The sequence below is a fragment of the Ideonella livida genome (genome assembly GCF_010499455.1).
GTDB lineage: Bacteria > Pseudomonadota > Gammaproteobacteria > Burkholderiales > Burkholderiaceae_C > Ideonella > Ideonella livida.
On record NZ_JAAGOH010000019.1, the window covers coordinates 1 to 90,000 of the forward strand.

A 90,000-nucleotide genomic window follows, 5' to 3' on the forward strand; every position below is an offset into this window, starting at 1 on the left:
GGCCGCTGGGGCTTCTGGAAGTGTTTCGACCGTCTGCGCCTGGATGGGCGGCCTTGGAATCACAAGCGGGTCTGGCGCGTGTATTGCGAGTTGGGCCTGAACATCCCGCGCCGCACGAAACGACGCATTCCCAAGCGAGATCCGGTGCCGCTGGCAGCGGCGCCCTTGGTGAATCAGGGTTAGGCCCTGGACTTGATGCACGCCGTGCTCTACGACGGCAGGCGGTTCCGCACGCTCAACGTGATCGACAAGGCCAACCGGGAGGCTCTGGCCATCCAGGTGGCCCAGTCGCTGCCGGCGTCGATGCTGATTCGGACGATGGACCGCTTGGTCGATTGGTACGGCGTACCGCAGTCGATCCGGATGGACAACGGGCCGGAGATGACCAGCCACGACTTCGTCGAATGGGCCTGGCGCCGGGGCATCACGCTCAACTACATCGAGCCCGGCGAGCCCAACCAGAACGCCCACATCGAGCGCTTCAACCGGACGTTCCGCACCGAGGTGCTGGACGCCTGGCTGTTCAACTCCATCGAACAGGTCCAGGCCATCGCCGACGACTGGCTGACCCAATACAACGACTACCGACCGCATGACGCGCTGGGCGGCGTACCGCCTCGACAGTTCATGCCACGACTGACCACCACCGCCGCGGACTCTGGAAATCGACTGTCTACTTGACGGGGGAGCTTACGGCAACGGCTGCCTCTTGCGTGGGGCCTCAGCCGCGCGGTGCGCGCGGCTCCGGGTTGAACCACTTGTCCCACTCGTCCCAGGTGGACTCCATGACGTCCAGGCCTTCCAGCCCCGGCACGCCACTGTGGGGGGCCGTGGACGTGCGGCCGGCCGGTTCGTGGCCAGACGGGGCGTGGGGCGCGTGGTGCGGGTGGTGGGGGGGCAGGGGGGCGCGCATGGCGGTCTCCTGGGAAAAGTGAACAGCTGAAGGGGCCGCGTTGGGCGGGCTGAAGCCTGCGTGGGCGACGAGGCGGCAGTCTGTCCGAGGCCCTGCGCTGCAGCATCCCCCATCCAGGGGGTCCCCCCTGCCTCGAAATGGGGGGGGTTGAGCGGTCGTTTACCGCCGATTGGCGGTGGCCTGGGGCCCCTGGGGTGTGCGGCTGGCGGTGGGGCGGGTCAAGTCTTGGGGCCGGCGGCCGATACAGAGGCGTCTTGGCCCATCGCCTGAGGACCCGTCCATGTCCGTCACCCTCCGTCAGCCGGCCACGCGTCGGCGCTGCCTGGGCCGCTTGGCCGCCGCCGGCGTGGCCGCCACCTGGCCCGGCCTTGCTGCGCGTGCGCAGGGGCCGGCACCGGTGCGGGTGGGCTTGACCGCCGAGTTCAAGATGAGCCTGAGCACCAGCGACGACGCGCTCCGGCTGGGGCTGCAGCTGGCGGTGGAGGACATCAACGCCAGCGGCGGGGTGCTGGGGGGGCGGCCCCTGCAGCTGGAGCTGCGCGATGACCGCAGCGTGCCGGCCCGGGGGGTGGAGAACCTGCGCGAGCTGGCGGCGCTGCCGGATCTGGTGGCGGTGTTCGGCAGCCGCTTCAGCCCGGTCGTCAGCGAGATGGCGCAGGTGGCGCCCGAGGTGCGCTGCCCGGTCATCACGCCCTGGTCGGCCGGCAACACGGTGCTGGACCCCAAGCGCCGGCCGGAGTGGGCCTTCCGCGTCTCGCTCAATGACACTTGGGCCCTGCGCACCCTGATGCGTGCGGCCCAGGCGGAGGGCCACAGCCGGCTGGGCCTGCTGGTGCCCAACTCAGGCTGGGGGCGCAGCTGCCATGCCGCGGCCGAGGCATATGCCGCCGCCCACCGTGGCGTGCAGCTGCTGCCGGCGCGCTGGTACAACTGGGGGGGTGAATCCACGCTGGTCGAGCATGTGATCCAGCTGCGCCAGGCCGGCATGCAGGGGCTGGTGCTGGTGGCCAATGAGCCAGAAGGCAAGGTGCTTTGCCATGAGCTGCTGGCGCTGCCGGCGGCCAGCCGGCCGCCGATCTACAGCCACTGGGGCATTGCCGCCGGAGACTTTCCGCAGCTGGTGGGCGCCCGTCTGGCCGAGCTGGACCTGCGCGTGGTGCAGACCCGCGCGCTGCTGATGCACCGGGATCCCCGGGGCCAGCGGCTGCTGCAGCGCGCCGCGCAGCAGATGGGGCTGGCCGATCCCCTGCGCCTGCCGTCGCTGGTGGGCTTGGGTCATGCCTACGATGCCTTGCAGTTGCTGCGCTTGGCGGTGCAGCAGGCTGGCAGCACCCGGCGCGAGGCGGTGCGCGAAGCGTTGGAGCACTTGCCGGCCCATGAGGGGGTGGTGCGCCGCTATGCGCCTGCCTTCACGCCGGAGCGGCATGAGGCGCTGGCCGAATCCGATGTGCTGTTGGCCCGCTGGGACGCCCAGGGCCGCCTGCAGGCGGTGTAAGCATGGCGCTCACCCCTACACCGCCTGGCGAGCCCCGACGCGGCCCGCAGGGGCCTGAAGGCCCGGCCAGCCTGGCCGCGCGCTTGAGCCAGGGGGGGCGGCGCATGGTGCGCCTGGGCATGGCCTTGGTGGGCAGCCTGTCGCTGGTGGTCATCGTCTGGCTGCTGCTGCAGCGCGCCGACGCCGAACTGGTGCAGGCGGGTCAGGACATGGGCCAGGCCCTGCAGCGCCAGCTGGGGCAGAGCCGCGCCGGGTTGGCGGAGCTGGCACGTCGTTCATTGGTGCGCAATGCGCTGGTGGACCCGGCGGGCCGGGCGGCCTACCTCAGCCCCACGCTGCGTGAGCACCGGGCGGGTCACCCGGCCCTGGCGGCCCTGTGGCTGACCGACCACCGCGGCGAAGTGCTGGCCCGTGCCGAGGGCGGCCCCGGGCCGATGGCGCCGCCGGCCGACCTGCACCGCGCGGTGTTGGCGCTGGCCACCGAGGTGCTGCGCACAGAGCGCGCGGGCGAGCGTCTGGTGCAGGCCGAAGGCCGCTGGTGGTGGGTGCTGGGCGAGCCGGTGGTGTTTGCCACCACGGGCACGACCGAGGGCAGCCTGGTGGGCTGGCTGGACTTGGGTCAGCTGGTGCTGCCCGAGCTGGCAGGCCTGGCGCCGCGCTGGCACCTGGCGCTGCGTCACCAGGGCGTGCCGGTGCTGGTGGCTGGACCGGGGCAGGCGGTGCGCACGGCCGAGGCGGCGCCAGGCGCCGCCCAGCCCGGCGCCTGGCGGATGTTCACCCGCCGCTGGGACTTGGGCCTGGCGCGCCGGGCGGGCATGCCGGCCGCGCCGGGCTTTGAGTTGTCACTGGCCATGCCTTGGCACGTGGCGCTGGGGCCGGCCGTCTGGGTGGCGCTGGGCTACCTGCTGACCGGCTGGGGCCTGCTGGCCCTGGTGGTGCGGCGCACTGGTCGGCTGGCCGAGCAGGCGGTGGCGCCGCTGCGTGAGCTGCAGCAGGCCGCTCAGCTGGTGGCTGGGCAGGGGCTGGACGCCAGCCGGCCGCTGCGGGTGGTGGCCGCGGGGCAGGGCGGCTCGGAGGTGCTGAGCCTGACGGCCAGCTTTGAGGCCATGCTCCATCGCCTGGCCGAGGCGCAGGCCAGTCTGGAGGAACAGGTGGCCCGGCGCACCGCCGAACTGACCCAGGCCAAGCGCCGTCTGGACGACACCCTGGCCAGCCTGAGCGACGGGGTCTACGCCCTCGACCCCGAGGGCCGCGAGCTGGTGTTCGCCAGCCCGCCCACCTGGGCCCTGCTGGGGCTGGCCCAGGACGCCACACCCATGGTGCGCGACTGTCTGGCCCGACTCCTGAGGCCGCAGGACTGGCAGGCGCAGGAGGCCGCGCGCCAGCAGGCCCTGGCCACCGGCCGGGCCTGCGTGCGGTTGCCCTTGCACCGGCCTGGCCAGCCCCCGCGCTGGCTGGAGAACCGCATGACCGTGCAGCGTGACGCCCAGGGCGAGCCTTTGCGCATTGACGGCCTGCTCACCGACATCACGGCCACGGTGCAGGCCACGCACGACCGGGAGCAGGCGCAGGCCGGCCTGCGCCTGCGGGACCGGGCCCTGGCCTCCACCGGCAACGGTGTGCTCATCCTGGCCATGCAGGTGGACGGCCCGGCGCGGGCGGTCTATGCCAACCCCGCCATGGCCCAGATCTCCGGCACCAGCCTGGAGGACCTGCTGAGCCTGGACGGTGAGGTGCTGGCCGGCCATGTGGTGGGCGACGAGGTGCGCGAGGCCCTGCGGGCCTGCGTGCTGGAGCACCGCGACGTGCGCACCACCACCCGCCTGCGCCGGCGCGACGGCAGCCAGATCTGGTGCGACATCACCATCAGTCCCATGGCCCGCGAGGATGACCTGCCCACGCCGCAGGCCCTGGGCGGCAGGCCCTGGACCGAGCATGTGGTGGTGGTGCTGGATGACGTGACCGCCCAGCACCACGCCCAGGAAACATTGGAGCTGCGCAACCGCGCCATCGACGCCAGCCACAACGGCATCGTGCTGACCGATGTGCGCCAGCCCGGCGGCCCCATGGTGTTTGTCAACGAAGGCTTCACCCGGCTGACCGGCTACACGCGGCAGCAGGCCCTGGGGCGCAGCTGCAGCTTTCTGCAGGGCCCTGAGCGCGACCAACCCGGCCTGCAGGCGTTGCGCCACGCCATCGAGGCGGGCCAGCCCTGCCGCGTGGTGCTGTCCAACTACCGGCGGGACGGCCGGCGCTTTGACAACGACCTGTCCATCGCCCCGCTGCGCGACGAGGCCACCGGCGAGGTCACGCACTACATCGGCGTGCTCACCGACATCACCAGCCAGCTGCACAGCCAGCGCCTGCTGGCCGACCAGTTCGCGCGGCTGGACGCCATCCTGGCGCTCAGTCCCGACGGATTCGTCTCATTTGACGCCCAGGGCCATGCGGTGTCGGTCAACCCCGCCTTCGAGCGGCTGACGGGGCTGCCGGTGGCCGAGCTCATCGGCCTGTCCGGTCCCGACTTCGAGGCCCGGATGGCCGACCAGATCCAGGAGGTCAACCCGCCGGGCGTGGCCCATTGGCTGGCTGAACTGGGGCAGGATGCCACCGGCGACCCGGAGGACGCCGAGACCCGCGCCGTGCAGTCCGACGTGCTGGTCCTGCGTGGACCGCCCCAGCGGGTGGTGGTGCGCAGCGTGCGCGAATGCAGCGCCGCCAGTGTCACCCGTGTCATGCAGCTGCGCGACATCACCCGAGAAACCGAGGTGGACCGCATGAAGAGCGAATTCCTCTCCACCGCCGCCCACGAGCTGCGCACCCCCATGGCCAGCATCCGCGGCTTCTCCGACCTGCTGCTCATGCGCAAGTTCGACGAGGCCCGCACCCGGGACATCCTGCAGACCATCAACCGCCAGTCCATCTGGCTGACCGACATGGTCAACGAGCTGCTGGACCTGGCGCGCATCGAGGCCCGCAAGGGCAAGGACTTCACCCTGGAATGCTGCCCGCTGCAGGACCTGGTGCAGGCGGGCGTGCAGGGCCTGCTGGTGCCCGGTGACACCCGCAAAGTCCAGGTCGATCTGCCCGAGGCCCCGGTATGGGTGAGCGTGGACCGCGCCAAGTTCCAGCACGCCTTGGGCAATGTGCTGTCCAACGCCTACAAGTATTCGCCCGGCGGTGGCGAGATCCACCTGGCGGTGCTGTCCCCGGCGGCGCCGGGGGCGCGGGTGGGCGTGCAGGTGCGCGACCAGGGCATCGGCATGAGCCCCGAGCACGCCCGCCGCGCCTTCGAGCGCTTCTTCCGGGCCGACGCCTCAGGCAACATCCCCGGCACCGGCCTGGGCCTGGCCCTGGTCAAGGAGATCGTCGAGCTGCACGGCGGCGAGGTGGCGTTGCACAGCGCGCTGGGGGAGGGCACCACCGTCACCCTGTGGTGGCCGGCCTGTGAGCCGCCGCCGTCCTCTGCCCTGGCCGCAGACGCGCCGGCCCCTGAGGTCGCCACGGCGGTGACGGAGTCCGCCCCATGAACGCCCGCACTCCCCATGAGCGCCCGCTGCGGGTGCTGGTCATCGACGACTCCAGCGTGGTGCGCCAGCTGGCGGTGGCCATGCTGGCCCGCGCCGGCTACGTGGTGGAGCAGGGCAGCCAGGGCGAGGAAGGCCTGGCCCTGGCCCGGCGCACGCCGCCCGACCTCATCGTCTGCGACATCCACATGCCCGTGCTCGACGGCTGGGGCTTTGTCGCCCAGGCCCGCGCCTGCCCGGAGCTGCAGACCGTGCCCATCCTCATGCTCACCGGCATCCAGGACCGGGAGAGCGCCCGTCGCGCCATGTCCACCGGCGCCGACGACTACCTGACCAAACCCTGGAAATCCGAGGAACTGCTGCAGGCGGTGCAGGCCCTGGCCCACAAGCGCGCCCGCCACCGGGCCGAGACCGAGCGCTCCCTCAACCACCTGCGCGGCGCCATCCTCTCCACCGTGCCCCACGAGCTGCGCACCCCGCTCACCAGCATCCTGGGCCTGACCCGGCTGATGATCGACCGCCTGGACCGCTACCCGCCTGAGCGCCTGCGCGAGATGCTCGCCAACGTGCACGAGTCCGCCACCCGCCTGGGCCGCACCATCACCCGGATGATGGAATGGTCCGAGCTCACCGCCCATGCCCCGGTGCCGGTCCTGGCCCCGCCGGTGGCCGCCCTCGATCACCTGCAGGCCCTGCTGCATGACCCCGCCATGCTGCGCGAGATTGCCGCCGGCGTGGGGGGCGACTGCCGCATCGCCCCCCCGCTGGTGCTCAACGGCCACAGCCTGCAGCTGCGGCTGGAGCCCGGCGCGCTGTGCTGCGCGCCGGAGGACCTTCGGCGCATGCTGGTGGAGCTGTTGGCCAATGCGGTGCGCTTCTCCCAGGCCGGCATGCCTGTGGGCCTGACCGGGCGGACGCTGGAGGGCGGCTACCGCCTGGAGGTTGCCAACGTCGGCGTGGGCATCGCCGCAGACTTCCTGGCCCGCATGGGCGCCTTGGCCCAGGCCGACCGCGAGCGCCACGAACAGCAGGGCATGGGCCTGGGCCTGGCCATGACCCAGCTGTGGGCCCAGCGCAACGGCGCGCAGCTCAGCTGGCCGCGCCACGACGGCCACCCCACCATCTTCCGGCTGGACTTTCCCGCACCGGCCGACAAGGCACCGTCCCTGCCCGCCCCCTCGCCCCCCTGAGCCACCGGCCCCCGGGTGCAGGCGCCACCCTTGGCCGCCCGGCCGGCGCCCTCTGTCCATCCTGGGCAACCCCTCCCCAGCTTGGGCACTTCCCGGCGGCCGGATCACTGGAGAAACTCCGCCGACCGCGGCGGCCTGCGGTGGGCCCTCCGGCCCCAGCCGCCGCCCTGATCCAAGGGGAGTGCCTGCATGCGTGGTGGACAGCAGATCAAGAACCGGGGCCGTGGACCGCGCCCCCTGGGTGCCGCGCGCACCGTGGTGGGCCTGGGCCTGGCGGCTGCGGCCGCGGCCGCGGCCTGGGCGCCGGCCAGCCTGGCCGCAGGCGAGGACGTCCAGCGGGTCATCGTGGTGTTCAAGCCGCAGGTGGGCGCGGCCGCCCGCACGGCCTTGCCGCTGCAGGGCGGACAGGTCCGCCTGAGCCTGCCGGAGGACAACGCCGTCGCCGTCGAGCTGCCGGCCGGTGCGGTGGAGGCCCTGCGCCGCCATCCCTCGGTGGCCCAGGTGCATGAGGATGTGCGCCGCTACCCCATGGGGCTGGCCGACCCGTCCAAGCCGCCCTACCGCCGCGGTCAGCTGGTGCCCTACGGCATCCCCATGGTGCAGGCCGACCAACTGCCCGTCGGCGATGCCCAAACCGGCAACCGCAAGCTCTGCATCATCGACTCGGGCTACGACCGCAGCCACGAGGACCTGGCCACCAACAAGGTGGACGGCGAGTACGACAGCGGTACCGGCTGGTGGCACACCGACGAGACCCACCACGGCACCCATGTGGCCGGCACCATCGCCGCCATCAACCAGGCCGGCGTGGGGGTGGTGGGCGTCAACCCCGGGCGCCGCCTGCAGCTGCACATCGTCAAGGTCTTCGGCGAGGGGGGGGACTGGACCTACTCCTCCAGCCTGACCAAGGCCGCGCGCAAATGCCAGGCCGCGGGCGCCAACATCATCTCCATGTCCTTGGGCGGCGCCACGCCGACGCCCTTCGAGCGCGACGCCTTCGCCAGGCTGGCGGCCGACGGCATCTTGTCCATCGCCGCGGCCGGCAACGCCGGCACTTCCGCCACCTCGTACCCGGCGGGCTATCCCAGCGTCATGTCCGTGGCGGCGGTGGACATCCAGCGCAAGCGCGCATCGTTCTCGCAGTTCAACCCTGACGTGGAGATCGCTGCCCCGGGCGTGGCGGTGCTGTCCACCGTGCCCATGGGCCAAGGGCGTGAAGCCACGCTCAGCGTGGCCGCCACCGCCTACGCCCCCCAGCCGTTTGACGGCACGCCGGTGGCCAGCGCCAGCGGCCCCCTGGCCGACTTTGGCGAAGGCACGGCGGTGGACCCGGCCATGGCCGGCAAGGTCTGCCTGATCCGGCGGGGCACCATCTCCTTTGCCCAGAAGGTGGTCAACTGCCAGCAGAGCGGCGGCGTGGCGGCGGTGGTCTACAACAACGAGGCCGGCGGCTTGGCGGGCACCTTGGGCGGCGTGACCACCACCATCGCCTCGGTGGGCGTCTCCGACACCGAGGGCCAGGCCCTGCGGGCCCAGCTGGGGCAGGGTGCCACGGTGCAAGTCAGTGCCACCGACTACGCCTACTTTGACGGCACGTCCATGGCCACGCCGCATGTCTCCGGTGTGGCGGCCCTGGTGTGGAGCTATTTCCCCCAGTGCAGCGCGGCGCAGATCCGCACCACGCTGCAGAAGTCGGCCCTGGACTTGGGGCCCGCCGGTCGCGACAAGTGGTACGGCTTCGGTCTGGTCCAGGCCAAGGCGGCCCATGACCGCCTGGCCAGCCTGGGCTGCGCCAACTGAGTGGGCTCCCGCCGCCGCCGGCCCTCAGGCGGTGGCCTCCATCACCATCAGGCCGGCGGCCGTGTTGGAGATGGGGATGTGGTAGTTGCGGTGCACCTCGCGGGCGCCCTCGCCCAGCGCGGCGCGGCTGGCCAGCCACATCAGCAGCTCAATGCCCTGGGTGCCGGCCTTCTCCACCAGCTCGGCCGAGTTCCACTGCGTGGCCCACTGCGGGTTGGTGGTCAGGCTGTCCATGAAGGCCAGGTCGAAGGGCTTGTTGATATGCCCGGCGCGCTCGCCTTCCAGCTGGTGGCTCAGGCCGCCGGTGCCCAGGATCAGCACGCGGGAGTCGCTGTCCCAGCCGCGGATGGCCTGGCCGATCTGCTCGCCCAGCTTCCAGCAGCGCTTGGCCGAAGGCACCGGGAACTGCACGGTGTTGATGCACACCGGCACCACCTTCACCGGCCAGTTCTGGTCAGGCCACAGCAGCGCCATCGGCAGGGTGAAGGCATGGTCCACCAGCATTTCCTGGCAGGTGGTCAGGTCAAATTCCGCCTCGGTCAGGCGCTCGATCAGGTGCCAGGACAGGTCTTGGTCGCCGGTGAACGCCGGGATGGTGGGGATGCCCCAGCCTTCGTCAGCATTGGTGTAGCGGGGGGCAGCGCCGATGGCGAAGGTCGGCATCTTGTCCAGGAAGAAGTTCAGGCCGTGGTCGTTGTAGAGCACGACGACGGTGTCGGGCCGCGCGTCTTTCAGCCAGGTGCGGGCGTTGAGGTAGCCGTCAAAGAAGGGCTTCCAGTACGGCTCGTTCTGGAGGTTCTTGAAGATGGCCTTGCCGATGGCAGGCACGTGCGAGGTGGTGATCGCGCCGACGATGTGAGCCATGGTGTGTGTTCTCCGGTGTGCGTTGCTGCGGGTGGGGCAGGGGCTTTCAGTCTTGGGCGTAGGCATTGAGCTTGGCCTGGAACTCGGCCTTGGTCATGCCCGTCTGCTGCGCCCCGATGTCCTGCATGTCCAGCCCGAAGATGCCGGCGAACTTGGCCAGGTAGTAGGCGTTGCCGCCCGCCTCCAGCAGCTGCAGCACGTTCTTGGCACGGATGGCGGCGGCCTGCTGCTCGTTCAGGCCGTACTTGGCCATGTAGCCCTCTTCGTCGGCCACAAAGGCCTGGCGGTTGGCGGCCTCGTTGAAAGAGAAGCACATCTTGTTGAGCGCGTAGCCCTTGCGGGCCATGGCGGCGTCAAACAGCTGGGTGCCGGGGATGTTGCACATGGGTTGTCTCCGTCGTTGCCGTGGGTGGGTAAGGCGATGAGCGCCAGTATCGGAATCACCACTCCATCAATAAACAGATGGATACTCATTAAACGCATGAGCAATTTCGATCATTTGGACCTGGACGGCCACGCCTTGCGCCTGCTGCTGGCGGTGCAGGAGGAGGGCTCCATCACCCGCGCGGCGCACCGGCTGGGCGTGACCCAGTCCGCCGTGAGCCATGGGCTGGACAAGCTGCGCGCCATCGTGGGCGACCCGCTCTTCGTCAAGTCGGGGCGCGGCATCGTGGCCACCGCCCAGGCCGAGCTGCTGGCGCGCCGCGCCCGCACCCTGCTGGAGGACCTGCGCGCCTTCAGCCTGGCGGCAGGCTTCGAGCCGGCCCGGTTGACCGCGCAGTTCACCGTGGCCGCCAATGACCTGCAGCGGGACCTGCTGTTGCCGGCGCTGCTGCGGCGGCTGCGCGCCCAGGCGCCGCAGGTCAGCCTGCGCATCATCCCGTCCGGCGCGCCGCGGCCCGAGCTGCTGCGCGAGGGGGGATGCGACCTGGTCATCACCCCGCGCCCGCCCGAGGCCGGCGACCTGGTGCAGAAGCGCCTGTTCACCGACCGCTACGCCGTGTTCTACGACCCGGCCTGCCGCACCGCACCCGAGAGCGCCGAGGCCTACCTGGCGGCCGAGCATGTCACGGTGGTCTACGAGCCCCGCCGTGCGCTGGACGTGGACCAGTGGCTGGCCGCGCAGGGGGTGTCGCGGCGCTTTGTGGCCACCGTGCCCGGCCTGGGGGGGTTGGGGGCCCTGCTGCGCGGGGGGGACTGGCTGGCCACCGCCCCTTCGCTGATGGCGCGTGGCGCCTTGCGCGACCTGGCCCACGCCCCGGTGCCCGTGCCCACGCCGCCCATGCCCATGTATGCGGTGTGGCACCAGCGCCACCACAGCGACCCGGTGCACCAGTGGCTGCGCGCCCAGCTGGAGGCGGTGGTGGGGCCGGCGCTGGTGGCGGATTGAGGCACCGCGCCGCGCCGGTTGGGGGCCGGCGCGCGGCGGTCGCGGGTCGGCGGCGGGCCTGGTGTGTCCAGGGTTTTGCAGCACCCTCCTGCGGACAGGGGCGATAATGAAAAGTTGTTATCAATAAAGAGCGGCGCCCGGGGCGCGTTAGCCCGACAGGCCGCCGCCCACGCCCCATGTCCTCCCGCTTCCTGTGCCCTGTGCCGCCTGCCCGCCCTGCCGTCTCTTTCCGTCCGCGTCCGAGTGCGGTGGCCCTGGCGGCCCTGGCGAGCCTGACCCTGGGCTTGGCCGCGCCCTACGCCTGGGCCGATGGCGAGTCCGCCATGTCGATGAGCCGCGTCACCGTCACCGCCGCCGCCACCGGCCCGCTGAGCAGCCGCAGCGTGCTCACCTCCGTCGACGTGCTGGGCGGTGAGGAGGTGGCCGAGCACCAGGTGATGAACAGCTGGGCGCTGCTGGGCCGGCTGCCGGGCGTGCAGCTCACCGAGACGGGCATGGGCGCGGAGTCGGGCAAGGCGACCTTTCGCGCCTTCAACGGCGAGGGCTACCTCAACGGCATCAAGGTGCTCATCGACGGCATTCCCAGCAACGTCAACAGCGGCAACCAGCGTTTCATCGACATGGTGCTGCCCCTGGACGTGGAGCGTATCGAGGTGGTGCGCGGCACCAACGACCCCCGCTGGGGCCTGCATGCCATCGGTGGCCATGTCGACCTGCAGACCCGCCAAGGGGGGCAATACACCGAGGGGCGCCTGTCCGCCGGCACTGCCGGGCTGCGCGAGGGGCAGCTGGCTGTGGGCCGCGAGTCCGATGGACTGGCGCAGAACTACATCCTGGGCCTGCAGCAGGCGCAGGGCTACCGCCGCCATGCCGCCAGCGACAAGCTGACGCTGGGCGGGAAGTGGTTCTACAGCCTGCCCGGCCAGGGCCTGCGCCTGGGGCTGGTGGCCCGGGCGCAGCACCACGAGGCCGAGGAACCGGGCTTCCTGACCGCCACCCAGATGGCCGAGGACCGGCGCCAGAGCCCTGCCCACAACGCCCACGATGGCGACGAGCGCGAGATGCGTCAGCTCAGCGGGCACCTGGATTGGGCGCTGCGGCCGACGCTGCACCTGAGCACCCGGCTCTACCTCAACCGCTACGAAGACGACCGCCGGGTGACCTTCACCGGCAACGCCGGTCTGGGCAACAGCCCGCGCCAGCGCCGCCAGTGGGACGAGACCCAGCAGGGCGTGTTGGCCTCGCTGACCTGGCGCGCCAGTCCCGCGCTGGTGGTGGAGGGCGGCCTGCAGCATGAGCGCCAGGACAACACCTACCGCCGCGACCGCTATGCCTACGCCCTGCCGACCGATTTCGACACCCCGGCCAGCACCTCCAACGACGACCGCTACACCTTGAACCACACCGGCCTCTGGTCCCAGGTGGTGCTGCGTCCGGCCGAGCGCTGGCGGGTGGTGCCCGGCCTGCGGCTGGACCACCTGGATGGCGACACCCTGCTGCGCACCAGCGGCGTGCAGGGGGAGCTGCAGAAGAGCGGCTGGATCCGCCAGCCCAAGCTGAGCGTGCTCTACACCCTGGCGCCGCAGGCGAGTGTGTACGCCAACTGGGGCCGCACCTTCCAGGTCCTCACCGGCTCGCGGGCCCCGGCCTATCTCACCGCCACCGGCCAGGCCACCTTCGCGCCGTCGATCAACACCGGGCGCGAGCTGGGCGTGAAGTTCGAGCCGCTGTCCACGCTGACGGTGCGCGGCGCCCTCTGGCGCCAGGACGCCACCGACGAGGTGGCCAACATGCCCAGCACCGGCACCACCGTCGGCCTGGGCCGCACCCGACGCCAGGGCGTGGACCTGCAGGCCCGCTGGACGCCTTCGGAGGTCTGGCTGCTGTGGACCGCCCTGGCCTGGCAGGAGGCCCGCGTGGTGCAGGCCTACACCGCCGCCGGCACCTCGCTGGCGGGTCGCGAGGTGTTTGCCACCCCGCGCCATGTCAGCCAGGCCGGGTTGGAGTACCGGCCTGATGCGCAGTGGCGCCTGGGGCTGCAGGCCCGCGCTCAGGGCGACTACTACATCGACGACCTCAATGCCCAGGGCAAGTGGGGGGCCCAGCGCCAGGTTGACCTGAGCGTGCGGCGCCAGCTTGGCCCGCAGCTCAGCGTGGACCTGGAGGTCAAGAACCTCACCGACCGCGAGCAGGCCTACGTCTGGTACGACAGCTTCTTCTGGCCCACCGGGCAGGCGCAGCCCATGTTCTCGCCGGCGGCGCCGCGCACCGTGGTGCTCTCCCTGCACCTGCGGCAGTGAGCGTCGTGCCGTTGACCGGGTGGCAGGCCCGCTGCGGCCCGTCCCGCCGCGGCCTGCTGGCCGGCGCCGGGACCTTGCTGCTGCCCGCAGGCGCAGCCGGCCGGGCCGCGACTGCCGAGGGGCCCCTGCGCATCGTCGGCCCCTGGGAGATCAGCGGCCTGGAGCCGGCCAGCAGTGGCCATTTCTTCACCGGTCTGCAGGTGGCCCAGACCCTGGTGGACGCTGACGACACCGGCCGTCTGCGGCCTGGCCTGGCCGCCGCCTGGCAGGTGGCCGAGGAGGGCCTGAGCTGGCGGCTGACCCTGCGCGCGGGCGTGCAGTTCCATGATGGCAGCCCCCTCACCGCGACCAGCGTGGCCCGGGCCCTGCAGCGCGCCCATGGTCGGCCGGGCTTGCTGCGTCTGGCGCCGCTGACGGCGGTGGATCCTGAAGGTCCGCTCCAGCTGCGGTTGCGGCTCAGCCGCCCCTTTGCCCTGCTGCCGGCGCTGCTGGCCCATCCCAGCACGCTGGTGCTGGCCCCGGCCAGCCTGGGCGCGGGGGGAGGGGTGGAGCGCATCATCGGCACCGGCCCCTACCGGGTGGCGGCCTTGGCCGCCCCCCAGCGCGTGCAGGTGCAGGCCGCCGACCCCGCCTCCCCTTGGCCGGTGCGCCGGGCGCACTACCTGCAGGCCTCGCGGGCCGAGACCCGGGCGCTGATGGCCGAGGCCGGCCAGGCCGACCTGGCCATTGGCCTGGACCCCGCCAGCCTGGCCCGCCTGCGTGGGCATCCGGCGGTGCGGGTGCTGCAGGTCATGCTGCCGCGCACCCTGATCCTCAAGCCCCACTGCGGCCACCGCTGGCTGGCCGACCTGCGCGCCCGCCAGGCCCTGTCGCTGGCACTGGACCGTGCGGGCATCGCCGCGGGCCTGCTGCGCGACCCCACCCTGGCCGCCGGCCAGCTCCTGCCGCCGCTGCTGAAGGACTGGCACCAGCCCGCGCTGCCCGCGCTGCGGCACGATCCCGGACAGGCCCGCGCCCTGTGGGCCCAACTGGGCTGGCGGCCCGGGCCCGACGGGATCTTGCAGCGGGGCCAAGAGCGCTTGCGCCTGACCCTGCGCACCTTTCCGGACCGGCCCGAGCTACCCCTGGTGGCCGCCGCGGTGCAGGAGCAGCTGCGGCTGACCGGCGTGGACTGCCGGGTGCTGGTGGGCAACGCCAGCGAGCTGCCCCTGCGCCACCGCGACGGCAGCCTGGAGCTGTCCTTGGCCGCCCGGCACTACGCCCTGGTGCCCGATCCCCTGGGCACGCTGCTGCAGGACTTCGGCCCCGAGGGCGGTGACTGGGGGGCCCTGGGCTGGCACAGCCCGGCGCTGCAACAGGCCCTGGACGCCCTCAGCCGGGGCAAGGGCGACGCCGCGCGCTGGCGGCGGCAGGCCGTGACCGCCTTGCATGAAGGCCTGCCGGTCATCCCTCTGGCCTGGTACCGGCACAGCGTGGCGGTGCCCCCCGCGCTGGCCGGCCTGTCCCTGGACCCCCTGGAGCGCAGCTGGCGCCTGACGGAGATGGCATGGCCCCGGCCCGTGGTGTCCTGACTCGTTTGGCGCCGTCCGTCGGTGGCGCGCGCTTGCGCTTGATCCTGGCGCTGCTGCGTCAGGTCCTCAAGGCCACGGCCACGGCGGTCTGGGTGGGCTTGGTGGTGGGCGTGCTCAGCTTTCTGGCGCTGCGCGCCCTGCCAGGTGATGACGCCTACCGTGTGGCCGCCGCCCGCTACGGCCACGACCTGGTGGATGGCCATGCCGCCGCTGCCGTGCGGGCCGAACTGGCCGGCGACGCCGCCCCCGGCGCCGCCCTGTGGCGCTGGCTCTGCGGCCTGGCGCAGGGGGAACTGGGCGTCTCGCGGGTCAATGCCGAGCCGGTGGCCGCGCTGCTGGCGCATGAGGCGGCCGCCAGCCTGAGCCTGGCCGGCGCGGCGCTGGCGCTGGCCCTGCTGGGGGCCGTGCCCTTGGGCCTGGCCAGTGGACTGCGCCCGGGCGGTGCGGTCGACCGCCTTAGCCTGGCGCTGGCGGCAGTGCTGCGTGCCGTGCCGCCCTTTGTGCTGGGCCTGTTGCTGATGCTGTTGATGTCGGTGCAGGCGGGGGTGCTGCCCGTGGCGGACCCCAGCCAGGGCGGCGGCCCCTGGCTGCCCGCGCTCACCCTGGCCTTGCCCCTGGCCGCCGGTGCGGCGCGGGTGCTGCGCGAGACGGTGCTGACCGTGGCCGCCTCACCCGCCTGGGCCTTTGCCTGCAGCAAGGGCCTGCCGGCACCCGTGCGGTGGTGGCGCCATGGCCTGCGGGTGGCAGTGGCGCCGCTGCTGAGCTGGCTGGGCGTGCAGGCCGTGCTGCTGGTGGAAGGGGTGGTGGTGGTGGAGTCCCTGTTCGCGCGCCCGGGTTTGGGCCACGCCTTGGTACACGCCATTTTTGGGCGCGACGTGCCCGTGCTGCAGGGCGCCGCCTTGGCGCTGGGCGGCGGGCTCGTGCTGTTCAACCTGCTGCTGGAGTCGGCCCTGCTGCTGCTCGACCCCCGGCGGCGCGATGGGGAGGTGGGCTGATGGCCGGGACATGGCGATGGCGAGGCCCCGGGTGGGCGGTGGGCTGGGGCGTGGGCCTGCTGCTGGCCTTGGCCGTGCTGGCGCTGCTGGGGCCGGTGCTGGGGGCGGATCCGCGAGTGCAGGACCTCTCTCGCGTGCGGGAGGCGCCGTCCGCCCGCCACTGGCTGGGCACCGACCTGCTGGGCCGTGACCAATTCAGCCGGCTGACCCACGCCCTGCGCCTGTCCCTGAGCCTGGCGCTGGGGGCGGTGGCACTGGCTGCCGCCGCCGGCACGGCCCTGGGCTTGTGGGCCGCCTGGCGCGGGGGCTGGGCCGATGGGTTGTGCCGCCGCCTGGCCGACGCGGTGCAGGCCCTGCCTGCCCTGCTGCTGGTCCTGCTGGTGGCGGCGGTGGCCCCCGGGGCCTTCTGGCCGCTCTACGCCGGCTTGGTGCTGTGCCTGTGGGTGGAGTTCTTCCGCGTGGTGCGGGTCCAGGCGCGGCAGGTGCTGGCGGGCCCGCCGGTGGAGGCCTCACGCCTGCTGGGCTTCGGGTCGGGCTGGATCCTGCGGCATCACGTGGTGCCGGCGCTGGCGCCGGTGCTGCTCACCCAGGCGGCCCTGGGCGCTGCGACCACGGTGCTGGCCCTGTCAACCCTGGGATTTGTGGGCGTGGGCCTGCAGCCGCCCGCGGCCGAGCTGGGGGTGATGCTGGTGGAGCTGCTGCCCAGTTGGCGCGAGGCGCCCTGGCTGCTGCTGCCGCCACTGCTGGCCCTGGCCGTGCTGAGCGTCGCGTTGCTGCTGCTGGCGGATGCTCTGGGCGCCACGCGCCCGATGGAGTCGGCTGCATGACCCCCTTGCTGGCGCTGCGTGGCCTGGGTGTGTGGGCTGGCGGGCAGGCGCTGCTGCAGGACGTGTCGCTGCGGCTGGCCCCCGGCGGCGCGCTGTGCGTGCTGGGCCAGAGCGGCAGTGGCAAATCCTTGCTGGTGCAAGCCGTGCTGGCCCAACTGCCCGCCGGGCTGCGCGCCACGGGTGAGGTGGTGGTGCAAGGCCGGGTGTTGGATGAGACGGCCCGCCGCGCCGCCTGGGGCCGCCAGCTGGCGGTGCTGCCGCAGGAGCCGGTGGTGGCGCTCAACCCCTGCCTGCGGGCCGACAGTCAGGTGGCCGAGGTGCACCGCTGGGTGCTGCGCCGGCCTGCGGCGCAGGCCTGGGCCGCGGCCCGCCAGGCGCTGCAGGCCTTGGGCCTGCCGCCGGCCGTGCAGTCGCGCTGGCCGCACCAGCTCTCCGGTGGCATGGCCCAGCGGGTGGCGCTGGCCGCGGCGTTGGCGGGTGGTGCGCCCCTGGTGCTGGCCGACGAGCCCACCAAGGGCCTGGACCCGCAGCGCCGTGACGAGGTGGTGGCCCAGCTGCAGGCGGTACGTGCGGCCGGCGGGGCGGTGCTGGTGGTCACCCACGACCTGACCGTGGCCCGGGCCTTGGGCGACCAGGTGCTGGTGGTCAACGGCCAGGGCGTGGTGGAGCAGGGCCCGGCCGACGAGGTGCTGCAGCGGCCGCGGCAGGCCTACACCCGCGCGCTGCTGGCGGCCGATCCGTCCGCCTGGGCGGCGCGCCCGGCGGCCCGTCCGCCAGCCGCTGCGGCCACGCCGCTGCTGCAGGCCCAGGGCCTGCGCTGGGCGGGCCGTGGACCGGCGCTGCACGGTGCCGCCGGGCTGGACTTGACGGTGCAGGCCGGTGAACGCTGGGCGCTGCTGGGGCCCAGCGGTGTGGGCAAGACCTCCTTGGGGCAGCTGTTGCTGGGCCTGGCCCGGCCCGATGCCGGCCAGGTGCAGCGGGCCTCGGGGCTGGGACCTCAGGCCTTTCAAAAGCTCTACCAAGACCCGATTTCGGCCTTTGCGCCCCAGCGGTCCTTGCGGCGGTCCTTGCAGGCGCTGCTGCGCCTGCACCGCCTGCCCGAACGGGCGCTCTGGCAGGGCTGTGAGGCCCTGGGCCTGAGCCCAGACCTGCTGGCGCGCTGGCCGCAGGCGGTCTCGGGCGGAGAGCTGCAGCGGGTGGCGCTGCTGCGCGTGCTGCTGCTGCGCCCCGCGCTGATCTTTGCCGACGAGCCCACCTCGCGCCTGGACCCCCTCACCCAGCAGCGGGTGCTGGGCGTGCTGGACCGGGAACTGCAGGCCCGCGGCACGGCGCTGCTGCTGGTCACCCATGAACCGGGCCTGGCCCGGCACCTGACCGACCGGGCCCTGACCCTGGGCTGAGGGGGCCCGTCAGCGCCGGGCCACCCCAGGGGACAGGCCCGTTCAGGCCGCCTGGGCCCGTGCCGGCAGGCCGGACAGCGTCTGCGCCAGCAGGTCCAGCCCGGTGCTGATCTCGCCTTCGCTGCTGTTGAGGCGAGGCATGAAGCGCAGGCAGTGCGGCCGGGCGGCGTTGATCAGCAGGCCGCGCTGGCGCGCCGCGGCCACCAGGGCCGGGCCACGGGTGTCACCCAGCTCCAGCGCCCACAGCAGGCCGGCGCCGCGCACCCCGCCCAGGCCATGCTGCGCGGACAGGGCCCGCAGCCCCTCGGCCAGTTGGGTGCCGCGGGCCTGCACCTGGGCCAGAAAGGCAGGCCGGGCCAGCTCCTCCAGCACCGCCAGCGCGCCGGCGCACATCAACGGGTGGCCGCCAAAGGTGCCGCCCTGGTCGCCGGGCTCGAACACACTGGCCTCGCGGCTGGCCAACAGGGCCGAGATGGGAATGCCGCCGCCCAGGCCCTTGCCCAGGGTCAGGATGTCGGGCCGCACGCCGTAGTGCTCAAAGCCGAACAGCGTGCCCAGCCGGGCGCAGCCGGTCTGCACCTCGTCCAGGATCAGCAGCAGGCCGTGGGCATCACACAGGTCGCGCAAGCCGTGAAGGAAGTCCGGTGTTGCCGGGCGCACGCCGGCCTCACCCTGCACCGGCTCCAGCATCACCGCCACGGTCTGCGGGCCGATCAGGGCGCGCACCGAGTCCAGGTCGTTCCAGCGCGCCTTGGCAAAGCCGGCCGGCTGCGGGGTGAACATCGTCTCCCAGCCCGGCTTGCCGCTGGCCGCCATGGTGGCCAGTGTGCGGCCGTGGAAGGCGTTGTCAAAGGTGATGATCTCCCAGGCCCCGGACCTTCGGGCTCGCCCCCACTTGCGCGCCAGCTTGATCGCCCCCTCGTTCGCCTCCGCCCCGGTGCTCCCGAACCAGGCCTGGTGCATCCCCGTCAAGCCGCACAGCCGCTCGGCCAGGGCCAGCGAGGGCTGGTTGTGCAGGGCCGGGCTGGGCGTGAGCAGGGCGCCCGCCTGCGCCTGCAGCGCCTGGGCCAACACCGGCGGGCAATGGCCCAGCGCGTTCACCGCCCAGCCTTGCAGCCAGTCCAGGTAGCAGCGGCCCTGGGCGTCCCACAGCCAGGCGCCTTCACCGCGCACAAAGACCTCGGCCGGGCGCTCGGTGATGGGCATCAGGTGGCGGGCGGCGTCCAGGCGCTGGCCGGCGGGGTGGGGCTGTTGCAGCGGCGTCTGGCGCGGGACTTGGGGCGGCATGACGGGGAACATGGCGGTGGCCTTTCAGGGGGGAGGGGAGGGAGTGGCCCGGGAGCGGGCCGGAAAAACAAAAAGGCCACGGGGTGAGCCGTGGCCTTTTCGGGGGAGCGCGGTGGGGGGGGTCTTCAGGTCCTCATCGCGGGGTTCCTCCGGCGGCGCACGGCGGCATCGCACGGGCTCGAATAGCTCGTGCGGCGGCAGCGGCGGCGGAGGAAGCGCGGACAGCGCGGGACAAAACGCAAGACATGGGGGCGGAGTGTGGCGGCTTGAACTGTTCGCCGTCAAGCGGCTTTTGTCGGCATCTGCGGGCTTCGTGCGCGAGCGTCCGCGTCCACGCCTGAGCGTTGCGCCTGCTCGCGCCACGCGCGAGGGGCGTGGCCGGTGTGGCGCTTGAAAAAGCGGCAAAAGTAGGCCGGGTCCTCAAAGCCCAGCTCAAAGGCCAGGCGCGAGACGGGTGCCGCCACATGCACCAGGCGGCGGCAGGCTTCGCGCGCCAGTCGGGCATGCAACAGGGCCTGCGCGGTCAGGCCGGTTTCGGCCTTGACCATGCGGTTGAGCCGCTCCTCAGACAAGCCCAGCCGCTCAGCGTAGCGGCTCACTGGCCAGTGGCTCAGGTAGTGCGCCTCCAGCAGCACCACCCAGCGGGTGTAGAGGGCGCGCTGGCCGGGGCGCTCGGGCAGGCGGGCGGCGGCGTCTTGGCGGCGGGCGCAGCGGGCCAGGCGCCACACCACGCTGCGCGCCAGCCAGCCGGGCACGGGGCTGCCGTCACCGGGGCCGGCTTCGCGTTCGGCCTGCCGGTGCTCGGCCAGCAGGTTAGCCAGCAGCGCGGAGAGGGCGGCGGCCTCCTCGGCCTCGGGCTGCAGGGTGCGCGGCTGGGCGAACAGGGTCTGCAGCGCCTGGCCCACGCCGGCGGCGTCGCCCTCGGCCAGGGCGGCTGCGCTCAGCGTGAGCACCTGCCCCACTGCCCCCGGCGTGAAGCGGAAGGCGTGCACCACGCCCGGCGGGATCACCACCGCCACCGGTCCGGCCACGCAGGTGCCGGATTCGTCCAAGATCACCTCGGCCTCACCCAGCTGCAACCACAGCACTTGGTGCAAACCCTGATGGATGTGGGCCTGGATCTCCCAGGCGTACTGGCTGCTGCGGGCCTCGATTTCTTCCACGTGCAGCAAGGACATGCCGGGGGCGGCGGCCTCGCCATACAGGGCAAAGCTGGGCAAGGTGGTGGCGGTGGCGGGGCGGCGGCGAGGCATGAGGTGAGCATGCCGAGAGCACGGCAAAAGTGCAAGTTTGTGGGGGGATTCGTCCAGTGTGCAAAGGCCGGCCGGTTCGCAGAATTCGCTCCCATGGCGCCAAGACCCTGACGGCAGTCAGGTTTCAGAACCCCCAGGAGACAGCCTTGTTCAGCTTCGATCCTTACTCGCCGGCGGTGGACGCCGATCCGTTCCCGTACTACCAACGGCTGCGTGACGAGTTCCCCTGCTTCTGGAGCCCCGAGGCCCAGATGTGGATCCTCTCGCGCTACAGCGACATCGTCTCGGCCGGCCAAGACTGGCAGACCTACTCCAGCGCCAGCGGCAACCTGATGACCGAGCTGCCCGGCCGTGCCGGCGCCACCCTGGGCTCGTCAGATCCCCCCCGCCATGACCGCCTGCGTGGCTTGATCCAGCACGCCTTCATGAAGCGCAACCTGCTGGCGCTGGAAGAGCCCATCCGCGCCGTGGCGCAGCAGGTGTTTGGCCAACTGCAGGGGGTGGACGCGTTCGATTTCAAGGACGTGTCCTCGCAGTTCACCGTCAAAGTGTTGATGGCCGCCCTGGGTCTGCCCATGGGTGAAGACGCGCTGGTGCCCGAGCACGAGGTGCGCGAAAACGCCGTGCTGATGGTGCAGAGCGATGCCCGCACCCGGGCCAAGGGCCCGGAGCACATCGCTGCCTACAACTGGATGCAGGACTACGCCAGCCAGGTCATCGCCATGCGCCGGGCCGAGCCGCGCAATGACCTGATCAGCCACTTTGCTGCGGCTGAGATCGACGGCGACAAGCTTGACGAGCGCGAGGTGCTGCTGACCACCACCACCCTGATCATGGCCGGCGTGGAAAGCCTGGGCGGCTTCATGATGATGTTCGCCTACAACCTGGCCACTTTTGGCGAGGCCCGCCAAGCGGTGGTGGCCCAGCCCGAGTTGCTGCCCGACGCCATTGAGGAGAGCCTGCGCTTCAACACCTCGGCCCAGCGTTTCCGCCGCCGGCTGATGAAGGACGTGACCCTGCACGGCCAGACCCTGAAGGCCGGTGACTTCGTCTGCCTGGCCTACGGCTCGGGCAACCGCGACGAGCGCCAGTACCCCAACCCGGACCTCTATGACATCCACCGCAAGCCGCGCGGCCACCTGGGTTTTGGCGGTGGCGTGCATGCCTGCCTGGGCACGGCCATCGCTCGCCTGGCGGTGAAGATCGCCTTTGAAGAGTTCCACAAGGTGGTGCCGCAGTACCGCCGCGTGGCCGACCAGCTCCCGTGGATGCCTTCCTCCACCTTCCGCAGCCCGCTGGTGCTGATGCTCACCACGAAGTGAACCTTGACCCCCGGAGACGTCCCCATGCCCACCATCACCTTTGTTGAAGCCAACGGCACCCCAACCCCCGTGGACGTGCCCGAGGGCTGGAGCCTGATGCAGGCCGCCACCGCCCACGGCGTGGACGGCATCGTGGGCGAATGCGGGGGCTCCTGCGCCTGCGCCACCTGCCACTGCTATGTGGACGATCTGCTGGCCGCCCTGCTGCCGCCGGCCAGTGACAACGAGCTGGGCATGCTGGAGAACGTGGTGGCCGAGCGCCGCCCCCACAGCCGCCTGGCCTGCCAGATCAAGGCCACCGCCGCCATGGCCGGCGCGGTGGTCACGCTGCCGGAGTGCCAGGAGTGAGCACGCCCACGCCCACTGCGACGGCCGCCCCACTGGCGGCCGGTGAGGCGGCGCGCTTTGTGGCGGTGGGCGCCGGCCAGGCCGCGCTGGCCTGCGCCGAGGCGCTGCGCGCCCAAGGCTTCACCGGCGCCATCACCCTGCTGGGCGACGAGCCCTGGGGCCCCTATCACCGTCCGCCGCTCTCCAAGGCCTGGCTGGCCGGCGAGCTGGGTGCCGAGCAGCTGGCCATGCGGGCGCCCGCGCTGCTGGCCAAGAAGGGCATCACCCTGCGCACCGGCACCACCGTGCAAGCCATTGACCGTGCCGCCCGCGAGGTGCTGCTGGCGGGGGGTGAGCGCCTGCCCTACGACGGCCTGCTGCTGGCCACCGGCGCCACCCCGCGCCGCCTGCCGCTGCCCGGCGGCGACGCGCCCAACGTGCTGCCCCTGCGCACCCGTGCCGAGGCCGATGCCCTGGCCGCGGGCCTGGCCCGCTGCGCCGAGCTGAACCTGCCTCTGGTGGTCATCGGCGGCGGCTTCATCGGCCTGGAAGTGGCCGCCACCGCCCGCAAGAAGGGCTTGGCCGTGACCGTGCTGGAGGCCGCACCGCGCCTGCTGGGCCGGGTGCTGGCCCCAGTGCTGTCCGACTGGTTTGCCCAGTTGCACCGCCAGCACGGTGTGGCCCTGCACCTGGGTGCGCAGATCGAGGCCCTCGAAACCGATGCCGACGGCCTGGCCAGGGCCGTGCACCTGAAGGACGGCACCCGCCTGCCCTGCGCCCTGGTGGTGCTGGGCGTGGGCGTGGGCGCCAACGACGCCCTGGCCAGCGCCTGCGGCCTGCCCACAGAGCGCGGCATCGTGGTGGACGCCTGCGGCCGCACCGCCGACCCGGCCATCGTGGCCGCCGGGGATTGCGCCGCCCGCCGCCTGCCCGACGGCAGCCTGCTGCGCCTGGAATCGGTGCAGAACGCCACCGAACAAGGCAAATCCGCCGCCGCCGCCCTGCTGGGCCAAGACCGCCCGTTTACCGCCACGCCCTGGTTCTGGAGCGACCAGTACGACAAGAAGCTGCAGATGGCCGGCCTGAGCACCGGCGCCGACGCCTGGGCGGTGCGCGGCGAGTTGACTGGCGAGGCCGGCTTCTCGGTCTGGCACTTCCGCGCCGGCCGGCTGATCGCGGTGGATGCCGTGAATCACGCCAAAGACCACCTGCTCAGCCGCAAGCTGCTGGAGGCGGGGGTGAGCCCGACGCCCGAGCAGGTGGTGGATCTGGGGTGTGACTTGGCGGCTAGGCTTCAGGCCTGAACCCTGGCCGGGCCGGGCCGAAGGGTTCCCAGGTGCTCAGTCCGGCCGCACATTCCCCGCCCGCACCACCTCGCGCCAGCGCGGGATCTCCTGGGCGATAAGCTGGCCGAAGGCCTGGGGGCTCATGGGCTCGGGGTCCGCGCCTTCGTGGCTGAGCTGGCGCTCCACCTCGGCGCTGCTCAGGCCCTTGTTGACGCGATCGTTGAAGGCGCTGACCAGGGCTGCCGGCGTGCCGGCGGGCGCGACGAGGCCGTACCACTGGTCGGCCTCAAAGCCCTTGAAGCCGCGCTCGGCCACGGTGGGCACGTCGGGCAACACGGCCAGGCGGCGGCTGCTGGAGACGGCCAGCGCCCGCAGCTTGCCCGCCTTCAAATGGGGCAGCAGGGCGGGGATGCCGGTGAAGGTGGCCTGCACCTGGCCGGCCAGCAGGTCGGTCACCGCCGGGGCCGTGCCCCGGTAGGGAATGTGTTCGGCTGGAAAGCCCGCGCGCAGCTTGAGCGACTCAAACGTGATGTGCGCCGCGCTGCCATTGCCGCCCGAGGCGTAGCTGAATTCACCGGGCTTGGCTTTGGCCCGGGCGATGAGGTCTTCCAGCGTGCGGATGTCGCTGTGGGCGTTGACCACCAGCACATTGGGAATGCGGGCCACATGGGCCACCGGGGCGAAATGCCGCAGCGGGTCATACGGCAGCTTGGGGTAGAGCGAGGGGTTGACCGCCATTGTGCCCACATGGCCCATCAGCAGCGTTTGCCCGTCGGGCTCGGCCTTGGCCACCAGATCCGCGGCGATGCTGCCGCCGGCGCCGGGTTTGTTGTCGATCACCACCGTCTGGCCGGGGGCGCCCAGAAAGGGCGCGACCGCCCGCGCCAGGATGTCGGCCGTGCCACCGGGCGTGAAGGGCACGATCAGGCGGATGGGCTTGGTCTGGGCCCGGGCCGGGCCCGAGAGCAGGGCGGCGAGGCTGCCCAGACTGCCCAGCAACAGGGGGCGGCGGGCAAGGGGGCGATGCGGCATGGGGGCGTCCTTGGACAGAGGTTCAGTTCAGGTCAGCAGGGCCAGCCAGTCTTGCAGTGCCCGGGTGACGGCCTCGGGCGACTCCATGGGCGCCATGTGGCCGGCGCCCGGCACCACGGTGAGGGCGGTGGTGCCCCCGCCTTCTTGGATCAGGGCTTGCATCTCAGCGTGCCGGCTGGCGGGGCTCCAGGCGTCGTGCTCGCCGCACAGCAACAGGCTGGGCACGGTGACGCTGCGCAGGGTCGGGGCGGCGTCGGGCCGCTTGAGCAGGGCCTGGATCTGGGCGGCGTGGTGGGCGGGGGTGCGGCGGGCGATCATGGCCACCACCTGCGCGAACAGCGGGCCGTCCAGGAAGGCCGGGGCCACCATGCCACGCGCCCAGTCGCGCGCCATGGCGGCCATGCCTTGCTCGCGGCCCATCTGCAGCAGGCGCTCGCGGCCCGCCCGCTCGGCCACCCCGGCCTCACCCGGCGGCAGCGGGTGGGCGGCGGTGTCCAGCAGGGCCAGGCCGGCCACGCGCTGCGGGGCCAGGCGCCACAAGGCCATGGCCACCCGGCCGCCCATGGAATGGCCGACCACGGCCAGCCGGCCTAAGCCGGCGGCGTCGGCTTGGGCCAGGGCCTGCGCGGCCATCGTGTCGATGGCGTCGGCCAGGCCGTGTTCCACCACTGTGCAGCGCCAGCCGGCGGCGGCCAGCGGGCCGGTCTGGCCGGCCCAGACCTCCGCATCACACAGCAGGCCGGGGAGGAACAGCAGGTCGGGGCGGGTGGTGGCGGTCATTCCGGTTCGATCTTGGCGGCGCGCACCACCTTGCCCCAGTGCTCGATTTCACTGGCCAGCAGGGCGGCCTGCTCGGCCGGGGTGCCGGCTTGGGCGCGCACGCCCAGGCTGCGCAGGCGCTCCACCACGGCGGGCTGGGTCAGCGCCTGGGCGGCGGCGGCACGCACCCGCTCGATGGCAGCGGCCGGCGTGCCGGCTGGCGCGGCCAAGGCGTTCCAGCTGTCCACGGTGTAGTCGGCAATGCCCTGCTCGATGGCGGTGGGCACGTCCGGCAGACCGGGGAAGCGCTTGGGCCCGGTCACGGCCAGCGCGCGGATGACCTTGGCCTGCAACTGCGGCAGCAGCGGGCTGAGGATTTCAAAGGCCACATCGATTTCACCCGCGCGCAGGGCGTTGATGACCGCCGGCGAGCCCTTGTAGGGCACCACCACGGCGTCAATGCCGGCCTTGGCCTTGAACAGCTCGGCGCTCAGGTGCTGGGTGCTGCCCACGGCGATGGTGCCGATGGTGAGCTTGCCGGGCTTGGCCTTGGCATGCGCCACCAGGTCCTTGAGCGTCTGGAAGGGCGAGTTGGCGGGCACGGCCAGACCCAGTTCAAAGAAGCCCAGGGTGGTGATGGGCAGCAGCTGCTTCTGCACGTCAAACGGCAGTTTCTTGACCAGGTGCACGCTCACGGCGGTGGCGTTGCTCATCAGGAGCAGGGTGTGGCCGTCGGGCTGGGCGCCCAGCACCGCCTGGGTGGCGACGATGCCGCCGGCGCCCGGTTTGTTGTCGATGACGATGCTCTGGCCCAGCAGCGGGGCCATGGCCTGGCCTACGGTGCGGGCGGTGATGTCGGCCACGCCACCGGGGGCGAAGGGCACCACCAGGGTGATGGGCCGGCTGGGGAAGTCCGACGCCCAGGCGGTGGGCAGGCAGGGGGCCAGGGCGGCGGCGGCCAGCAGGTGGCGTCGTGCAATCGTCATCGTTGTCTCCAGGGGGGTCGGCAAGGCCCGGCACACGGGCCGGGCGGGGGAGGGAGAGGGCGGCCGGCGGGCCGGCGGCCTCTGGGGGTCAGCCGGCGAACTCTTCGGTGTCGATCTCGGCTTGGGTGGCGCTGTTGTAGCGGGTGCCCTGCACGGCGCCGGGGGCGAAGGCGGCCTCCAGCCGGGCCATCTGCTCAGGGCTCAGCGTGACGGCGGCGGCCCCCAGGTTGTCGTCCAGGTGGGCCAGCGAGGTGGTGCCGGGGATGGGCAGGATGTCCGGACCACGGTGCAGCAGCCAGGCCAGGGCCACCTGGGCCACGCTGGCGCCCGCTTCGGCGCCCACGGCCTTGACCGTCTCCAGCAGCGCCAGGTTGGCCGCGTAGTTGCCGGGCAGGAAACGCGGCATGGCGCGGCGGATGTCTTTGGCGTCGAAGTGGGCCACGTCCAGCACGCGGTCGGTCAGGTAGCCGCGGGCCACCGGGCTGAAGGCCACAAAGGCCACGCCCAGCGCACGGCAGGCGTCGAGCACGGCGATCTCGGGGTTGCGCGTCCACAGCGAGTATTCGGTCTGCAGCGCGGTGATGGGGTGCACGGCATGGGCGCGGCGCAGCGTGGCGGCCGAGACTTCGCTCAGGCCCAGGGTGCGGACCTTGCCCTCTTGCACCAGGCGGGCCATTTCACCCACCGAGTCCTCAATGGGTACTTGCTTGTCCCAACGGTGCAGGTAGTAGAGGTCAATGACGTCGGTGCCCAGGCGCTGCAGGCTGGCCTCCACATCGCGGCGCAGGCTTTCCGGGCGGCCGTCGATCACGCGCTGCAGGGCCCCGTTGGCGCCGGTGGGCTGACCGGTCATGCCGCCCTTGCTGCACAGCGTGATGCGCTGGCGGTGCGGGCCGAGCACCTGGCCGACGAGCTTCTCATTGGCACCAAAACCGTAGAGCGCGGCGGTGTCGAACAGGGTCACGCCCTGGTCCAGGGCGCGCTCCAGCAGGGCCTTGGCGGCCTCAAAGCTCGGGGGCTGGCCGTACGCATGGCTGAGGTTCATGCAGCCCAGGCCGATGGCGGAGACCTGGAAGGGGCCGAGTTGTCGTTGTGGCATGGGGTCAGGCGGGTTCGGTGCGATGGCGCCGCGAGGCAATGTCGGCGAAGAAAAAAGGCCCCGGCAGCCATGGGGCTGCAGGGGCCGTCAATTCTTCCCGGAAGAAGGAAGAAGAAGGAGATCGGTTCAAGCCGGGTGCAGGCACGGTCGGCGTTGAAGGGGCCTGGGCGTCGACGCTCAGCCGTTGAGCTGTTGCTCCAGCTGGTGCAGCACCTGGTAGCAGGGCAGCACGCTGGCCACGCTGCTGTTGGGCTGGCGGCCTTCGCGGATGGCGGCGAAGAACTCGCGGTCCTGCAGCTCGATGCCGTTCATCGACACGTCCACCTGGGACACGTCGATCTTTTCTTCCTTGCCGTTGACCAGATCGTCGTAGCGGGCGATGTAGGTGCCGGTGTCACCGATGTAGCGGAAGAAGGTGCCCAGCGGGCCGTCGTTGTTGAAGGACAGGCTCAGCGTGCAGATCGCGCCGTTGGCGGCCTGGAGCTGGATGCTCATGTCCATGGCGATGCCCAGGGTCGGGTGGATCGGGCCCTGGAGGGCGTTGGCCTTCACGATGGGGCTGCCGCACTGGTAAGCGAACAGGTCCACGGTGTGGGCGGCGTGGTGCCACAGCAGGTGGTCGGTCCAGCTGCGCGGCTGGCCCAGCGCGTTCATGTTGGTGCGGCGGAAGAAGTAGGTCTGCACATCCATCTGCTGGATGTTGAATTCGCCGGCCGTGATCTTCTTGTGCACGTACTGGTGGCTGGGGTTGAAGCGGCGGGTGTGGCCGCACATGGCCACTAGGCCGCTCTCGGCGGCCACGCGCACCACTTCTTCACCTTCGGCCAGGATGTCGCACAGGGGGATTTCCACCTGCACATGCTTGCCGGCCTTCAGGCAGGCCAGGGTTTGGCTGGCGTGCATCTGGGTGGGGGTGCACAGGATGACGGCGTCCAGCTCGGGCAGGGCCAGGCTGTCGGCCAGCTCGGTGGTGACGTGGCCGATGCCGTACTTGGCGGCCACTTCGCGGGTCTTCTCCAGGTCGCGGCTGATCAGCGAGATGACTTCGACGCCGTCGATGTTCTTGATGCCGTCCAGGTGCTTGATGCCGAAGGCGCCGGCACCGGCCAGGGCGACCTTGATGGTCTTGCTCATGGGTGTTGTCCTTGTGAGTCGTGTCGGAGACGGGGGAGGGGCAACGCCGGATCAGGCGTTGTTCTCGAGGATGAGGTGGCCCACCGCGGTGTTGCTGGCAGGCACGTGATAGAAGCGGTGCTTGACCGTGGGGGCCGGGCCGCCGTTGACGTCGGCCATCGCGCCACGGGCGATCAGCCACATCACCAGCTCAATGCCCTCGGAGCCGGCTTCACGCACGTAGTCGATGTGCGGGGTGTCGGCGCAGGCCTTGGGGTCGGCAATCATCTTGTCGAGCCAGGCGTTGTCCCACTCGCGGTTGATCAGGCCGGCGCGGGCGCCCTGCAACTGGTGGCTCATGCCGCCGGTGCCCCAGATCTGCACGTTCAGGTCTTCGTCGAACGATTCCACGGCCTTGCGGATGGCTTGGCCGATCTGGAAGCAGCGGCGGCCCGAGGGCACCGGGTACTGCACCACGTTGACCGCGAAAGGGATGACCTTGAACGGCCACTCCTGCGGCTGGCCGCACATCAGCGACAGCGGCACGGTCAGGCCGTGGTCCACGTCCATTTTGTTGACGATGGTGAGGTCAAAGTCGTCCTGGATGACCGACTGCGTGATGTGCGCGGCCAGCTCCGGATGACCGATGACCTTGGGCACCGGGCGCGGGCCCCAGCCTTCGTCGGCGGGGTTGAACTCGGCGGCGCAACCGATGGCGAAGGTGGGGATCAGCTCCAGGCTGAAGGCGGTGGCATGGTCGTTGTAGACCAGGAACACGACGTCTGGCTTGTTGTCCTTGAGCCATTGCTTGCTGGGCTCGTAGCCGGCAAACAGCGGCTGCCAATACGGCTCATGGGTCTTGCCCAGGTCCATGGCCGCGCCGATGGCGGGCACATGCGAGGTGAAGACGGAGGCGGTGATGCGGGCCATGGGTTTTAGGCTTCCTTCTGGTCTGCCGCGGCGGCGCGGGCCGCACGGCCGGCGGCGCCCTGGGGCTGGTTCTGGGGCTGGGCGTCGCCGTCCTCACCGGGGCGGCGGTTGCCTTCGGCCGAGCGGCCGCCGGCCAGCATCATGGCCATGTACTCTTCCTGGGTCATGCCGGTCATGGTGGCGGCCATGTACTGGAAGCTCTTGCCGTCGGTGGCGCCGATCTTGGCCAGGAAGTAGATGTTGCCGCCGGTGCGCATGCACCAGTTCAGGTCGCGCGCCAGCACGGCCTGCTTCTGCTCCTCGGTCATGGGCCACTCGTCGAGGTAGGCCCGCTCGTCGGCCTTGAAGCGCTCGCGGTTCTCGGCCTTCATCAGGCTCATGCAGAACTGGTTGAGCCAGTAGCCTTTGCGGCTCTGCTCGGCATCAAAGATGAGGGTGCCGGGGATGTCTTTGTAGGGCTTGTCCAGTGCCATGGCTCAGGCTCCCTTCACTTCTTCAGGCCAATACAGGCGCATCGGGTTGTCCACCAGCAGCTTTTGTTGCAGCTCAGGCGTGGGCGCGATGGCGGGGATGAAGTCCACCAGCAGGCCGTCGTCGGGCATGTGGTCCTTCAGGTTGGGGTGGGGCCAGTCGGTGCCCCAGAGCACGCGGTCCGGGAATTCCTCGACCACACGGCGGGCAAAGGGCACCACATCGCGGTAAGCGGCCTGTTCGCCGTTCAGGGCCTTGGGGCCGGTGACAGACAGGCGTTCGGGGCAGCTGACCTTGCTCCAGACGTTGGAGTGCTCGCGCATGAACTTCAGGAACAGCTCGAACTCCGGGCCGTCGATGGGCTTGCTCACGTCCGGGCGGCCCATGTGGTCCACCACCACGGTGGTGGGCAGGGCGGTGAAGAAGTCCCACAGCTCGGGCAGGTCCACCGCTTCAAAGTAGATCACCACGTGCCAGCCCAGCTTGGCGATGCGGCCGGCAATTTCCAGCAACTCGTCCTTGGGCGTGAAGTCCACCAGGCGCTTGACGAAATTGAAGCGCACGCCGCGCACGCCAGCGTCGTGCAGTTCTTGCAGTTGCTCGTCGGTGATGCTGCGGCGCACCGTGGCCACGCCACGCGCCTTGCCGCCGCTGCTCAGGCAGGCGTCCACCATGGCGCGGTTGTCGGCGCCGTGGCAGGTGGCCTGCACCACCACGTTGCGGGCAAAGCCCAGGTGGTCGCGCAGGGCGTACAGCTCGGCCTTGCTGGCGTCGCAGGGGGTGTACTTGCGCTCGGGCGCGTAGGGGAACTCGGCCCCCGGGCCGAAGACATGGCAGTGGGCGTCCACCGCGCCGGCGGGCAGCTGGAAGCGGGGCTTGGCCGGGCCGGTGTACCAGTCCAGCCAGCCGGCGGTCTTGGTGAAGTCGCCCGTGGTCGGTTTGCTCATGATGGGTGAGTCCTTGGAGGGTGTCGTGCGTGGTCTTCTGGCGTGGTCAGGCTCGTGGCGGCCTGTTCACGGGGAGGGGCTCCGGCGGCGCCGGAGCGGTTGGGTTCTGGGCGGGCCGTGCGGCGGCGGCGGCCCGCAGGCGGTCGGCTTCGGGGCGCCAGTCGGGGCTGCGGGCAAAGCCGGGGGTGCCGCGTTCGCCAAACACCCCGGCGTCGGCCAGGTCGGCCACCCAGGCCTGGCGCGCGGCGGTGCCGCTGGCGCTCCAGGGGGTCAGGCCGGCTTCGGCCACGGTGGCGGCCACTTCGCGCACCTCTTCGCTTCGGCGGCGGCCATGCTCGATCACGCGCTGGAAGAAGTAGGCCGCTTGCTTCTCCCAGTCGATGCCGGGAAAGGTTTCTTGCAGGCTGTCGATCAGGGCGTCTTCCACGCCAAAGTGGCGGGCGGCGGTGAAGCTCTCGATGACCATGGCCTCCAAGCCCTTGATCATCACGCTGCGGCACATCTTGGTGGCGCTGGCCACGCCCAGCGTGGGGCTGCCCACGCGGCTGGCAAAACCCAGGGCGTTGACCAGCGGGCTGAGCGTGGCGGCCCAGGGCCCACCGAGCAGCAGCGGCACGCGGCTGCGGTAGGGCGGCACGCTGGTCATCACCGCACCCTCCACATAGCGGCCACCGGCGGCGTCAATGAGCGCGGCGGCCTGCCCCTTGGTGCCGGGTGAGGCGGAATTGAAATCCAGGAAAAAGGCCCCGGCACTCAGCGCCGGGGCACAGGCTCGGGCCACGGCCAGTGTCTGGCTGGCGGTGACGGCGCTGATGATGAAGTCCGACGTGCCGGCCAGCGCGGCGTGGTGGGGGGCCAGCACCACCCCATGCGCGGCGGCGTGGGCCTGCAGCGGGGCGGCGCTGGCGGCCTCGACCAGCTTGAGGTCAAAGGCCGTGACGGCCACGCCCCGGGCACGCAGGTCCTCGGCCAGGATGCGGCCCACCTCGCCGTAGCCCACCAGGCCGATGCGCCAGGCGCGCGGGTCGGTCGGGAGCGGTGCGGCGGGCAGGGGGGGCATCATGGCGGGGCCTTTCAGTCCAGCGCGGCCTTGGCGCGTTCGATCACCTTGCCCCACTTGTTGGACTCTGCGGCAATGAAGGCGTTGAACAGCTGCGGCGTGGTCGGGAAGGGCTCGTAGCCGAAGGTGGCGAACCGGTCCTTGAAGTCCGGCTCGGCCAGCGCGGCCTCCACGTCCTTCTGGATCTTCTCGGCCACGGCCTTGGGCAGGCCCTTGGGCGCGGCGATGGCGGTCCAGCCGGTCACCTCATAGCCGGCGGGGCCACCGCTCTCGGCCACGGTGGGCACGTCGGGGAAGGCCGGGTGGCGCTTGGGCGCGGTCACGGCGATGAACTTGATCTTGCCGGTGCGCTGCAGCGGGCCGGCGGTGGCCAGCGAACCCAGGGACCAGTCCAGCTCCCCATTGGCCACGCCGGTGTACAGCATCGACGTTTCCTTGTAGATGACGTGCTGCATCTCGGTGCCGCTCTGGGCCTCCAGCAGGGCCGAGCCCAGGTGCACCGGGTTGCCCACGCTCCAGGAGCCGTAGTTCAGCTTGCCCGGCCGGGCCTTGGCGTCGGCCAGGATGTCGCCCACCGTCTTGTAGCGGCTGCCGGCCGACACGCCCACGAAGAAGTAGGTGCGGAACAGCGGCGCCAGCGTGTCGAAGTCCTTGCCTGCGTCGTAGGGCAGCTTCTTGAACAGGTGCGGGTAGGCCACCAGGTGCACGTTGTCCAGCTGGATCAGGTCGTGACCGTCGTTGGCACCGCGCTTGAAGGCGTCGATGGCGATGAAGCCGTTACCACCCGGCTTGTTCTCGATGATGACCGGCTGGCCCCACTTCTTCTGGAGCTTCTCGGCCAGCACGCGCAGCACGGCCTCCGGGCCGGCACCGGCCGGGAAGGGCGTGATGATCCGCACCGGACGGGTCGGGAAGGTGACTTGCTGCTGGGCCTGGGCGGCGGGCAGCAGGGTGGCGGCAGCGCCCAGGGTCAGCAGGGCGCGGCGCAGCAGGGACGAGGTCTTCTTGTGCATGGGAGTCTCCAGGGTCGGCACGGTGCCGCCCGCTCGGCGGGATGCCGGGGAGGGGCGTGGCGGCACGCGTGGTCGGATTCGCGGGTCTGGGTGCCAGGCGTCTGGGCCTGGCCTGGCATCTTCGTCCGGTGCCCGCTTTGGCGGTGGCGGCCGGCCCGGTCAGGGCGCGGCCGTCCGCGTCAGTCGATGTAGCGCAGGCCGGCCTGGGCCAGCGGTTCGCGCATCTTGTACATGTCCAGGCCCAGCACGCCGGAGGCCAGCTTGGCGCGCTTCTCGCCTTCAAAGCTCTCGCGCTTGGCGGCGGCGGCGGCCACCACGGCGGCCTGGGCGGCCGGCACGCAGCACACGCCGTCGTCGTCGGCCACGATGGCGTCACCCGGGTTCACCAGCATGCCGGCGCAGACCACGGGGATGTTGACCGAGCCCAGCGTGGCCTTGATGCAGCCCTTGCTGCTGATGGCCTTGCTCCACACCGGGAAGCCCATTTCCTGCAGCGTGCGCACATCGCGCACACCGGCGTCGATGATCAAGGCCCGGGCGCCCCGGGCCTGGAAGCTGGTGGCCAGCAGGTCGCCGAAGTAGCCGTCGGTGCACTCGGCGGTGATGGCGGCCACCACCACGTCGCCGGGCTGGATCTGCTCGGCGGCCACGTGCAGCATCCAGTTGTCGCCCGGGTGCAGCAGTACGGTCACGGCAGTGCCGCTGACCTGGGCGCCGGGATAGATCGGACGCATGTAGGGCTTGAGCAGACCCACACGGCCCTGGGCTTCGTGCACCGTGGCCGAGCCCAGCGCCGCCATGCGGTCGGTGGCCTCGCGGTCGGCGCGGCGGATGTTGCGGTAGACGACGCCCAGTTCGTACATGCTTGGAATCCTTGTGGAATGTCGGGGAAGCCCCAGATTCGAGTCCATCGGATTCTGCGGGCGCTCTGCCATGCCGGCTAGGAAGCGCTGGCACTAGCAGCTATCGCATTTCGGCATGGATTTCCCCGACGGCAGCGGGGTGGAAGGCAAAGGGCATGGCGTGGAGGGGCTGAACGGTGTCGGGGTGGCGGTGTTGCTGGGGCTGGCCGCGGCCTTGGCCATGGTGCTGCAGCCGCGGTGGCGCCGGGCGCGCCGCGAGCGGGTGGCCGCGCAGCCCCTGCCTGAGGCGTGGCGGCAGGCGCTGCGCGATCAGGTGCCGTTGCTGGCCCGCCTGCCGGCGCCGCGGCAGCGACAGCTGAGGCAGCGCCTGCAGGTGTTTCTGGCGGAGGTGCCCTTCATCGGCTGCGCCGGCCTGGAGGTGACCGAGGCCATGCGCCTGAGCATTGCCGCGCAGGCCTGCCTGCTGCTGCTGGGGCGGCCGGAGGCGAGCTATGAGTCGCTGCGCCAGGTGCTGGTCTACCCGGGGGGCTTTGTGGTGGACCGCCAGCGCCGCGACGAGGCCGGCGTGGTCCATGAGGAGCGGGTGGCCCATGCCGGCGAGAGCTGGGCCGAGGGCCAGGTGGTGCTGAGCTGGGACGACGTGGCCTATGGCGCGGAGGTGCCCGACGACGGGATGAACGTGGTGTTGCATGAATTCGCCCACCAGCTGGACCAGGCCGGGCTGCGTGTGCTCAGCGGCCCGCCGGGACCGCAGGACGCGCCGGCACCGCCGGCCACGGCGCGGGCCCATGCGGCCTGGCAGGCCCGCCTGGATGAAGCCTTCGAGGCGTTCTGTGCACGCTGCGCCGCCGGGCGGCCAGGCCTGCTCGACCCCTACGGGGCCACGGCGCCTGAGGAGTTCTTTGCCGTGGCCACCGAGGCCTTCTTTGAGCAGCCCCTGGCCATGCGCTACCAGCTGCCCGGCCTCTACGCCGACCTGCAGGCCTTCTACGGACAGGACCCCGCGGGCTGGTGAGTGGCGCTGGCGGGGCGCTCCCCGGCGCGGCTCAGCCCCGCAGACGCCGCCGCAGGCGGCGCAGTGCCGGGCGGACATGGAAGTCCACCACGTCCTTGCGGAACGAGGCCCACAGCCCGTCCACGGGCACGCCCGAAGCCCGGAACAGGCGCCAGAGTTCGCGGTGGTAGTGCCAGGGCGCCTCGTTGGCGGCAAAGTGCATCATCACCGGCTCATAGACTTGGCCGTCCAGCCGCTCGACCAGGCGGCAGTGGCCATGCCGCGCGTCCATCTCCAGTGTGCCGGGCTGGGCCGACAGGTAGCGGGCCAGCACGCCGGACTCCAGCATTGGCGGCAGACCCAGGCGGGTCAGGACGATGTTGAGGGCATCCTCATCGGCAAAACGGATGTCGCCGGCGATCTCGCGGTAGCGCGCTGCCACGTCCCGCGCCATGTCGAACACCTCGCGGCAGCCAGGTTTGACGAACAGCGCATGGCCGGCTCCGTCGATGCAGGTGAAGCGGGCCGCGCCGATGTCGCGCAGCATGCGGGCACGGTCCAGGCCGAAGCTGCTGAAGCCCTCATTGCAGTAAATGCCCACCGCCGCGTAGGGCTGGTGGCACCAGCGGGCCACCAGGGGCGCGATGGGCTTGAACACCAGCATGTCCGAGTCCAGGAAGAAGGTGGTCTGGAACGGGCTGTAGTCGTCCAGGTGCACCTTGTGGATGAAGCCCCTGAGCCCGGGCTTCTCCAGGATGACCTGGTCAAAGTAGGGCCTCAGGCGTTCACCCACCGCCGCCGAACAGGCCACCGCGGTGGGCACGCCCGGGTTGCTGACGCGCAGCGACAGGGCCAGGCCGATGGCCTTGACGGCATCGGAAGGGGTGGCCAGCGTGAGGATGCCGAAGTCCGGCCGGCCCGCCGCGGCGGGGGGCGTTGCGGGGTGTTCGGTGGGAGGGTCCTGGGCGGCCACGTACTTCTCTTCTGGGATGGCGAGCGTTTCATTGTGCCCGGGCCGCCCGCGCTGGCCTGTCGCCCAAACCCGGTCTGGCGGGCAGACCCGGGCAGGGTGATGCACCCCTCAACTGAATCCGTTCTGCCGCCAGGCCTCAAACACGGCCACCGCCACCGCATTGCTCAGGTTGAGGCTGCGCTGGCCGGCCCGCATGGGCAGCCGCAGCCACTGCGCCTGTGGATAAGTCTCGCGCAGTGCCGGTGGCAGGCCGGCGCTCTCGGCGCCGAACACCAGGGTGTCTCCCGGTTGCCAGGCGATGTCCACATGGCGGGCCGTGCCCCGGGTGGTGAACAGGAAGCAGCGTGCCGGATCGGGCTGCTCGGCCTGCAGGAAGGCGGCCCAGTCCGCATGGCGGCGCACGGGGGCGTACTCGTGGTAGTCCAGGCCGGCGCGGCGCAACAGCTTGTCGTCCATGGAAAAGCCCAGCGGCTCCACCAGATGCAGGCTGCAGCCGGTGTTGGCGGCCAGGCGGATGACGTTGCCCGTGTTGGGGGGGATCTCGGGATGGACCAGGACAATGCGGAACATGCCGGCATTGTGGGCGCAAGCCGCGCCACCGCCGCGGCTCAGGGTGTGCGGGTCACCACCCACCAGCAGACGCCGGCCACACCGGCCTCGCGCAGCGCCTGGCTGGCCGCGCGCAGCGTGGCACCGGTGGTCAGCACGTCGTCCACCAGGGCGACCTGCCGGCCGGCCAGCAGGTCGCGGCAGCCCGGGGCGGGCATGAAGGCACCCTGCAGGTTGGCCAGCCGCGCCTGGCGTCCGTCCTGTCCGGTCTGGGCGTCGGTGTCGCGCCATCGCAGCAACAGGTCGGGCCTGGCGGTCAGCCCCAGGGGGCCCGCCAGCCGCCGGGCCACCTCCCAGGCCTGGTTGTAGCCGCGGACCTGCAGCCGCCGCGGCGCCAGCGGCACCGGCACCACCCAGTCCACGGGCGCCCGGGCCACCGGCAGTCGGTCCAGGGCCTGGGCCAGCAGCGGTGCCAGCCACGCCGCCAGTTCGGGCTGTTGCTGAAACTTCAGGCGGCTGACCAGACCGTCCCAGGGCAGGCCGTAGTCCGCCCCCACCACCACCTGGGTGGCGCGCGCCGAGGCGGGCGGACAGTCGTGGCAGGCATTGCACCAGACGTGGCGGGGCATGCCGCAGCCCAGGCAACGCGGCTGCGGCGCGGCAAAGCGCGCCAGGCACAAGGTGCAGCGGTGGCCCCGGGTCCACAGCCCGCAGGCCGGACAGCGGGCGGGCAGGGCCTGCCAAGCGCGGTGCACCGCCGGCAGCAAGGCCTGTCTCAGGCCCCGGCCCGGGCTGGGGGAGGACATGGGCGGGGCCGGGCAAGGCTCAGGCATGGCTCAATATACTGCCCGACATGTCTGTGCTGCCGCCGTCCACCGCCGTCTACCTGCCGTCTGCCGAGGGGGGGGAGGCCGCGTCCGGCCGCTCGCGTGGGCTGGATTTGCGGGCCAGCCGGCGGGCTTTGCGTCGTCGGCTGCAGGCCCCCCAGTCGCCCTGGCTGGACCAGGAGGTCTCGCGTCGCATGGCCGAGCGACTGGGGGTCATCCGCCAGCCGCCGGCCCGGGTGCTGGACTGGTCCTGTGCACCCGCCTCGCCCGATCCCGCCCTGCGCGCAGCCCTTCAGCCGGTGCAATGGGGCCAGGTGTGGCCCGCCGGTGGCGACTTGCCGGCGCCGCTGGCCGCGCCGTGGTGGCGCCAGGCCTGGCGCCAGGTCCGTGGTGCGGGTCAGGCGGCGGTGCCGGTGCCGCAGGACGAGGTGGCCCGGGGGGGCTGGGATCTGGTCTGGTCGGTCATGGCGCTGCCACTGGTCGATGACCCGGTGGCCCTGCTGCGCCAGTGGCACCGTGCATTGGTGCCGGGGGGCTTCCTGATGTTCGCCACCCTGGGGCCGGGCAGTCTGGCCAGCCTCCGGGGGCTCTACCAGCGCCTGGGTTGGGGCCCGGCCATGGCGCCGTTGGTGGACATGCACGACCTGGGGGACATGCTGGTGGAGGCGGGTTTTGCCGACCCGGTGATGGACCAGGAGACGCTCACCCTGACCTTCTCCCGTCCCCAGGACCTGATGGCCGAGCTGCGTGGCCTGGGGGCCAACCTCGACCCGGGCCGCCATGCCGGCCTGCGCACGCCCCGCTGGCTGGACCGTTGGCAGCAGGCCCTGCTGGCCTTGGGGTCGGTGGCGCCGCAGGGGCGGATTCCGCTGGAGCTGGAGCTGGTTTACGGTCATGCCTTCCGTGGGCCGGACCGCGGACCGGCGGTGAGCGCCGAAGCCCGCATCGGGCTGGAGGACATGACCGCCATGCTGCGCCGACGGCCCCCGGGCTGAGGTGCGCCCGGCGCTGGCGCATGCCGCGCCCAGGCTTCGCCTGCCAGCAGCGCCACCAGCAGGGTGAAAAGCAGGGCTGCGCCCACGGAGTGCACCAGCGCCGCGGCCAGCGGCCAGCTCAGCACCACGTTGGACACTCCCGTGACCAGTTGCAACGCCAGCAGCCCGGCCAGTGCCTGGCCCCAACGCCGCTCCACCGGCTGGCGCCACAGCCGCCACGCCAGCACACCCAGGCAGCCCAGCACCAGCATCGCAAACAGCCGGTGGGTCCAGTGGATGGCCACCAGTGCCTCAAAGGCCAGCAGCCCGCCGTCCTGGGCATGGCCCAGCGGGCGCAGCGGCGAGAAGCCTTGTGACCACGCCATCGACGGCCAGAAACTGCCGTTGCAGGCCGGAAATCCCTGGCAGGCCAGCACAGCATAGTTGGTGCTGACCCAGCCACCCAGCGCCACCTGCACCGTCAGCAGGCCCAGGCCTACCCCGGCCAGGCGGCGCCAGGTCTGGGGGTGCATCGCCGGTGGGGGGGCCAGCGCCTGACGGTAGGACATGTGCTGCAGCGCCAGCAGGCCCAGCAGCACCAGGGCGCCCAGCAGGTGCAAGGTGACGATGGCGGGGTAGAGCTTGAGGGTCACCGTGTACTTGCCGAACAGGCCCTGCACAACCACCCAGACCAGCGTGAGCGCGGCCCAGCCGGGGGAATGGGGCAGGGCGCGGCGGTGCCGCCAGGCCGCCACCGCCCCGATGAGGATCAGCAGCCCCACGGCCATGGCCAGGTAGCGGTGAACCATCTCGATCCAGGCCTTGGCCCAGGTCACCGGTCCGTCGGGCTGCGCAGCCTCGGCCTGCGCAATATGGGCCTGGGCCCCCACCGGGCTGGCCAGACCGTAGCAGCCTGGCCAGTCCGGGCAGCCCAAGCCGGAATCGCTCAGCCGGGTGAAGACGCCGAAGGCGAGCAGGTCCAGGGTCAGGAACAGGGTCAGGGCGGTCAGGGCCGCCAGCCGGCGTGCCGGCGGCTGGCCCCGCTGGCTCAACAGCCACCAGGTCAGCGGCACGGCGGCCAGCAGGCCGCCGACCAGGGCCAGTCGGATCAAGGCATCCACGTTCACGGGCGGCGGGCTCCGGGGTAGGGGCAGGACAGGGCGCAGGCTCTCAGGCTCATCCTCTGGGCCGCGTCCTGCGGGGCTGACCCGGGGGCAGGGCGCACCTGCGTGATCCGATTGTGCGGCCGCGCAGACGTGCATTCCTGCACGGCGCCATCAGGGCAAATGCTGACGGCGTGCGTTTGTCATCTGTCAAGCCAGCGGCTAGCATGATCCAAACAAAGGGGCGGCCTCGCTTGACACTTCGCATGCTTGTCAGGGGCGAGCCAGAACCCCCATCCACCCACCCAGCCGCCCATGGCGCCGCACACAGCCGGCGACGCGGCGTGGCCTGAGCCACAGGAGACAGCATGTCGCATGACGCCAGCGCGGCCCACGGCCACCCTCACGGCCATTCCCATGGTCATGAGCACGACCCTGGCCACCACGGCGGGCACTGGGAATGGAGCGCGTATCCCTTCCTGGCCAGCATGGGCATCCTGGCCTTGGCCCTGGCCTTCAGCTTCCAGTTCGTGTACCACAGCGGTCTGTGGGCGGCCGTCACCCTGGGGGTGGGCGTGGTGCTGGTGCTGGCCGGGGTGGTGGGCTGGACGTCCGAGGCCATGGGTGCCGGCGAAGGCCTGTCCTACGGCGCCATGGGCTGGTTCATCCTGGCCGAGGCGATGATCTTCGTCTCCTTCTTCGCCAACTACTGGTTCAACCGCCTCAATGCGCCCTTTTGGCCCCCCGAGGGCACGCCCCACATCGACACGATGCTCCCGCTGGTCATGACCGCGGTGCTCGTGGCGTCCTCCTTCACCATCCACCACGCTGAGTCGCAGATGCACCATGGCCGCCTGGCCAGCGCGCGCACCTGGATCCTGCTGACCGTGGTGCTGGGGGCGATCTTCCTGGGCATGTCCATGTGGGAGTGGAGCCACCTGATGCACGGGGGCTTCAAGCCTGGCACCAACCTGTTCAGCACCAGCTTCTTTGCGATCACCGGTTTCCACGGTGGTCACGTGATCGTGGGCCTGTCCATCTTCTTGGCCGGGGTGCCCAGCCTGATGCGCGGCCAGCCCAACCTGGGCTTCTGGCGGTCGGCGGGGCTGTACTGGCACTTCGTGGACATCATCTGGTTCTTCGTGGTCTCCCAGATCTATTTCTGGTGATCTGACGCCGGCCGGCCGTCTTCGGACTGGGTGCAGGACCATGAACGCTTCCCGGCATGCCCGTGCTCGGTGCGAACGCCGCAGGGCCGCCACGCCGTCGGTGGGGTGGCGCGCGCACGCGTGGTGGCTGGCCGGTCTGCTGGCCCTGGTGTTGGGCGGGGCCCGGGCGGGGGCCTTGCCGCCTGGTGAGGGGCACACCCAGTTCGACCCGGCGATCATGAAGATCGATGAGGCCCGCCACCTGGGGCAGGCCCTGCAGCGCGACACCGTGCTGCTGGACGAGGCGGGCAGGCCGTTCACCCCGGGGCAGCTGTTGGGCCAGCCGGTGGTGCTGGTGCTGTCCTACTACGGCTGCGACGGCACCTGTCCGGTGGTCAACCGCAACCTGGCCCAGGTGCTGGCGGGGGTGGACCGCTTCCGCGCGGGGCGCGACTTCCAGGTGCTCACCGTGTCCTTTGACGATCGGGACGACCCCGCGTTGGCCGGCCGCTTCCGCCAGGCCCTGACGGCCGAGGTGCCGGGGGCCGGGGCCGGCTGGCGCTTTGCCGTGCTGGGCGACCGCTCGCCCGAGGCGGTGCGCGCCTTCGCCGCCCAGGTCGGTTTCAACTTCTTCTGGTCGCGTACCGACCGCATGTTCGTCCACCCCAACGTGCTGGTCTTCCTCACGCCCGAGGGGCGTGTGGCCCGCTACCTCTACGGCACCCGCCTGGAGGCCCGCACCGTGGAGCTGGCGCTCATCGATGCCGACTGGGGGCGCATCAGCAACAGCGCTGACGCCTTCTTTGACATGGTCACCGGCGCCTGCTTCAGCTACAGCTACGCCGACGGCCGCTACCAGCCCAACTACGCGCTGCTGGCCGGCGTGGGCTCCCTTCTCCTCGGCCTGGGCCTGATGGCCACAGGCGCGATCGTCTACCGCAGAAAACTAGCCCGGAGAACCGTGCATGCCCACTGACACCTTGGACCCCCACAACCGGCCTCGCCGCGGGCCGCAGGCCGCCGGGAGGATCCTGCGCGGGATCGGACTGGCCTTGGGCACTGCATGCCTGAGCGGTATGGCGATGGCCTATGAGGCGGCCACCGCCCCTGCGGGCCGCATCAACGACCCGGCTGCCGGCTACGACCGGCTCTGGCACGAGGTGCTGGTGGACATCACCATCATTGGTGTGCTGTTCGCCGTGGTCATGGCCTGGTTCCTGTTCCGCTACCGCCAGAAAAAGCCTGGCGAGGTGGGCACCGCCCCGCCCCTGTCGGTGGCCTCCGCCGTGGGCTGGGCGGTGATTCCCATCTTCCTGTTCCTGGCCGACGACCTGTACCTGGCCGCCAACGGCTGGAAGCTCTGGAACGACTACCGCGAGGTCCCGGCCGACCGGCTGGAGGTCAAGCTGGAGTCGGGCATGTACAGCTGGGACTACACCTATCCCAACGGGGTCCAGGCGCAGAACGTGCTGCGGGTGCCGGCGGGCAAGCCGGTGATGCTGCGCATGACCAGCCGCGACACCCTGCACAGCCACTACATCCCCGACTTCCGGGTCAAGGAGGACTCGATGCCGGGGCGGGTGACCTACCTCTGGTTCTACCCCCAAAAGCCCGGCGAGCACATCGTCACCTGCGCCGAGTACTGCGGCGTGATGCACGGCTACATGGCCGGCAAGGTGGTGGTGCTGCCTGAAGCCGAATTCAAGGCCTGGCTGGAGGCCGAGGCCGCCCAGCAGGGCGCCAAGGCCGCCGCTGCCGGCACCGCGACCCCCGCGGCCACGGCCGCCAAGCCGGCCTGAAGAGGAGACCAAGACCGTGAATCTCAAGGAATGGCTGTTCACCACCGACCACAAGCGGGTCGGCATCCTCTACCTCATCGGCTCCATCGCCGCCTTTGCCGTGGCCGGCCTCGCCGCCATGCTGATGCGGCTGGAGCTCTCGCAGCTGGGCCCGACGCTCACCGACAACCCCACCCGCTACAACGTCTGGCTCTACACCCACGGCGCAGTGATGATCCTGGGCTTCCAGATCCCGGCGCTCACCGGCTTCTTCGCCAACTACTGCATCCCGCTGATGATCGGCGCCAAGGATGTGGCCTTCCCGCGGGTCAACGCCTTGTCGGTGTGGCTGTTCTACGTGGGCCTCATCCTGGCGCTGCTGACCTTCGTGGTGCCCGATCCGCCCGATGTCATGTGGACCGGCTACCCGCCGTACTCCACCATCACCACCGGCAACACGGCGCTCTACACCTTCACGGTGCTGATCCTGGGCTTTGCCTCCATCATCGGCGGGGTCAACTTCCTCACCACCGTGGCCTACATGCGCGCCCCGGGGCTCAAGTGGAGCAACCTCAACGTCTTCGTGTGGTGCACCCTGGGCGCCTTCGTGCTGCAGCTGATCTTTGTGCCGGTGCTGGGCACGGCCGTCACCCTGCTGAGCTTTGACAAGTACCTGGGCACGCACTTCTTCGACCCCGCCGCCGGCGGCGACGTGCTGACTTACCAGAACCTGTTCTGGTTCTACTCCCACCCCGCGGTGTACGTGATCTTCATGCCCTTCATCGGCGTGGTCTTCGAGATCGTGGCCACCTTTGCCCGCAACCGGGTGTTCAACCTCAAGGCCGCGCTGTGGGGCGGCATCGGGGGCATCGTCATCCTCTCGGGCGTGGTGTGGGTGCATCACCTCTACGTCTCGGGCATGGCCGACTGGATCCGCATCGGCCAGATGATCACCACCCTCATGATCTCGGTGCCGGTGGGCCTGTTGGTCATCAGCCTGGCGGGCACGCTCTACAAGGGCTCGATCACTTTCGAGACCCCCATGCTCTACGCCCTGGGCGTGCTGTTCCTGTTCCTCATCGGCGGCCTGACCGGCATCCCGCTGGCCCTGACCTCGCTGACCCTGCACCTGTCGGACACCTATTACGTCGTGGGTCACTTCCACTATGTGATGGCCGTGGCCGGCACCTTCGCCATCTTTGGCGGCGTGTACTACTGGTTCCCCAAGATGACGGGCCGCATGTACAACGAGTTCTGGGGCAAGGTGGGGTTCTGGCTCACCTTCGTCGGTGTCAACCTGGTCTTCTGGATCATGATGACCGTGGGTGTCAAGGGCATGCCGCGGCGCTACTACGACTACCAGCACTTTCCCCAGTTCGAGAGCGCGCACCAGTGGATGACCGTGGGCGCGGCCATCCTCGGCGTGGGCTTCGCCATCGCGGTGCTCAACTGGATCATCGGCGCCATGAAGGGCCCGCTGGCCGGCGACAACCCCTGGGGCTCCAAGTCGCTGGAATGGACCACCGTCTCGCCGCCGCCACATGGCAACTGGCCCCACCCGCCCAGTGTGGACCACGACTGGACGCCCTACGACTACGCCAAGCGCTGAACGACGCCACCCGCGCGTGGCCGGCGCGGCACGTCCGCGCCGGCGAGATGGCGCCGCCCGTCTGACGCCCGCCATCCTCCTTCCGCACTGTGAACCCGTCCCACGCCCCCCTTGCCACTGACGCGGCCGACACCGCGCCGCCGAACCGCGCCGGGCGCCGGCTGCTGCTGGCGGGCACCCTGCTGGGCGCCGCGGGCGCAGCCTTGCTGGTCCGATCCTGGCCGGCGGCACCCCGGCCTGCCGCGCCGGATGCGGGCTCGGGAGCGCCGGCCGCCCCGGCCCTGCGCTGGCGTGAGCCGGCAGGTCCGGTACCTGCCTTCCGGGCCACCGGTCCGCAGGGCCGTGTCGACCGGCAGAGCCTGCTCGGCCGCTGGAGTCTGGTGTTCTTCGGCTACACCCAATGCCCGGACATCTGCCCGGGTACCTTGGGTATGCTCACCGAGGTTTTCCGGTTGCTGCCTGCCGAGCTGCCTCGACCCGGGGTGCTCTTCCTCTCGGTGGATCCGGAGCGGGATCTGCCCGGCCTGCTGGCGGAGTACCTGCCGGCCTTCCATCCCGACTTCCGTGGCGCGGCAGGTACCGATGCCGACCTGGCCGCCCTGGTGGCCCACCTGGGGGTGCGCTACCACCGCCATGCGCCAGGCCCTCAGGGTCAGTACACGGTGGACCACACCGCGTCGATGTTCCTGCTGGACCCGCAAGCGCGCTGGCGCGCCGAGCTGGAGCCGCCCCATGAACCACAAGCCATCGCCCGGGCGCTGACGCCCCTGTTGGCCGCCGTTTCGGCAGCCGCGCAGGGGCGCTCATGAGGCCGGCGCGATCCTTAGGTGGGCTGCGCGCGGCCCTCGCCGCCGCCGGTGTCCGGCCGGGCGGCCCGGCCGTCCGGCCACATCGCCTGCAAGCAGGCCAGCACGAACATCACGCCACCCACGATGGCGATCAAGCCACCCAGGCCCATCATGCCCATGCCCAGGCGCTCGGGCAGGCTGCTGAGCACCTGTTCGGTGCCGGCCACCTTGCGCTGCACGCCGTAGCCACCCGACCAGGCCAGACCCAGCACGTGCAAGAGCTGGCCACCGCCGTAGACCAGGGGCTGCCAGCGGGCCCAGCGTGCCACCACGGGGCGAAAGCCCAGTGCTGGCAGCAAGGCGTAGGCCAGGCCCATGAAAGCCAGGGTCACGCCCACGATGGAGCCGTGGTAGTGCGCCGGCACCACCACATTGGCCCCGCGGATCAAGAAGGCCAGCAGCCCTCCGATGGCAAACAACAGCAGCGAGGCCAGGAAGGCCGAGCGCGGCGCACTGCCCGGCTGGCGCCACACGCCGGGCAAGGCCGCCACCGCCAGCAGGCCCAGGGGCAGCATGCCCAGATGGCCCCACTGCATGAGCCGGGCGAAGGCGCCCATCTGCTCGCCGCCGCCAGCCGGCCACAGGCCCAGCAGCACCGGCACCACGGCCAGCGGCAGGGCGCTCAGCACCACAGCAGGCACTGCAAGACGGCGCAGACCCGGCAGAACGCGCACGCCCAGGCCGCCCGCCAGCCACAGCCAGGCCACGCCCACCAGCAAGGCATGCTGGAACTGCAGCACATGCCCGGCCGCCCAGAACAGGCGTTCATAGTAAGCGGTGCCGCTGCCTGCCGGCAGCTGCCACAAGGTCCAGGCCAGGGTCATCCAGGCCAGCGCGCCCGCAGCGGCCGACAGCCGGATACCCAGGTGCAGCGGCCGCTGCCCCTCGCTCAGGTCCGCCCGGGGCCAGGCCAGCAGCAGGGTGCGCAGCCAGGCCACCGCAAAGCCCAAGCCGCACATCATCAGGGCCAGCAGGAAGGCCGGCTGCTCCAGCACGGGGATGTAGTTGTTGAGCAAGGGCTGTGCCCCGGGCAGGAAGGGCGAGACCATCATCAGCAGGGTGCCGCCCGCGGCCAGCGCCCAACCCAGCCAGCCCAGGCCCAGCGCGCGTGCCGGGGTGACCATGCCCCAGGCCACCGAGGCAAAGGTCATGAACCAGATCAGCACCGACAGGTCCACGTGCACCACCAGTGCGGCACGGAACAAGTCGGTCAGGGGGAACAGCCGGGCCATCAGGTCCTTGACCCCCGGCGTGCGCGAGAGCACCAGCACCACGGCCAGCAGGCCCGAGCCCATGAGGGCCAGCACCCCCAGCCACAGGTGCGCGCGCACCAGACGGGCGCCGGCGGGAGAGGGGGGGCTCAGGGTCCAGTGCGTGTCGGACATGGCGCGCTCGGCTTGCGGTGGGGGTTCAGGGGCTGGGCAGTAGAGCACAGCCCCTGGCCACCCACCACCGGGGCTGACCCCGCCTTCCTCCACGCGGCCCGGCCGCGCGTTTCTGCCTACGGACAACTGCCCATGGCGCCCGGACGCCCGTCCTTCCTAGCATTCCACCGACCCAGGAGTTCTTGACCATGCCTTCACGTTTGATTCCCTGGCTGCTGGCCACCGCTGCCCTGACCGCGCTCACGCCGGCCGGTGCCGCGGGCAATGCCGAGGCGGGCAAGACCAAGGCCGCCGTGTGCATGGGCTGCCACGGCCCCGATGGCAACAGCCCGGCGGACATGTGGCCCAAGATCGCCGGACAGCTGCAGGTCTACCTGGTGCGGCAACTCCACGACTTCAAGGCCGGGCGCCGGGTCAACGAGCAGATGAGCCCCATGGCCGCCCCGCTGGGCGACCAGGACATCGAGGACCTGGCGGCGTTCTTTGCCACGCAGAAGGTCAGCAAGGTGGAGAACCTCAAGCCGGAGCTGGTGGCCGCCGGCCGCCAGATCTACCTCAAGGGCAAGGGGCGTCCGGCGGTGGTGCCCGCCTGCCTGGGCTGTCACGCCCCGGCCGGCCAAGGCAAGGCCGATTGGTCCGCCACCATGAAGGCGCCGCCCACCACCCTGGCGCCGGCCATCGGGGGTCAGCACCCGGCCTACCTGGTGCGTCAGCTCACCGCCTACCGTGACGGCACCCGTGCCAATGACGCGGCCCACGTCATGCGTGACGTGGCCAGCCGCCTGACCGACGCCGACATCGCCGCCGTGGCCGAGTACGCCGCCTCGCTGGCCCGCTGAGCCGCGCCGCTGCCCCCTTCCTTCACCCCCACCGCACCATGAGCCTCCAAGCCCTGCCACGCCGCCGCTCCACCCTGGGGCAGTTCCTGGCCCTGGCCAAGCCCCGGGTCGTCTCGCTCATCGTGTTCTGCGCGGTGATCGGCATGTTCCTGGCCACGCCGGCCCTGCCGCCGCTGCAGGTGCTGGTCTTCGGCACGCTGGGCATCGCGCTGACGGCGGGCTCCGCGGCGGCGGTGAACTGCCTGCTGGAGCAGCACATCGACGCGCAGATGGCCCGCACCAAAGGGCGTCCCCTGCCGTCGGGCACCATCACCTCCACCCAGACGGTGACCTTCGCCTTCCTGGTGGGTGGCCTGGGATTGGTGCTGCTCCACCATTTCGTCAACCCGTTGACGATGTGGCTGACCTTTGCCACCTTCGTCGGCTATGCCTTCATCTACACCCTGTGGCTCAAGCCGGCCACGCCGCAGAACATCGTCATCGGCGGCGCCTCGGGGGCCATGCCCCCGGTGCTGGGCTGGTCGGCGGTGACGGGGACCGTGCCGGCCGAGGCCTGGCTGTTGTTCCTCATCATCTTCATGTGGACCCCGCCGCACTTCTGGTCGCTGGCGCTGTACCGCACCAAAGACTACGAGCGTGCCGGCCTGCCCATGCTGCCGGTCACCCACGGCTCGCTCTACACCCGCCGCTCCATCGTGGCCTACACGGTGGCCCTGATCGGGGTCACGGTCATGCCCTACGCCATGGGCATGAATGGGATACCCTACCTGCTGTGCGCGCTGGTGCTCGGGGGCGTGTTCCTCTACCGCGCGGTGAAGATGCTGCTGTCCTACAGCGATGCCTGGGCGCGCGGCACCTTCAAGTTCTCCATCCTCTACCTCGCGGCCCTGTTCGCCGCCCTGCTGGTGGACCACTACTGGGTCTGACCGGCGGGCTGGCCGGCAGGTGCCGCCGCCTTTGCGTCCGCGCCATGCCCACCCGCCGTGCCAGCCTTGCCGCCTTCACCGCCCTGAGCCTGTCTGCCGCCTCCGGCCTGCTGGCCGGCTGCCAGCCCACCGGGGGCAGCAGCGCTGGCGGCCGTTTCAAGGGCATCGACCTGGCCGGTCTGGACTACGCCCGTCGTCTGGACCTGACCGACCCGGAGGGGCGTCGCCGCAGCCTGGCGGAATTCAAGGGCAAGGTGCTGGTGGTGTTCTTCGGTTACACCCAGTGCCCCGACGTCTGCCCCACCACCCTGGCCGAACTGGCGGCGGTGCGCCAGCAGCTGGGCCCTGACGGTGCGCGGGTGCAAGGCATCTTCGTCACCGTGGATCCGGAGCGCGACACATCCGAGGTGCTGCGCCACTACGTGGGCAGCTTTGGCTCGGACTTCGTGGCCCTGCGCGGCACGCTGGAGGAGACCCAGGCCGTGGCCAAGGAATTCAAGGTCTTCTTTGCCAAGGCGCAGGGCAAGACCGAAGGCGCCTACACGGTGGACCACACCGCGGGCTCCTACCTGTTTGACGCCCAAGGCCGTGTGCGGGTGTTCAGCCGTTACGGGGCCGGGGCCGAGGCCCTGGTGCACGACCTCAAGCTGCTGCTGCAGGAGGGCTGAGGTCGCCGCGACGGCGGCAGGCCGAGCCCTGCAGAAGGCAGGCGCGGCGGACGCCCGGCGCTTGACATGTGCCGAGCGTGCCGAGCGTGCCGTGTGTCCCGTGTGCCCCGGGCCTTCAGGCCGCTTCCAGCGCCTTGCGCATCTTCTTGAGCGCGGCCACCTCGATCTGGCGGATGCGCTCGGCGCTGACGCCGTACTCGGCGGCCAGCTCATGCAGCGTCATGCCGCCGGAGCTGTCGTCGTTGACCTTGAGCCAGCGCTCCTCGACGATGCGGCGGCTGCGGGCATCGAGCACCTCCAGCGCCTGCGTGATGCCGTCGCCCGACTGGTGGTCGCGCGCACGGGCCTCCAGCACCCGGGTGGGCTCGTGGCGGTCGTCGGCCAGATAGGCGATGGGGGCGTAGCTCTCCTCGCCGTCCTCGGTCTGCGGCTCCAGGGCCACATCGCCGCCGGACAGGCGGGTCTCCATCTCGACCACCTCTTCAGGCTTGACGTTGAGTTGGCGCGCCACGACCTCCACCTCGTCGGGCGTCAGGGTGTTGCGGAAGGTCTCGTGGTCGGCGGCCTGGTCCTTCAGGCCCTGCTTCATGGAGCGCAGGTTGAAGAACAACTTGCGCTGCGCCTTGGTGGTGGCGACTTTGACCATGCGCCAGTTGCGCAGGATGTAGTCGTGGATCTCGGCCTTGATCCAGTGCATGGCGTAGCTCACCAGTCGCACACCCTGGTCGGGATCGAAGCGCTTGACCGCCTTCATCAAGCCGACGTTGCCTTCCTGGATCAGGTCGCCTTGCGGCAGGCCATAGCCCAGGTACTGGCGGGAGATCGAGACGACCAGGCGCAGGTGCGAGAGCACCAGCTTGCCGGCGGCCTGCACGTCGCCCTGCTGCTGCAGCCGGCGGGCCAGCTCGCCTTCCTCTTCGGCGCTGAGCATCGGCATCCGGTTGACGGCGCTGATGTAGGCGTCCAGGTTGCCGATGGAGGGCACCAGGCCCCAGGGGTCACGGACAGCCAGGGCGGAGGGGGCGGGAGTGGTGTTCATGCGGGTTTTGAGGCCTCGACGAGGATCGGGTTCCGTTGATATTAGCACTCGGTCGGGAGGAGTGCTAAGCCCGGAAATGCGCCACCTTGCACGCCCTGTGGCCAAAACGGCAGGCCTGACCCCGCCGCCCGTTCAGGGGCTGAGGCGGATCTCCACCCGCCGGTTGGCGTCGGCGGCCGGCTCGGTGTCGGCCAGCGGCTTGTCCGGGCCGAAGCCGTAGGCGGCCAGGCGGTCCGCGGCCACGCCAGCCTTGATCAGGTGCCGGCGCACCGCGATGGCGCGGGCGCACGAGAGCTGCAGGTTGCGGTCCCGGGGGCCGGTGTCGCTGGTGTGGCCGGCGATCACGAATCGCTTGCCGTCCAGGTCAGGGCTGCGCAGGGCCTGGGCCAGCTTGTCCAACAGCGCCCGGCTGGCCGGGCTGACCGCGTCGGAGTCGTTGGCAAAGCCGATGGCCAGGTCCACATGCGGGGCCTCGGGCGCATAGGCCACCACTTCCAGGTTGCGGGTGCCGGCGCTGCGGGTGCCGGGGGCGGCTTCGCTGGCCCCGGCACCGGGGCACAGCCCGTCCTGGGTGGGCGGCTGGGTGCGGGTGAAGCTGCGGGCCAAGGGGTTGGCCGGGGGGGTGGCGGGGGCCAGGGCGGCGCGCAGGTCCTGCACGCTGGGGTTTTGCAGCAGCCCGGCCGCTGGGCAGGTGGTGCTGAGCACCAGCAGGGCCAGGGGGGCCAGGAGGGTGGGCATGGGGGGGCGGAAGCGGACTTTGCGCATGGACGGGCCTCGACAAAGGGGGAGAGGGCGGTGTGCCGTGGCGGATCAGTTTCGCAGCGGCTCGGCCAGCTGTCCCATGAACAGCGGCACCCCACTGGCACGGTGCATCACCGCAAAGAAGAAGGGCCGGTCGGCGGCGCAGGCAGGGGCGTCGGAGACCGGTGCGAAGGACTTGAGACCCACCACCGCGGCGGTGGCGGCGCTGGCCTCGGCCCCGGTTTCGTCCAGGGCGATGGCGGCAGACTGGAAGACGTTCTCCAGCCGCAAGCCGCGATGGCCTTGCCGCAGCAGCGGGCTGAAGTCGGCCCGGTCGCTGAAGGGGGTCTTCAGGCCCAGGGCCTGCAGCGTGTCCTTCAGGGGGCGGCTGCGCGGTGCCAGGTCCAGCCGGGGCAGGCTGAGCTGGCAGCGCTTGGGCTGCAGGGCTCCACGCCAGCGTGCCAGGTCGGTGCCGTGCAGGGTCTGCACAAAGTCACCCAGCCGCTGGCCGGCGGGCGGCAGGGCCAGCAGCAGGCTGTAGGCCGGGGCATCGCGGCCTTCCTGTGTGGCGAAGGGCAGCTCCATCACCGTCACGCCCTGGACGCTGGCCTGCAGCACCTCCCGCTCGTCCTGCATCTGCCGGGCCTGCACCACGGCACCATCGTCGCCGGTGAAGGGGCGCAGCTGGGTGCCGGTGACCGGAAAGGGCTGGGCCCAGGCGCGCTTGAAGTGCAGGGCATTGGTCAGCACCAGCCGGGTGCTGCCCTGCAGGCTGCCTTCGGGCAGCAGCTCCGCGATGCGTTGCTGGGTCTGCTCGCCGACCCAGCGGTTGATCTGGCTGCGTGCCAGCTCGGCGTCAAAGGCCGGGATGACACCGGCCGGAGTGCCCTGCCGGGCCTGCACGCGCTGGGCATAGCTGGGCTGCAGGGCCTTGACCAGGCTGTCGTCCAGCCACAGGCGGTTGGCCTGGTGCAGGCCCTCGTCACGGGCCAGGCGTTCGGCCAGGTCGGGCAAGCGCTGCTGGTACAGGCGCTGACCGGCGCTCACCCGGCCGTCGCCCATCAGGCGGTTGAGTTCATGGGCCGAGGCGCCGGCCGTGCCCGCCTGCAGCAGCCCCAGGGCCTGGGCCAGCGACAGCGAGGAGACGACGCTGTTGCCGACCGGGGACGCGGCGCTGGCGGGACGATCGGCCCGCAGCAGCTTGAGCCCGAGCTCGCCCAGGGCGGCGGCGGTGGCTGCATCGTTGGCGGCGGGGCTGGGGCGCGGTGCCCCTGAGGCCGCAGCGGCCCCGCCCAGCAGGGCCGCTGCCATGGCGGCGGTCGGGAGGCGGCGCAGGGCGGTGCGCAGGCAGGCGCCGGCGCGGCCGAAGGCGGGGGGGCGTTGCATCAGCGCTCCTGCACGGCCAGCACATTGCTGGCGCCGTAGATCGAGGGGTTGCCCGCGCCTTCCACGGCCTCCACCACCAGGGTGCGGGCGGTGGCGGTGTTGGCCTTGGCGCTGGGGAAGGTCTGGCTCAGGTCCAGGGCCTTGCCGATGTTGCGCTTGGTGGGCGAGACGATGGCCAGCACATGGCTGGTGCCGGCGGGGCCGGCGGCGCGCACGCGCCACTGCGGGCGGGGCAGGCGCGTGGTGCCGGCGGCGATCTGGTTGTCCTCGTCCAGCTTGTTGGGGAAGAGCAGGTCGAAGGTCTTGCCGTCGCTGCCCACATGCAGCACGTACAGGTAGCCCGGCTTGTTGCTGGTGACCTGGAAGTCCAGGAAATCCTTCTGGATGGTCAGCGGCGAGTTGCCGCTCAGGCTCACCTGGATGGATGGGCTGCCGCCTGCCCGCAGGTCCTGCAGCGTGCTCACCGGGTTGACCGGCTCCTCCGGTGGGGTCGGGGCTTCGGCCTGCGGCGCCGGGGGCGGGGCGGGCGCGGGGGTGGGGGCCGGGGTGGGGGCCGGGGTGGGCGCGGCGGCTTGCGGGGCCGGGGCCGCCGGCGGGCTGCTGGGCGCGGCGGTGGTGAAGGCCAGTGGCAGCTTGCCGTTGCCCACCAGCGTGATGGTCTGCGGCCGTCCGCCGCGTTGGTTGATCAGGCGCTGGGCGCAGCGCTGCATTTCCTCGCCGTTGACGGCGCCGGAGCGGTCGGCGTCCGCGCCCCCGCTCAGGCAGGCGGCCCAGGCCAGGGTGGCGATGCTGCCCTGGGAGGTGGCCCCGGCCACCTCGGTGGCCGAGGCGGCGGCCAGGTAGACCACGCGCGGGCCCTCGGCCTTGGCCCCGACCAGCTCCAGGCCGCGGGCCATCTTGTTGACGGCGTTGCCGCACTGGTGGCTGTCACCGGCGGCCGATCCATCCTTGACCGAGCCGGGGAAGAACTTGGGCACCACGCCGCCCACGTTGATGGCCCGGGTGGCGGCGCCGCCGGAGAAGCAGGAGTCGTTGAGGAAGACCACCTGGCCGGCCTTGCTGCCCAGGGTGTCGAGGTCCTGCTCCAGCCGGGCATCCTCGTACAGGGTGGGCTCGTAGGTCACCATGCCCTCGGTGCACTTGCCTCCACCGCTGCCGCTGCGGTTGCCGATCTGGGCGCCGTGGCCGGAGTAGTAGAGGAAGACGTTGTCGCCCGGGGCGATGCGCCGGGTCAGCTCGCCCAGGGCGGCGCTGACGTTGCCCTTGGTGAAGGCGGCGTTGCTCAGCTCGCGGATGTTGCCGTCGGGCACCCCCATGGCCCGGGCAATCTTGCGCGCCATGGCCGCGTCCAGGTCGATGCCCGGCAGGTTGTTGCGCGGGTTGGAGTACTCGCCGATCCACATGATCAGCGCGTGGTTGGCGGCCTGGGCGGGCAGGGCGCCCAAGCCGGCGGCGGCCAGGGCGGAGGCGGCGGCCAGATGGCGCAGGACAGGGCGGAAGGCAACAGGCATGGACAGGCTCCTCGGTCAGGCCGGCGGCACGTGGGCCGCGGTTCAACAGGTCTCTTGCCGGTGTACGCAGATTGCGCGGCGCTCACGGCTCATCCGCGGGACCGCGCACCCGGCGGGGTGGGCGGCACCCATGTTGGGGCGCAGGGGGGGAGCTGTCCAGCCCGCCGGACAAACCTGCCTGTGCTTGGCGGGGCGTGGGGCTGGAGGGGGCGGCCTGGGGCCGCCCCGGAGATCACACGTTGAACAGGAAGTTCATCACGTCGCCGTCCTTGACGACGTATTCCTTGCCTTCGGCGCGCATCTTGCCGGCATCCTTGGCGCCTTGTTCGCCACCGAACTTGATGAAGTCGTCGAAGGCGATGGTCTGGGCGCGGATGAAGCCGCGTTCGAAGTCGCCGTGGATCACGCCGGCGGCCTGCGGGGCGGTGTCACCGATGCGGATGGTCCAGGCGCGCACTTCCTTGACCCCGGCGGTGAAGTAGGTCTGCAGGCCCAGCAGCTTGAAGCCGGCGCGGATCAGGCGGTTCAGGCCCGGCTCGTCCTGGCCCATCTCGGCCAGGAACAGGGCCTTGTCCTCGTCCTCCATCTCGGCCAGCTCGGACTCGGTCTTGGCGCAGATGGCCACCACCTCGCCCTTCTGGGCGGCGGCGTATTCCTTCAGGCGGTCCAGGAAGGGGTTGTTCTCGAAGCCGGTCTCCGAGACGTTGCCCACAAACATCGCCGGCTTGGCGGTGATCAGGCACAGCGGCTTGAGGATGACCAGCTCCTCCTTGGTGAAGTCGATCGAGCGCACCGGCTTGGCCTGGTCCAGGGCGGCCTGGCACTTCTCCAGCACCTTGACCAGGGCGGCGGCGTCCTTGTCGTTGCCCGAGCGGGCGGCCTTGGTGTAGCGCTGCAGGCTTTTCTCGACGGTGCCCAGGTCGGCCAGGCACAGCTCGGTCTGGATGACCTCGATGTCGGCGATGGGGTCGACCTTGCCGGCCACGTGGATGACGTTGTCGTCCTCGAAGCAGCGCACCACGTTGACGATGGCGTCCGTCTCGCGGATGTGGCTGAGGAACTGGTTGCCCAGGCCTTCGCCCTTGGAGGCACCGGCCACCAGGCCGGCGATGTCGACGAACTCGACGATGGCCGGCACGATGCGCTCGGGCTGCACGACCTTGGCCAGGTCGGCCAGGCGGGGATCGGGCACTTCCACCACGCCCACATTGGGCTCGATGGTGCAGAAGGGGTAGTTCTCGGCCGCGATGCCGGCCTTGGTCAGGGCATTGAACAGGGTGGACTTGCCGACGTTGGGCAGGCCGACGATGCCGCACTTGAGGCTCATGGCGGGGCTTTCGCTGCAGAAGGGAAGAAAAGGGGAACGGCGGCGCCGGCGGCGTGCCGCGGCGCTGCCACGGCCGGTCAGGGCGACCGGCGGGCCATCCTCGATTTTAGGTGCCTCCCTACAATCGGCCGCATGAGCAAGTCCGCCGACGTCCGCATCCTGGGTTCTGGCATCGTCAGCCGCAGTCTGGCCCTGTGCCTGGCCCACCAGGGGCTGCAGGTGGCGCTGCAGGCGCGGCCGGCCGCGTCGCCGCGGACCGACGATGTCCGCGCCTATGCCCTGAACCCCAGCTCGGTGGCCCTGCTGCAGCGCCTGCGTGCTTGGGATGCCTTGCCGGCCGAGGCACGCACTGCCGTGCTGGACATGAAGGTCGCCGGCGATGCGCCGGGGGCCGGCATCGAGTTTTCGGCCTGGCAGCAGGCGGTGGACGCCCTGGCCTGGATCGTGGACGCTGCCGAGCTGGAGAACAGCCTGGAGACGGCGGTGCGCTACAACCCGCGCATCGATCTGCAGCCGCAACCCGGGCCCGCGGCCCTGACCGTGGTGGCCGAGGGCAAGGCATCGGCCGAGCGCGAACGCCTGGGGGTGGCCTTCGAGCGCCACGGCTACGGCCACAGCGCCCTGGCCACCCGGCTGGTGGCCGAGGGCCCGCACCAGGGCACGGCCTGGCAGTGGTTCCGCGCACCGGAGGTGCTGGCCCTGCTGCCGCTGGACCGGCCCGAGTGCGGACACGGTTACGCCCTGGTCTGGTCACAGCCGGCCGAGCAGGCCGAGCATTGGCGGCAGGCTGCGCCGGAGGCCCTGGAAGAGGTGCTGCTGCAGCTGACCGGCGGGGTGGTCGGTCGGCTGCGTGTGGCCGGGGATCGCGCCACCTGGCCGCTGGCCCTGGGGCGGGCGCAGGCCGTCAGCGGCCCGGGCTGGGCGCTGGTGGGCGATGCCGCGCATGTGGTGCATCCACTGGCCGGACAGGGCCTGAACCTGGGGCTGGCCGATGTGCAGGCCCTGGACGAGGTGCTGGCGGCCCGCGAGAGCTGGCGCGACCTGGGCGATGCCGCCCTGCTGCGCCGCTATGCCCGCAAGCGCGCCTGGGGCACCTGGGCCATGGCCCAGGGCACCGACGGCCTGTGGCAGCTCTTTGCGCAGGATGCCCCAGGCCTGAGGGAACTCCGCAACCACGGCATGACTCTGGTCAATCGCATCGCCCCGCTCAAGCGTTGGCTGGTGCGTCAGGCGCTGGACGTCTGATGCGCTGTCACACGGCCCTGCCATCCTCCTGAGCCTCTTTCCGGGCCTCGCGCCCCAGACCGAACCCGACCGCCGCGCGGCCTTGGCCGCCGGACAACTCAAGGACACCCGCCATGCGTCGCCTTTCCCCTGCCCTTGCGCTGCGTGCGCCGCTCGCCGTGGCCGGCTTGTGCCTGGCCGTCCTGGCCACCGCCGCCCATGCCAACGAGGAGGCCATCCGCAAGGCCCTGACCGAGCGCATGCCCGGCCTGCCCAAGATCGACGAGATCAGCAAGAGCCCCATCCCCGGCCTCTACGAGGTCCGCATGGGCGCCGACATCCTCTATGTCGACGAGACCGGCGACCACGTGATCGAGGGTTCGATCTACAACACCCGCACCCGCACCGACCTGACCAAGGCCCGCATCGACAAGCTCACGGCCGTGGCCTTTGCCGACCTGCCGCTCAAGGACGCCATCGTCATCAAGCAGGGCAACGGCAGCCGCCGTCTGGCGGTCTTCGTCGACCCGAACTGCGGCTACTGCAAGCGCCTGGAAAAAGACCTGCAGGCGCTCAAGGACGTGACCATCTACAACTTCGTCATCCCCATCCTGGGCCCGGATTCACAGGCCAAGGCCAAGGACATCTGGTGCGCCAAGGACGCGGGCCGCGTCTGGCGCAACTGGATGGTCGAGGGCACGGTGCCGCCGCGGGTGATGGACAAGTGCGACATCGCCGCCATCGACCGCAACCTGGAGTTCAGCCGCAAGTACCGCATCAACGGCACGCCGGCGCTGATTTTCGAGGACGGCACCCGTACCCCCGGGGCCATCCCGGCCGATCGCATCGAGAAGCAGCTGCAGGCCGCCCGCCGGCCGGCCTGACCGCGTCGCGACCGGGACAGCTGGCGCGTCCAGGCGCCTCCAGAATGCGGAGGCATGGGAACACTCTGCCTCGTGCGTCACGGCCAGGCCTCCTTGGGCGCGGCCGACTATGACCAGCTCAGCCCGCTGGGCCATGAGCAGTGCGAACGCTTGGGCCGCCACCTGCGCTGGCAAGGGCGCCGTTTCCAGGCGGTGCACCTGGGGGGCCTGCGGCGCCACCGCCAGTCGCTGGACGCCCTGGCCGCCGGCTACGGGCCCGGCCTGCCCCCGGCCCAGGTCTGGCCCGGGCTCAACGAGTACGACAGCGACGCCCTGGTGCGGCCGCTGGTGGGCGGGGCGGCACCCCGCGCCCTGACCCCGGGGGAGCGCCGGCAGCACTTCCGCCTGCTGCGCCAGGCCCTGCTGCGCTGGATGGCCGGCGAGGCGGCGCCTGCGGGCCACCTCGCCTTCACCGACTTCCGGCAGGGCGTGGTGCAGGCGCTGGAGGCCATCCGTCAGGCCGCCACCGGGCCGGAGGATGTGCTGGTGGTCAGCAGTGGCGGCCCCATCTCGGTGGCCATGGGCTGGCTGCTGGGCCTGGCGCCCGAGGCCACCATCGAGCTCAACATGCGTCTGCGCAACAGCGCCCTGAGCGAGTGGCTGATCACCCCGCGGCGCTATGCCCTGCAGAGCTTCAACATGCTGCCCCACCTCGACGGCCCCGAGGCCGACAGGCTCATCAGCCACGCCTGAGCCCGCGGCCCGGCGCGGCGCGCCAGAATGCCCGGCATGAGGGCCACCGCCGCACGACCAGACCGCCCGCGCTGCGCGCCGCCGGAGGCCGCATGAGTCTTGCGACCTGCGACGACCTGGTGGTCCAGCGGCCGGAGGGTCTGTACTGCCCACCGGCTGACCTCTACATCGACCCCTGGCGCCCGGTGGCGCGCGCCGTCATCACCCACGCCCATGCCGACCACGCCCGGCCCGGCCACGGCCACTACCTGGCGGCGACGCCGGGGCTGGGCCTGCTGCGGGCCCGGCTGGGCGAGGTGAGCCTGCAGGGCCTGGCCTACGGGCAGGCCCTCAGCCACCGCGGCGTGCGCGTGAGCCTGCACCCGGCCGGGCATGTGCTGGGCTCGGCCCAGGTGCGGCTGGAGCACCGTGGTCAGGTCTGGGTGGTCTCCGGAGACTACAAGACCGGTCCCGACCCCACTTGCACCGCCTTCGAGCCGGTGCGCTGTCACACCTTCATCACCGAATGCACCTTCGGCCTGCCGATCTACCGCTGGGCGCCCCAGGCTCAAACCCTGGCGCAGGTGCGGGCCTGGTGGCAAGCGCAGGCCGCGCAGGGCCGCACGGCCGTGCTGTATGCCTATGCCCTGGGCAAGGCCCAACGCCTGCTGGCCGGCCTGGGTCAGGCGGGTGAGGGGCCCGGGCCGGTCCTCAGCCACGGGGCCATGCTGCCTCTGCACCAGGTCTACCGCCAGGCCGGCATTCTGCTGCCCGCCAGCGCCCCGGTGTTGGCCCAGGGCGGCACCCTCCCGCCGGGTACCCTGGTGCTGGCACCGCCCGCGGCCGCCGGCTCGCGCTGGCTGCGCCGCCTGGGGCCGGTAGCCGAGGCATTTGCCAGCGGCTGGATGCGGGTGCGGGGCCAGCGGGCCCGACGCGGCCTGGACCAAGGATTTGTCCTCTCCGACCATGCCGACTGGCCGGGCCTGCTCGGCGCGATCGAGGCCACCGGGGCCGGGCGGGTCATCGTCACCCACGGTGACAGCCATGCCCTGGTGCGCTGGCTGCAGGAGGTGCGCGGCCTGCGGGCCGAGGTCTTCCGCACCGAGTACGGACAGGAGGAGCAGGAGGACGGTCTGCCCGAGCCGCTTGCGCCTTCAGTGCCGCCCCCCGTCATGCCCCCGCTGCCGGTTGCTAGCCCGGACGGCGACCGCCCATGAGCCCGCTGCTGGCCCTGCTGCAGGCCCTGGAGGGTGACACCCGCCAGAAGGCCCGGGTGGCCGCCTTGCGCCACTACCTGCGCCACACGCCCGCACCCGATGCCGCCTGGGGCCTCTACCTGCTGGCGGGTGGCAAGCCGCGGCAACTGGTGCCTACCGCCGTGCTGCGCCGTGCCGCCCTGCAGGGCAGCGGCTTGCCCGACTGGCTGTTCGAGGACTGCTATGCCGCCGTGGGCGATCTGGCCGAGACCATCGCCCTGGTCTGGCCGCGGCCCGCCGGGCTGCAGACACCGGCCGAAGAGTCGCCGGCGCTACCGGCGGGTCTGGCCGCCTGCATGGACCAGTGCCTGCTGCCGCTGCGGGGCCGCCCGCCGGAGGTCCAGACCGACGCCCTGGTCCGGCTGTGGACGGCGTTGGCCCGGGCGCAGGCCGACGCCGGGCAGGCCGAGCGGGCGGTCTGGCTGGCGGCCAAGCTGGTGACCGGCCACCTGCGCACCGGTGTGGCCGCAGGACTGGTGCGCCAGGCGCTGGCTGAGGAGGCCGGCGTGCCGCCGGCCCTCATGGCCCAGCGCCTGATGACCTTCGCCCGCCGCGACCACCTGCCCGGCACGCAGGACCTGGCCGCCCTGCTGGCCCCGGCCGATCCCGCGGCCGATACCCGGCCCACCGGCGGCAGCCCCTATCCCTTCTTCCTGGCCCAGCCCTGGCCGCGCGAGCGCCTGCAGACGGCCTCCCTGCAGGAGGTCTTCGGACCCTTGCCGGACTGGCAGGTGGAATGGAAGTGGGACGGCATCCGCGCCCAGTGGGTGGGGCGCGAGGGGACGGTCTGCCTGTGGTCGCGCGGGGAGGAGCTGATCACCCCGGCCTTTCCCGAGCTCGCGCCGCTGGCCCGGGCCCTGCCCGCGGGCACTGTGCTCGATGGCGAGCTGCTGGTGTGGCCGGCGGGCGCGGCGCAGCCCGCCGCCTTCAACCGCCTGCAGCAGCGCCTGGGTCGCACCGCGCCCGGCGCGGCGGTGCAACGTGCGGATCCGGTGCTGCTCATGGCCTATGACCTGCTGGAAGACGCGGGCCAGGACTGCCGTGCCCTGCCGCAGGCGGAGCGCCGGCGCCGCCTGGAGGCGCGGGTGCAGGAGGCGCTGCGTGCCCAGCCCGGGCTGCCGCTGCGGCTGTCGCCCCTGGTGCAGGCCCCGGACTGGGCCACGCTGGCCCGGTGGCAGGCGCAGGCGCGCCAGCAGGGGGCCGAGGGGCTGATGCTCAAGGCGGGGACCGCCCCTTACGGCGTGGGCCGCAGCCGGGCCGGTGCCAGCCCGGGGCAGGCGCCCTGGTGGAAGTGGAAGCTCGACCCCCTGACGGTGGATGCGGTGCTGCTGTATGCACAGGCCGGTCACGGCCGGCGCGCCAACCTGCACACCGACTACACCTTCGGCGTGTGGGTGCCCGGCCCGCCGGGCCAGCCCCGGCAGCTGGTGCCGGTGGCCAAGGCCTACTCCGGCCTGACCGATGCGGAGGTCCAGGCCGTGGACCGCTGGGTCCGCCAGCACACCCAGGAGCGTTTTGGCCCGGTGCGGCGGGTGGCCCCGGTGCTGGTGTTCGAGCTGGCTTTCGAGGGCCTGGGGCCCAGTCCCCGCCACAAGGCGGGCCTGGCCCTGCGCTTTCCCCGCATCCTGCGCTGGCGCCAGGACAAGACGGCCGAGGAGGCCGACACCCTGGACAGCTTGCGCGCCCTGATGCCGTAGCCGCCAGCCGCTCAGGTCCCGGGCGGCCCCCCGCTCCCCAAGCCCAGGGCCCGGGCCCGTGCCAGCAGGTGCTGGGTGGTGGCCGCATCCCAATGTCCCGCCAGCCGCTGCCAGCGACGTTGCACCACCGGGCTGGACCAGGCCAGCCCCAGGCGCTCCTGCTGGTCGGCCGGGCTGCGAGGCAGGCCGTGCTGCTGCCGCAACCCCAGCCAGCGGGCCCACAGCGACTGCACCCACACCTGGGCGTCGCGCCGCTGGGCCTGGCTGGGCAGGGACTCCACCCACTGCCGCCAGGGCTGGCTCCCGCCGGCCGGCGGCTGGGCCTGGCCCAGCAGTGCCTGGCCCAGCAGTGCCTGGCCCAGCAGTGCCTGCAGCGGGTCCAACGCCACGACGGGCGGGGCCGCTGGCGGTGCGGGGGCGTTGTCTGGGTCTGCCGTGTCAACCGGCGCCGGGCCCCGGGCGGCCGCGCCTTGACCCCAGGCCTGCAGGCGAATGCCCAGGCCCAGCCGGGTGCGGGCGGGTACCGGCGGCCGTCGCGGCCCCAGTGCGGCGCGCCCGTCCTGCCAGCCGGTGCCCACCGGGTGGCCGGGGCGCAGGTGCTCGGCCGGCGGCGTCAGGCCCAGCAGGGCGTGGTCCCAGCCCAGCTGGTAGCCCACCGGGTCGTCGGCATCGCGGGCGTCTGGGGTGGGGCAGGGCGATGGCAGGCGGGCACCGGCGGGCCGGATCGGGGACAGGGCAGGCGACATGGCGTACTCCTCAGGGCGTGCCGGACCAGTCTGTCAGCCCACAGGCTCATGGCGTGACCCCTGCCCTGCAGACATGCCCCCAGGCCCTTGGGGGGCGGTCGCCTTCGCGCTATGCTGCAGCGCAGACGTGCGGGCCCAGGCCGCGGTCGCCAGGCAGGCGTCCGCCCCCGCGCACACTGGCTGGGGGGTGGCGATGGACCGGACCGAACGCTTCTACCGCATCGAGCTGCTGATCCGCAACCGCGGTGGTGTCAACTTCGAGACCCTGCTTGAGGAGTTGGAGGTCTCGCGGGCCACCCTCAAGCGCGACCTGCAGTACCTGCGCGAGCGCATGGACGCGCCCATCGTCTACCACCGCGCCGACAACCTCTACCGACTGAGCGATGACGGCCAGCATGGCGACGCCTCGCACCAATTGCCGGGCGTGTGGTTCAGCGAGCCGGAGCTGCACGCCCTGCTGAGCATGTACCAGCTCATCCAGGGGCTGGACAGCGCCGAGGTGCTGGGCCGCCACCTGCAGCCGCTGCTGGACAAGCTGCCCGCGATGATGGGCACCACCGCGGCCGAGGCCCGCGAGCTGATGCGCCGGGTGCGGATCGTCCAGCCGGCTCGCCGCAGCGTACCCGCCCGGTGGTTCGAAGTGGTGGGCAGCGCGCTGCACCGGCGCCAGCGCCTGGCGCTGGCCTACTTCTCCCGCGGGCGCCAGGAAGAGAGTGACCGGGTCGTGTCGCCCCAGCGGCTGGTGCACTACCGCAGCACCTGGTACCTGGACGCCTGGTGCCACGCCAGTGAAGGCCTGCGCCGCTTCGCGCTGGATGCCGTGCGCCATGCCGAGACCCTGCCGCAGAAGGCCAAGAACGTCGCCATGTCCACGGTGGAGGCCGAGCTGGACGGCAGCTACGGCATCTTTGGTGGCAAGCCGCGTGGCCAGGCCACGCTTATCTTCAGCCGGGAGGCGGCGCAATGGGTGAGCCATGAAGAATGGCACCCCGAGCAGCGCCTGCGCACCCTGGCCGATGGTCGATTGGAAATGCGTCTGCCGTATGCGGATGCCACCGAGCTGACCATGGACATCCTGCGGCATGGGCCTGACGTCAAGGTGATGGCGCCGGCGTCACTGGCCAAGCTGGTGGGGCAGAGGCTGCGCGATGCCGCGTCGCAGTACGGTGGCTGAGGCGGCAGGCCCGTCGCTGGCCCAGAGGGCGGGGCTGGGGCCGAAGTCGGCCCTGTGGCTGGCCGAGGCGGGCATTTCCACCTGGGAGCAGCTCCAGGCACTGGGGGCGGTGGCGGCCTATGTGCAGGTCAGGCAAGCCGGGCGGCCAGCCTCGCTGAACCTGCTCTGGGCGCTGGAGGGCGCGCTGTCGGGGTTGCACTGGCAGGTGGTGGCCCGTGAGCACAGGACCAGCCTGCTGCTGGCGCTGGAGGACGCCCTGCACGCGCTGTCTGGAAGGCCTGGGGCGTCCTAGGGGTTGGCCGTGCCGGGCGATCAGGCAGCGCGCCGTTGGCGTCGGCGTGCGGCGGCGCCCACAAAGCCCAGGCCGGCCAGCATCATGGCGTAGGTTTCGGGCTCGGGCACGGGCAGGCCCGGGGTGGCGCTGCCAAAGGTGATGTCGTCAAACGCGATCTGGTTGGCCACGCCGCCAAAGGCGACCGAGCGGGCGACGCCGGCAAAACTCACCCCCGCCGGGCCGAAGGGGCAGAACTGTGCGCCGTAGCCTGGGCAGCTGCCGGCGTTGGGCGACAGGTTGATGGTGGCCAGCAGGTTGCCGGTGCCATCCAGCCCGTCGTACACCTGCACCGAGCCTGAGTAGCTCAAGGAGACGTAGTTGAACGAAAAGCCGGTGTCAAAGCCGGCGGCCACATTCATGTAGGTCTCTGTCCCGCTCAGAAAGAACAGGCCGCTTTGTTCGGACCCCGGGTCCGTGCCGCCGTGCGAGGCGTTGGAGCAGAACACCGAGGTGCTGTTCAGGCAGACGAGCAGGGCGTTGCTGCCGAAGCTGACCCCGTAGTCGGTCCCCGAGGTGCCGAGGCTGCTGGTGCCACCGTTGTAGTAGTCCTGCACGAACACCGAGTTGTTGTTGGGGTAGGGCGCGATGTTCTCAAAGTCCAGCACCACCACCGCTTGGGCGGCGCTGGCGGCGGTCAGCAGGGTGCCGGCGGCAAGTGAAGTCCAAAGACCAGTCTTTCGCATGTTCATGTCTCTCCGTTTACCAATGGGCTGGATCGGTGTCGCAGCGGGAGGCGACCTCGGGGCGCAGAGGTTAGGGGAGGCATGGCAGGGCACCGGGCCCTGGAGTTGGGGAGGAATGGGCCTGTTTTGTGACTGTTGGTTTATCGGGGTCTCCAAACCCTTCAGGTGCTTACACCTGTGCGTTTTCCACCAGCAGTGCCATTCCCTGACCGCCGCCGATGCAGGCCGAGGCCACGCCCCAGCGGCGGCCGCGGCGGCGCAGTTCACGGGCCACGGTGATCGTCAGCCGCAAGCCGGTGGCGGCCAGGGGGTGGCCCAGGGCGATGGCGCCGCCGTTGACGTTGAGCTTGTCCTCGTCCAGGCCCAGCTCGCGCACGCAGGCCACGATTTGCGCCCCCTGGGCCTCATTGATCTCGATGAGGTCCACGTCGTCGAGGGTCAGTTCGCAGCGCTGCAGCAGGGCGCGGATGGCCGGCGCCGGGCCGATGCCCATGATTTCCGGCGGCACGCCGGCCACGGCGGCGCCAGCCAGGCGCGCCAGCGGCTTCAGGCCCCGGGCGCTGACGAAGCGGCCGTGCGCCAGGAGGGCGGCGGCGGCACCGTCCACCAGGCAGGAGGAGTTGCCGGCGGTCTGCACGCCGCCCGGGTACACGGTGCGCAGCTGGGCCAGGGCCTCCAGCGGACTGGGGCGTGGATGGGTGTCGGCCGTCACCTCGGTGGTCTTGCCGGCCAGTTTCAGGCGGCGCGGCTGGTAGCCGGGCAGCTCGAAGACGGCGTTGCGCAGGGGCTCGATTTCCTCGGCCAGGCGGCCGGCCTGCTGGGCGGCCAGGGCGCGCTCGAAGGAGCGGGCGGCGAAAGCGTCCACCACCTCGCGGCGGATGTCGTACTTCTTGGCCAGGTTCTCGGCCGTTTGGATCATGTTGACCTGGGCGGCGGGGTCGTCCAGCGCTTCCCACAGGAAGTCCTTGAACTCCACCGGCGCGCCCAGCTTGAAGCCGGTGCGGTGGGTGTAGGCGCACACCGGGTTGCGGGTCATCGACTCGGCGGCCACCAGCAGGGCGCTGTCGCAGTAGCCCAGGCTGATCTGGTCGGCCGCCTGGCGGAACAGCTCGAAACCGGTGCCGCAGATGCGCGCGGCTTGCAGGGCGGGCACCTCGATGGGCACGCCAGCGTACAGGCCGATGTGGCGCGGCAGCACATAGGCGTCAAAGTCGGCCTGCGCCATGGAGCCGGCGACCACCGAGCCGATGTCGGCCGGGTTCACGCCGCTGCGCGCCAGCACGGCGCGGGCGGCGTAGATGCCCATGTCGGTGGGGGAGACGGGGCCGAGCGCGCCGCAGTAGTCCACGAAGGGGGTGCGGCAGCCGTCGACGATCCAGAGGTTGTCGTAGCGGGCGGAGAAGCGCATGGCAAGGTGTCCTGATGTCGGGTGTGGAAAAGGCCTGCCCGCAGCGGTGGCGGAGCAGGCCTTGGCCGGGTGAGGGCGGGGGCGGTCAGCCGTGCGCGGCCAGGGCGGCGGGCAGTCCGCCCCAGGTGTCACGGAAGATGCCCGGGTCCATCAGCTTGACGTCGCGCACAATGGGTTGGAAGTCCATCTGGTCCAGCACGTCGCGCTGCAGGTCGATGCCGGGGGCGATTTCAATCAACTCCAACCCCTCTTCGCACAGTTTGAGCACGGCGCGCTCGGTCACAAACAGCACGTTCTGGCCGCGCACGGCGGCGTCATGGCCGTTGAAGGTGATCTGCTCGACCTGCGGGATGAACTTCTTGGCGCGGCCTTCCTGCACGATGGTCAGCTTGCCGTCACCGATGGCCACCTTCAGGCCGCCGGCGGTGAAGGTGCCGCAGAACACCAGGTTGGGGGTGGAGCGGGTGATGTTGATGAAGCCACCGCAGCCCACCGGGCGGCCGTTGAACTTGCTCACGTTCACGTTGCCCTGGCTGTCGGACTGGGCCAGGCCCAGGAAGCTGGCGCTCAGGCCGCCGCCGTCGTAGAAGTCGAACTGCGAGCTCTGCTCGATGATGGACTCGGCGTTGTAGGCCAGGCCAAAGTCGCCCAGCTGGGCCGGAATGCCGCCGTTGACGCCGGACTCGATGGACAGGGTGAGCGCGTGGGCCACGCCTTCCTCGGCCGCCACGCTGGGGATGCCCGCCGGGATGCCGATGCCCAGGTTGGTGAGCGAGCCGGGCTTGACCTCCATGGCCGCACGCCGGGCGATGACCTTGCGCTCGTCCAGGGGCATGGGCTCCAGGCTGCCGGTGGGCACCTGGATGTCGCCGCACAGCGCCGGGTTGAACTGGGTGGCGATGGTCATCATGTGGTTCTCGGGCTGGGCCACCACCACATAGTCCACCAGGAAGCCCGGCACCTTCACACGCTTGGGGTGCAGGCTGCCCGCCTTGACGATGCGCTCGACCTGCACGATCACCTTGCCGCCCCAGCGCTTGGCGGCCTGGGCGATGGCCAGCTGCTCCAGCAGCACGCCTTCCTTGTCCAGGGTGAGGTTGCCGCGCTCGTCGGCCAGGGTGGCGCGGATGATGGCCACGTCGATCTTCGGGCTGGGGTAGTAGAGCCACTGCTGGCCCTCGAACTCCACCCGCTTGACCAGCGGCTCGTTGGAGCGGCTGTTCATGCGCCCGCCTTCCTGCAGCGGGTCCACGAAGGTGCCCAGGCCCACCTGGGTCAGCAGGCCCGGCGACTTGTTGGCGATCTGCCGGGTCAGGTGCGAGAGCGAGCCCTGCGGGAAGTTGTAGGCCTCGACCTCGCCGTCGAAGACCATCTTCATCATCTCCTTGCCGGTCTGGCCGAAATGGCCGGCCACCACCCGCTTGATCAGCCCCGGGTGGGCGAAGTGCTTCATGCCCGCCTCGCCGGAGTTGCCGATGGCGCCGCAGGCCCAGGTGCTGACCATGCGCGGGTGGCCGGTGGACAGGAAGTGGCGCTCGATGCCCTGCAGGATTTCCTCGGGCAGGCTGGTCACGGCCAGGCCGCCCAGGAAGATGGTGGCGTCGTCGGGAATGAGGGCACCCACCTGGTCGGCGGTGATGACTTGCATGGTGGTGGTTCCGGAAAGAGGGTGAAAAAGAGAGGTCGGATCAGGCGCTGCGGCGGTCGGTCACGCGGATCACGGTGGCCAGGCCGGTGTCCCCGGCGGCGCAGCCGGTGAACACGCCCACGCCACCGCCGCGCAGCACCAGCTCCTCGATCAGCTCGATCACGCCGCGCAGGCCGGTGGGGCCCTGCGGGTGGCCCCAGACGATGGAGCTGCCGTAGTGGTTCATCTTTTCCCAGGCAAAGCCGGTGTCGCGGGCGAAGGCGATGTCGTTGACGGCAAACGGGTTGTGGGTCTTGACCGCGTCCACCTCGGCCATGCTCAGGCCCGCGTGCTGCAGGGCCTTGAGCGCGGCCGGCGCCGGGGCCATGGGCATGTGGGACTTCTCCACCCGCGACTGGCCAAAGCCCAGCACCTGCACCTCGATGCCCCGGTCTGTGGACAACTCGGCCGCGCGCTCGCGGGTGGTGAGGATGGCGCCGGCATTGCCGTCGGCCGGGTGGGTCTGGGCACCGAAGGTGATGGTGCCGCCTTCGCGCACCGGCTTCAGGCGGGCCAGGCCCTCGGCGGTGGTGGGGAACACGCCTTCGTCGGCGCTTAAAGCGCCGGTCTGCTTGCGGAAGCCGGAGTCAAAGATCGGCGCGTCCACCATGTAGCGGCGCTGGAAGGCCCGGTCGTTCTCCAGGGCGGCCTGGTACTGGTGGAAACGGTGCAGCTTGAGGGCATGCTGCTCCTCCATCGTGATGCCGTACTTGGCGGCCACGTTCTCGCCGGTCTCCAGCATGGCCTTGCCGGCATAGGGGTCGCCGGCAAAGTTGTCCAGCGTCCAGCGCTCGGTGATGCCGTTGCCGCCGGGGGCGGTGGCGTCGGGGTAGTGGACGATGGGGCCGTTGGACATGCGGTCGCACATCACCAGCAGGGCGCATTGCGCGGTGCCGCCCAGCAGCTCCTGGCTGGCCATCTGCATGGCGCGCACGCTGGTGGCGCAGGCCTGCTGCACCGTGGGGCCGGCCACGCGGTCGATGCCTATCATGCCCGTCAGCCAGGGCAGACCGTAGAAGCTGCCCTTCTGCGGGTTGGTCATGCCCAGGAGGCCCAGATCGATCTGGTCCATCGGCATGCCCTTGGCGGCCAGCACCCCCTTGCCCACGTGGGCGGCCAGCCGCACCGCGTTCAGGTTGGCCAGCGAGCCCTGCCACTTGGCAAAGGGCGTGGACCAGTAGAGGCCGTAGGGGATGTAGCTCTGAACCATGGTGCGAGGTCTCCTTCGTGTGGGGGCTTATTGTTCATATGTTTAACTAAATCGGCAATACGGACTTGGTGGAAACCCTAGGGTCTTGCTCCCGCATCTCGGTCGCATTTGGGACAAACCCTAGGCGATTGAGGAAGGTCTTGCGCGGATCTGGCGCATGAAGGCATGATCGCGGCCATCCCAGTTGGTTCAGCTTGATAACTAATTGCCGCCCATCATGAGCCTCGACTTCCAACCCGCCACCGGTGTGCTCGCCACCCTGGACCTGCTGCAGATCACCCAGGCCGGCAAGGTGCTCCACCTGCGCCTGAACCGCCCGGCCAAGCGCAACGCCATCAACGACACGTTGATCGCGCAGATCCACACCGCCTTCCTGAACCTGCCGGCCGATGTGCGCGCGGTGGTGGTCAGCGGTGAGGGCGATCATTTCTGCGCCGGTCTGGACCTGTCGGAGCTGGTGCAACGTGATGTGGCCGCTGCGGTGCTGCACTCACGCGGCTGGCACAAGTGCTTTGACGACATCCAGTTCGGCAAGGTGCCGGTCATCGCTGTGCTGCATGGCGCGGTGGTGGGCGGTGGCCTGGAACTGGCGGCCAGCTGCCACATCCGTGTAGCCGAGGATTCAGCCTACTTCGGCCTGCCTGAAGGTCAGCGCGGCATCTTCGTGGGCGGCGGCGGCTCGGTGCGCGTGCCGCGCCTGATCGGCACCGCCCGCATGATGGACATGATGCTCACCGGCCGTGTGTTTGATGCCGACGAGGGCGAGCGGGCCGGCGCCGTGTCGTACCGCGTCAAAGACGGCGCGGGTCTGGACAAGGCCTTTGCCCTGGCCGAGAAGATTGCCCACAACGCCCCCATGACCGCCTTTGCGGTGATGCACGCGCTGCCGCGCATCGTGGAGCAGGCCCCCTCGGAAGGCCTGTTCACCGAGTCGTTGATGGCGGCCGTGGCCTCCAACACGCCCGAGGCGCAAGAGCGCCTGGCCGCCTTCCTGGCGGGCAAGGCCGGCAAGGTCGTCAAGCAGTGAGCACCGCCATGGCTGGAGCACCGTTCCGTCCCGCCCGCGTGGGGGGCTGCCTGGAAGCCGCCCGCGAAGACCGTGCCGACGGCACCGTCTTGCTGCGTTCCACCGAAGCCCTGGGTTGGCACCCGGAGCGCCTGTCGGACCTGCTGGACCAGTGGGCCCAGAGCGCCGCGGACCGCACCTTTGTGGCACGCCGCGCCGCTGGCGGCGGTGACTGGATCCGCATCAGCTATGCGCAGATGCGCGAGCGGGCCCGGTCCATCGGCCAGGCCCTGCTGGAGGCCGGCCTGTCGGCCGAGCGTCCCCTGGCCATCCTGTCGGACAACGACCTGGAACACGCCAGCCTGATGATGGCCGCGCAGTGGGTGGGCGTGCCCACCATCAGCGTGTCGGCCGCCTATTCGCTGCTGTCCACCGATTACGGCAAGCTGCGCCACATCCTGGGCACCACCACCCCGGGCATGGTGTATGCCGCCGATGCGCGTTTTGCCAAGGCCATTGCCGCGGCGGTGGCCGCCGATGTGCAGGTGGTGATGGGCGCTGGTGCCGTGGAAGGTCGCGCCACCCGCCGCTTTGACGACCTGCTGGCCACCCCCGCCACCCCGGCGGTGGACGCCGCCCGCGCCGCCACCGGCCCGGACACCATCGCCAAGTTCCTGTTCACCAGCGGCTCCACCAAGCAGCCCAAGGGCGTGATCACCACGCACCGCATGCTCTGCGCCAACCAGCAGATGCTGCACCAGTGCATGGCCTTCCTGCGTGACGAGCCGCCGGTGCTGGTGGACTGGCTGCCCTGGAGCCACACCTTCGGCGGCAACCACAACTTCGGCATCGCGCTCTACAACGGCGGCACGCTCTACATCGACGATGGCAAGCCTACGCCCAAGGGCATCGCCGAGACGATCCGCAACCTGACCGAGCTCTCGCCCACGGTGTACTTCAACGTGCCCAAGGGCCTGGAGGAGATCGCCAACGCCATGGACCGCGACGTGGCGCTGCGCGACGCGCTGTTCAAGCGCTGCAACGCCTTCATGTTTGCCGCCGCCGGCCTGAGCCAGGCGGTGTGGGACAAGCTCGACGCCCACGGCGTGGCCGCCACCGGCGAGCGCGTGCGCATCATGACCGGCCTGGGGATGACCGAGACCGCGCCGTCCTGCCTGTTCCTGGTGGGCACACATGCCCGCTCGGGCACCATCGGCCTGCCTTGCCCGGGGGTGGAGGTCAAGCTGGTGCCCAACGCCGAGGACAGCGGCAAGACCGAGATCCGCTTCCGCGGCCCCAACGTCATGCCCGGCTATTGGCGTGACGCCGCGCAGACCGCCGCCGCCTTCGACGAAGAAGGCTTCTACCGCACCGGCGATGCGGTCACCTTCGTGGACGAGTCGCGTCTTGAGCTGGGCCTGATGTTCGACGGCCGCATCGCCGAGGACTTCAAGCTCTCCACCGGCACCTTTGTCAGCGTGGGCCCGCTGCGCGCCAAGATCATCGCCCTGGGCGACCCCTGCGTGCAGGACGCCGTGATCGCCGGCCTGAACCGCGATGAGCTGGCCGCGCTGGTGTTCCCGCGCCTGGCCGACTGCGCCCGCCTGGCGGGCCTGCCGGCCGACGCCGCCCCCACCGAGGTGCTGCACCACCCGGCGGTGCGCGCCTTCTTCCAGGCCCTGGCCGACCGGCTGTGGCGTGAAGGCACCGGCAGCGCCAACCGCGTGGCCCGCATGCACGTGCTGGTGGAGCCGCCCTCCATCGACAAGGGCGAGATCACCGACAAGAGCTCCATCAACCAGCGCGCCGTGCTGAGCCACCGCGCCAGCCTGGTGGAGGCCATCTACCAGGGCACGGCGGCCGATCCCTGGCTGATCCTGCCCGCCAAGGGCTGAGCGCCCCGGCGCTCCATCCCACCCCCGAACCGACTTTCAAGGACACGACAACCATGCAGATCCAAGGACAAGCCGCGCTGGTCACCGGTGGTGGTTCCGGTCTGGGCGAGGCCGTCGCCCGCGCCCTGGCCGCCGCCGGCGCCAAGGTCACGGTGCTGGACATCAACGGCGCCGGCGCCGAGCGCGTGGCCGCCGACATCGGCGGCCTGGGCGTTCGCTGCGACATCGCCGACGCCGCCAGCGTCACCGCCGCCCTGGACGCCGCCGAGGCCGCCCACGGCCCGGCCCGCATCCTGATGAACATCGCCGGCATCGGCACCGCCAAGCGCGTCATCCAGCGCGACGGCTCGCCCGCCCCGCTGGAGGACTTCGAGCGCGTGGTGCGCATCAACCTGATCGGCACCTACAACGTCACCCGCCTGGCCGTCTCGCGCATGGCCAAGCTGGAAGGTTTGGCAGACAACGAGCGCGGCGTGGTGGTCAACACCGCCAGCGTGGCGGCCTTTGATGGCCAGGTGGGTCAGCAGGCCTATTCCGCCAGCAAGGGCGGCGTGGTGGGCATGACCCTGCCGATGGCGCGCGACCTGGCGCAGTTCGGCATCCGCGTGTGCACCATCGCCCCGGGCCTGTTTGCCACGCCGCTGATGAAGGAGCTGCCCGAGGAGGTGCAAGCCTCGCTCGCCTCCAGCATCCCCTTTCCCAAGCGCCTGGGCAAGCCGGAAGAGTTCGCCTCCCTGGCCTGCCACATCGTCAGCAATGTGCACCTCAACGGCGAGGTCATCCGCCTGGATGGCTCGCTGCGCATGGCGCCGCGCTGAACCGACTTTCCCACCCCCGCTGCCAAGCGCGCCCAGCCCGTCCAGACCTCCAACAGCGCCGCAGCTCCCCCACCCGCTGACCCCTCAGGAGACACACATGACCCGTCCTTCGCACCGTCCGCTCCAGGTCCTGGCCGCCGCCGTGCTGGCCATGGCCTCCGGCGCCGCCCTGGCCGACATCACCATCGGCGTGAGCCTGCCGCTGACCGGTCCGGCCTCCGGCCTGGGCATCCCCATGGGCAACCAGATCAAGCTCTGGCCCAAGACCATCGCCGGCGAGAAGCTCAACGTCATCGTGCTCGATGACGCCACCGACCCCACCAAGGGCGTGAACAACGCCAAGCGCTTTGTCACCGAGGACAAGGCCGACATCATCATGGGCTCGGCCGCCACGCCGGTGGTGATCCCGATGGCCGATGTGGCCTTTGAATCCCAGACCCCGCACTACATGTTCTCGCCCGGCGTGCTGCAGGCCGGCAAGGACCTGTGGTCCTTCCGCCTGCCCCAGGGCAACGCGGTGATGGCCCACGCCATCATCGAACACATGAAGAAGCTGGGCATCAAGACGGTGGGCTTCCTGGGCTACACCGATGCCTACGGCGAGAGCTGGCTGCGTGACTTCCAGGACCAGACCAAGCTGCTGGGCGGCCCCAAGGTGGTGGCCACCGAGCGCTTCGCCCGCTCCGACACCTCCGTCACCGCCCAGGCGCTCAAGCTCACCGCCGCCAACCCCGACGCCATGCTGGTGGTGGCCTCGGGCTCGGGGGCGGCCATGCCGCACATGGCCCTGGTGGAGCGCGGCTTCAAGGGCAAGATCTACCAGACCCACGCCGCGGCCACCCGTGACCTGATGCGCGTGGGCGGCAAGTCGGTGGAAGGCGCCTATGTGGTGTCCGGCCCGGCCGTGATCGCCGAGCAGCTGGCCGCCGACCACCCCTCCAAGGCTGTGGCCCAGAAGTTCGTTGACCAGTACGAGGCCGCCTATGGCAAGGGCAACCGCAACCAGTTTGCCGGCCACGCCTACGACGCCATCGTCGTGCTGGAGAAGGTGATTCCCGTGGCCCTGAAGAAGGGCAAGCCGGGCACCAAGGAGTTCCGCGCCGCGCTGCGCGAGGCCACCGAGAACATGGGCCGCACCGTGCTGGCCCACGGCGTCGTCAACTACACCAAGGACAACCACTGGGGCTTCACCACCGAGACCGGGGTGATCCTCAAGGTCGTCAACGGCGACTGGAAGGTGGAGTGATCCACCCCCGCCGCGCCGGCCTGCGCCGGTGCGGCGGCCCACCGAGTTTTTTGCGGCACCGGCTGGGGTGACGAGGGGTCAGCTGGGCCGGTGCCGTCTTTCTGGCGCGAACGCCACCCAAGGCCCCACGCCCTCGCGCGGGGCCAGTTGCGGGACTTGTCATGGACTTTTCGATCGCGAGCATCCTGGCGCTCGATGGCGTGACCAACGGCGCGGTGTACGCGCTGCTGGCCTTGGCCACGGTGCTGCTGTTCACCATCACGCGGGTGATCTTCATTCCCCAGGGGGAGTTCGTCGCCTTTGGCGCGCTGACCCTGGCCATGCTGCAGGCCGGGCAGGTGCCGGGCACGGTGTGGTTCCTCCTGATCCTGGCGGTCCTGTCGGCCGGTTCGGAATTCATCGCGGTGCTGCGCCACGGGCGCGGCATGGCGCGGGCGCTGTCGGCCGCCGCCGGCATCCTGGCCTATCCGGTGGCCATCTCGGCCGTGGTGTGGTGGGCGGCGCCCCAGCAGTTCCCGTTGATGGTCCAGGCCCTGCTGACCCTGGCCCTGGTCACCCCCTTCGGCGGCCTGATCTACCGGCTGTGCTACGAGTCCCTGGCCGATGCCAGCGTGCTGGTGCTGCTGATCGTCTCGGTGGGCGTGCACTTTGCCCTGACCGGCCTGGGCCTGTACTTCTTCGGCGCCGAGGGCTTCCGCAACCCCAGCTTCTGGGATGAGCGCTTTGCCCTGGGCCCGGTCACGCTCAGCGGCCAGATGGTGATCGTCTTCCTGGTTTCCAATGCCCTGATCGTGATGCTGTGGCTGTTCTTCGAGCGTTCGCTCTGGGGCAAGGCCCTGCGCGCCACCGCGGTCAACCGTCTGGGCGCCCGCCTCATGGGCATCTCCAGCACCACCGCCGGCCGGCTGTCCTTCACCCTGGCGGCCTTCATCGGCGCGCTTTCGGGCCTGCTGATCGGCCCGACCACCACGATCTTCTACGACTCCGGCTTCCTCATCGGCCTGAAGGGCTTCGTGGGCGCGGTGTTTGCCGGTCTGCACAGCTACCCGCTGGCCCTGGTGGGCGCCACCCTGGTGGGCCTGCTGGAGAGTTTCGGCTCCTTCTGGGCCAGCGCCTTCAAGGAAGTGATCGTGTTCTCTTCCATCCTGCCTGTCCTGCTGTGGCGCAGCCTGCGCGATCCGCACCAAGAGGAACACTGACATCATGCTGCGCGACGACAAGACGACGCCTTCGGTGGTGACCATGGCCTTCGGGCCGCGGCGCGCCGTGCAATTCCTCAGCGCCAAGTGGCTGCTGCCGGCCTTTGCCCTGCTGCTGCTGGCCGTGCCCCTGCTGCCGGTGCCCGAGTTCTGGATCACCCAGCTCAACTACATCGGTCTCTACAGCCTGGTGGCCCTGGGCCTGGTGCTGCTCACCGGTGTGGCCGGCCTGACCTCCTTTGGGCAGGCCGCTTTTGTGGGCGTGGGCGCCTACACCAGCGCCTACCTCAGCACCCAGCTGGCGGTCTCGCCCTGGCTGGCGCTGTTCATCGGCCTGGCCCTGTGCGTGGTCGTGGCCCTGGTGCTCGGGGCGCTGACCCTGCGCATGAGCGGCCACTACCTGCCGCTGGCCACGCTGGCCTGGGGCCTGAGCCTGAACTACACCATGGCCAACATGGAGTTCCTGGGCAAGTACGACGGCATCCTGGGCGTGCCGGCGCTGAGCTTCTTCGGCCTGAGCCTGGCCGATGGCCGGGGCATGTACTGGCTGATCTGGAGCATCGCCCTGGCCGCCGCCGTGGGCGTGCTGCGTGTGCTCGACTCCCGGGCCGGCCGCGCCATCCGTGCGCTCAAGAGCGGCACCACCATGGCCGAGGCCATGGGCATCTCCACCTTCCGCTACAAGATGACCGTCTTCGTGATGGCGGCGGTGCTGGCGGCGATCTCGGGCTGGCTGTTTGCGCACTTCCAACGCACGGTCAACCCCTCGCCCTTCAGCCTGGGCAAGGGCATCGAGTACCTGTTCATGGCCGTGCTGGGCGGTGTCAGCCACGTCTGGGGCGGTTTCACCGGCGCGGCCGTGGTCAAGCTGGTGGAAGATCAGCTGCAGGTCCTGCTGCCCAAGCTGATCGGCACCAGCGGCAACTTCGAGACCATCGTCTTCGGCCTGGTGCTGATCCTGGTGCTCAAGTACGCCCCCGAGGGGCTGTGGACCTTCCTGGGCCGCTGGGTGCCGGCCTTCCGCCGCCAGAAGGATTGGCATGACGCCCAGCCCCTGCCGGCGCGCGACAAGCCCCAGCGTGGCGAGCTGGTGCTCGACGTGCAGAAGGTGCGCAAGCAGTTTGGCGGCCTGGTGGCGGTCAATGACGTGAGCTTCACCCTGCGGGCGGGCGACATCATGGGCCTGCTGGGTCCCAACGGCGCGGGCAAGAGCACCACCTTCAACCTCATCACCGGCGTGCTCGGCCTGACCAGCGGGCAGGTGGTCTTCCGCGGGCAGAACGTGGCCGGCCTGTCCAGCCGCGAGATCGCCCGGCGTGGCATGAGCCGCACCTTCCAGCACGTCAAGATGATTCCGGAGATGACCGTGTTGGAAAACGTGGCCCTGGGCGGCTACCTGCGCTCCAGCGCCGGCGTCACCCGCGCCATGCTGCGGCTGGACCGCGAGGAGGAGAAGCGCCTGTTCGCCGAGGCCGAACGTCAGCTTGCCCGCATCGGCATGGCCCTGCAGATGAACGAGCTGGCCGGCAACCTGGCCCTGGGGCCGCAGCGCCTGATGGAGATCGCCCGCGCCCTGTGCACCGACCCGGCCCTGCTGCTGCTCGACGAGCCCGCCGCCGGCCTGCGCCTGAAGGAGAAGCAGGCCCTGGCCGACGTGCTGCGCCAGCTCAAGGCCGAGGGCCTGACCATCCTGCTGGTGGAGCACGACATGGACTTCGTCATGGGCCTGGTGGACCACATCACGGTGATGGAGTTCGGCACCAAGCTGATGTCGGGCACCCCCGCCGAGGTGCAGGCCAGCCCCGAGGTGCGCGCCGCCTACCTGGGCACCGAACATTGACCCGCACCGGGAAAGTCGTTTCAACATGAGCAACCACATCCTCTCGGTTTCTGGCCTGCACGCCGGCTACGGCAAGGCCGAGGTGCTGACCGGCCTGAACCTGTCCCTGCCCAAGGGCTCGGTGGTCACCGTCATCGGGCCCAACGGGGCCGGCAAGTCCACCACGCTGAACGCGCTGATGGGCGTGCTGCGCTCGCGCGGCACCATCACCTTCGACGGCCAGGACATCAGCGACACCACGCTGGAAGAGCGGGTCATGGCCGGCCTGGCGCTGGTGCCCGAGAAGCGCGAGCTGTTCTCCTCCATGACGGTGGAAGACAACCTGGTGCTGGGCGGCTTCAAGCCCATGCGCCAGGGCGTGGCCGGCTGGAAGGGCACGCTGGAGGAGGTGTTCACCACCTTCCCGCGCCTGAAGGAGCGCCGCGCCCAGCTGGCCGGCACGCTCTCGGGCGGCGAGCGCCAGATGCTGGCCGTGGGCCGCGCCCTGATGAGCCGGCCCAAAGTGCTGATGCTCGACGAGCCCAGCCTGGGGCTGGCGCCGCTGATCGTCAAGGAAGTCTTCCGCACCATCGAGGCGCTGCGCGCCACCGGCGTGAGCATCCTGCTGATCGAGCAGAACGCCCGCGCCGCGCTGGAGGTGGCCGACTACGGCTACGTGCTGGAGACCGGCGCCATCGCGCTGGAGGGTCCGGCCAAGGACCTGGCGGGCGACTCCCGCGTGATCGACACCTACCTGGGCGCCAAGAAGCACTGAACCCGGGCCTCTGCCGGGCCCTTCACCTCCGAACCGAGCAACAGCCATGTGGCGTTATGACCCCCCCCTGCGCGACATGCGCTTTGTGATCGACGAGGTGCTGGGCGCACCGGCCCGCTGGGCCGCCATGCCCGCCCATGCCGAGCTGGACGCCGACATGGCCGCCCAGGTGCTGGAGGAGGCCGGCCGCTTTGCCAGCGAGATCCTGGCCCCCACCAACGGCCCGGGCGACCTGCAGGGCTGCCAGTGGCAGGACGGTGCCGTCACCACCCCCGAGGGCTACCGCGCCGCCTACCAAGCCTTTGTGGACGGCGGCTGGCCTGCCCTGGCCTGTGACCCCGAATGCGGCGGCCAGGGCCTGCCCCAGGTGCTCAATTCGGCCCTGTTTGAAATGCTGGCCGCGGCCAACCATGGCTGGACCATGTACCCCGGTCTGCTGCATGGTGCCTACGAGGTGCTGCACCAGCACGCCAGCGGCTGGCTGCGCGAGACCTACCTGCCCAAGGTCACCAGCGGCGAGTGGCTCTCCACCATGTGCCTGACCGAGGCCCATGCCGGCTCCGACCTGGGCCTGCTGCGCACCCGCGCCGTGCCGGCCGAGGACGGCAGCTACCGCCTGACCGGCACCAAGATCTTCATCTCCGGTGGCGATTCCGACCTCACGCCCAACATCGTGCACCTGGTGCTGGCGCGTTTGCCCGAGGCGCCGGCGGGCACCAAGGGCCTGTCGCTGTTCCTGGCGCCCAAGTTCCTGCCGGACGGCTCGCGCAACGCCGCCCGCTGTGACGGCGTGGAAAAGAAAATGGGCATCAAGGGCAGCGCCACCTGCGTGATGAGCTTTGAAGGCGCCACCGGCTGGCTGCTGGGCGAGCCGGGCAAAGGCCTGCAGGCCATGTTCCTGATGATGAACGCCGCCCGCCTGCACGTGGGCCTGCAGGGCCTGGGCCATCTGGAGGCCACCACCCAGAACGCGCTGCGCTACACGGCCGAGCGGGTGCAGTCCCGCGCCCCGGCCAAGCCCGAAGGCGCACCCGCCGGCGCGGGTGGGGCCGACTTCATCGTCTACCACCCGGCCGTGCGCCGCCAGCTGTGGACCCTGAAGGCCCGCACCGAGAGCGCACGCGTGCTGTCCTACTGGGCCGCGCAGGCGCTGGACGAGGAGGCCGCCCACCCCGACGAGGCCGTGCGCGCTGCTGCCGGCCACCGCGCCACGCTGCTCACCCCGGTCATCAAGGCCATGCTGACCGACCTGGGCCACTTCAGCGCCGACCGCGCGCTGGGCCTGTGGGGCGGGCACGGCTACATCCACGAGTACGGCATCGAGCAGATCGTGCGCGACAGCCGCATCGCCCTGATCTACGAAGGCACCAACGAGATCCAGGCCATCGACCTGCTGCTGCGCAAGATCCTGCCCGACGGCGGCCAACGCCTGCAGGGCCTGCTGGACTGGGCGGCCGCGCAGTGTGAGGGCTCGGCCCATGCTGGCGTTGCGCGCGCCGGGCTGCAGGCCGTGGGCGAAGCCGTGGCGCGCCTGCTGGCCGCGCAGAAGGCCGATGCCGAACTGCCTTTCCGCGCCGCCGATGACCTGCTGTTCGCGCTGGGTGAGGCCCTGCTGGGGGCTGCCTGGGCGCGCATGGATGCCGTGGCCGCCCAGGCCCTGGCCGCCGGCACCGGCGACAGCGCCTTCTACGCCGGCAAGCGGCAGCTGGCCCAGCTGCACTTCGACTGGCTGGGACCGGAGCTGCAGCACCGGCTGGCCGCAGTAGCCGCCGCGCGCGCACCGCTGCCCTTCCTGCCCGCCCTGTGAAGCCGCGCGACATGCCCGCCCACCTCAGCTCCCGCCTGCTGGCCGATCTGCAGGAGCCCGCCCCGGGCACCGAGCCCCGGCAGGAGGGGGCGCTGGACCACGCCGGGCTGATGCACCTGGTGGGCTATGCGGCCTCGCTGGCCTCGGTGGCGCTCAAGAAGCACTTCCACCGCCACATGGAAGCCCTGGGCTTGAAGGCGGTGGAGTTCTCCATCCTGGTGCTGGTGGACACCAACCGCGAGGTCAACCAGAAGCAGCTGGGCCAGGCGCTGGACGTCTCCGCCCCGAACCTGGCGGTGACGCTGGACCGCATGGTCGAGCGCGGCTGGGTGCGGCGCGAGCGCTCCGAGCGTGACCGCCGGGCCCAGCTCATCCGCCTGACCCCCGAGGGCGAGGTCCTGACCGCCCGGGCCCGCCACATCAGCGGCCTGATGGAGCAGGAGCCCCTGAGGGTGCTCAGCCCAGCCGAGCGGGCCCTGCTCATCGAGCTGCTGCACCGGGTGGCCCGCAGCGGCCACCGCACCGCCCGCCGGCCCCTGCCCGGACCTGACGAGGCCTGAGCGGCCCGGCCCCTGCCCGGGCGAACTGGGCACAATCGCGCCCATGAGCAAGGCCTTCACCAAGGAACCCAGCGGCGACGAGGACGACGACGAGGACGGCGGCGGCCTGCCGCCCCTGCCCGCCGGCACCAAGAACTACATGACCCCGGCCGGCTACGCCGCGCTGCGGGCCGAGCTGTTGGCGCTGATCGACGTTGAACGCCCCAAGATCGTCGAGATCGTGCACTGGGCCGCCTCCAACGGCGACCGCAGCGAGAACGGTGACTACCTCTACGGCAAGAAGCGCCTGCGCGAGATCGACCGCCGCATCCGCTTTCTCACCAAGCGCCTGGACCGCGCCGAGGTGGCCGACCCCTCGGCCCACCATGGGCACGACCAGATCTTCTTTGGCGCCACCGTCACCTATGCCAACAGCCGGGGCGAGGAGCGCACCATCACCATCAAGGGCATTGACGAGGTGGACCACCTGGCCGGCGAGGTGAGCTGGATTTCTCCCATCGCACGTGCCCTGCTCAAGGCCCGGGAGGGCGACGAGGTGCGGCTGCAGACGCCAGGCGGGGTGGAAACCCTGGAGGTGCTGGAGGTCCGTTATCCCGCACCGGCGGGTGGCTGAGGCCGGACCCTCAGGCCTGCACCCACTGGGCGGGCGTGCCCGGCTCGAAACGGGCCCGGCGGTGGCCGCTGGGCGCCAGGCCCAGCCAGTCGGCCGCCAGGACCCGGGCGGTGACCACCGCGAAATGGCCGCGGCTGGCGGCCTGCACCTGCGGTGCACCCAGGCGGCTGCCCGGTGGCAGGGGGGAGAGGTAGTCCTGCGCGGCCGGGGTCAGCTTGAGCCGCGCCCAGCGCGAACTCACGTCCAGCCCCTGGTCGGCCACCGCCAGCGCCACCTGCAGGCGCAGCTGCCAGCCCAGTGCCGGGCACCAGCACACCACCAAGCCGCGGGCCTGGGCCCGCATCTGCGCCACCTTGGGCGAGCGGGCGTCGGTGTAGAACAGCAGGGTGTGGTCGGCGGGCCGCACCTCGCGCAGCACCACGGTGCGCGCGTCGGGCAGGCCCTCAGGCGTTACCGTGGCCAGGGTGGCGGTGCGCCAGCCGTGGCCGCGGGTCTTGCTGGCCTGCACCAGCGCCTGCCACACGGCGGCCTCCAGCTGCTCCAGGGCGGGCAGCTCCACCCCGGGGGTGGTGGAAGGGGCGCTCATGGCCATGGCCGCGTCGCGGATCAGCCCTCGCGGCGCAGGGCCGGGAAGAGGATCACGTCGCGGATGCTGGGCGAGTCGGTCAGCAACATCATCAGGCGGTCGATGCCGATGCCGCAGCCGCCGGTCGGGGGCATGCCGTATTCCAGGGCGCGGATGAAGTCAGCGTCGTAGAACATCGCCTCGTCGTCGCCGGCTTCCTTGTTGGCCACCTGGGCGTGGAAGCGGGCGGCCTGGTCCTCGGCGTCGTTCAGCTCGGAGAAGCCGTTGCCGAACTCGCGGCCGGTGATGAACAGCTCAAAGCGCTCGGTGATGGCGGGGTTGCTGTCGCTGGCGCGGGCCAGCGGGCTCACCTCGACCGGGTAGTCGATGATGAAGGTCGGCTGCCAGAGCTTTTCTTCCACGGCCGCTTCGAACAGGCCGAACTGCAGTTGCGCCAGCTTCCAGTGCTTGGGCGGCTCCTCACCCAGGGCCTTGAGCTTGGCATGCACGGCCTCGGCCGAGTCGGCCTCTTCCGGCGTCAGGCCGGCGTGCACCACCAGGGAGTCGCGCACGGACAGGCGGGCGAAGGGCTCGTCCAGGTGCACCGGCTTGCCGGCGTAGCTCAGGCGCGCGGAGCCGGTGGCGCGGGTGGCGGCGTCACGCAGCAGGGCCTCGGTGAAGTCCATCAGGTCGTGATGGTTCCAGTAGGCCGCGTAAAACTCCATCATCGTGAATTCGGGGTTGTGCCGAACCGAGATGCCTTCGTTGCGGAAGTTGCGGTTGATCTCGAACACGCGCTCGAAGCCGCCCACCACCAGGCGCTTCAAGTACAGCTCGGGCGCGATGCGCAGGAACATCTCCTGGTCCAGCGCGTTGTGGTGGGTGATGAAGGGCCGGGCGTTGGCGCCGCCAGGGATGGGGTGGAGCATGGGCGTTTCCACTTCCAGGAAGCCCTGGTCCACCATGAAGTTGCGGATGGCGCTGACGGCCTTGCTGCGCGCGGTAAACCGCTGGCGGGCCGCGTCATCGGTCATCAGGTCCACATAGCGCTGGCGGTACTTCTGCTCCTGGTCGGTCATGCCGTGGAACTTGTCCGGCAGCGGGCGCAGGCTCTTGGTCAGCAGGCGCACCGAGGTGGCCTTGACCGACAGCTCACCCGTCTTGGTCTTGAACAGCGTGCCTTCGCAGCCCAGGATGTCGCCCAGGTCCCAGTGCTTGAAGGCGGCCAGCACCTCGGCGCCGACCGCGTCTTGCGTGATGTAGAGCTGGATGCGGCCGCTGGCGTCTTGCAGCGTGGCGAAGCAGGCCTTGCCCATGACGCGCTTGAGCATCATGCGGCCGGCCACGCTCACTGCGATGGCCTGGCCTTCCAAGGTGGCAGCGTCTTGGTCATCGTGGCCGCGGTGCAAATCGGCGGCGCGGTGGCCAGGTTTGAAGTCGTTGGGGAACACCGCCTCACCCGTGCCGGCCGCCTTGGCGCGCAGGGCGGCCAGTTTTTCGCGACGCTCAGCGATGAGCTGGTTGTCGTCGGGCGCGGTCGGGGGGGTGTGGTCGTGGCTCATGGTGGTGGCGCCGCCTAGGGGCGGCGCAGCAAAAGTGGGTCAGGGTGTCGCCAGCGGCGAACCCGCCATTCTAAAAGGGGCATCCCGGAGGCGGTGATGAAAGCGGCAGGAAGGGGCGCCCTTGCGCATTCACCAGGCGCCAACTGCGGGCACCGCTGAAATATGCAGGCGCCGGTGAGCCATCTGCCGGTTGCAGCCTGCGTGAGCAGACAAGTCCTGCTGCGCGCGCCGAATGGGGTGCCCTGCAGGTCCTGCGCCATTGCCCACGGTTGCTTCTGCCCATGACTCCCCTTGAACCCGCTGTTCACCGGTGCTTGGCCGACCCGGTTGACTCCGCCCGCCGCCACGCGGCGCGGTGGCTGGTCTTGCTGGCCGCCAGCGGCCTGTGCGCCTGCCACGGCGTGGACCCGCTGCTGGCCAAACCGCCGCCGCCCACCCGGCCCGACGTGGTGTTGCGCACCCCGTGGGAGTTGCAGCAGGCGCTGGTACAGGCCCGGCAAGCGGTGGCGCAGGTGCGTGGCCTGTTCTCCAACGGCTTGTGGTCGGACGCGCTGTCGCAGTCGCCTCAGGCCTTCAGCCAGGCCCTGGCGCGGCAGCGCCCGGCTTTGCAGCCGCAGGCCGAGGCGTTGCAGGCTGCGCTGGGGGAAATGTTCACCAGCGCGGCCGCGGTGGACGAGTCGGCCAGCCAGATCACGCTGCGCTTGCGGGCCCTGGACACCATTCGCGAGCGCACCGGCTTTGTGGCCTATGTGGAGCGCCGCGCTGACCTCTACAACCGCCGCGCCCAAGCCCAGCGCGAGCAGCAGCGCTACGGCGCCGGTGCCGACCGCTTCCAGAGCGAGGCCGCGGGCCACCAGGCCGTGGCGAACAGCGGCAGGGTGGAGCGCATCGACTATGTGGACAGCCGGGGCCGCGTGGTGGAGTCCCGCTACACCCCTGCCCATGACGAGAGGCAACGTGCCCGGATGCTGCTGCCCTTTGCCAACCAGGCCGCCCGCGACCTGGCCGAGCGCGCCAGCCAAGAGCAGGAGCGCGCACAACAACTGGCGCTGGAGATCAACGCCACCCGCAGCGGCAATCTGGAGCAGGTGGAGCGCCAGATCTACGACGCGTCGGACCACATCACCCAGGACCTCTGGCCCCGGTTGGACGCTGCGCAGCAGCGTTTGCAGCGAGCCCGAGAGCGTTTCCACCAGCTCAGCGGCCAGCCCTGAGCTTGTTTCGTCTTTCCCCTCGCGGGTTCGCCCGCCCCTGATCCTTGACGCTGTCTGTTCTCACCTAGAAAGGAATCGATGAAATCCCTCCTCACCCTGGCGGCGCTGCTGGCTGCCACCGCCCTGACCGGCTGCGCCACCCAGTTCCCCCATGAGCTGGCCGGTTTCCACGACGTTGACATGCTGTCCGGCGCCAAGCCCGTGGAGGTTCGGCCCAGCTTTGCAGCCGGATTGACTGGCGGGGCCATCGAGGCCACCACCACACTCAGCAAAAAGGGCTTTGCCGGCTTGCAGTACGACGCTGGCGGCCGCAGCTCGGGTTCGGATGCCTACCGGAGGGTGAAGGTCAGCTCGAGTGAAGCCCCCAACTTGCGGTGGGAGGTTTGGGTCCGCACGGACGGCATTGGCCTGGGTTCGCGCCAGTACGCCAAGATCATGGGCCCGTTCAGGAACGGCGAGGAGGCCAAGGTCATGTTCGTCAACAACGGGCTGGGCCAGAGCCTCGAGCGCAACCTGCTCGTCGTGGTTTACTCACCCACCGAGACGGAGCGCTCCGTACGCTTGCACATGTCCGAAGTCACGCGCTGAGGCCTCACTGTCGGGCGGCGGGCGGGCTCCTAGAATCCGGGGCTTTTGCTTGACCGACGCGGGGGACGCCTCCTGGCGTCCCTCCACCGCATGAACCGCCGCATCGCCGTCGTGGGTCTGGGCTATGTGGGCCTGCCCGTGGCCGTGGCCCTGGGCCGCGCCCAACCCGTCATCGGGTTCGACATCAACCCCACGCGCATCGCCGAGCTGCAGGCCGGCCATGACCGCACCGAGGAGGTGCCGGCCCCCGAGCTGGCGGCCACCCAGGTGCGCTACACCGACCAGTTGGCGGTGCTGCGCGAGGCGGACTTCTTCATCGTCGCCGTGCCCACGCCGGTGGATGCGGCCAACAAGCCCGACCTCTCGCCGCTGATCGCCGCCTCTCGCACCGTGGGCCAGGCGCTGAAGAAGGGCGACATCGTCGTCTACGAGTCCACTGTCTATCCCGGTGCCACCGAGGAAGACTGCGTGCCGGTGCTGGAGCGGGTCTCCGGCCTGAAGCACGGCGTGGACTTCTGCTGCGGCTACAGCCCTGAGCGCATCAACCCGGGCGACCGCGAGCACCGCTTCGAGACCATCCAGAAGGTGGTGTCGGGCTGCGACGCCGCCACCCTGGAGACCGTGGCCCAGGTCTATGCCAGCGTGGTCACGGCCGGGGTGCACAAGGCCAGCAGCATCAAGGTGGCCGAGGCCGCCAAGGTCATCGAGAACACCCAGCGCGACCTGAACATCGCGCTGATGAACGAGCTCTCGGTGGTCTTCGCCCGCATGGGCATCGACACCGCCGAGGTGATCGCCGCCGCCAGCACCAAGTGGAACTTTCTGCCCTTCCGGCCCGGCCTGGTGGGTGGCCACTGCATTGGCGTGGACCCGTACTACCTGACCTACAAGGCCGAGCAGCTGGGCTACATCCCGCAGGTCATCCTGGCCGGGCGCCGCATCAACGACAACATGGGCCGCTACGTGGCCCGCAACACCATCAAGCGCATGCTGCAGCAGGGCATGGACGTGCCGCGCTGCCGGGTGGGGGTGCTGGGCATCACCTTCAAGGAGAACTGCCCCGACATCCGCAACTCCAAGGTGGTGGACCTGGTGCGCGAGCTGCAGGACCATGGCACCCAGGTGGTGGTGATCGACCCCCATGCCGACGCCGACGAGGTGCGCCACGAGTACGGCCTGAGCCTGGCCCGCCTGGAAGACGAAGCCCCGTTTGACGCCCTGGTGGTGGCGGTGGCCCACCGCGAGTACCGCGCGCTGGACGCCGCCGCGCTGCGCGCCCTGCTGCGTGCCCCCGCCACCGGCGGCCAGCCGGTGCTGACCGACGTGAAGTCCCTCTATGACCGGCAGGCCCTGGAAGCCGCCGGCCTCGCGGTCTTCCGCCTCTGACGCCTTCCTCCGAGCCCCATGACCGACACCCGCAAGCCCTTCGCCCTGATCGGCGCCGCCGGCTACATCGCCCCGCGCCACATGCGCGCCATCAAGGACCTGGGCCACACCCTGGCCGTGGCCTACGACATCAACGACTCGGTGGGCATCATCGACAGCCTGCATCCGCAGGCCGAGTTCTTCACCCAGTTCGAGTGCTTCCAGGAGCACGCCCAGACCCTGCGCCGCGACCCCGCCACCGCGCTGGCCTATGTGGCCGTCTGCAGCCCCAACCACCTGCACCACCCGCACATCGCCGCCGGCCTGCGCCTGGGCGCCGATGTCATCTGCGAAAAGCCGCTGGTGCCCACGCCCGAGCTGCTGCATGAGCTGCAGCGCATCGAGGCCGAGACCGGCCGCCGCGTGTTCAACATCCTGCAGCTGCGCCACCACGACGCCATCTTGAAGCTGCGCGAGAAGGTGGCGGCCGCCCCGGCGGACACCAAGTTCGACGTCGAGCTCACCTACATCACCTCCCGCGGCAAGTGGTACGCCCAGAGCTGGAAGGGCGACCCGCGCAAGAGCTACGGCGTGGCCACCAACATCGGTGTGCACTTCTTTGACATGCTGCACTTCATCTTCGGCCAGCTGCAGACCAGCGTGGTGCACCACCAGGCCGAGGCCAGCGCCGCCGGTTTCCTGGAGTACGAGCGCGCCCGGGTGCGCTGGTTCCTGAGCATCGACGCCAACGACCTGCCCGACAGCGTCAAGGGCAAGAAGACCACCTTCCGCAACATTGACATCTCGGGCGAGCAGCTGGAGTTCTCCGAAGGCTTCACCGACCTGCACACCGTGAGCTACCGCGAGATCCTGGCCGGCCGCGGCTACGGCCTGGCCGACGCCCGCCACTGCATCGAGACCGTGGCCGCCATCCGCCGCATGGCGCCGGTGGCCGCCACCGGTGCCGAGGTGCACCCCTTCATCGCCGCCCGCCGCGGCTGAGGACCTGCGCATGACGCCCGACGCCGACGCCGCCCCCGCCTGGGCCCACCCCAGCGCCATCGTGGACGAAGGTGCCCAGCTGGGCGCCGGCACCAAGGTCTGGCACTTCAGCCATGTCTGCGGCGGCGCGCGCATCGGCCCGGGCTGCTCGCTGGGGCAGAACGTCTTTGTGGCCAACGACGTGGCGATTGGCGCCAACGTCAAGATCCAGAACAACGTGTCGGTCTACGACGCGGTGACGCTGGAGGACGAGGTCTTCTGCGGCCCCAGCGTGGTCTTCACCAACGTCTTCAACCCGCGCTCGGCCGTGCCCCGCAAGGCCGAGTACCGCCGCACGCTGATCCGCCGCGGCGCCACGCTGGGCGCCAACTCCACCATCGTCTGCGGCAGCACCGTGGGGGAATACGCCTTCATCGGCGCCGGCGCCGTGGTCACCAAAGACGTCCCCGCCTTCGCCCTGATGACCGGTGTGCCCGCCCGCCAGACCGGCTGGATGAGCCGCCACGGCGAAAAGCTGGCGCTGCCGGTGCGGGCCATCGACGGCGCGGAGGCCGTCTGCCCGGCGACGGGCGAGCGCTACCGCCTGCAGGGCGGGGTGCTGGCGGTGCTGCCGGATGGCATGGACCGCGGCACGGCTGCCACCTGAACGAGGCCTTTCATGCAGTTCATCGACCTCCAAGCCCAGTACGCCGCGCTCAAGGGCGAGATCAACGCCGCCATCCAGCGGGTGCTGGACCATGGCCAGTACATCATGGGCCCCGAGGTGGCGCAGGTGGAGCAGGCGCTGGCGGCCTTCGTGGGCGTGAAGCACTGCATCACCGTGGCCAGTGGCACCGAGGCGCTGCTGATCGCCCTGATGGCGCTGGAGCTGCAGCCGGGTGATGAGGTCATCACCACGCCCTTCACCTTTGCGGCCACGGCCGAGGTGATTGCGCTGCTGGGTGGCGTGCCGGTGTTCGTGGACGTGCAGCCCGACACCTGCAACCTCGATCCGGCCTGGATCGAGGCCGCCATCACGCCGCGCACCCGGGCGATCATGCCCGTCAGCCTGTACGGCCAAGTGGCCGACCTGGCAGAGGTGAACGCCATCGCGGCGCGGCACGGCTTGGCCGTGATCGAGGACGCGGCGCAGAGCTTTGGCGCCACCTACCAGGGCCGGCGCTCCTGCGGCCTGAGCACCTTTGGGGCCACCAGCTTCTTCCCCAGCAAGCCCCTGGGTTGTTATGGCGATGGCGGCGCGCTGTTCACCGACGACGACCGCCTGGCCCAGGCCGCGCGCGAGATCCGGGTGCACGGCCAGAGCGCCCGCTACACCCACACCCGCGTGGGTGTGGGCGGCCGCATGGACACCCTGCAGTGCGCCGTGGTGCTGGCCAAGCTGCCCCGCTTTGAATGGGAGCTGGCCCGCCGCCGGGCGCTGGGCGAGCGCTACGCCCGCTTGATCGACCACCACGGCGCCGGCCTGCCGCTGCAACGCTTGGCGGTGCGTGCCGACCGCGACTGCGTCTGGGGCCAGTACACCGTGATCTTGAGCCCTGGCGTGGACCGCGCGGCGGTGCAGGCGCGGCTCAAGGACGTGGGCATTCCCACGGCGGTGCATTACCCGCGTGCCCTGCACCAGCAGGCGGCCTACGCCCGCTTTGCCCCGGCGGGCGGCTGCCCGGTGGCCGAAGGCCTGGCCGCGCGGGTGATGAGCCTGCCGATGAGCCCCGACCTGGCCGAGGCCGACCAGGAGCGTGTGGTGGCGGCCTTGGCCCGGGCCCTGGCCCCGGCGGTCGGCTGAGCCGCGGCCATGGCCTTGTGGCGGTATGCATGGGATGCCCTGGGGGCCCGGTGGCGGGCCGGGTGGTGGCGCCTGGCCTGGGGCGTGCAGGCCGGCGCGCGGGCCAAGGTGCACCGTGGCGTGCGCTGGCGGGGCGAGCGCGGTGCGCTGGTGCTGGGCGCGGGCGCCGAGCTCTATCCCGGCACCGCGCTGCTGTGCACCCGCGGCGGGCGCCTGCGCCTGGGCGCGGGCTCGCACATCGCGCCGGGCGGACACCTGCTGGTGGGCGGGCAGGTGCTGGACATCGGCGATGCGGTGGCCATCGGGCCGCAGGTGGCGATCTTCTGCGAATCCAACGGCACGGCCGCCGGGGCGCCCTTTGTGGCTCAGCGGGTGGCCGCGCCGGTGCGCATTGGGCGCAATGTGTTCCTCGGGGCCCGCGTCACCGTGCTGCCGGGGGCGGTGATCGAGGACGGGGTGGTGGTGGCTGCCCATGCGGTGGTGCGCGGCCGCCTGGCCTCGGGCTGGGTCTATGGCGGGGTGCCGGCACAGCCGCTGCATCGGCTGCGTGCCGACCAAGGGGCGCCGGCTGCCGCGGCGGTGGCGCAGGATCGTCAGGCATGAGGGGGCTCCGATGAGGCGGTGTGGTGTGCCGGCTTTGCGCGGGGCCGATCTGGTCCGCGCGACCTGCGGCCACCTGGCTGCGCGCCTGGCGGGGCGGCCGCAGGCCGGGCTGCTGGCCTGGCAGCTGGCCCTGGCGGCACATCTGCAGGCGCCTGCAGGGGGCCTGTGGCTGACCGGCGCCGGCCGCTGCGCGCTGCACGCCTTCGTGGCGGCCAGCCGCCGCGCGCCCGATCAGGAGGCCGCCCAGGGCGGTCCCGACGAGGCGCTGCTGCCCGGCTACACCTGCGTGGTGGTGCCCAACGTCTTCCTGCACCTGGGCCTGCCGGTGCGTTATGTGGACCTGCCGGACGCCCAGGCAACCGGCGGCCAGCCCGGTGCAGCCCTCAACCCGGCGCCCGACGCCTGGCGGGCGGCCATCGGCCCGCGCACCCGCTGGCTGGTGGTGCCGCACAACTTTGGCCAGCCCAGCGCCGGCCTGCCGGCCCTGCGCCAGTGGCTGCGCCAGCACCATCCGCAGGTGCTGCTGGTGGAAGACGCCGCCCACGCGCTGGACGTGCGCCTGCCCGAGGGGCCGCGCGCCGGCACGGTGGGCGACGCCGCCTTCTTCAGCTTCGAGTACGCCAAATGCCTGAGCACCGGCCTGGGCGGCGCCCTGCGGGTGGCCGAACCCAGCCGCTGGCCGGGCCTGGCCGGGCACCTGGCGCAAGCGCCGGGGCCGTCGCCGGGGGTCCAGCTCAAGCGCGGGCTCACCCTGGCCTTCCACCTCAGCCAGGCCACCTGGCCCACACCGCTGGCCGCAGCGCTGGCGGCGCTGCTGCGTGCGCCATCGCGCGCCCTGGGTCTGGTGGCGGGCACGCCGGCGGCCGAGCTCAGTGGCCAGGCCCGTCCCGACTACCGGCAAGGCCTGGGCGACCTGCCGGCCCGGCTGGCCCTGGCGCAGTGGCGGCGCTGGCCGGCGCTGCAGGCCCGGCGTGTGGACCAGGCGCGCCGCTACGACGAGCTGCTGGCCGGCTCGCCCTGGCTGCATCCCCTGGCCGCCCCCGGCACCGGGCCGCTGCTGCGCTACCCGGTGGCGGTGCGCGGCGGCGTGGCGCGGGACGCCGCGGTGGCCGCGCTGCAGGCCCTGGGGGTGGAGCCCGGGGTGTGGTTCGACGATGTGGTCCACCCCGCGGGCAGCCTGCGCCACGGCTATGCGGCGGGCGACTGCCCGCAGGGCGAGGCCCTGGCCGCGTGCATCCTCAACCTGCCCCTGGGCGAACACGCCCAGCTGGGCCACCGCCAGGCCCGGGCCCTGCGCCACCTGGCCCTGGCCGGGCCGGGGGCCGCATGACCCGGTGGCCGGCCCGTGGGGCGCAACGGTGAGCGCGGGCCTGCGTGGTGCCCGGGCCGATGTGGTCCGCCTGGCCGGTGCGGCGGTGGTGGCCCAGCTGCTGCCGCTGGCGGTGCTGCCCTGGTTGACCCGCCTGGTGGCGCCGGCGGCGCTGGGCCATTGGGCGTTGTGGACCAGCGTGGCGGCCAATCTGGCCACCGTGGCCTGCGGGCGCTATGAGTACGCCATCGTGCGGCCGCGCCACCCGGCCGCGGCGCGCGGCCTGCTGGCCCTGTGCCTGGTGCTGGCCGCCGCCGGCGCGGCCGGCGCGCTGGTGCTGGCCGCGCTGGCGGTGGGGGCCTGGGGAGGGCTCGGGGGTGGGGCGGCTGGATCCGCCGATCTGCAGGCGGGTTTGCAGGCCTGGCTGGGGCAGGGCGGGGGGCTGCTGGCCTGGGCGCTGGCGCCGGCGCTGGGTCTGGCCGGCCTGGTGCAGGCCCTGACGCTGTGGCACAACCGGGCGGGCGACTTCCGTCGCATCGGGCAGGCCCGCCTGCTCGCCCCGGGGCTGACCGCGGCGCTGCAGGCCGTGGCCGCCTGGGCGGGGGCGGGGGC

The 90,000-nt window shown here is 71.1% G+C and carries 82 protein-coding genes and 2 pseudogenes; 51 read left to right on the forward strand and 33 right to left on the reverse strand.

What is annotated here, in order from left to right; genetic code table 11:
• A pseudogene (locus G3A44_RS15130) lies at positions 1-183 on the forward strand (IS3 family transposase); the annotation flags it as partial.
• A 12-nt stretch (positions 184-195) separates the two neighbouring features.
• Complete coding sequence (locus tag G3A44_RS15135) at positions 196-681, forward strand: integrase core domain-containing protein (protein ID WP_163458478.1); 486 nt, start codon at positions 196-198, stop codon at positions 679-681.
• Positions 682-721: 40 nt separating this feature from the next.
• On the opposite strand, the gene G3A44_RS15140 is transcribed toward G3A44_RS15135, so the two are convergent.
• A complete protein-coding gene (locus G3A44_RS15140) occupies positions 722-913 on the reverse strand; it encodes a hypothetical protein (protein ID WP_163458480.1) in 192 nt (63 codons plus the stop codon).
• 280 nt (positions 914-1,193) lie between these two features.
• Between G3A44_RS15140 and G3A44_RS15145 the strand changes: the two genes are divergently transcribed.
• The 4 genes from G3A44_RS15145 to G3A44_RS15160 all read left to right on the forward strand — a co-directional run bounded on the left by G3A44_RS15145 (position 1,194) and on the right by G3A44_RS15160 (position 8,925).
• Positions 1,194-2,408, forward strand: coding sequence for an ABC transporter substrate-binding protein (locus G3A44_RS15145; RefSeq protein ID WP_163458482.1), 1,215 nt, complete (start codon positions 1,194-1,196; stop codon positions 2,406-2,408).
• A gap of 2 nt (positions 2,409-2,410) precedes the next feature.
• On the forward strand, positions 2,411-5,938 hold the full coding sequence (locus G3A44_RS15150) for a PAS domain-containing protein (RefSeq protein WP_163458484.1): 3,528 nt from the start codon (positions 2,411-2,413) through the stop codon (positions 5,936-5,938).
• Complete coding sequence (locus G3A44_RS15155; RefSeq protein ID WP_163458486.1) at positions 5,935-7,125, forward strand: ATP-binding response regulator; 1,191 nt, start codon at positions 5,935-5,937, stop codon at positions 7,123-7,125. Before G3A44_RS15150 ends, G3A44_RS15155 begins: the two co-directional genes overlap by 4 nt.
• 189 nt (positions 7,126-7,314) lie before the next feature.
• Complete coding sequence (locus G3A44_RS15160) at positions 7,315-8,925, forward strand: S8 family serine peptidase (protein ID WP_163458487.1); 1,611 nt, start codon at positions 7,315-7,317, stop codon at positions 8,923-8,925.
• A 24-nt stretch (positions 8,926-8,949) separates the two neighbouring features.
• Here G3A44_RS15160 and G3A44_RS15165 read toward each other — a convergent pair whose 3' ends face one another.
• Positions 8,950-9,789 (reverse strand): class III extradiol dioxygenase family protein, encoded by an 840-nt coding sequence (locus G3A44_RS15165; protein ID WP_163458489.1) that lies wholly within the window; start codon positions 9,787-9,789, stop codon positions 8,950-8,952.
• 46 nt (positions 9,790-9,835) lie between these two features.
• Positions 9,836-10,174, reverse strand: a complete 339-nt coding sequence (locus tag G3A44_RS15170; protein ID WP_163458491.1) for a protocatechuate 4,5-dioxygenase subunit alpha — start codon at positions 10,172-10,174, stop codon at positions 9,836-9,838.
• 96 nt (positions 10,175-10,270) lie between these two features.
• Here G3A44_RS15170 and G3A44_RS15175 point away from each other — a divergent pair, with 96 nt between their 5' ends.
• The 6 genes from G3A44_RS15175 (at position 10,271) to G3A44_RS15200 (ending at position 18,272) form a co-directional block, all read left to right on the forward strand.
• On the forward strand, positions 10,271-11,179 hold the full coding sequence (locus G3A44_RS15175; RefSeq protein WP_163458493.1) for a LysR family transcriptional regulator: 909 nt from the start codon (positions 10,271-10,273) through the stop codon (positions 11,177-11,179).
• Positions 11,180-11,355: 176 nt separating this feature from the next.
• Complete coding sequence (locus G3A44_RS15180; RefSeq protein WP_239061900.1) at positions 11,356-13,479, forward strand: TonB-dependent receptor; 2,124 nt, start codon at positions 11,356-11,358, stop codon at positions 13,477-13,479.
• Positions 13,476-15,050 (forward strand): ABC transporter substrate-binding protein, encoded by a 1,575-nt coding sequence (locus G3A44_RS15185; protein ID WP_310734388.1) that lies wholly within the window; start codon positions 13,476-13,478, stop codon positions 15,048-15,050. The genes G3A44_RS15180 and G3A44_RS15185 overlap by 4 nt, the downstream gene beginning before the upstream one ends.
• 32 nt (positions 15,051-15,082) lie before the next feature.
• On the forward strand, positions 15,083-16,045 hold the full coding sequence (locus tag G3A44_RS15190; protein ID WP_239061901.1) for an ABC transporter permease subunit: 963 nt from the start codon (positions 15,083-15,085) through the stop codon (positions 16,043-16,045).
• On the forward strand, positions 16,045-16,872 hold the full coding sequence (locus G3A44_RS15195; RefSeq protein WP_163458496.1) for an ABC transporter permease: 828 nt from the start codon (positions 16,045-16,047) through the stop codon (positions 16,870-16,872). The genes G3A44_RS15190 and G3A44_RS15195 overlap by 1 nt, the downstream gene beginning before the upstream one ends.
• Positions 16,869-18,272, forward strand: a complete 1,404-nt coding sequence (locus tag G3A44_RS15200) for an ABC transporter ATP-binding protein (RefSeq protein ID WP_163458498.1) — start codon at positions 16,869-16,871, stop codon at positions 18,270-18,272. Before G3A44_RS15195 ends, G3A44_RS15200 begins: the two co-directional genes overlap by 4 nt.
• Positions 18,273-18,314: 42 nt before the next feature.
• Here the strand turns inward: G3A44_RS15200 and G3A44_RS15205 are convergent, their stop codons facing one another.
• Together G3A44_RS15205 and G3A44_RS15210 are read right to left on the reverse strand one after the other, a co-directional pair.
• Positions 18,315-19,478 (reverse strand): aminotransferase class III-fold pyridoxal phosphate-dependent enzyme, encoded by a 1,164-nt coding sequence (locus G3A44_RS15205; RefSeq protein ID WP_239061906.1) that lies wholly within the window; start codon positions 19,476-19,478, stop codon positions 18,315-18,317.
• 362 nt (positions 19,479-19,840) lie between these two features.
• The gene (locus tag G3A44_RS15210) at positions 19,841-20,812 is read right to left on the reverse strand and encodes a helix-turn-helix domain-containing protein (protein WP_163458502.1); all 972 of its coding nucleotides are present in this window, start codon (positions 20,810-20,812) and stop codon (positions 19,841-19,843) included.
• A 146-nt stretch (positions 20,813-20,958) separates the two neighbouring features.
• On the opposite strand from G3A44_RS15210, the gene G3A44_RS15215 reads away from it, so the two are divergent.
• The 3 genes from G3A44_RS15215 to G3A44_RS15225 are packed head-to-tail and all read left to right on the forward strand — an operon-like array spanning position 20,959 to position 23,765.
• Complete coding sequence (locus tag G3A44_RS15215; protein WP_163458504.1) at positions 20,959-22,134, forward strand: cytochrome P450; 1,176 nt, start codon at positions 20,959-20,961, stop codon at positions 22,132-22,134.
• 24 nt (positions 22,135-22,158) lie between these two features.
• Positions 22,159-22,482: a 2Fe-2S iron-sulfur cluster-binding protein gene (locus G3A44_RS15220; RefSeq protein ID WP_163458506.1), complete on the forward strand. Its 324-nt coding sequence runs from the start codon at positions 22,159-22,161 to the stop codon at positions 22,480-22,482.
• A complete protein-coding gene (locus G3A44_RS15225) occupies positions 22,479-23,765 on the forward strand; it encodes an NAD(P)/FAD-dependent oxidoreductase (protein ID WP_310734389.1) in 1,287 nt (428 codons plus the stop codon). Before G3A44_RS15220 ends, G3A44_RS15225 begins: the two co-directional genes overlap by 4 nt.
• Positions 23,766-23,801: 36 nt before the next feature.
• On the opposite strand, the gene G3A44_RS15230 is transcribed toward G3A44_RS15225, so the two are convergent.
• The 11 genes from G3A44_RS15230 to ligK all read right to left on the reverse strand — a co-directional run bounded on the left by G3A44_RS15230 (position 23,802) and on the right by ligK (position 34,020).
• Positions 23,802-24,779: a Bug family tripartite tricarboxylate transporter substrate binding protein gene (locus G3A44_RS15230; RefSeq protein ID WP_163458508.1), complete on the reverse strand. Its 978-nt coding sequence runs from the start codon at positions 24,777-24,779 to the stop codon at positions 23,802-23,804.
• A 27-nt stretch (positions 24,780-24,806) separates the two neighbouring features.
• A complete protein-coding gene (locus tag G3A44_RS15235) occupies positions 24,807-25,559 on the reverse strand; it encodes an alpha/beta fold hydrolase (RefSeq protein WP_163458510.1) in 753 nt (250 codons plus the stop codon).
• Positions 25,556-26,524: a Bug family tripartite tricarboxylate transporter substrate binding protein gene (locus tag G3A44_RS15240; RefSeq protein WP_163458512.1), complete on the reverse strand. Its 969-nt coding sequence runs from the start codon at positions 26,522-26,524 to the stop codon at positions 25,556-25,558. The genes G3A44_RS15235 and G3A44_RS15240 overlap by 4 nt, the downstream gene beginning before the upstream one ends.
• Before the next feature lie 88 nt (positions 26,525-26,612).
• Positions 26,613-27,623, reverse strand: a complete 1,011-nt coding sequence (locus G3A44_RS15245) for an aldo/keto reductase (protein WP_163458514.1) — start codon at positions 27,621-27,623, stop codon at positions 26,613-26,615.
• Between the two features lie 177 nt (positions 27,624-27,800).
• A complete protein-coding gene (locus G3A44_RS15250; RefSeq protein ID WP_163458516.1) occupies positions 27,801-28,757 on the reverse strand; it encodes a Gfo/Idh/MocA family oxidoreductase in 957 nt (318 codons plus the stop codon).
• Positions 28,758-28,808: 51 nt separating this feature from the next.
• Entirely contained in the window at positions 28,809-29,666 is an 858-nt protein-coding gene (locus G3A44_RS15255) for a class III extradiol dioxygenase subunit beta (RefSeq protein ID WP_163458517.1), read from the reverse strand.
• A 5-nt stretch (positions 29,667-29,671) separates the two neighbouring features.
• Positions 29,672-30,139: a protocatechuate 4,5-dioxygenase subunit alpha gene (gene ligA / locus G3A44_RS15260; RefSeq protein ID WP_163458518.1), complete on the reverse strand. Its 468-nt coding sequence runs from the start codon at positions 30,137-30,139 to the stop codon at positions 29,672-29,674.
• Positions 30,140-30,142: 3 nt separating this feature from the next.
• Positions 30,143-31,084, reverse strand: coding sequence for an amidohydrolase family protein (locus tag G3A44_RS15265; RefSeq protein WP_163458519.1), 942 nt, complete (start codon positions 31,082-31,084; stop codon positions 30,143-30,145).
• Positions 31,085-31,130: 46 nt separating this feature from the next.
• Entirely contained in the window at positions 31,131-32,147 is a 1,017-nt protein-coding gene (locus tag G3A44_RS15270) for a DUF1932 domain-containing protein (protein WP_239061902.1), read from the reverse strand.
• Between the two features lie 11 nt (positions 32,148-32,158).
• Positions 32,159-33,157 carry a Bug family tripartite tricarboxylate transporter substrate binding protein gene (locus G3A44_RS15275; protein ID WP_163458520.1) on the reverse strand — a complete coding sequence of 333 codons (999 nt, stop codon included), beginning with the start codon at positions 33,155-33,157 and terminating at the stop codon, positions 32,159-32,161.
• A gap of 179 nt (positions 33,158-33,336) precedes the next feature.
• Positions 33,337-34,020 (reverse strand): 4-carboxy-4-hydroxy-2-oxoadipate aldolase/oxaloacetate decarboxylase, encoded by a 684-nt coding sequence (gene ligK / locus G3A44_RS15280; protein WP_163458521.1) that lies wholly within the window; start codon positions 34,018-34,020, stop codon positions 33,337-33,339.
• 115 nt (positions 34,021-34,135) lie between these two features.
• Between ligK and G3A44_RS15285 the strand changes: the two genes are divergently transcribed.
• Entirely contained in the window at positions 34,136-35,035 is a 900-nt protein-coding gene (locus G3A44_RS15285) for a M90 family metallopeptidase (protein WP_163458522.1), read from the forward strand.
• A gap of 31 nt (positions 35,036-35,066) precedes the next feature.
• Here the strand turns inward: G3A44_RS15285 and G3A44_RS15290 are convergent, their stop codons facing one another.
• The 3 genes from G3A44_RS15290 to G3A44_RS15300 form a co-directional block, all read right to left on the reverse strand.
• Positions 35,067-35,987, reverse strand: a complete 921-nt coding sequence (locus G3A44_RS15290) for a glycosyltransferase family protein (protein WP_163458523.1) — start codon at positions 35,985-35,987, stop codon at positions 35,067-35,069.
• Positions 35,988-36,095: 108 nt separating this feature from the next.
• A complete protein-coding gene (locus G3A44_RS15295; RefSeq protein WP_163458525.1) occupies positions 36,096-36,557 on the reverse strand; it encodes a tRNA (cytidine(34)-2'-O)-methyltransferase in 462 nt (153 codons plus the stop codon).
• Positions 36,558-36,595: 38 nt separating this feature from the next.
• The gene (locus G3A44_RS15300; protein WP_239061903.1) at positions 36,596-37,342 is read right to left on the reverse strand and encodes a ComF family protein; all 747 of its coding nucleotides are present in this window, start codon (positions 37,340-37,342) and stop codon (positions 36,596-36,598) included.
• Positions 37,343-37,389: 47 nt separating this feature from the next.
• On the opposite strand from G3A44_RS15300, the gene G3A44_RS15305 reads away from it, so the two are divergent.
• Entirely contained in the window at positions 37,390-38,358 is a 969-nt protein-coding gene (locus G3A44_RS15305) for a methyltransferase domain-containing protein (protein ID WP_163458527.1), read from the forward strand.
• On the opposite strand, the gene G3A44_RS15310 is transcribed toward G3A44_RS15305, so the two are convergent.
• Positions 38,256-39,464 carry a COX15/CtaA family protein gene (locus G3A44_RS15310; RefSeq protein WP_310734390.1) on the reverse strand — a complete coding sequence of 403 codons (1,209 nt, stop codon included), beginning with the start codon at positions 39,462-39,464 and terminating at the stop codon, positions 38,256-38,258. The genes G3A44_RS15305 and G3A44_RS15310 overlap by 103 nt on opposite strands.
• Before the next feature lie 344 nt (positions 39,465-39,808).
• Between G3A44_RS15310 and G3A44_RS15315 the strand changes: the two genes are divergently transcribed.
• The 5 genes from G3A44_RS15315 to G3A44_RS15335 all read left to right on the forward strand — a co-directional run bounded on the left by G3A44_RS15315 (position 39,809) and on the right by G3A44_RS15335 (position 44,784).
• Positions 39,809-40,609, forward strand: a complete 801-nt coding sequence (locus G3A44_RS15315; RefSeq protein ID WP_163458531.1) for a cytochrome c oxidase subunit 3 — start codon at positions 39,809-39,811, stop codon at positions 40,607-40,609.
• Between the two features lie 40 nt (positions 40,610-40,649).
• Positions 40,650-41,564, forward strand: a complete 915-nt coding sequence (locus G3A44_RS15320; protein WP_163458532.1) for an SCO family protein — start codon at positions 40,650-40,652, stop codon at positions 41,562-41,564.
• A gap of 100 nt (positions 41,565-41,664) precedes the next feature.
• Entirely contained in the window at positions 41,665-42,387 is a 723-nt protein-coding gene (locus G3A44_RS15325) for a cytochrome c oxidase subunit II (RefSeq protein WP_163458534.1), read from the forward strand.
• A 16-nt stretch (positions 42,388-42,403) separates the two neighbouring features.
• On the forward strand, positions 42,404-43,975 hold the full coding sequence (locus tag G3A44_RS15330) for a cytochrome c oxidase subunit I (protein WP_163458537.1): 1,572 nt from the start codon (positions 42,404-42,406) through the stop codon (positions 43,973-43,975).
• 89 nt (positions 43,976-44,064) lie between these two features.
• On the forward strand, positions 44,065-44,784 hold the full coding sequence (locus tag G3A44_RS15335) for an SCO family protein (protein ID WP_163458539.1): 720 nt from the start codon (positions 44,065-44,067) through the stop codon (positions 44,782-44,784).
• A gap of 14 nt (positions 44,785-44,798) precedes the next feature.
• Here the strand turns inward: G3A44_RS15335 and G3A44_RS15340 are convergent, their stop codons facing one another.
• A complete protein-coding gene (locus G3A44_RS15340; protein ID WP_163458540.1) occupies positions 44,799-46,208 on the reverse strand; it encodes a heme-copper oxidase family protein in 1,410 nt (469 codons plus the stop codon).
• Between the two features lie 188 nt (positions 46,209-46,396).
• Between G3A44_RS15340 and G3A44_RS15345 the strand changes: the two genes are divergently transcribed.
• Genes G3A44_RS15345 through G3A44_RS15355 form a run of 3 tightly spaced genes read left to right on the forward strand, consistent with a single transcriptional unit; the run spans position 46,397 to position 48,641 of the window.
• On the forward strand, positions 46,397-47,047 hold the full coding sequence (locus G3A44_RS15345) for a c-type cytochrome (RefSeq protein ID WP_163458541.1): 651 nt from the start codon (positions 46,397-46,399) through the stop codon (positions 47,045-47,047).
• A 38-nt stretch (positions 47,048-47,085) separates the two neighbouring features.
• Positions 47,086-47,973 (forward strand): heme o synthase, encoded by an 888-nt coding sequence (cyoE, locus tag G3A44_RS15350; protein ID WP_163458542.1) that lies wholly within the window; start codon positions 47,086-47,088, stop codon positions 47,971-47,973.
• Positions 47,974-48,017: 44 nt separating this feature from the next.
• On the forward strand, positions 48,018-48,641 hold the full coding sequence (locus G3A44_RS15355; protein ID WP_163458543.1) for an SCO family protein: 624 nt from the start codon (positions 48,018-48,020) through the stop codon (positions 48,639-48,641).
• Between the two features lie 115 nt (positions 48,642-48,756).
• Here the strand turns inward: G3A44_RS15355 and rpoH are convergent, their stop codons facing one another.
• From rpoH to ychF, 5 genes are all read right to left on the reverse strand, one after another.
• Positions 48,757-49,680, reverse strand: a complete 924-nt coding sequence (rpoH, locus tag G3A44_RS15360) for an RNA polymerase sigma factor RpoH (protein WP_163458544.1) — start codon at positions 49,678-49,680, stop codon at positions 48,757-48,759.
• A gap of 132 nt (positions 49,681-49,812) precedes the next feature.
• Positions 49,813-50,418: an OmpA family protein gene (locus tag G3A44_RS23975; RefSeq protein ID WP_163458545.1), complete on the reverse strand. Its 606-nt coding sequence runs from the start codon at positions 50,416-50,418 to the stop codon at positions 49,813-49,815.
• A gap of 72 nt (positions 50,419-50,490) precedes the next feature.
• Positions 50,491-51,807 (reverse strand): serpin family protein, encoded by a 1,317-nt coding sequence (locus G3A44_RS15370; protein ID WP_163458546.1) that lies wholly within the window; start codon positions 51,805-51,807, stop codon positions 50,491-50,493.
• Complete coding sequence (locus G3A44_RS15375) at positions 51,807-53,318, reverse strand: DUF4384 domain-containing protein (RefSeq protein ID WP_163458548.1); 1,512 nt, start codon at positions 53,316-53,318, stop codon at positions 51,807-51,809. Before G3A44_RS15375 ends, G3A44_RS15370 begins: the two co-directional genes overlap by 1 nt.
• Before the next feature lie 232 nt (positions 53,319-53,550).
• Positions 53,551-54,645, reverse strand: coding sequence for a redox-regulated ATPase YchF (gene ychF, locus G3A44_RS15380; protein ID WP_163458549.1), 1,095 nt, complete (start codon positions 54,643-54,645; stop codon positions 53,551-53,553).
• 132 nt (positions 54,646-54,777) lie between these two features.
• Between ychF and G3A44_RS15385 the strand changes: the two genes are divergently transcribed.
• The 5 genes from G3A44_RS15385 (at position 54,778) to G3A44_RS15405 (ending at position 60,417) form a co-directional block, all read left to right on the forward strand.
• Positions 54,778-55,890: an FAD-dependent monooxygenase gene (locus tag G3A44_RS15385; protein WP_163458551.1), complete on the forward strand. Its 1,113-nt coding sequence runs from the start codon at positions 54,778-54,780 to the stop codon at positions 55,888-55,890.
• A gap of 113 nt (positions 55,891-56,003) precedes the next feature.
• Complete coding sequence (locus tag G3A44_RS15390; protein WP_163458552.1) at positions 56,004-56,753, forward strand: DsbC family protein; 750 nt, start codon at positions 56,004-56,006, stop codon at positions 56,751-56,753.
• 54 nt (positions 56,754-56,807) lie between these two features.
• Positions 56,808-57,485: a histidine phosphatase family protein gene (locus tag G3A44_RS15395; RefSeq protein ID WP_163458554.1), complete on the forward strand. Its 678-nt coding sequence runs from the start codon at positions 56,808-56,810 to the stop codon at positions 57,483-57,485.
• Between the two features lie 92 nt (positions 57,486-57,577).
• Positions 57,578-58,681 carry a ligase-associated DNA damage response exonuclease gene (locus G3A44_RS15400; RefSeq protein WP_163458556.1) on the forward strand — a complete coding sequence of 368 codons (1,104 nt, stop codon included), beginning with the start codon at positions 57,578-57,580 and terminating at the stop codon, positions 58,679-58,681.
• A complete protein-coding gene (locus G3A44_RS15405) occupies positions 58,678-60,417 on the forward strand; it encodes an ATP-dependent DNA ligase (RefSeq protein ID WP_163458558.1) in 1,740 nt (579 codons plus the stop codon). Before G3A44_RS15400 ends, G3A44_RS15405 begins: the two co-directional genes overlap by 4 nt.
• Before the next feature lie 11 nt (positions 60,418-60,428).
• On the opposite strand, the gene G3A44_RS15410 is transcribed toward G3A44_RS15405, so the two are convergent.
• Positions 60,429-61,163 (reverse strand): hypothetical protein, encoded by a 735-nt coding sequence (locus G3A44_RS15410; RefSeq protein ID WP_163458559.1) that lies wholly within the window; start codon positions 61,161-61,163, stop codon positions 60,429-60,431.
• Positions 61,164-61,356: 193 nt separating this feature from the next.
• Here G3A44_RS15410 and G3A44_RS15415 point away from each other — a divergent pair, with 193 nt between their 5' ends.
• Positions 61,357-62,337: a helix-turn-helix transcriptional regulator gene (locus tag G3A44_RS15415; RefSeq protein ID WP_163458561.1), complete on the forward strand. Its 981-nt coding sequence runs from the start codon at positions 61,357-61,359 to the stop codon at positions 62,335-62,337.
• Complete coding sequence (locus G3A44_RS15420; RefSeq protein WP_163458563.1) at positions 62,312-62,629, forward strand: TfoX/Sxy family protein; 318 nt, start codon at positions 62,312-62,314, stop codon at positions 62,627-62,629. Before G3A44_RS15415 ends, G3A44_RS15420 begins: the two co-directional genes overlap by 26 nt.
• 20 nt (positions 62,630-62,649) lie before the next feature.
• On the opposite strand, the gene G3A44_RS15425 is transcribed toward G3A44_RS15420, so the two are convergent.
• From G3A44_RS15425 to G3A44_RS15440, 4 genes are all read right to left on the reverse strand, one after another.
• Positions 62,650-63,354, reverse strand: a complete 705-nt coding sequence (locus G3A44_RS15425) for a PEPxxWA-CTERM sorting domain-containing protein (RefSeq protein WP_203561435.1) — start codon at positions 63,352-63,354, stop codon at positions 62,650-62,652.
• A gap of 169 nt (positions 63,355-63,523) precedes the next feature.
• On the reverse strand, positions 63,524-64,762 hold the full coding sequence (locus tag G3A44_RS15430; protein ID WP_163458567.1) for a thiolase family protein: 1,239 nt from the start codon (positions 64,760-64,762) through the stop codon (positions 63,524-63,526).
• Between the two features lie 85 nt (positions 64,763-64,847).
• Complete coding sequence (locus G3A44_RS15435) at positions 64,848-66,410, reverse strand: acyl CoA:acetate/3-ketoacid CoA transferase (RefSeq protein ID WP_163458569.1); 1,563 nt, start codon at positions 66,408-66,410, stop codon at positions 64,848-64,850.
• A 40-nt stretch (positions 66,411-66,450) separates the two neighbouring features.
• Positions 66,451-67,659, reverse strand: coding sequence for a thiolase family protein (locus G3A44_RS15440; protein ID WP_163458571.1), 1,209 nt, complete (start codon positions 67,657-67,659; stop codon positions 66,451-66,453).
• A 217-nt stretch (positions 67,660-67,876) separates the two neighbouring features.
• On the opposite strand from G3A44_RS15440, the gene G3A44_RS15445 reads away from it, so the two are divergent.
• The 10 genes from G3A44_RS15445 to greB all read left to right on the forward strand — a co-directional run bounded on the left by G3A44_RS15445 (position 67,877) and on the right by greB (position 79,397).
• Entirely contained in the window at positions 67,877-68,686 is an 810-nt protein-coding gene (locus G3A44_RS15445; protein WP_163458585.1) for a crotonase/enoyl-CoA hydratase family protein, read from the forward strand.
• A gap of 8 nt (positions 68,687-68,694) precedes the next feature.
• Positions 68,695-70,560 carry a feruloyl-CoA synthase gene (locus G3A44_RS15450; RefSeq protein WP_163458587.1) on the forward strand — a complete coding sequence of 622 codons (1,866 nt, stop codon included), beginning with the start codon at positions 68,695-68,697 and terminating at the stop codon, positions 70,558-70,560.
• A 53-nt stretch (positions 70,561-70,613) separates the two neighbouring features.
• Positions 70,614-71,378, forward strand: coding sequence for an SDR family NAD(P)-dependent oxidoreductase (locus tag G3A44_RS15455; protein WP_163458589.1), 765 nt, complete (start codon positions 70,614-70,616; stop codon positions 71,376-71,378).
• 97 nt (positions 71,379-71,475) lie between these two features.
• Positions 71,476-72,624 carry an ABC transporter substrate-binding protein gene (locus tag G3A44_RS15460; RefSeq protein ID WP_163458591.1) on the forward strand — a complete coding sequence of 383 codons (1,149 nt, stop codon included), beginning with the start codon at positions 71,476-71,478 and terminating at the stop codon, positions 72,622-72,624.
• A gap of 161 nt (positions 72,625-72,785) precedes the next feature.
• The gene (locus G3A44_RS15465) at positions 72,786-73,823 is read left to right on the forward strand and encodes a branched-chain amino acid ABC transporter permease (RefSeq protein WP_163458593.1); all 1,038 of its coding nucleotides are present in this window, start codon (positions 72,786-72,788) and stop codon (positions 73,821-73,823) included.
• A 43-nt stretch (positions 73,824-73,866) separates the two neighbouring features.
• Positions 73,867-75,663, forward strand: a complete 1,797-nt coding sequence (locus tag G3A44_RS15470) for a branched-chain amino acid ABC transporter ATP-binding protein/permease (RefSeq protein ID WP_163458636.1) — start codon at positions 73,867-73,869, stop codon at positions 75,661-75,663.
• A gap of 25 nt (positions 75,664-75,688) precedes the next feature.
• On the forward strand, positions 75,689-76,417 hold the full coding sequence (locus G3A44_RS15475) for an ABC transporter ATP-binding protein (protein WP_163458594.1): 729 nt from the start codon (positions 75,689-75,691) through the stop codon (positions 76,415-76,417).
• 46 nt (positions 76,418-76,463) lie between these two features.
• Positions 76,464-78,224 (forward strand): acyl-CoA dehydrogenase family protein, encoded by a 1,761-nt coding sequence (locus G3A44_RS15480; protein WP_163458596.1) that lies wholly within the window; start codon positions 76,464-76,466, stop codon positions 78,222-78,224.
• 11 nt (positions 78,225-78,235) lie between these two features.
• Positions 78,236-78,784, forward strand: coding sequence for a MarR family winged helix-turn-helix transcriptional regulator (locus G3A44_RS15485; RefSeq protein ID WP_163458598.1), 549 nt, complete (start codon positions 78,236-78,238; stop codon positions 78,782-78,784).
• Positions 78,785-78,827: 43 nt separating this feature from the next.
• Entirely contained in the window at positions 78,828-79,397 is a 570-nt protein-coding gene (gene greB, locus G3A44_RS15490) for a transcription elongation factor GreB (protein WP_163458600.1), read from the forward strand.
• A gap of 10 nt (positions 79,398-79,407) precedes the next feature.
• On the opposite strand, the gene G3A44_RS15495 is transcribed toward greB, so the two are convergent.
• Together G3A44_RS15495 and lysS are read right to left on the reverse strand one after the other, a co-directional pair.
• Positions 79,408-79,983, reverse strand: coding sequence for a pyridoxamine 5'-phosphate oxidase family protein (locus tag G3A44_RS15495; protein ID WP_163458602.1), 576 nt, complete (start codon positions 79,981-79,983; stop codon positions 79,408-79,410).
• A gap of 20 nt (positions 79,984-80,003) precedes the next feature.
• Positions 80,004-81,524, reverse strand: a complete 1,521-nt coding sequence (gene lysS / locus G3A44_RS15500) for a lysine--tRNA ligase (RefSeq protein ID WP_163458604.1) — start codon at positions 81,522-81,524, stop codon at positions 80,004-80,006.
• Positions 81,525-81,838: 314 nt separating this feature from the next.
• Between lysS and G3A44_RS15505 the strand changes: the two genes are divergently transcribed.
• From G3A44_RS15505 to G3A44_RS15545, 9 genes and pseudogenes are all read left to right on the forward strand, one after another.
• Positions 81,839-82,738 carry a hypothetical protein gene (locus tag G3A44_RS15505; RefSeq protein WP_163458606.1) on the forward strand — a complete coding sequence of 300 codons (900 nt, stop codon included), beginning with the start codon at positions 81,839-81,841 and terminating at the stop codon, positions 82,736-82,738.
• A gap of 78 nt (positions 82,739-82,816) precedes the next feature.
• Entirely contained in the window at positions 82,817-83,326 is a 510-nt protein-coding gene (locus G3A44_RS15510) for a hypothetical protein (protein WP_163458608.1), read from the forward strand.
• Between the two features lie 90 nt (positions 83,327-83,416).
• The gene (locus tag G3A44_RS15515) at positions 83,417-84,712 is read left to right on the forward strand and encodes a nucleotide sugar dehydrogenase (protein ID WP_163458616.1); all 1,296 of its coding nucleotides are present in this window, start codon (positions 83,417-83,419) and stop codon (positions 84,710-84,712) included.
• 18 nt (positions 84,713-84,730) lie between these two features.
• On the forward strand, positions 84,731-85,693 hold the full coding sequence (locus G3A44_RS15520; RefSeq protein WP_163458618.1) for a Gfo/Idh/MocA family protein: 963 nt from the start codon (positions 84,731-84,733) through the stop codon (positions 85,691-85,693).
• 10 nt (positions 85,694-85,703) lie between these two features.
• Positions 85,704-86,339 carry an acyltransferase gene (locus tag G3A44_RS15525; protein WP_163458620.1) on the forward strand — a complete coding sequence of 212 codons (636 nt, stop codon included), beginning with the start codon at positions 85,704-85,706 and terminating at the stop codon, positions 86,337-86,339.
• 12 nt (positions 86,340-86,351) lie between these two features.
• Complete coding sequence (locus G3A44_RS15530; protein WP_163458621.1) at positions 86,352-87,476, forward strand: DegT/DnrJ/EryC1/StrS family aminotransferase; 1,125 nt, start codon at positions 86,352-86,354, stop codon at positions 87,474-87,476.
• Positions 87,477-87,485: 9 nt separating this feature from the next.
• Entirely contained in the window at positions 87,486-88,079 is a 594-nt protein-coding gene (locus G3A44_RS15535) for an acyltransferase (protein ID WP_163458623.1), read from the forward strand.
• Between the two features lie 25 nt (positions 88,080-88,104).
• Positions 88,105-89,409, forward strand: a complete 1,305-nt coding sequence (locus G3A44_RS15540) for a DegT/DnrJ/EryC1/StrS family aminotransferase (protein WP_163458625.1) — start codon at positions 88,105-88,107, stop codon at positions 89,407-89,409.
• Positions 89,410-89,437: 28 nt separating this feature from the next.
• Positions 89,438-90,000, forward strand: a pseudogene (locus tag G3A44_RS15545) (hypothetical protein); the annotation flags it as partial.

Bases quoted from the DNA above. Each gene is read 5' to 3' on its own strand.
- G3A44_RS15135 (WP_163458478.1), top strand. From the start codon at position 196: ATGCACGCCGTGCTCTACGACGGCAGGCGGTTCCGCACGCTCAACGTG.
- G3A44_RS15140 (WP_163458480.1), bottom strand. From the start codon at position 913: ATGCGCGCCCCCCTGCCCCCCCACCACCCGCACCACGCGCCCCACGCC.
- G3A44_RS15145 (WP_163458482.1), top strand. From the start codon at position 1,194: ATGTCCGTCACCCTCCGTCAGCCGGCCACGCGTCGGCGCTGCCTGGGC.
- G3A44_RS15150 (WP_163458484.1), top strand. From the start codon at position 2,411: ATGGCGCTCACCCCTACACCGCCTGGCGAGCCCCGACGCGGCCCGCAG.
- G3A44_RS15155 (WP_163458486.1), top strand. From the start codon at position 5,935: ATGAACGCCCGCACTCCCCATGAGCGCCCGCTGCGGGTGCTGGTCATC.
- G3A44_RS15160 (WP_163458487.1), top strand. From the start codon at position 7,315: ATGCGTGGTGGACAGCAGATCAAGAACCGGGGCCGTGGACCGCGCCCC.
- G3A44_RS15165 (WP_163458489.1), bottom strand. From the start codon at position 9,789: ATGGCTCACATCGTCGGCGCGATCACCACCTCGCACGTGCCTGCCATC.
- G3A44_RS15170 (WP_163458491.1), bottom strand. From the start codon at position 10,174: ATGTGCAACATCCCCGGCACCCAGCTGTTTGACGCCGCCATGGCCCGC.
- G3A44_RS15175 (WP_163458493.1), top strand. From the start codon at position 10,271: ATGAGCAATTTCGATCATTTGGACCTGGACGGCCACGCCTTGCGCCTG.
- G3A44_RS15180 (WP_239061900.1), top strand. From the start codon at position 11,356: ATGTCCTCCCGCTTCCTGTGCCCTGTGCCGCCTGCCCGCCCTGCCGTC.
- G3A44_RS15195 (WP_163458496.1), top strand. From the start codon at position 16,045: ATGGCCGGGACATGGCGATGGCGAGGCCCCGGGTGGGCGGTGGGCTGG.
- G3A44_RS15200 (WP_163458498.1), top strand. From the start codon at position 16,869: ATGACCCCCTTGCTGGCGCTGCGTGGCCTGGGTGTGTGGGCTGGCGGG.
- G3A44_RS15205 (WP_239061906.1), bottom strand. From the start codon at position 19,478: ATGCCCATCACCGAGCGCCCGGCCGAGGTCTTTGTGCGCGGTGAAGGC.
- G3A44_RS15210 (WP_163458502.1), bottom strand. From the start codon at position 20,812: ATGCCTCGCCGCCGCCCCGCCACCGCCACCACCTTGCCCAGCTTTGCC.
- G3A44_RS15220 (WP_163458506.1), top strand. From the start codon at position 22,159: ATGCCCACCATCACCTTTGTTGAAGCCAACGGCACCCCAACCCCCGTG.
- G3A44_RS15230 (WP_163458508.1), bottom strand. From the start codon at position 24,779: ATGCCGCATCGCCCCCTTGCCCGCCGCCCCCTGTTGCTGGGCAGTCTG.
- G3A44_RS15235 (WP_163458510.1), bottom strand. From the start codon at position 25,559: ATGACCGCCACCACCCGCCCCGACCTGCTGTTCCTCCCCGGCCTGCTG.
- G3A44_RS15240 (WP_163458512.1), bottom strand. From the start codon at position 26,524: ATGACGATTGCACGACGCCACCTGCTGGCCGCCGCCGCCCTGGCCCCC.
- G3A44_RS15245 (WP_163458514.1), bottom strand. From the start codon at position 27,623: ATGCCACAACGACAACTCGGCCCCTTCCAGGTCTCCGCCATCGGCCTG.
- G3A44_RS15250 (WP_163458516.1), bottom strand. From the start codon at position 28,757: ATGAGCAAGACCATCAAGGTCGCCCTGGCCGGTGCCGGCGCCTTCGGC.
- G3A44_RS15255 (WP_163458517.1), bottom strand. From the start codon at position 29,666: ATGGCCCGCATCACCGCCTCCGTCTTCACCTCGCATGTGCCCGCCATC.
- ligA (WP_163458518.1), bottom strand. From the start codon at position 30,139: ATGGCACTGGACAAGCCCTACAAAGACATCCCCGGCACCCTCATCTTT.
- G3A44_RS15265 (WP_163458519.1), bottom strand. From the start codon at position 31,084: ATGAGCAAACCGACCACGGGCGACTTCACCAAGACCGCCGGCTGGCTG.
- G3A44_RS15270 (WP_239061902.1), bottom strand. From the start codon at position 32,147: ATGATGCCCCCCCTGCCCGCCGCACCGCTCCCGACCGACCCGCGCGCC.
- G3A44_RS15275 (WP_163458520.1), bottom strand. From the start codon at position 33,157: ATGCACAAGAAGACCTCGTCCCTGCTGCGCCGCGCCCTGCTGACCCTG.
- ligK (WP_163458521.1), bottom strand. From the start codon at position 34,020: ATGTACGAACTGGGCGTCGTCTACCGCAACATCCGCCGCGCCGACCGC.
- G3A44_RS15285 (WP_163458522.1), top strand. From the start codon at position 34,136: ATGGATTTCCCCGACGGCAGCGGGGTGGAAGGCAAAGGGCATGGCGTG.
- G3A44_RS15295 (WP_163458525.1), bottom strand. From the start codon at position 36,557: ATGTTCCGCATTGTCCTGGTCCATCCCGAGATCCCCCCCAACACGGGC.
- G3A44_RS15300 (WP_239061903.1), bottom strand. From the start codon at position 37,342: ATGTCCTCCCCCAGCCCGGGCCGGGGCCTGAGACAGGCCTTGCTGCCG.
- G3A44_RS15305 (WP_163458527.1), top strand. From the start codon at position 37,390: ATGTCTGTGCTGCCGCCGTCCACCGCCGTCTACCTGCCGTCTGCCGAG.
- G3A44_RS15315 (WP_163458531.1), top strand. From the start codon at position 39,809: ATGTCGCATGACGCCAGCGCGGCCCACGGCCACCCTCACGGCCATTCC.
- G3A44_RS15320 (WP_163458532.1), top strand. From the start codon at position 40,650: ATGAACGCTTCCCGGCATGCCCGTGCTCGGTGCGAACGCCGCAGGGCC.
- G3A44_RS15325 (WP_163458534.1), top strand. From the start codon at position 41,665: ATGGCGATGGCCTATGAGGCGGCCACCGCCCCTGCGGGCCGCATCAAC.
- G3A44_RS15340 (WP_163458540.1), bottom strand. From the start codon at position 46,208: ATGTCCGACACGCACTGGACCCTGAGCCCCCCCTCTCCCGCCGGCGCC.
- G3A44_RS15345 (WP_163458541.1), top strand. From the start codon at position 46,397: ATGCCTTCACGTTTGATTCCCTGGCTGCTGGCCACCGCTGCCCTGACC.
- cyoE (WP_163458542.1), top strand. From the start codon at position 47,086: ATGAGCCTCCAAGCCCTGCCACGCCGCCGCTCCACCCTGGGGCAGTTC.
- G3A44_RS15355 (WP_163458543.1), top strand. From the start codon at position 48,018: ATGCCCACCCGCCGTGCCAGCCTTGCCGCCTTCACCGCCCTGAGCCTG.
- rpoH (WP_163458544.1), bottom strand. From the start codon at position 49,680: ATGAACACCACTCCCGCCCCCTCCGCCCTGGCTGTCCGTGACCCCTGG.
- G3A44_RS23975 (WP_163458545.1), bottom strand. From the start codon at position 50,418: ATGCCCACCCTCCTGGCCCCCCTGGCCCTGCTGGTGCTCAGCACCACC.
- G3A44_RS15370 (WP_163458546.1), bottom strand. From the start codon at position 51,807: ATGCAACGCCCCCCCGCCTTCGGCCGCGCCGGCGCCTGCCTGCGCACC.
- G3A44_RS15375 (WP_163458548.1), bottom strand. From the start codon at position 53,318: ATGCCTGTTGCCTTCCGCCCTGTCCTGCGCCATCTGGCCGCCGCCTCC.
- ychF (WP_163458549.1), bottom strand. From the start codon at position 54,645: ATGAGCCTCAAGTGCGGCATCGTCGGCCTGCCCAACGTCGGCAAGTCC.
- G3A44_RS15385 (WP_163458551.1), top strand. From the start codon at position 54,778: ATGAGCAAGTCCGCCGACGTCCGCATCCTGGGTTCTGGCATCGTCAGC.
- G3A44_RS15390 (WP_163458552.1), top strand. From the start codon at position 56,004: ATGCGTCGCCTTTCCCCTGCCCTTGCGCTGCGTGCGCCGCTCGCCGTG.
- G3A44_RS15395 (WP_163458554.1), top strand. From the start codon at position 56,808: ATGGGAACACTCTGCCTCGTGCGTCACGGCCAGGCCTCCTTGGGCGCG.
- G3A44_RS15400 (WP_163458556.1), top strand. From the start codon at position 57,578: ATGAGTCTTGCGACCTGCGACGACCTGGTGGTCCAGCGGCCGGAGGGT.
- G3A44_RS15405 (WP_163458558.1), top strand. From the start codon at position 58,678: ATGAGCCCGCTGCTGGCCCTGCTGCAGGCCCTGGAGGGTGACACCCGC.
- G3A44_RS15410 (WP_163458559.1), bottom strand. From the start codon at position 61,163: ATGTCGCCTGCCCTGTCCCCGATCCGGCCCGCCGGTGCCCGCCTGCCA.
- G3A44_RS15415 (WP_163458561.1), top strand. From the start codon at position 61,357: ATGGACCGGACCGAACGCTTCTACCGCATCGAGCTGCTGATCCGCAAC.
- G3A44_RS15420 (WP_163458563.1), top strand. From the start codon at position 62,312: ATGCCGCGTCGCAGTACGGTGGCTGAGGCGGCAGGCCCGTCGCTGGCC.
- G3A44_RS15425 (WP_203561435.1), bottom strand. From the start codon at position 63,354: ATGCGAAAGACTGGTCTTTGGACTTCACTTGCCGCCGGCACCCTGCTG.
- G3A44_RS15430 (WP_163458567.1), bottom strand. From the start codon at position 64,762: ATGCGCTTCTCCGCCCGCTACGACAACCTCTGGATCGTCGACGGCTGC.
- G3A44_RS15435 (WP_163458569.1), bottom strand. From the start codon at position 66,410: ATGCAAGTCATCACCGCCGACCAGGTGGGTGCCCTCATTCCCGACGAC.
- G3A44_RS15440 (WP_163458571.1), bottom strand. From the start codon at position 67,659: ATGGTTCAGAGCTACATCCCCTACGGCCTCTACTGGTCCACGCCCTTT.
- G3A44_RS15445 (WP_163458585.1), top strand. From the start codon at position 67,877: ATGAGCCTCGACTTCCAACCCGCCACCGGTGTGCTCGCCACCCTGGAC.
- G3A44_RS15450 (WP_163458587.1), top strand. From the start codon at position 68,695: ATGGCTGGAGCACCGTTCCGTCCCGCCCGCGTGGGGGGCTGCCTGGAA.
- G3A44_RS15455 (WP_163458589.1), top strand. From the start codon at position 70,614: ATGCAGATCCAAGGACAAGCCGCGCTGGTCACCGGTGGTGGTTCCGGT.
- G3A44_RS15460 (WP_163458591.1), top strand. From the start codon at position 71,476: ATGACCCGTCCTTCGCACCGTCCGCTCCAGGTCCTGGCCGCCGCCGTG.
- G3A44_RS15465 (WP_163458593.1), top strand. From the start codon at position 72,786: ATGGACTTTTCGATCGCGAGCATCCTGGCGCTCGATGGCGTGACCAAC.
- G3A44_RS15470 (WP_163458636.1), top strand. From the start codon at position 73,867: ATGGCCTTCGGGCCGCGGCGCGCCGTGCAATTCCTCAGCGCCAAGTGG.
- G3A44_RS15475 (WP_163458594.1), top strand. From the start codon at position 75,689: ATGAGCAACCACATCCTCTCGGTTTCTGGCCTGCACGCCGGCTACGGC.
- G3A44_RS15480 (WP_163458596.1), top strand. From the start codon at position 76,464: ATGTGGCGTTATGACCCCCCCCTGCGCGACATGCGCTTTGTGATCGAC.
- G3A44_RS15485 (WP_163458598.1), top strand. From the start codon at position 78,236: ATGCCCGCCCACCTCAGCTCCCGCCTGCTGGCCGATCTGCAGGAGCCC.
- greB (WP_163458600.1), top strand. From the start codon at position 78,828: ATGAGCAAGGCCTTCACCAAGGAACCCAGCGGCGACGAGGACGACGAC.
- G3A44_RS15495 (WP_163458602.1), bottom strand. From the start codon at position 79,983: ATGAGCGCCCCTTCCACCACCCCCGGGGTGGAGCTGCCCGCCCTGGAG.
- lysS (WP_163458604.1), bottom strand. From the start codon at position 81,524: ATGAGCCACGACCACACCCCCCCGACCGCGCCCGACGACAACCAGCTC.
- G3A44_RS15510 (WP_163458608.1), top strand. From the start codon at position 82,817: ATGAAATCCCTCCTCACCCTGGCGGCGCTGCTGGCTGCCACCGCCCTG.
- G3A44_RS15515 (WP_163458616.1), top strand. From the start codon at position 83,417: ATGAACCGCCGCATCGCCGTCGTGGGTCTGGGCTATGTGGGCCTGCCC.
- G3A44_RS15520 (WP_163458618.1), top strand. From the start codon at position 84,731: ATGACCGACACCCGCAAGCCCTTCGCCCTGATCGGCGCCGCCGGCTAC.
- G3A44_RS15525 (WP_163458620.1), top strand. From the start codon at position 85,704: ATGACGCCCGACGCCGACGCCGCCCCCGCCTGGGCCCACCCCAGCGCC.
- G3A44_RS15530 (WP_163458621.1), top strand. From the start codon at position 86,352: ATGCAGTTCATCGACCTCCAAGCCCAGTACGCCGCGCTCAAGGGCGAG.
- G3A44_RS15535 (WP_163458623.1), top strand. From the start codon at position 87,486: ATGGCCTTGTGGCGGTATGCATGGGATGCCCTGGGGGCCCGGTGGCGG.